This window comes from Neptunitalea chrysea, from assembly GCF_027924145.1.
GTDB lineage: Bacteria > Bacteroidota > Bacteroidia > Flavobacteriales > Flavobacteriaceae > Neptunitalea > Neptunitalea chrysea.
Map to the genome: position 1 here is coordinate 57672 of NZ_BRVP01000008.1, position 110445 is coordinate 168116.

The window sequence follows — 110445 nt, forward strand, 5'->3', positions numbered from 1 at the left end:
CGGGGAGGTTCTGATTATACAGCAGCTATCATTGCAGGAGCTACCGATGCTAATCTATTAGAAATATGGACAGATGTTAGTGGTATGTATACTGCTAACCCTAAAGTGGTTAAACAAGCTAAGGCTATAGAAAAAATATCTTACGAGGAAGCAATGGAGCTTTCACATTTTGGTGCCAAGGTTTTATACCCGCCAACAGTACAGCCGGTGTTACAAAAACAAATTCCGATTCTTATAAAGAATACATTTAAACCAGAAGAAATTGGCACACTCATAGTTAAAGATGAAAAGAGTACAGAACTTCCTGTAAAAGGAATTTCTAATGTAGACAAAGTAGCCTTACTTACTTTAGAAGGTGTAGGTATGGTTGGTATACCTGGCATTTCTAAACGCTTATTTGAAGTGTTATCTCAAGAAAGTATCAGTGTAATTTTAATTACCCAAGCATCTTCTGAGCATTCTATATGTTTAGGTATTAGTGCTGCCGATACCACTAGAGCTAAGGTTGCTGTTAACGAAGCCTTTGCTTATGAAATTTCTCTAAAAAAAATTGAACCAGCCAATATAGAAAGTGGTTTATCTATTATTGCGTTAGTTGGTGATCAAATGAAGAGCCATCAGGGGCTTAGCGGTAAAATGTTTAGTACCCTTGGTAAAAACAATGTAAATATAAGAGCTATAGCTCAAGGTGCATCGGAAAGAAATATTTCTGCGGTAATTGACGAGAAAGATGTAAACAAGGCGTTAAATGCTTTACATGAACGTTTCTTTGAAGAACAAACGAAACAACTTAATCTTTTTGTTACCGGTGTTGGTAATGTAGGTGAAAAGTTCTTAGCTCAAATTCACCAACAGAAAAAATTCTTAAAAGAACGTCTGAAATTAAATGTTAGAGTGATTGCTTTATCTAACTCTAAAAAAATGGTATTTAATGAAAATGGTATCTCATTAAGTAATTGGAAAGAAGAGCTCGCCGCAGGGGAAGTTGCTTCTTTAAACGGTTTCTTTGAAAAGGTAAAAGGCCTAAACTTACGTAACAGCATTTTTGTTGATAATACTGCAAATGATGTAGTTGCCGCCACCTATGCCCCCTATTTAAGAAATAGTATTGCTGTGGTTACCTGTAATAAAATTGCTGCTGCATCCGATTATAAAAATTATCAGCTACTTAAAAAGCTATCGTTTAATTACAATGCTCCATTTTTATTTGAAACCAATGTAGGTGCAGGGCTACCTATAATTGATACCCTTAAAAACTTAATTGCATCGGGTGATAGTATACATACCATAAAAGCAGTGCTTTCGGGTAGTTTAAATTTTGTTTTCAACAATTTTAAAGAATCCAGCACTTTCCATGATGTGGTACAACAAGCTAAAAAAGAAGGTTATACAGAACCAGATCCAAAAATTGATTTAAGCGGTGTAGATGTTGCTAGAAAAATATTAATTCTGGCAAGAGAAAGCGGCTATCAAATAGATATGGAAAATATTGAAAACCTTCCGTTCTTACCACAAGAAAGTCTTGATACGCCAACGGTACCAGAGTTTTTTGAAACGTTAAAAACACATGATGCACATTTTAATGCACTTTATGAAAAAGCAAAAGCTAACGGTGCAAGATTAAAATATGTTGCCACTTTTGAAAACGGAAAAGCAAAAGTTGGGTTAGAAGAAATTCCATCTGATCATCCGTTTTATAATTTAGAAGGGAAAGATAATATTGTATTATTCTATACAGACCGCTATCAGGAACAACCATTACTTATTAAAGGTGCAGGAGCTGGTGCCGATGTAACTGCATCAGGTATTTTTGCTGATATCATACGTGTAGGAAGTAATTAAAAATTATGAAAGCAGTAAAAATATTTTGTCCAGGTACCATTGCGAACGTTTCATGTGGTTTTGATGTTTTAGGTTTATGTCTAGATTCCGTAGGTGATGAAATGATTATTAGGAAGTCTGAAATACCCGGAATACATATTACTAAAATAGTAGGCGCCGATTTACCATTAGCTACCCAAAAAAATGTAGCCGGCGTAGCTGCATTAGCGATGCTAAAAGAAATTACCTATGAAGGTGGATTTGAAATAGAGATATACAAAAAAATAAAAGCAGGAAGTGGTATTGGTAGCAGTGCAGCCAGTGCTGCAGGAGCAGTATTTGGTATTAATGAATTACTTGGGAACCCTTTTACCAATGCCAAACTTGTTGAGTTTGCTATGCAAGGCGAAGCGTTAGCAAGTGGTGCACCACACGCCGATAATGTAGCCCCCGCCCTTATGGGAGGTGCTACATTGGTAAGAAGTTACACCCCATTAGATGTAATAGGGCTACCTACACCATCAGAGTTATATGCTACAGTAGTACATCCACAGATTGAAGTAAAAACAGCAGATTCAAGAGCAATATTAAAACATAATGTTACTCTTAAAAAAGCAATACAGCAATGGGGAAATGTTGGTGGTTTTGTGAGTGGACTGTTTTTAAACGATTATGAACTAATTTCAAGATCTTTAGAAGATGTTATAGTAGAACCTATTAGATCGGTGCTTATACCCTACTTTAAAGCAGTTAAAACTGCTAGTAAAGATGCAGGAGCATTGGGTAGCGGCATCTCAGGATCGGGACCTTCTATATTTGCACTAAGCAAAGGAGCAGAAACTGCTAATGAAGTTGCCGATGCTATACGCAAAATTTATGAACATACAGAAATACCATTTGACATCCATACCTCAAAAGTAAACCCTACAGGATGTAAAATTTTACCATTATGAAATACTATAGTCTAAATACAAAAACACATAAAGTAAGCTTTAAAGAAGCAGTAATAAATGGCATAGCACCAGATAGAGGATTGTACTTCCCAGAGTTGATAACTCCTTTAGAAAACGATTTTATAACCTCCATTGAAAACTATACAAACGAAGAAATAGCCTTTAAAGTGATTTCTCAATTTGTTGGAGATGAAATTGACACTGAATCTTTAAAAGAAATTATAAAAGACACCTTAGTGTTTGACTTCCCTACAGTTAAAATAGAAGATAACATCTATTCACTTGAGTTATTTCATGGTCCTACCATGGCATTTAAAGATGTTGGTGGTAGATTTATGGCGCGTTGCCTTGGTTATTTTAATAAAGATAAAGATACAAAACAAGAACAAGTAAGTGTATTAGTAGCTACATCTGGTGATACAGGAGGAGCAGTTGCCAGTGGTTTCTTGGGGGTAGAAGGTGTTAATGTGGTTATACTATACCCTAGTGGCAAGGTTAGTGATATTCAAGAAAAGCAATTAACTACCTTAGGACAAAACATTACTGCACTTGAAGTGAATGGTGTTTTTGATGACTGCCAGGATATGGTAAAATCTGCTTTCTTAGACGACACTTTAAAGAGTCAGAATCTAACCTCTGCCAACTCCATCAATGTAGCACGTTGGTTACCACAAATGTTTTACTTTTTCTTTGCATACAAACAACTAAAACAGCTAAACAAAGAATTTGTTTTTGTAGTTCCTAGTGGAAATTTCGGTAATATCTGTGCTGGTATGATGGCTTCTAAACTAGGTTTACCAGTAAAACAATTTGTTGCCGCTACTAATGTAAACGATACCGTACCAAGATTTTTAGAAACAGGTAGTTATCATCCTAAACCTTCTAAACAAACTATTTCGAATGCAATGGATGTAGGGAATCCAAGTAACTTTGTTAGAATACAAGAAATCTACAACCAAAGTTTAGAAGAACTAAAGGCTCATTTCTCATCTTTCAGTTATACCGATGAAGATACCAAAAAAGCCATGAAAGATATTTATAATCATTCAGGTTATGTAGCAGATCCGCATGGAGCAGTAGGGTATTTAGGTGCTAAAAATTACTTAACAACTCATGATGATTTATGTGTTTTCCTAGAGACAGCGCATCCTGTAAAATTTTTAGATGTAGTAACAGACACCTTAGCCATTGATGTACCCATCCCTCCACAAATTCAAGCAGTTATGGGAGGTGAGAAAAAAAGTACCACTATCTCTACCTATGAAGAACTAAAAACGTTTTTATTAAACAGATAACAAAATCATATAAACCATGATTTTCTATTTATATAGAAGTCATGGTTTTATGCTTACTCATAAAGTGTTAAATATTTACATCTTTGTAAGGCTTCTAAACAAATTTCCACTACATCATAGAAATTAAAACTAATATTCTATGAAAAAACTTCTAAGTGGAATGTTTGCAATATCACTTATAATTGCATGTAACAACACTACCAAAAAAGCGGAAGAACCTGCTCGCGAAAGTACTAAAGAACCTGAAACATCTACCCCTGATTTAACAGCTTACGGAATTGAACAAGGGGGAAATCCATTAGGGCTACCAGTAAACTCCATAGCTCCTGATGTAACCTTAACTTTTCAGGATGGTAATACAAAATCACTTTCTGAATTATATAAAGAGCAACCATTAGTGGTATTCTTCTATCGTGGATATTGGTGTCCGTATTGCAGTAAGTACTTATCTGAAATGGCTACAGAAGCACAAGATTTAGAAATGCTAGGAGCTAAATTAATTGCAGTTACCCCTGAGACTTACGGAAATGTAAATAAGACCAAACTGAATTCGCAAGCCACTTTCGATATCGTTTCTGATACCTCAGGAGATATCATGAACGCTTTTAAAGTAAACTTTGATGTTACCAATGATTATCAAGAAAAGCTTAAAAATGGAGCATCATTAGATTTAAGAGATGTAAATTCTTCAAAGGAAGCCATTTTACCTATACCAGCAACCTATGTAATAAATCAAGAAGGTAAAATAGTTTATAGTTTTACAAATCCTGATTATAAACAAAGAGCTCCTATAAGTGAAATTTCAAAACATATTCCTCCTAAAATGTAAAAATTAACAACTTGAGTCGTCCTAAAATAAAAAAGCCGCTATAAAAGCGGCTTTTTTACTATCTGAATATATTTTATTTCGTTAAGATAAATTCACATCTTCTGTTTATAGAATGCTCTATTTCAGAACAATGGTCTCCGCATGGCACTAAAGGTCTACTTTCGCCATAACCATTAAACTTTAAACGCTTTCTAGATATTCCATTTTTAATCAAATAATCAACAGCTGCTTTAGCCCTGTTAGAAGATAAATGGATGTTATAAGGCTCAGTACCTTGTGAATCGGTATGCGCATTAATTTCAATTTCCATTGTAGGGTACTCTTTTAATAAATCTACAACAAAATTAAGTGTATTAGCAGCCTGAGGTTTTATATTCCATCGGTCAAAATCAAAGTAAATATTTTCAAGTTCTATATAAATAACCCCATCACTTCTTCGTTTAACTTCAGGAATTCTATCAACAAAAGACTCCATAATAAGCTCTATCGCATAGTAGAAAACACCATCTTCCCCTGTTGTAAACTCATCCTCATACGGAACATAAAAATCTTTTTCAGCTCTTATTCTATATGTCGTATTTGGTTTCGTTCTAAATTTATAATGACCATCCTCTTCAACAGTCACTTCCCCTACCAAATTATCTTCCATATCATATAACACTACTTTCGTCCCCGGAAGAAAATCTCTAGAGACCTTATCTATCACATCTCCTTCAACCACATATTGGTTAGAGTTATCTTCACGAACGAACGTATATAAGAAATCAGATCCTTCTCTATTAGAGCTAAAATACCCCATTTCCTTTTCAGGATTTAAAGAATATGCAAAATCGTCCATACCACTATTTAAAGTAGCCCCTAAATTTAAAGGGTCAGAAAATTCAGACTCTTCAAATTTTGTACTAAATATATCTAACCCTCCAAGACCTTTAAGACCGTCTGAAGCAAAGTAAAGCACAGAGTCCTTGGTCATAAAAGGAAATTGTTCCCTTCTACTCGTATTAATTTTACTTCCCAAGTTTGTAGGATATCCATAAGATCCATCTTCATTAACATCTACATAATATAAATCTAACGATCCAAATCCGCCTGGCATATCACTTGAAAAATACAAACGTTTACCATCTGCACTAAGCGATGGATGTTCTGTATTGTAATCAGATGACGAAAAAGGTAACTCTGTAACATTGCTCCATTCTCCATCAACATATTCAGCCTTAAATAAGCGAACACTAGCAAATTTATGATCTCCAACCTTAACACGTTTTTCAGCTGTTCTATTAAAATACATTGTCTTCCCATCCTCCGTAAACGTAGGAGAACTCTCGTGTGAATCTGTATTTATTTCTTCTGAAAACAATTGTACGTTATCCAATCTACCATTATCGCCTATCGTTCCTTCATATAAATCTAAATATGGTCTTCCATTCCATGAATAGATGGGTCTTTTTGTATTTCGTGAGGATGCAAAAACCACTTTTTCCCCAAAATATCCAATACCAAAATCACCTCCTGAACCTTCATGCATAATAGTAGGTGTATATTCAAACGGAACTACATTTTTTAAACTGTCAATTAATTCTAATGTATTGTAGGTTTCAGATGGGTTATATAAATGAAGAATAGAATCTGCCTTTTTATACTTTTCAACCCCCATTAAACTATGGGAATATTTAAATAAATACTCTTCAGAAATACTATCTTTTGAGAATTCAGAAAATAATTTTTCATACGTATCAGAAGCTTTATCCATCACAGCATTATAAAAATAACTATCTGCTAAATTCTGTAAAACATTCTGAGTTGGAGGAAGAGACTCATACATCGCAGATGCTTCAATAAAAGCTCTATCCTTAAACAATTGATCGGCTTTTTTTTCCGATACTTCTTGTGCAAACGCACCAAAAATCGAAAAAACCGTAAAAAACACTATAAATGAAAAGTTTTGCTTCATATTAAATGTATTGTTTTAGAAAAAGCGGGGTGAAACATCAAATCCTTTATTCTTCCCTAATTTATTAATATCAAATAAAATCATAAACTCATGCGACCCTGAATTATAATTTCCTAAATTAGAAATGGTATAGTCATAAGCATATCCCATTTTTAAACTTGGAGTTATTCTAAAATTTATAAGTCCGCTAACAGCATCATCCCATCTATATGCTGCCCCCATTTCTACTCTGTTATTAAATAAAAAGTTTGCCGTAAGATCAAAACTCATAGGTACATCAAAAACAGCTTTAGTCATAAAAGCAGGCTTAAATTTTACATTTTCATTTAAATCAAACACATAACCTCCTGTAAGAAAGAAATGGTAGTCTTCTACTGCTTGATAAGATACTCCGTCTTGATTTTCTATATGTTTTGATTTTAAAAAGTTAGGAACTGACAAACCTACATAATAATTATCTGAAAAATAATATACTCCGGCGCCAACATTTGGTAACACCCTACTTATATTTTCAGCAAATGACGGATCAGGTAAATCATCTATTAAAGTAAAATCACTAAAATCGGTATCATAAAAAGTAGCTCCTGCTTTTAAACCGAATGATAATCTAGACTTGCTAGATATAGATAATACATATGCAAAATCAACATACGCATTTGTTTCGTTAACAATATTTCCTATTTCATCGTTTACAACAGATAAACCCATCTCAACTTTTTTAGAAAGAGGAGTATGTACAAAAAAACTTGCAGTTCTCGGTGCCCCATCAATACTCATCCATTGTGCTCTATAAATCCCTCCTATGTTTAACATTTCTGGATCATCTGTAGCATACGCCGGATTTATTACACTCATATTATACATGTACTGAGTATATTGAGGGTCTTGTTGTGCTCTACCAGAAATGGCGAACAAAACACATACCAAAACCAATAATATCGTATTCTTCATCATTTATAATGTAAAGTTGATTTTTTATCTGTTTAAAAATAATCTTCCTTGAATTACACGATTCTCTTCATCATGTAATTTAAGTATATAGAAATATACTCCTGCCGGAAGCTTATTGCTTCCTATAACAATTCCTCCTTCAGTTGCTGTTCCATCCCAATCTGGAGTATCATAATTTCCTCGATATACAATAGTACCATAACGGTTAAATATTTCTATTTGAAAATCAGGATAATAGGTTCTAATCTCTTTTATTTCAAAAGTTTCATTTATTCCATCATTATTAGCCGAAAATCCATCTGGTATTATAATATCACAAAAATCTTCTTCAATCGTCACTTCTAATCTACCTACATCTGTACAGGCTGCATACATTTCATAAACTCCATAAACAATTTGACCATCAGCAAGAACAGTGCTAGGATCTAATATAGTTGTTCCTGTTTCTGTTTCATACCAAATAACATTATCTAAAGGAGTATCTACATTATTAGATAAATCTGCAACTGTTATAACCGGATAATCCTGAATACAGAACACATTTCCCTCATAAATTAATTCAGGTAGTTCTGCATCTAAAACATCAAAAGTGGTTGTTGCTATATTGGTAAACGTAACAGGACATTGCCCTCCTACATATTCTAAGGTAGTTAACAATACAGATACCGTACCTCCGGTATTTAAAACTGAACCATCAATAACAAACGTAGTTTCACCATTTACAAAAGTTACATCTATACCTGTTTCAGTATAAGAAACCGCACCCGATAATTCATACGAAATTGAATAATCATTATCAGGAACAGATGTATTAATAATGGTTACCACATTATCTGAATTTAAACAAGTCTCATCTGCTGTTAACTTGGTTAAATTAACATTTATATCTATAACTGGGTATACATTAAATAATGCTGCAGCGTCTTCATTTATGTTACTACATCCCGTATCTACATTAAATATTACGTTAATCTCAAATGAGTAAACATCATCATTATCTAAAATATTAGCAGCAGGAATAATCAATGTCCCAATACCCGATGTTACCGTAACTGATCCTGTATATATTCCTAAACTTGAGGAAGATTCTAAAAGATATGTTAACTCATAGTTGCCATCAGGTATTGACAAACCGGTTAATTCCACAATTCCATCTTCGCCAAAACAAATACTATCAATACTAATTTGGCTATCATCTATATCAAGTAAATCACTTACTTCCATATCTATAGACACCCCTACACTGTTAAACGCACAACCAGCAACACTAACATATTCAATGTTTTCAATTGTAACGGTTGTGGTTCCACTTGTTGTTAAATATGTAGCACCCGATATTGTAAATTGCCCTGTTCCCGACGCCATAGTTACTAAAGTAACTTGAGTTGCCACGGTATTTGCTCCAGATAAGCTATAAGATATATTATAATCTCCGTCTAGCATAGTACCATTAGTTATAGTTACCGTAGCATAATCTCCGTAACAAACAGGAGACTGAACCATTAGATCACTAGAAGATAAGTTTACATCTCCAAAAACATTTATTTGAGCATCTACAGAAGACGTACCACATGAATTTGTTATTTCATAAGTAAAGTCATAAACCCCAGTTGCATAAGTACTAACATCTATAGGGTTAGTTATAATATTTCCACTACCATCTGTCCAGGTACCTGTAGTTGAAGAATAGCCAGACAACAACGTTATTAAATCGAAGGTTCCTACTGAAGTACATACATCTTCTACCCCTAAAAATACACCTGAATGCGGCGCCGTATTTGACATCGTTACAGTAACATTAGCACTACTTTGGAAACATCCCGATGAAGAGGCAACAGTATATGTATATACTCCAGCCGTATCTACAGTAGGATCAAAAACACCTGTACCACTAGCTAATGCTGGGGACCAAGTACCTCCCGTTTCTGGAGTACCTGCCAAATAGTTAAATAAGTCATCCCCTGTTCCATTTAAACAAAAATCAGCTCCACCATCAGAACCTGCATCAGGAACAGATGGTACCACAAAGCTAACCGATGTAGTTGATGCTCCACAACCATTAGATACGCTATAATCATATGAATATGTACCTGTTGTAAATGCACTAACATCTAATGGATTTACTATAATAGTAGTTGTTCCTGCTTCATACCAGTCTCCACTAGTATCCTGAGAACCATCTAGTAATAAATTTAAATCAAAAGTTCCTATCGATGGACAAACTTCCTGACTTCCTGTAAATACACCAGAAGATGGTGCTCCACTAATGGTTACAGTAACACTTGCACTAGCTTGATAACATGCTCCTGCAGAAGTTACTGTATAGGTATAAACACCGGCTGCATCTAACGCTGGATCAAAAACACCAGTTCCACTTGATAAAGCAGGTGACCAAATACCTCCAGTTTCAGGAGTACCTCCCAATTCACTAAATAAATCTGTTGCTATGCCCGTAGCACAAATATCAAAAGTAGCATCTACCCCTGCATCAACCATATCAGGTACCGTAAAGGTAACTGTAGTACTAGCCGTTCCACAAAGATTTGTAACTTCATAGGTATAATCATAAGAACCACCTATAAATGTACTAACATCTATAGGGTTGATTACTGTACCATTTGTATCACTCCAAGTGCCTCCTAAATTCTGACTACCATCTAATAACGTTGTTAAATCGAAGGTACCTGCAGAAGGGCAAACCGCTGTTGAACCAACAAAAACACCCGATTCTGGATTTGTTATAATCTCTAATGTTACATCGGTAGTTGCAACGTCACATGTATTAGTAACTGTATAAGTAAACGTATAAACTCCATTTGAATAAGATGAAATATCTAATAAGCTTGTTACAGAACTACTTCCTGAATCTTCCCAAACTCCACCTGCATCTTGACTACCATCTAATAATGTAAATAGGTCAAATGTTCCAGTATTTGAACAAGCCTGTTGTATTCCTGTAAACACACCAGCGTTTGGTAATGGCAAAATAGATACTGTAACATTAGCACTACTTTGCAAACATCCTGCAGTTGTTGTAACTGTATAGGTATATGTGCCTGCTGCATCTAAGCCCGGATCAAAGAAACCAGTTCCACTAGCTAAAGCCGGAGACCAAGTACCACCTGCTTCGGGCGTACCTCCTAAAGCATTAAATAAATCAGATGCTGCATCTGCCGGACAAAAACCAATACTAGCATTAGTACCAGCATCCGGTTGATTTGCAAAAGATAAAGTTACTGTTGTTGAAGTAGTACCGCAAACATTGGTAACTTCATAATAATAATTATAAGTTCCAGCACTGAATCCGCTTACATCAATGGTGCTTGTTACAGCATTATTACTACTATCAAACCATTGTCCTCCTGCATCTTCAGTTCCATCAAGTAACGTAAATAAATCATATACTCCTGCAGACGTACAATTTTCCTGAACTCCAGTAAAGACTCCTGAAGATGGCTGATCAAACAATGAAAACGTTACATCTGTAGAAAATGTACCACAAGAATTTGTAACGGCATAAGTATAGGTATGATTCCCTAATATTAATATTGAAATATCTAAAGGGTTTGTTACAATGGTACTACTAGCATCTTCCCAAACTCCACCTAAATCCTGAGAGCCATCTAATAAACTTGATAAATCAAATGTTCCATCGGTAATACAAACATCCTGTAATCCTGTAAAATTTCCGGCTGATAAAGTATCTACCAATACAAAAGTTACATCGGTACTAACTGTTGTACAAAAATTGGTTACCGTATAGGTATACGTATATGTTCCTGTACTAAGAAGATTTAAATCTAAAATATTAGATACGGTAGTATTGCTACTATCTGTCCAAGTCCCTCCAGCATCCTGAGAACCATCTAGTAAAGAAACAAGGTTAAAATTACCCGATGCATTACAAATTTCCTGAACTCCTGTAAAAGTACCAGAAACCGGCAATGGATGAACAACTACGTTAACAGTAGCTGCATCTTGCAAACAGTCTCCCGAAGAAGTTACCGTATAAATATAAGCACCCGTACTATCAACAGATGGATCAAACAAACCAGTCCCGCTATTTAGAGTAGGTGTCCAAACTCCTCCTGAATCAGGAGTACCTGTTAAAATATTAAATAAATCTATCGGTGCATCTGTAATACATAATTCGATACTACCATCAATACCCGCATCAGGTGTATCAGGAAATACAATTGTTACATCTTCGGTATCAGTACCACAAACATTCGTGACACTATAGGTATATGAATAAGAGCCTGCTACATAAGTAGCTACATCTATCGGGTTAGAAATGGTATTATTACTGCTATCTAACCAAATTCCACCAGCATCTTGAGTTCCATCCAATAAGTCAGATAAATCAAACATTCCTGTACTACTGCAATTAACCATTGTACCTGTAAAATTACCTGCACTTAATGGTGTTGAAACCTGTAAAATTACAGCTGTTGAAAAAGTTCCACATACATTGGTTATGCTATACTCAAAATTATAAATACCAGCAGTGTAAGCTGAAATATCTACAATATTAGATATTACATTACTTGCACTATCTGTCCAAACCCCACCTGAATCCTCAGAACCATCTAACAAATTAAATAAATCAAAAGTACCATCCGTTACACAAACATCTTGTGTTCCCGTAAATGTACCTGATGATAAAGGATTAGAAATATGAAAAGTTACATCGGTTGAAGAAGAAAAGCAGCTATTAGTTACTTCGTACGTATATGAATAATTACCTTCTGTAAAACTAGCTATATTAATAGGATTAGAAACCGTAGCTCCCCCAATTACAGACCATGTACCTCCGGTATCTTCACTACCATCTAAAAGGGTAAATAAATCAAATGTTCCGTCCGTATTACAAATATCTTGAGTTCCTGTGTAAAGACCCGAGTTTACATCATAAATTACTTCTACAATAACATTTGTACTACTTTGAGAACAATTCCCTGGACTAGTTACTGTATAAGTATAAGTAGCTGAAGGATCTATTGAAGGATCAAAAACATTAGTTCCACTATTTAGTGCCGGAGTCCAAACTCCACCTGTTTCAGGTGTTCCTCCCAATAACGTAAATAAGTCAACTGTAGGATCATAACTACATAATGTAATACTACCTGCCGTACCTGAATCAGGGTCATCTGGAACATATAACGTTACAACAGCTGTATCAGAAGGACAGTTAACTGAATTAGAAGCCGTATAAGTAAAATCAAAACTATCGCCCATGGTCATACTAGTAATATCTACTACTCCACCAGAAACTGGTAATGGTCCAGACCAAGAACCTCCTATATCTGGGGTACCAGCTAAAGAAGCAAATAAGTCAACAGACCCAGTTGACATTATATCGTTTGAACATATAATAATCGTATTATCGTCTCCTGCAAAATTTTCAGGGTATATTGTAACCGTTACTGGTAATCTTGTTTCACTCTCACAAGGAGGAGCCACATAAGTAGAATAATAAGTTTCTCCATCAACTAGAACTTGTGTAGAACTTAAAGGTACAGTAGAAGTTAAAGTTGCATACCAGTTATTATTACCAGAAGCTACTAAGTCACCAATCGTTGGAGGATTACTTGAATCATCACAGAAGTATTGCTCTGTACTACCACTAGGCGCAGTACTCACATCTACTAAACTTACTAAAATAGCAAATCTAGTGGTTTCACACCCCAAACCAGTTGGAGTTTGACTTGCATAATACACTGTGTTATTTACCAAGGTTGTAGTTGATGGTAATAATGTTCCGTCTACAGCAGCATCATACCACTGAATATTGGTTCCAACAACAAAAAGGTCATCTAAAGTTGGTAAAGGAGCTAAACTATTTGTAATACAAAAACCTTGAAAGTTAATTCCTGTTGGTGTTGTATATACAATAACATTAACAGCCGTACGCGTTCCACAGTTTCCACTACTATTGTCAGCATAATAAGTTACTCCATTTTGTAAAGGTGAAGTACTAACCAACGGTGCAGTGCTAGTTGAGCTTCCGTACCAATTAAGCCCTCCTCCATTATCTATAGCTACTAAGTCGGCTATTGTAGCTTCCTCAGTATCACAAAAAGATTGCGTAGTTTCATTTACTGTAGGGCATTGAGCAAAACCATTCTCAATGCTAAGTAATGAAACTAACAACAAAATATATAATCCTCTTAAGGTATTCTTTCCCATATTTAAATACGTATTAAAAACCGACTAAAACTACTAGAAAGGGGTGTATCGGGATATTTCATTACTTCAACTCTTTACTGTTGTTATAATCTATAAGTTCATAAACCTTTAGTGCACTATTTGTAAACACATTGTCCCCCACATTTGTGTATTCAAATGGCACACTAACATATTTAGTCTTTTTACCTAATTGACTCTTTATATCCTCACCTTGAGCAAGTCTAACTAAAAAGTCAAACGTAATATCAAAACCAAAAACAGATGCGTCTGTAGGTTTGGCGCTATATTTTTTCTTATAAACATTTGTAAAAGATTGTCTATAAGAGGTATCTTTTTGGTTACAACCTTCAAATTCAGTGTAAATTAGTTTTAAGACTAAATAACGTTTAATTGATATTTTACTAGAAACCATTTCTGAAAGCGGTCTAAATGACGCTAACTGAATCGAATATGAACCAGATTTGGGAAGTAAAAAATTAGTAGTGTTAATAATAGAATTTACATTTGTAGTATTTAAGATTACAAAATTCTTAACCCCTGAAGCAAGAGATGAACTAAACTCACTCTCATCTACAATTCCATTATCAGAAGTAAGTATTTTTATTTGGGGGTACATTTTTAAAATATGCTCATTTAATGTAGACTCTTCATCATTTATGATAATAATATTTCCATTTTGAGAAGTTAAATAGCCTAACAACTTATTTTGGCGATAAAAATCAGATGAAAGAGCAAACAAAACATTATAATCAGAAGCTTCTAAAACGCCATTCACAGCACTTCCATAAACTAAGTTAGATTTTTTAGAACTCTTATTAATTATACTACTAGTTGCTTTAACATTACATAGAGAAATTACATTCTCGTAATTTACAACAGAACTATAATCACCACTCTTAACCACATCTTTTAAATTGAAATAATCTGCAGTTACATGAAGCCCCAAGCTTTTAACAGAATCTATTGCCATTTGAGCTCCTTTCTCAAAATCACCATAAGAAGTATTACTAGTAATAGTATCAGGAAATAAAATAGCCAATGCTATTTCTTTATTTACTTTTATAGAACTCACCATATTTACATAGCTATTCCTACCCTCTTCAGAATCAAAAGTAGTAGAACTATTATCTAAGTTTTTTTCAACAGAAGCAGTGTGATCAGTAGAAGTGTCTGAATAATTATTCATTTCTGCTTTTTTCACTTCATTTGATACAGGTATAAAAATATACTCAAAAGCGAACAATTCTTCTTGAATATCTGGATTTGCCTTATCTAATTCAGCTATACTAATATTATATCTTTTAGCGATCAGAGATTTAGACTCTCCTTTTTTAACAAGATACTTAATATAGTTTCCTTCCGGGTCTCTTTTAGGAACAGAGTAGGAAGTATCAATCGTAAGCTCTTGACCTGCATATAACCCTTTTGCAATTTCTGGATTTTGTCTTTCTAGTTCTTCAATAGATATCTCATATACTTTAGACAATCTGTATTTTGTTTCACCATATTTAACCGTATGATGAACAATTTTCTGCGCAAAAATTTGAGTACTGGATAACAGTATCAAAATATATAAAACATATTTGAGTGATATACGACTCATAATTTTACTTTTTCTACTAAACACACCCATTTGTGTATAATTTATACCTATTAATTTTTAAAACTTATAATTTTCTAACAAATGTAATTAGAAAAAAGATAATGAACGGTGTAAAAAAAAACAGTATCAGAAAAAAAATTAACAATTTAGGACTGAAAACTTTCCAAACGTAACTTTTTTTTTGCCAAGATAACTATGTATCAGCACTTACACATACCCAACTGTAAGTATTTTTTCCTTTCTATAAAAAGTTAAAACTAAATACATAAAACAATAACCTTTTTATAATTGTTCAACATAAATACTCTCAAAACCATCTTATAACTTTACTTATTTTAAATATTGTAAACCAAAAGTAAATCTAAAAAAGCACAGAAAAATCAATACATTTGCACTAATTTAAGAATCGTTATTTTTATAATTATGAAATCAACAGCTTTATATAATACACATGTAGCGTCAAATGCAAAAATGGTTCCTTTTGCAGGTTATGAAATGCCTGTTCAGTATGAAGGAGTTACCGCTGAACATCATACCGTAAGAGATAGTATTGGAGTATTTGATGTATCTCACATGGGAGAATTTTTGGTATCTGGACCAAATGCATTGAATCTTATCCAAAAAATCTCGTCTAACGACGCTTCTAAATTAACCATAGGAAGAGCTCAGTACTCATGTATGCCAAATAAAACGGGAGGTATTGTAGACGATTTAATTATTTATAAAATTAAAGAGGAACAATATCTTTTAGTTGTGAATGCTGCCAATATTGAAAAAGATTGGAATTGGATTACAGAAAATAATGAGTTTGAAGCTGAACTAAAAGACCTATCAGATGAGTACTCTTTACTGGCTATACAAGGACCTAAAGCAGTAGAGGCTATGCAAAGTCTTACGTCTGTAAACTTATCTGAAATAAGTTATTACCATTTTAAAGTAGCAGACTTTGCAGGAATAGAGCATGTGATTATTTCAGCTACTGGTTATACAGGAAGTGGCGGATTCGAAATTTATTGTAAAAATTCGGAAGTTCAACAAGTTTGGGACAAGGTAATGGAAGCAGGCGAAGCTTATAATATAAAACCTATTGGCCTTGCCGCTAGAGATACATTACGTTTAGAAATGGGATACTGCCTTTACGGAAATGATATTAATGATGAAACATCTCCTTTAGAAGCCGGGCTTGGTTGGATTACTAAATTCACCAAAGACTTTATAAATTCAGAAAACCTATTAAAGCAAAAAGAAGAAGGTGTTACTAAAAAGTTAGTAGCCTTTGAAATGAATGAGAAAGCTATTCCTAGAAACGGATACGATATTGTTGATGCAAAAGGAAATGTGATTGGTAATGTTACCAGCGGTACTATGTCTCCATCTATAGGTAAAGGTATTGGATTAGGCTATGTTAACAAAGACAATTGGAATTTAGCGAATGAAATCTATATTCAGATTAGAAAGAAAGTTGTTCCGGCTACTATTGTTAAGTTACCTTTCTACAAAAAATAATGACAAAACTTGAAGCTAACATATTAGAACAGGAAGTACAGCTACTTAATGGGTGGCAGATTAAAAATAATCATCTTGAAAAGACCTTTACGTTTAAAAGCTTTAAAAAAGCTTTTGCTTTTATGACTATGGTGGCGTTTGAAGCTGAAAAACTAAACCACCACCCTAACTGGACTAATAGTTACAATATTTTAAAAATTCAATTAACAACTCATGATGCTAACGGGATCACTGAAAAAGATATAGCTTTAGCTACCTTAATTAATCAACTGACAACCAAGCACTATGAGTAGTAAAAAAATAATACAATTTGAATCGAATATTAATATTAGGAGCAAGTGGCTTTATAGGGAATACTCTCTACAAAGAGCTATGCTCCTATTTTGATGTTTACGGTACATACTACTCACAAAAATCTTATAATACAAATCAACATTTTTACCGTTTTGATATGGATATTGAAGGCATTGACTTGGTACTAAAACAAGTTAAGCCACATATAATCATATCTGCTTTAAGAGGTAATTTTGAGCATCAAATTGAAGTTCATGATACACTTGTTGATTATGTAAAAAACAGTAACAGAAAAATTATTTTTTTATCGTCTGCTAATGTTTTTGATGCCTTTAGTAATTATCCTTCATATGAGTATGATAAAACACTATCACAAAGCATTTGGGGAAAGCTAAAAATCCGCATAGAAAACAAACTCTTAAGGCTCCCCGAGAAAAATTATATAATAGTAAGATTACCAATGGTTTTTGGTGCTAAATCTCCAAGAGTAAAAGAACTCATCGAGGCTCAAAAAACAAATACTCCTTTTGAGATTTTCCCTGACCTTGTAATAAATACTACCTTTGCCGATAAAATGGCACAACAAATTCACTATCTAATAAACAGAAACAAACAGGGCATATACCACCTAGGAAGCTCAGACCTTATACATCATGACGAATTTATAAAAGAAATATGCAAAGGGTTAAATATTAAAAATATTATATATAAAAACGTATATACAACTAACTTCGACAGGTTTCTGGCTGTTATTCCTAAAGATAAAAGGCTACCAAAACACTTACACATAACCAATGAAATGGTAATAGAGAATTGTGCTAAATAAATAAATCTTAATATCCTTTTTTTAAGATGATTTTCTATTTTTACATAAATCAATGTATTAATATGAAATACAAATCTTACTATTCCATTATAATTTTCTTTTGTTTTTACTTTTCTTTTTCACAAAACAACATTTTTTGCGAAACATTGAGCTCTGTAAACAATATTATTCAAAAAAATCACTATGCTCCTAAAGCAGTAAATGATAGTCTCTCTTCGTATGTTTTTAATTCCTTTATTGAAAATCTTGATGAAGACGAAATGTACTTTATAGCAAGTGATTTTGATCAATTAAAAAAATATAAATACCGTTTAGATGATGCTATTTTAGAAGAAAAATGTGATTTCATAACCCATTTTTTTACTATCTATAAAAATAGTCTGCTTCGCACTAAAGCCATTCTAACCAACATCACCAGTGACTCTTTAAACTTTGAAAAAAAAGATTCTTTATACTATTCTACTTCATCTGATTTTGATTTTGCTGAAAACGAAAAACAATTAGCAAAATACTGGAATAGAAAGATAAAAAAAGAAACTATCTATCGGTTTTTAGATATGACTGATACAGGGGTTAGTTTTAATGATAAAATGCCCTATTTTGCCAATCAGGTAATAGCTAATGAGCTATGTATTATTAATGATAAAATCCAAAAAGACAGTGAACTTCTTGCTACTTTAGAAGACTTATTTTTAAACACATTCTGTTTATATTTCGACCCACACACCAACTACTTTAACCCAAGTGATAAAAGTTACTTCGACGAATCATTACATGATGATTATAAATCAATTGGAGTGTATTTTTCTAAGACAGACGAAGGACTCATTCTGGTAGACGAAATTCAACTAGGAAGCACCGCCTGGAAAGATGGAATTATAGATGTTGGAGATCAGGTATTAAAAGTCTCTTCTAATGGTACTAATTTAAATATGAGTTGTATTAGCACAGAAACTTTATACAAATTTATATACGACCCTTCTAATACAAACTTGGAATTTAGAATTAAAAAGAAAAACTCAAACACTATAAACACAGTATCCTTAGAAAAGGAGAACATTCGTATTCAAGATAATGCAGTTGATAGCTTTATTTTAGAAGGAAAAAGAAAAATAGGATATATAAAATTACCCGGATTTTATACTAGTGACGATTTTGGAATGGGCTGTGCAAATGACATTGCTAAAGAATTACTAAGATTAAATAAAGTACCTATCGAAGGTCTCATCCTTGATTTAAGAGATAACGGAGGTGGCTCTCTGCAAGAAGCCACAGATTTAGTGGGGCTTTTTATAGATCGTGGACCTGTAGCCATTCTGAATACAAACGAAAATGATAAAAAAATCGTAAAAGATTATAACCGAGGCGCCGTGTTTAATAAACCACTTATTGTATTGGTAAACGAGAGCTCTGCATCGGCCTCAGAGTACGTAACAGCTTCTCTTCAAGACCACAAAAGAGCTTTAGTTGTGGGTAGTAATACTTTTGGAAAAGCAAGCGGTCAGAATATATTTATAGCAAATAATAACAACCCTAAATCGGGATACGTAAAAGTAACTATAGAACGATTATATAGAATTACAGGTTCATCTTGGCAAAAAGATGGAGTTACACCAGATTTCAAAATCCCTAATCCGTTAGAACGTTTCGGATTTAAAGAACGCTATTATGACAATGTATTAAAAAACGACTCTATTACTAGAAATATTTATTTTAAAATACCTCCTAAAAAAGAAATTAGCGGTATTCTTGAAAAAAGTAACAATCGTTTAGATTCTTCCGAAGATATTAAATTGGTAAAAGAGATAAATGAAGACCTAATTCACTATTTTGATAACAGAACTCCTTTAGCTCTAAATATAAAAGGAATAGAGTCAAGAAAAAAAGACTTTGATATCATTTGGAAGAAATTGGATAAATTAAAACACGACCAAACTATTTATGCTGTTAATAACACCGATACAACTAATGAAATTTTGGCTAAAAACAAAGACGTAGAAGCTATTAATAAAAAGAAAAAAGATAATGTTTTAAAAGACTATGAAATATTAGAAAGCTATCAAATAATAAACGACCTAATAACTAACGAAAACAAATGAAACAGCTTGTCATAATTCTATTTATTGTTGCTGGATCTTTTTTAAAGTCAACAGCGCAAACTACAAAAACCCCGCTAGAATATCTTGAATTTATTAGCAATCAAAATCATGATTTAAACAAACAAATTTGGGAATATACTAAAGCGGTTGCTCATGATAAAAATCCTCGAAAAATTGAAAAAATAAGAAAATCCCTCGTTGTACAAATTCAACAATCTAGAGCAAAAGTGCAGAAAAAACCTTCTTATAACAACGATGACACCTATAAAAATCAATTTATCAACTTTTTAAATGTTTATGAAAATGTAATCAATAACGATTATGCAAAAATTGTAGACATGAAAGAGATTGCAGAACAGTCTTACGATTTTATGGAAGCTTATATTTTAATGCAACAACAAGTAGACACTAAAATGGAAACGGCTTTAGACAGTATTAATGCAAGTCAAAAAGAGTTTGCTACAAAATATGATATAGAGTTAGTTAATGGAGAAGAAAGCTCTATTTCAAAAAAAATGAAGGTTTCCAATGAAGTTTTTCATCATAAAAATGATGCTTATTTACCTTTTTTTAAGGCCAATTTTCAAGAGAGTGAGTTAATTGTTTCTTTAAGCTCAGGTAATGTTGGAGAAATTCAGCAAAAAGCAACCTCACTTCTTACATTTACTGAAGAAGGTTTAGATTCAATTACTAAACTAAAACCCTATAAAAATGACGGGGCATTAATCTTGGCTACAGAAAAAATGTTGCTTTTTTATAAAAACGAAGCAGAAGTTCAAATGCCAAAAATAATAGAGTTCTATTTATTAAATGACAAGGTTGAAAAAATGAAACAAGCCATAGAAAACAAAAAGGAAAAGGATAGAACAAAAGAAGAAATAGATGAATTTAATGAAATGGTTAAAAAAATGAATATAAAAATAACTGAATATAATCAGCTAAACGATGAGTTAAATAACAAAAGAGCGAAATTATTAAACGAATGGGAAACCACAAATCATAACTTTTTAAGCAAGCATATTCCAAAAAATTAAAACAACCTTTATATTTGCAAATAATTAAGAACAGTTAAAAACCAATAATATGGGAAGAGCTTTTGAATTTAGAAAAGCTAGAAAGATGAAAAGATGGTCTGCAATGGCCAAAACCTTTACTAGATTAGGTAAAGATATCGTAATGGCTGTTAAAGAAGGAGGAGCTGACCCAGATGCTAATTCGCGTTTAAGAGCAGTTATACAAAATGCAAAGGCAGCTAATATGCCTAAAGACAATATTGAACGTGCGATAAAAAGAGCTTCTGATAAAAACCAAGGCGATTATAAGGAAGTTCTATTTGAAGGATATGCACCTCATGGAATTGCTATTTTAATTGAAACTGCTACAGATAATAATAATAGAACAGTTGCTAACATTAGAAGTTACTTCAATAAATGTAATGGAAACCTAGGAACAAGCGGATCGGTTGAATTTATGTTTGATCATACTTGTAACTTTAGAATTAATAGCGAAGGTTTAGACCCTGAGGAACTAGAGCTTGAAATGATAGATTTTGGAGCCGAAGAAGTTTTTGCAGATGAAGACGGTATTCATATCTATGCCCCTTTTGGGAGCTTCGGAGGTATTCAAAAAGAATTAGAAGAGCGAGGAATTGAAATTCTTTCTTCTGGTTTTGACAGAATCCCACAAGTAACTAAGAAACTAAATGCAGATGAAGTAGCTGATGTTGAAAAACTTCTTGAGAAAATTGAAGAAGATGACGACGTTCAGAATGTATTTCATACTATGCAGGAAGAATAAATTTATATCTATAAACTAGCTTAAAAACAGGAAGTTCTTACAGATTCCTGTTTTTTTTTCATGTATTTTTATAAAAAATAATAATTTTATGGTATTTTAATTATAATTTCACTTAAATACAACCAAAAACGTTACAAAAAAGACATTTCTTATACCTATACCCCAATAAATAATACAAGAAATTATATTCACCTAATGAAAAAACAGTATCTAATAGTACTCATTTTATGTTGTTTTCCTTTCTTTAATTTTGGACAATCGCTCAATCAAAGAATACAAGAAAATCGATTGCTCTTTCAAAAGGGTATGGATAGTGCTTATATTCAATTAAATGAATTGATTAATGAGGCTGTTGAGACTAATAAACACAATGAAGAACTTATATTATTAGATAGAAAATGTCATTATTTATATAACATAACTGACTTAAACAATCTTCTTACCACTTCTCAAGAGTTAGAAAAAAAGGCAATAAAATATAAAAAACCGGTTTATCAGGCTGCTGCCAATCTTTATTTATCTGAAAGCTATTCCATGAATGATATGCAAGAAAAAGCTTTGGAATGTTTAAATATTGCAGAAAAATTAATTGAAAAAGCTCCTGAAATAACAACTAATGTTTTCTATATCAAATCAAACATACTCTTAAGTCAGGGAAATATATACTATGACAAAAAAGAATATAATAAAGCAATAGCCAAAATTAAAACCGTTATAAAATCGGGTAAATTACTAACAGACTCAATCATGTACAATCAGTTTCAGTTTGTTAATTATTCTAATCTAGCTAATATATACCTAAAAATTAATATTGACTCTGCTAAGTATTATGTGCACAAATCTATAGCTCTAGAAAGCCAAAAATATAGCCAATTAAATATTACCGGTTCAAACTTTTATGTCTTAGGTAAAGTAAATCAACATGAAAATAATATACCTGATGCATTAAGGAACTATAAGAAATCTTACCACATTATTGAAGAGTATGGAGATGGTTTAATAAGATCCGATTTATATAGAAGTCTTCAAGAAGTATATACCGAATTAGGAAAAGCAGATTCTGCAAAAATTTATGGAGATAAACTTAAAGAATATGAACTTTTAAATCTACAGAACAAATATAAATCCTTAAAGACTATAATTAAAGAAACTGACGACTCCACAAAAGAATCAGAAGCTACTTTATTATTAATTATTGGTGTTGCAGTAATTGTTATTTTAATTATATCTATTTTACTTATTTATTTCCTAAGAAAAAGAAAACTTCAGGCTATAACCCCCATAGAAACAGAGCAAGAAAAATTAGCCAAAAATTACGACAAACTTCTAGAGCTAATCAAAAAAGATGACCCTGCCTTTTTATCAAATTTTGAAGAAATTTTTCCAGATTTTAGAAATAATCTTTTAGCTATAAATACAGAACTTAATATCTCGGAAATCACTTTTTGTGCATTATTAAAACTAAATTTGTCTACTAAAAAAATCGCACAATTAACTTTTATAGAAACCAGAACGGTGCAAAACAAAAAACACCGTATTCGGAAAAAATTAAGTATTCCTAAAGAAATAGACACTTATAACTGGTTTAATAGTATTTAGAATAAATCTTCTTCAAAAATCAATAGTTCATAGCGATTGAATAATAATTATTATATACAATTTGAAATAATAATTATTCAAATTATCTGATTTATATTAAAAAAACAACAAAGAGTACCTAATGAGTATATACTTTTCTTTGTAGAAATAAGGTATTGTGTATACAAAAAATAGGTCTTTTTGGTGTGTGTTACTACATTTGGTTTAACAATTAAAAACAAAGAGGACTTTACCCCCTCATACATAAATCTTACTAAGATATAATAGTGAAGTAATTCATTAACATCCATCCAACAATAAAGAAACCTGCTGCGGCAGGTTTTTTTTATGCTTATACTTTTAAGTGTTAACCTCGTGCCTAAATTATGTAGTGGTTAAAACAAAACAATTCGGACTATTCTCATCGATTTAGATGTATTCATTAGGAGACAAGTGTAGAAGCATTTAATCGCTAAAAAAAGTGATCCGGAAAAACCCGAACCACTATAAACTACTTAAACTAAACTGCTATTATTAATATTAAAATATACATTCTTATTTTAGTTACCTAATACAGACGGAGCCACTTTATAAGTGGTCTGAGTGGTATAGGTTTTACCGAACATATCGGTAGCTTTTATTTCAATGGTATGCTCTCCCTTTTCTAATTTAGTTAACATTTTGGCTGCCCATAAATGCTCACAAGGAATTGGATTACTACTTCTTCTACCCGGCATTAAGGTGGTTATGGTATCCCATTCACGAACCAGTTCTTGATATGAAGGATCTTCCTTTTCAATATAAAACATAGTTTTCCATTCTCCATTATCTATTTTAAATTCTACAGTATCTCCTTCACTTCCCATAAAGAAATTCACAAAAATCCTTGCACTAGTAGATTTGTCTTTCGCTACTACCTTTGGCGCATATACTTGCATCTGAAAAGACGCATCTTTACCTGCCACTTTGTATGATGTATCATACATATTTCCATTAAAGTGAATAAAAGCATACCCTTTAGGGGTTCCATCTCGCATAACAGATATAGGGGTACCATCTGCTCCTATTTTCCCCGAGTACCAGTCGCCACTAGTGGTTCCTACATTGTACTCATGATGCGGTTTTTCGCCATTCCAACCTTCTTCCTTACCAAAAAAATCCTGACGTTGAATATGTGTATGCGCAGATAAACTTAAATTATACTTAAAAGGCAATAGCAACTCAAATAAACGGTTTCTGTCTTCATCTCTAAAAGTATCTCCTCCATCATCTTTCAAAGGAATATGAAACGATACTACTACCAAATAATCTTTAGGGACATACTTTAGATCATTCTCCACAAAATCTAACTGATCCTTTCTAAATCCTCCATAATACCCTTTATGATCTCTAGGATCAGGATATAAGATATCATCTAACACTATAAAGTGAACCTTACCATAATTAAAAGAATAATTAGCTGGTCCAAAATGTGCTTCAAAGGTTTCGTCACTGTACTGTTCTTCTTCCGCAGCATAGTTCATATCATGGTTCCCCATTACATTATACCATGGAATACCAACTTGTTTCATTATATTCTTATAAGGGGTATGTAAATCTAAATTATCTCCTACAATATCTCCTAAACTCATCCCAAACGGAATGTTCTTAATCCCTTTTACCTCATTTACAATTCCTTTTTCAAACCAATCCATATCTTGCATGGTATACGGTTGCGGATCGCCAAAAACCAAAATGGTAAACTCCTCTTTTTCTATACTTGGTAACAAACCAAAATCTATCTTTTTAGGTAGTTTTCCAGTCGGGGCTGTCCCTTCATATTCTAATTTAGGAGAACCCTTTGGTTTATGTATGTAATAAAACTGAGGTATATTATTCTCATCTACCGGCAATGCATAACCTGTAGGTTTAATAACAGCAATTATATTATCTGTTTCTACTTCTATCTGATACTCACCATCTTCATTAGTTTTTACAACCTGTACCCCATTAGTAACCGAAACATTTGATATTCCTTTTTCTTTACGGTCCTTTTTACCATTACCATTAACATCTTCATATACCGTACCTTTAGCTATCTGCTGAGCCGATACCTGTAAAGTTATAATACCTATTAATCCAAACAGTAAATTTTTCATATACTTTCTTTTTCGTTTTCAAAATAACACCTTTAATGTATCCTGAAACTAACCGAATTTTTAAGGTAAGGTTAAGATAGTAGCAGGTATCCTTATAACAAGGTTTTACTATAAAATTAGTATTATAATATCTTTACCTTTATAAGGTAAAGAAGATACCTTTTTACAGTATACTAAATAAATGAACCTAATGAGCTCACTCAAAAAATTAAAATATTACAATACTACTTTTTACAGTGATTTCTCATATGGCACATATGAAAAAAAAAAATTGCATAACTTACATTCCTAAAATGGGAATTGACACTACCAATGATGAAAGTATTCAGGAATTTATAATTAGAAAACTCCAATAACATTGATTTATACGAAGCTATCTTCCAACTTAATAAGTATGAAAAATATAATAAAAACAACACTCTTTCTAACCATCGCATTTCTATCCCAAAACTTTTATGGACAAGAATATTCTGTTCAATTTCAGGAATATTTTAATGCTAAAGACACCACTAATCAGATCAAAGTTTTAACAGCATGGGAAAAAGCAACCCCAAAAGATCCAGAATTATACACCTCGTATTTCAATTATTATTTTTCTAAAGCACAAAAAGAATTTATTTCATTATCAACAGATGAACCTCAAGGTATGGGATTAACCCTTACGGATAGTACGAATCAAATAGCAGGTTATTTAAGTGGTCAGGTAACTTATGATGAAAGGTATACAACTCAGGCATTCCAAAAAATTGATGAGGGAATTAAATTATTTCCAAATCGTTTAGATATGCGATTTGGTAAAACATATGCCTTAAAAGAATTAAAGAGATGGGATGAACTAACCGATGTGTTCATTGAAACAGTTACCTATGGGAATAAAATTAATAATGACTGGTTATGGACAGAAAACAAAAAATTAGAATCTGGTAAAGAGAATATGCTTGCCGCTATACAAGATTATATATCTGAAATGTTTAATACAGGAAATGATAAAGTAATTGATAACATGCGTACAATTTCTCTTGAAGTACTAAAATACTATCCAAATCATGTAGAAAGTCTTTCTAATATAGGGACTACTTATCTGATAGACAAAGAATATGAAAATGCTCTTAATTACTTTCTGAAAGCTGAAACAATTAACCCTAAAGATGCTATTGTTTTAAACAATATTGCCTACAGCTATCAGCTTTTGGAAAACAATGTAAAAGCAATTGAATACTACAAAAAGATGCTACCTTACGTTAGCACCGAAACTAAGGAAAGTATTAAAAGAGTCATTACAGGATTAGAATCAAAATAAAAGTTATTACAACATTACTTTAGATAGCTTCTTTTAATCATTATTAAATTAAAAGAAGCTTTTTTTTTACACATTAAAACAGATAATATTTATCAATATATCATCCATTCTCTATTTCCAATACACTATTTAAAAAAGCATTTCAAAAACTGTAATTCAACCACTTGTTAATTGATTTTTTGTAAATTCCATAAAACCAAAACAGCTTTTATAACTCCAAAAAATAACTTAATGAGGCCTATCTTATTTTTCATTCTTATTGTTACAGTTAAGATGTCTTTTTCTCAAGATGTTCAACTGCAAATATTAGATAACGAGCTAAACAAACCCTTTGAATTTTCTTCATTAGCTATTAGAAATGATACCATTTTTTTGCCTACAGAAAATTGTAAAACTATTTTTTATGTAGATAAAATAACTAAGAAAGTAATTGGTAAAGATTACTTTGAAGTTTTAGGAAAATCTGATCTTGAAGGTATCACTGTATTTAAAAATTACATTTTCGTTGCCGATGAAGAAGATAATAATATTCAATTTATTAATATTACTACAAAGGCAATTACAAAACTAAAAATACATGATATCGATTCGAATCAGAACACAAATCATGACTTCGGGTTAGAAGGTATTAAAATGAACAAGAAAGGAACTTATTTATATGTCCTTAAAGAGCTAAATAAAAATTACGAAAGTGAAATTTATTGTTTTAATGTAACCTTTAAAAACAATTTATTTTTTCTAGCACTTGATAAAAAAATAGTAATTAGATTAGACCGTAGTCACCGTTATACCGACCTTGCTCTGAGCGAAGATGAAACTAAACTTTATTTACTTAGATCTAAAATTGGGGGATACTATATTGATCATATAGATATAACCAATCTTAAGTCTACTTTCTATTTTAAAGACTTAGCTACTATTGATATTTCTAAAAGTGTAAATACCTATAGCAAACTAGGATATAATAGCAATATGGAAGGTTTAGCTGTAGATGGAAATTCATTATATCTGATTAGCGATAACTATAATGGACGAGATAACACTTGTGATGATCCAGTAAACGAAAAATCAAAAACCCTGTTCCTTGAAGTTAAATTATAAATCAGTGAAAAATATTTAAAAAATTAAAAAACTCATTAACAAATAGTTGCAAATTATTTTTAAAATATTTTTAAATATCGCTTGTAAGACCCAAAAACAGTACTATATTTGCATCCGCTTTCACAAAGGAAGTTCTTTAAAATATCGGGGAGATACTCAAGCGGCCAACGAGGACAGACTGTAAATCTGTTGGTTTTTACCTTCGCAGGTTCGAATCCTGCTCTCCCCACTGAAATTAAATTGCGGGAGTAGCTCAGTTGGTAGAGCGTCAGCCTTCCAAGCTGAATGTCGCGAGTTCGAACCTCGTCTCCCGCTCTACAAAAAAAGCCTTAAACTTTAAAATTTTAAGGCTTTTTTGTTTTAAATACTTTTTTAAACTCTCGCTTATTCCAAAATTTGAGCAGCGTGATCTTTGGTTTTTACTTTTTCTATAACACGCTCTACTACTCCTTCTTCGTTAATTATAAAAGTCATGCGGTGAATACCATCGTATTCTTTACCCATAAACTTTTTAGGTCCCCAAACACCAAATGCGTTAATCACCGTTTTATCTTCATCTGCCAATAACGGAAATGGAAAATCATATTTATTTTTAAAATTTGCCTGTCTTTTAACTGAATCGGCACTTACTCCTAAAAGGGTATATCCAGCTCCTTTTAATTGCTCATAATGATCACTTAAATTACATGCCTCTGCTGTACAACCTGGAGTACTAGCTTTGGGATAAAAGAAAACAATCACTTTCTGTCCTAAATAATCATTCCAATCAATTTTATTACCTGCATCATCTATGCTTGTAAAATGAGGTACTTTATTTCCTGTTTTTAATGTATTCATTTGTTTAGTTTTTTCTAATATACTGGTTTTATAACTCAATTTTTACCATCTCCCATAAATTTTTAAAATAGGGCTATCAAAATTATTAACATATTGTGGTTAGTTAAACTCAAAAACCGAAATTTAAAACAGTTTTATTTGGAAAAAAACTGAGGTGGTTTTACTTTCGCCATCATGAAAATAGGAATTGACGCTATTAGTTTTGATATACCAAAACTACAATTGCCAATTAAAGATTTAGCAATTGCCAGAAATATAGAACCAGTAAAACTGGAAAAAGGATTAGGTTTATTAAGAATGGCGATGCCCGATGTGCATCAAGATGCAATAACCTTTGCCGCCAACGCGATTACAAAACTTGTTCAGCAAGAAAATTTACTACCAACAGACATCAATAGAATTTATGTAGGTACCGAAAGTGGTATGGACGCTTCTAAACCTATTGCTTCTTACTTACTAGCTATTTTAGAAAATTTCTTTGGGGAAAACACCATGACCCATTGTGATGCTGTAGATCTTACGTTTGCCTGTATAGGTGGCGTAGATGCGTTACAAAATTGCATAGACTTTGTACGTTTACACCCAAATCAAAAGGCTATCGTTGTTTGTACAGATATTGCTAAATACGACTTAAACTCTACAGGAGAATATACACAAGGTGCCGGTGCAATGGCTATGTTAGTTGCAAAAGACCCTAAGATTATTAGCTTTAACTCTAAAATTGCTACAAGTGCTAAAGGTGTCTTTGACTTCTTTAAGCCGCACAGAATTGTTAAGAAAGAGGCGCTTGGTATTACTAATAACAAAGCTTGGCAAGGTGTTTTAGAAACCGAAATAGAGATTTTTAAAGAACAGCCCGTTTTTGATGGTCAATACTCTAACGACTGTTATGTAGAACGTACTGTTGAAGCTTACAACAGATTTAAAGAATTAACAGAAATTAAAGCTACCTTATATGAAAACTGGAAAGCAATTATAATGCACCTTCCATATAGTTTTCAGGCACGAAGAATGTTCCCTGAAATTTATATTTCAGACCATCCTGAATTAAGTAAAGAGATAAGCAAATCAGATGAAGATTACTTCGCAAAAGTAAAAGCATTTAGCAAATCTGATACTTATAAGGCCTTTATTGCAGAAAGATTTGCCCCGGCTGAAAAAGCTTCCTCTTTAATTGGTAACATGTATACGGGGTCTATTTTCATGGGATTATTATCTACCCTATGTTATTACGCCAAAACAGAAACCGACCTTACTAATACTAAGCTTGGATTCTTAGCATACGGTAGTGGTGCTAAATCAAAAGTATTTGAAGGTACTGTTGAGACAGGATGGAAAGAAGCTGTTGCAAAAACTGAACTATTTGAAGTTTTAGAAGCTACAACGCCTATTAACATTGACTTGTACCATGGATTGCATAAAAAGGAGATTAGCACAAGTATAGTTACTCCTTCTAAAGAATGGGTTTTAGATAGTATTGAAGAAACCGAAGTAAACAAACTAGGGGCTCGTTACTACAAATACATTGACTAATTTCTGAAAAAATATTCATGACTAAAGCAGAAAAAGTAGCCTTCGTTATAGATACCTTAGAAAATATTTATCCAGAGGTTCCTATACCTCTAGATCATAAAGATCCGTATACATTGCTGATAGCTGTGTTGCTATCGGCACAGTGTACCGATGTTAGGGTAAATCAAATAACGCCGTTACTTTTTGCTAAGGCCGATAATCCGTATGACATGATTAAAATGACACAGGAAGAAATTAAAGAAATTATTCGTCCCTGTGGATTATCACCAATGAAGTCAAAAGGTATTTATGAATTATCACATATTCTTATCGAAAAACATAACGGTGAAGTACCGGCTAGTTTTCCAGATTTAGAGGAATTACCTGCTGTGGGACATAAAACGGCAAGTGTAGTAATGAGTCAGGCTTTTAACATTCCAGCTTTCCCTGTTGATACCCATATACACAGGCTAATGTATCGTTGGGGCTTTTCTAATGGGAGTACGGTTCAGCAAACTGAAAAAGATGCTAAACGTTTATTCCCTAAAGAAAAATGGAATAAACTGCATCTACAAATTATTTGGTACGGAAGAGAATACTGTCAGGCTCGAGGTTGGAAACTTGAAAACGATGTTATTACACAAACTGTAGGACGTAAATCTGTTATTAAAGAATATTTACAAAATCAGAAAAAATAGGTCCACAAATTCAGTCATTGAGGTTTAATGCTTTTTTCCTAATCATCATTATTTAGTACCTTTCGGAAAAATTAAATCAATGATTTATTCTATTATAGAGCCAACAGCACCAAAAGTGCCAATTTTAATAAGCTCACCCCACTCAGGAACTGATTTTCCTGAAGAAATAAAACAACAATTATTACCTGAAGCAGTTAACAATCCAGATGACACCGATTGGTTTATAGATACGTTGTATAACTTTGCTTCAGACATGGGAATTACCATAATAAAAGCCAATTACAACCGTTGGGTAATAGACCTTAACAGAGACCCTAATAGCAAACCGCTCTACAACGATGGTCGTGTTATTACAGGCCTAGTACCTGAAACCGATTTTAACGGTAATCCACTCTACTCAGACAAAACACCTGACGAACAGGAAATTAAAAGAAGAATTGAACACTATTATAAGCCTTACCACAAAAAGGTTGGAGAATTACTCCAAGAACTAAAAGACACTTTTGGCTATGCCATTTTGTTTGACGCACATTCTATAAGGCGTATGGTTCCCGGAATTAGAAAAACTCCCTTTCCACAGCTTATCCTCGGAGATAATGATGAAACCTCAGCTGCACCTCAAATTATAAAAGCAGCCTTAGATGCTATTACACAATCTAATTACGAAGCCACCCATAATCATCCTTTTAAAGGGGGATATATTACACGTTACTTTGGAAAACCAGAAGAAAACATTCATGCCTTGCAATTAGAAATGGCTAAAACCAATTACATGAATGCTTCTGAAACTGCTTTTAGTGAGGAAAATGCAGCAGAAATAAGAATCGTGCTAAAGCAGTTATTTACAAACCTTATTGCTACAAAACTCTAATGAAAAAAGAATTTCATTTTAAAGGGTTACTTACTGAAAACGGATGGTTAACAAACGTATTGGTAAGTACAGAAAACGGTAAAACCACCAAGATTTCACCAAATACAGATCCTACTACAGATACACACATAACCAAAGGTTTCGCCTTACCTGGTTTTCAAAATGCACACTCACATGCTTTTCAGTATGCCATGGCCGGCTTAGCAGAATTACATGAGGGAGACGGTATTCCTGATGATTTCTGGAGCTGGAGAAGTGCTATGTACGATTTGGCCTTAACCTTGTCTCCTGAACAGATGGAAGCTATAGCTACCCAACTATACGCAGAAATGGCAAGGCATGGGTATACTGCTGTAACAGAGTTCCATTACTTACATCACCAACCAGATGGTACTCCCTATGCTAAAGTAGCTGAAATGGGACAACGTTTAATCAATGCCGCTAAAACAGCGGGAATTCATATTACATTAGTCCCTATGTTCTACCAAAAAGGTGGTTTTGGTATAGAACCTACCAAGAAACAGCGCAGATTTATTTCGCCTACTATAGAAGATTACTACAAATTACTTGAAGCAACCAAAGAAGCTTGTACCACTTATCAATTTGCCTCTTACGGCATGGGAATTCATTCGTTAAGAGCGGTTCAGGAAGAAGATATTCTAAAATTAACTTCGGAATATGACGGAAGTATCCCTTTTCATATACACGTTTCAGAACAACTTAAAGAAATTGAGGATTCTATAAACTATTACGGCAAACGTCCGGTTCAATGGTTATTAGACAACGTTGCCCTTAACGAAAACTACCACTTGGTACATGCTACACATTTAGATGATGCTGAAGTAAAGGGAATAGCAAAATCAGGTGCACATGTGGTATTATGTCCTTCTACAGAAGGAAACCTTGGAGATGGTATTTTTAGACTTCATGATTTTAAAGAATTTGGAGGTAATTGGAGCATTGGTACCGATAGTCATATTGGCTTAAATCCATTAGAGGAGTTACGCATACTAGATTATGGTCAACGTTTAATAACACATAAACGTACTTCCTTCTATCAACTTAAGCAGGGTGATAGTGGTTTTAATGCTATTAAAATGATGTGGCAATCAGGTAGAAAAGCCATGGGACAATCTGCCAATGAATTTTTCAAAATAGGAGCTTCTTTTGATGCTGTAGTCATAGATGCTTCGCATCCGCTGTTAAGAACTTCTGGAACAAAAAACCTATGCAATACCATAGTATATGCGCAAGATGTGTCTAACATCTTTGGTACTATTGTTAACGGAAAATGGATTGTATTTAATAGAGATCATTACAATACCAACATTGAAGAGCAATTTTATGAGATACTCGCTACATTGAAAACAAGAAATAACTAAACACCCATTAAAAGAAAAAAATACAGATTCCTTAGAATAACAGGTATACCAATTTTGGACAATTCATCTTTAATTTTGCCATCGGATATCCATTCTAAAAACAACACATAGACAACCACATATGAAGCATATTACCATAGCTGGCGTTCCTGAACATTTTAACCTACCATGGCACCTTGCCATAGAAGATGAAGCTTTTGAAGAAAGAGGTATTGAATTAGAATTTACAGAAGTACCGCAAGGTACTGGTAAAATGTGTCAGATGTTACGCAACGGAGAAACCGATTTAGCCATTATTCTAACAGAAGGAATTGTGAAGGATATTGCAGCAGGCAATCCTTCGAAAATAGTACAGGGATATGTAGATTCTCCTTTGCTATGGGGAATACACGTAGCAACCAATGCACCATACCACTCTGTTGAAGATTTAAAAGGTACCAAAGCAGCTATCTCTCGTTTTGGTAGCGGAAGTCATTTAATGGCGTATGTAAATGCGGCTAACCAAAATTGGGATATTACAAAAGATTTACATTTTGAAGTAGTAAACACCTTAGATGGGGCTATTGAAGCACTAACTGAAGATACTGCTCAATACTTTATGTGGGAACGTTTTACTACCAAACCGATTGTAGACAAAGGTATTTTTAAACGTATTACCGACTGCCCTACTCCGTGGCCATGTTTTGTAATTGCTGCTACAGACAAATTTCTTAAAGAAAACCCAGCTGTTTTAAATCACATCTTAGAGGTGATAAACACCTATACCGAAGAGTTTAAAATTATTCCAAGTATAGACAGAACCATTGCCAACCGATATGGGATACAATTGAAAGATGTAAAAGATTGGTTGCATATTACCCGTTGGGGACAACAGCAGCTAAGTAATACTACTATTACCAAAGTAATAGAGCAATTAACAGCCTTGGAGTTGATTGAAAGTAAGGTTAGTAGTTCTGATATTTTGTGGTAGAATAATTTTAACAGAATTACATTTGCTTTATAGGTAGAAAATATTGTTTCTTGCACATACTTATAACTTGTTTTATATGAAAAGATTAATGATTGTAGCTGTAGCACTAGTATCTTTCACTACATTTTCCTGTAAATCGTATTGTGGAAGAGGGTGTGTAAACCGTCATAGTTCAGTAACTCCTAAAAAGGATACTATTCATAATTCTGATGTTACTTTGCTTGAAGAAACATCAGAATTCAACTAATATATTGCTACCACTGTATAGGTGCTACTCCCTTACTTGCTAAAAAAGTATTGCAATTTGAAAAATGCTTATTACCAAACCAATAACCTCGGTTAGCACTTAGAGGTGATGGGTGACCCGTGGTTAGCACATGGTGTTTTTTACCATCAATTAATTTTACTTTCTTTTTAGCAAAACCGCCCCAAAGTAAAAAGACAACATCTTGTTTGTATTCAGATACGGTTTTTATTACGGCATCAGTAAAGGTTTCCCAGCCTTTGTTTTGGTGACTTCCGGCTTGGTGAGCTCTAACCGTTAAAGTAGCATTTAATAACAGTACTCCTTGGTCTGCCCATCGTTCTAGATTACCACTTTGCGGATACGGAATCCCTAAATCGGTTTCTATTTCTTTAAAAATATTAATTAATGAAGGTGGATGTGCAATACCATCCTGTACCGAAAAACACAAACCATTAGCCTGATTAGGTCCATGATACGGATCCTGGCCAATAATAACTACCTTTAAATCGTCAAATGAACAATGATCAAAAGCTGCAAAAATTTCCTTTCCTTTGGGATAACAAGTATGTTGTTGGTATTCTTGTTTTACAAAATGGGTCAACTCTTCAAAGTAGGGTTTATCAAATTCATTTCGTAAAAATGGTTTCCAGCTATCATGCATATCTACGTTCATTAGATTTTAGTTATTTTTGTAACGCTGTAAAATTAGCATAAAATTAGACAATGCTTAAAATTCATAATAAATCATTACAAGACCTTGAGTTTGCAAAGGTTCTTGAACAAATATCAGAATACTGTTCTACCGAACTGGGTAAAGAGACTGCCTTAAAGATTGTTCCTTATAAAACTGAGGAAGAACTTTTTTCAGGACTTTACAAAACACATGAGTATGTAGGCTCTTTTGACAATAACAATGCTATTCCTAATCATTATTTTGAAGGTATTGGTCAAGAACTACAATTATTGGGTATTGAGAATTCATTAATAGAAATTAGTGGGTTTAGAAAAGTCAACGCTTTATCTAACACCGTAAATTTACACATTAACTTCTTTAAAAAATTTAAAGAGTACTACCCTACCTTATTTAAACTGTCGGACGATATAGAATATACCACTGCTATTATTGAAAAAATAGACGGTGTCATCGATCGTTTTGGTGAAATAAAAGACGATGCTTCACCTTCACTTCTAAATATTAGAAGAGAAATGAACGGAGTGAAAGGTAAAATAAATCAGAGTTTTAGCAGCGCTTTAAGCATGTATAACAGTTCGGGTTTACTGGATGATATAAGGGAAACCGTTGTTGAAAACCGAAGAGTATTGGCCGTAAAGGCAATGTATCGTAAGCGTGTGAAAGGTACTGCCTTGGGCACTTCTAAAACTGGAAGTATTATTTATATAGAACCACAGGCTACAGAGCAATTCACCAGACAATTGGTAAACCTTCAGTTTGATGAGCGAGAAGAAATCAACAAAATATTAAAAGAGTTAACTAACTTTTTACGTCCGTATTATGGTTTGTTAATTGCATATCAATCATTTTTAACAACCATCGATGTTGTTTCAGCAAAAGCAAAATATGCACAAAGCATGGATGCTATTTTGCCTAAGATAAATAAAGAGCGTAGACTTAATCTTATAGATGCATACCATCCGTTATTGCTTTTATCTAATAAAAGAAAAAGAGTAGTAACCTATCCACAAACAGTTACATTAAGTGATAACAACCGTATTATAGTAATATCGGGACCCAATGCAGGTGGTAAGAGTATCACCCTTAAAACTATTGGTTTGTTACAACTTATGTTACAAAGCGGTATGTTATTACCAGTACATGAGCGTAGTGAGATATGCTTATTTGAACGTGTATTAACCGATATCGGAGATAATCAATCTATAGAAAATCATTTAAGCACCTATAGCTATCGTTTAAAGAACATGAATTTCTTTTTACGTAAATGTAATAGTAAAACCCTATTCTTAATTGATGAGTTTGGTACCGGATCGGATCCGGAGCTTGGGGGGGCTTTGGCAGAAACCTTTTTAGAAGAATTTTATCATAGAAACGCATTTGGAGTTATTACTACGCACTATGCTAATTTAAAAATGTTGGCTAATGAATTACCAAATGCTAGTAACGCTAATATGCTTTTTGACAGACGCTCATTAGAGCCTTCTTTTAAATTGATTATTGGAGAAGCAGGTAGTTCATTCACCTTTGAAGTAGCACAGAAAAATGGAATTCCGTATGGATTAATTAATCGTGCTAAAAAGAAGATAGAAAAAGGAAAAGTGCGTTTTGATGCTACTATTGCCAAACTTCAAAAGCAACGTAATCAGATGGAAAAAACATCTACTCAGTTAGCTGAAGAAGAAGTAAAAGCAAGAGAAGAAGCTAAGAAGCTTGAAAACTTAAATGAACGTATACAAACTAAGTTAGAAAGCTACCAACAACTTTACGACCATAACCAACGAATGATTTACTTAGGCAACAAGGTAAATGACGCAGCAGAAAGGTATTTCTACAGTAAAAAGAAACGCTCTTTAATTGGTGAATTATTAGCCATTATTGAAACAGAAAACAGCAAACGAAAAGTAAAAACCAAAGAAGAGAAAAAAGAGACCAAAAAACTTACAACGGTAGTAGCCAAAGAAGTTGAGAAGAAAGTAGAAGTGATTAGGGAACAGAAAAAAGAAGAAAAGAAAAAGGTTGCTGAAATAGAAAAGAAAAAGCCTAAACACATCTTTAAAGTTGGTGATAGAGTACGCTTACCTGATGGAAAAGCTGTGGGAACCATTGATACTATTGAACGAAAAAAAGTGGTCATTAATTATGGTTTTTTTACGACTAATGTAGCTATAGACCAACTAGAATTAGTAGAAGCCAAAAAATAATGGAACTACCAAAAGATAAGCATATTGTTTTATTTGACGGAGTATGTAACCTTTGTGATGAAGCGGTACAACGTATTATAAAAAATGATAAGAAAGATTTATATCGTTTTGCTTCATTACAAAGTACTTTAGGGCAAACTCTTTGTGAACAACGTGGAATTGATACTTCTAAAATAGACTCTATCATTTTAATTATACCCGGAATTGCTTATTACTTAAAAGGAGATGCCGCTCTAGAAATTGCTAAAAATATGAGACGTTGGTATCCGTTATTAGGATTTCTAAAAAACATACTTCCTTCTACTATTACCAATAAAGTATATGACTATATTGCACAAAACAGGTATAAATGGTATGGAAAAAAAGAGTCATGTATGATTCCTACCCCTGAATTAAAGGCTAAATTTCTGGATATTTAATTATATATATTGAAAAACACAATGTATAAAATGGTTGAAACTACAATCCCTGCCATAAATACAGCGTAGGTATATTGTAGTATCTTATATTTTTTAGCAACCACTTTACCTAAATAATATAAATCTTTGGTTAGTGAATTATAGATATACTCATTATTGCTAAGCAACATATCCATAGCTCTTTCATACTCTTCAAGACGCACTCTATGAAAGTTCCCAAAAAATAAAATATTCGTTTTCTTATGTGTTATATCTTCATAAGAAAATTTTCCTTTGGTTATCCTGGGGCGGGTAGCAATTACCGATAATATAATCGAAATAACCGTGAATATAACAAACACTAAGGTAGGTACAATTAAAAATGTATTAGACGGATTATCTAACTTAGGAAATATCCTTGAAAAAATAATAGAAATAATAATGGCATTAACCGATAACAAAATGTGCGCTTTTCTATCGGCATTATCACTTAATGAAATATGATTTCGTAACGTAATTCTAAACACCGTATCTCTTCCTTTTTCAACTTGTTTTTGCTGTTGTTTGGTTTCTTTAGAAATTAATTTTAAATAATTACCTTGTACCTTATATGCCCAATTTTTAATGGCATAACTGGTGTAAAATAACTTCGAATCAATAATACCTTTTAGATAGGTAAACCATTCCTTATTAGTTAACTCACTCTCTTTAATAGCATCGTTTTCAGCTCTCCAAAGTGTTTGTTGCTCATTAAAGTTTTTGTCTGCCAAAAACGCATAAACCGCATCTTGTACAAGCATCTCTTCTTTAGTTTTGGGAACTACTTTACTATTTGCTGCTTTTATATATTGTTGAATCAATAAAATTTCTTCTTCAGAGTATCCTTCTTGTTTTAAATACTTTTCTGCAAAATTAAGACTAGTTACCCCTCCATACGCCAAATCCTTATAATAACCCGTTGCACAAAACCATATAGCTACTTGTAAATTCCGTAAGGTTTCTTTATTCATAGCTTTTTCTTCTTTTAACAACGTATCTAAGGCATCCGCTGTAATCATTGAAAAAGTATAGGTGTGAAATACAAAATGACTACTGAAATGGCTTGTATAGATATTAAAAACCGCTTGCTTACATTTTTCAATTCGCTTCATAGCTTCATCTAAATGAAATATAAATAATACCTTTCAAAGGTATAAAGAAGTAATATAAATAAGACAAAAAGAGACTATTAATTTAAACTGGTATACCTATACTGCAATATCATTTTTTTAGTTTCGAAACCATACTAGCCCATCTTTAAAAAAACTAATTTTCACCTTATCATCTATTACTTTCTTCTTTTCTAACGCTTCCTTTTCTTTATGGAATTCAATAAAAGCTATCCATTCTTGTAGTATTGCTCTAATATCTGTTAACAGCATTTTGGGCAACTTCGAGTCCAATAGGTAAATATAGATTTGATGTTTTACTAAGTAATCAAAACCATCATTCAAACTAAGTTTAATGTGGCAAATATTTCTTTCTCTCAACAATACATTATCATCTTCATCATGTTACTATTATGTATTCTATCTTCTTATACAAACGTGTTTATGCCTAAAATTTGTATTTTTGCGGTTTGCAGTAAATTATGAAAAAAAATGACGAGTATATAGAGGTTCAAGGAGCGCGAGTTCACAACTTAAAAAACATTGATGTTTCTATTCCTAGAGAACAACTGGTAGTGATTACGGGCTTATCAGGAAGCGGAAAATCTTCACTGGCTTTTGATACTATTTATGCGGAAGGGCAAAGAAGATATATTGAAACTTTTTCTGCCTACGCCAGACAATTTTTAGGTGGTCTGGAACGACCAGATGTTGATAAAATTGACGGACTTTCACCGGTAATTGCCATTGAACAAAAAACTACGTCAAAATCTCCTCGCTCAACGGTAGGTACCATTACCGAAATTTATGACTTTCTGCGTTTATTATATGCGCGTGCAAGCGATGCCTATAGTTACAATACCGGAGAAAAAATGGTTAGTTACTCCGATGACCAAATTAAAAAGTTAATTATAGAGGACTTTAAAGGGGAACGTATTAACATTTTGGCACCGGTTATTAAATCTAGAAAAGGACACTACCGTGAATTGTTTGAACAAATTTCAAAGCAAGGATTTTTAAAGGTACGTGTTGACGGAGAAATTCGTGATTTGGAACACGGAATGAAAGTAGACCGTTACAAAACACATGATATAGAAATAGTTATTGACAGATTGCAGGTTTCTGAAGGAGTAGAGTTTGAAAAACGCCTATTAGAGAGTATTAATACAGCCATGTATCATGGAGAAGATGTATTAATGGTAATAGCTCATAATGCTAACGAAGGTCGTTACTTTAGTAGAAGTCTTATGTGTCCGTCTTCAGGTATCTCCTATCCTTCTCCAGAACCAAATACATTCTCATTCAATTCCCCAAAAGGAATGTGTCCGCATTGTAAAGGACTTGGGGTGGTACAACATGTGAATATTGATAAAATTATTCCTAATAAAAAAATATCCATTAAAAACGGTGGAATAGCACCTGTTGGAGAATACAAAAAAAGCTGGATTTTTAAGCAATTAGAACTGATTGCTCAACGCTTTGATTTTAAATTATCAGATCCGATTAGCGAGATTCCACAGGAGGCTATAGAGATGATTCTGAATGGAGGAAATGAAAAATTCTCTATAGAATCTAAGGTAATGGGAATTACCCGAGATTATAAGATTGATTTTGAAGGAATCATCAATTTTATTACCAATCAGTATGAAGAAAGTAACACCTCTTCTATCAAACGTTGGGCAAAAGATTTTATGGATAGAATAGAGTGTCCTGAATGTAATGGAAGTCGTTTACGAAAAGAGTCGCTATACTTTAAGGTTAACAACCTAAATATTTCTGAGCTAGCCAATAAAGATATTGTTGAGCTATCTGAATGGTTTAAAAAGTTACCTGATCAACTTTCTAAAAAACAGTTTACCATTGCCGAAGAAATACTGAAAGAAATTAACGCCCGTATTCGCTTTTTACTAGATGTTGGGTTAGAATATTTGTCTTTAAACAGAAGTTCTAAATCGCTATCAGGCGGAGAAGCACAGCGTATACGCTTAGCAACTCAAATAGGATCTCAATTAGTAGGTGTTTTATATATTCTGGATGAACCAAGTATTGGTTTACACCAACGTGATAACGAACGATTAATACATTCCTTAGAATCTCTAAGGGATATAGGTAACTCTATATTGGTAGTTGAGCATGATAAAGATATGATTGAGCAAGCCGATTATGTGATTGATATTGGGCCAAAAGCAGGTAAACATGGTGGACAGATTATTTCGCAAGGATCTCCCAAAGAAATTATGAAGCACCACACCCTGACAGCCGATTATATTAGTGGTGCTAAGGCTATCAAAATTCCTGAAAAACGCAGAGATGGCAATGGTCATGAAATTGTATTAACTGGGTGTACAGGTAACAATCTTAAGAATATTAATGTTCGTTTTCCACTGGGCAAAATGATTGGGGTTACGGGAGTGTCTGGTAGTGGTAAATCTACCTTAATCAATGAAACCCTATACCCTATTTTAAATGCTCATTTTTTCAATGCTCTGAAAAAACCAATGCCATATAAAAAAATAAAAGGTTTAGAGCATATTGATAAAGTGATCGATATTAACCAATCTCCTATTGGTAGAACACCACGTTCTAACCCTGCAACCTACACCGGTGTTTTTAGTGAAATACGTACGTTATTCACCAAAACTCCTGAGTCTATGATACGTGGTTATAAACCGGGGCGTTTTAGTTTTAATGTAGCCGGAGGGCGTTGTGAAACCTGTAAAGGTGGTGGTTTACGTGTTATAGAAATGAACTTTCTACCCGACGTTTATGTAGAATGTGAAACGTGTAACGGGAAGCGTTTCAATAGAGAAACACTTGAAATACGCTACAAAGGAAAATCTATTTCTGACGTGTTAGATATGACCATTGACGAAGCAGTGCCTTTCTTTGAAAATATTCCAAAAATTTATCGTAAGTTAAAAACTATTCAAGATGTTGGTTTGGGCTATATTACACTTGGGCAACAATCTACTACCCTTTCGGGTGGAGAAGCACAACGTATTAAATTAGCGACCGAGCTCTCTAAAAAAGATACCGGAAACACCTTTTATATTTTGGATGAACCAACTACAGGATTGCATTTTGAAGATATTAGAATATTAATGGATGTATTGAATTCGCTGGTAGACAAAGGAAATACGGTACTTATTATAGAGCATAATCTAGATGTAATTAAAATGGCTGATTATATTATAGATATAGGAAAAGAAGGTGGTAAAGGTGGTGGTATGGTTCTTGCTACAGGTACTCCAGAAGAAATTATAAAAAATAAAGAAAGTTATACTGCAAAATTTTTAGAAAAAGAATTACAATAATATACTTATGCCAAACAAAAAACATTCCAAAAGCTGGAACGAAATAAAGACAAACGATTCATGGGCATTGTTTAAAATCATGAGCGAGTTTGTTTCTGGGTTTGAAAAAATGAGTCAGATTGGTCCGTGTGTATCTATTTTTGGTAGTGCACGTATTAAACCAGACCATCCTACATATGAGCTAACAGAACGTATTGCAAAAAAAATTGTAGCATCTGGGTACGGAGTTATTACCGGTGGCGGTCCTGGATTAATGGAGGCTGGTAATAAAGGGGCTCACTTGGCAGGAGGAACTTCTGTAGGACTTAACATTGAATTACCATTTGAACAACATTACAACCCATACATTGATAGTGATAAAATGTTAGATTTTGATTACTTCTTTGTTAGAAAAGTAATGTTTGTTAAATACTCTCAAGGTTTTGTAGTAATGCCCGGAGGTTTTGGTACTATGGATGAGCTTTTTGAAGCTATTACTTTAATACAAACCGGAAAAATAGATAAATTTCCAATTATTTTAGTTGGCACAAAATTCTGGAGTGGACTTTTCGACTGGATTAAAGAGACCTTATTTCATCAATATGGAAACGTTAGTGAAAAAGATCTTGACCTTGTAAAAATTGTAGATCATGAAGATGAAGTTGTAGAAATATTAGACAATTTCTATAAAGAATATAATTTAAGTCCTAACTTTTAATTAAAAAATAAAACTTAGTTTCTACTTCAATTTTTATTATTACTTTACACTATTAAAAACATTTTGAAACCTTGTTCTTTATGAAAAGGTTTATATTGCCAAAATATTAAATACGTATGAGCCAAAAGAAAATACAAGAAGCTATAGATGGTAAACTACTAGAACAAAGAAAAATATTTCTTTGGGGACAAGTAGATGATGATACTGCAAAACATGTTATAGACCGTCTAATGTATTTAGAACTTTCTGAACCTGCTACAGAAATTCAGTTAATTGTTAATAGTCCTGGTGGTTATGTTACTTCAGGCTTTGCTATATATGACACCATGAAAGCTATTAGTAGCCCTGTTGCTACTATTTGTACTGGTTTTGCAGCTTCTATGGGATCTATTTTGCTTTCTGCAGGAGAAAAGGGAAAACGCTTTATAATGCCTAACGCCCGTGTTATGATTCACCAACCAAGTGGTGGTGCCAGAGGACAGGCTTCTGACATTGAAATTCAAATGGAGGAAATTATCAAAACACGTCTGTTAAGTGCAGAGATATTAGCCGAAAACTGTGGTCAGCCTTTAGAAAAAATAATGAAAGATTTTAATAGAGACTACTGGATGTCTGCCGAAGAATCTATTGCTTATGGCATTGTAGATCAAGGTATAGATAAATTAGTGTAACCAATACTGTTTAGCCCAAACCAAAGCATGTGGTACACTCTTAAAAGTAATTCAATAAATAGAATTAAATATCTGGCATTTTTATGTTTGGCTTGCAACTTCGTATTTGCTCAAAATGAACAGCAGATAACAGCTACCCTACATGAAAATGCCAAATCTATTAATATACAACAGAAAATTACCTTTACCAATCATAGTAAAGATACACTAAACCAAATTTACTTATACGATTGGAACAATGCTTACCAAAATAAAAATACTGCATTGGCAAAACGTTTTGCCGAAGAATTTGATAAAAGTCTTCATTTTGCGAACGAAGAACAGCGAGGCAACACCAAAATAATTTCGTTAATCGATAAAAACTTTAATCCTCTAAATTGGAAACGATTAGAAGCTGATGATATTATAAAGGTACAGCTTAAATCACCTGTTTACCCCGGAGAAAATTATATATTAGATGTTACCTATACTATTAAACTACCTTCTGCAGAATTTACAGGATATGGATACAATAAAAATGGTCGCATAAAATTAGAGTACTGGTACTTATCTCCTATTCCTTACACTACCGATTGGAATTTGTATAGTAACATGAACTTAAACGATATGTATTTGGAACCTAGTAATTATTCCATAGGTTTCAATTACCCCATTTCATTACATTTAACTACCAATGCAGATTCTATAACAGAAAAACCGGTTGACAGTTACATACAATCCAAGCTATACTTCAAAAACGCTAAATCTGTAAAATTTTATTTAGAACCTACTAAAACCTTTACTACCATTGAAACAGAACATGTTCTATTTAAAACAAACATAGTTCCTGTTAATATTTCTGAACCAGTTTCATTTTTATCATTAGATAAGGTTAGTAGATTTCTTAATACCTATTTAGATAATAAAGAACAAATAAAAATACTCATTTCAGAAAGTGACTATCGCAAAAATCCTATTTATGGATTAAGTCAATTACCTTCTTTTTTACGTCCTTTTCAAGACCAGTTTATATATGAGCTTAAACTCCTTAAAACATCACTAAATAATTATCTATTAGAAGCTATTGATGCAGATCCTAGAAAAGATAAATGGGTTTTTGATACCATAGAAACCTATTTAATGATGCAGTTTATTGAAGACTACTATCCTGATATGAAAATGGCTGGAAATTTTGCTAACATATGGGGAATTAAAAGTTTTCACTTCTCGCAGATGGATTTTAACGAGCAATATCAAATGTACTACATGTTAATGGCTCGTAAGCATATAGACCAGCCTATGTCTATGGAGAGAGATTCATTAATTAAGTTTAATAATAATATTGCCAATAAATACAAAGCAGGTATTGGTCTTAAATATTTAGATGATTATAACGAAGATAAAATAGGCATCCCTGTAATTAGTGAATTTCTAAATTCAGGCAACACTACTAAAGAAAATTTTGAAAACTTACTAGTGTCCAATTCCAAAAAAGATATTAATTGGTTTTTTAACGATTATGTAAACAGTACGAAAAAAATTGATTATAAGATTACTTGCATTAAAGAAAATAAAGACTCATTAAACATTAGGGTTAAAAATAAAATGACTGCTAATGTTCCTATATCTCTATATACTTTTAAAAACAAACAGCTTGTAAACAAATATTGGTTAGAGAATATTAATGATACCAAAACCATTAATATTAAAAATAATGGTGAAGATAAGTTTGTTCTTAATTATGAAAAAATAATTCCTGAGTACAATCAACGAAACAATTATAAATCTACCAAAGGTTTTCTTCTTAATCATAAACCACTCCAAGTGCGTTTATTTCAGGATGCGGAAGACCCTAACTACAATCAGGTGTTTTTTATGCCCGAGTTTGGTTTCAACCTTTACGATGGTTTAATCTTAGGTACTAAATTGTACAACAAAACACTTTTAACAAAACCATTTTTATATACTATACGACCACAATATGGTTTTAGTTCTAAAGATATTGTTGGTGGTGCCTCTGTACAATACCGTCAATTTGTAGAAAATTCAAATTTGTTTTTAATTAACTATGCATTATCGGGTGCCTATTATCACTATGCAGAAGGATTGGTATATAAATCATTTACTCCATCTGTTAGCTTTACATTCAGACCAGAAGATCTTCGTTCTAATAAACGACAAAGACTTAATGTAAGAGCAGTTAATATTGAACGCCAAGAAGACACATTAGTAGTACTGGAAAACCCAAGTTACACTGTTTTTAATGCGCGTTATCTTAATTACAATAACGATATATTAAATTATAAATCTTGGTTTATTGATGCTCAAGTAGGTAATAAATTTTCTAAAGTTTCATTTAACTACGAGTATCGCAAACTATACAACAGTAACAGACAGTTGAACATTAGAGTTTTTGGTGGTAAATTCATTCATAACAACACCAACACAAATTACTTTGATTTTGCTTTAGACAGACCAACTGATTACTTGTTTGATTACAACTATTTAGGGCGATCTGAAAATTCAGGGTTGTTTAGTCAGCAATTAATAATGGCTGAAGGTGGTTTTAAATCTAAATTAATTCCGCAGTATAGCAACGACTGGATGCTTACAACTAACTTTAGTACCAGTATCTATAGATGGATTGAAGCCTATGGCGACTTAGGTTTTGTAAAAAATAAACACATGCCAACTAAATTTGTATACGATTCTGGTATTCGATTAAATCTTGTTACTGATTATTTTGAGCTCTACTTACCAGTTTACTCTAACAACGGTTGGGAAATTTCAGATCCTTCATATGCTAATAACATCCGATTTGTAGTTACTATTTCTCCAAGAGCACTTACTGGGCTGTTTACTCGTAAGTGGTTCTAAAGGAAACTCTATTCTAAAAACCTCAAAAAACATTTGTTTTTAGATTATTTTTTGATGATAATTTAAAAACAAGACATTAAAATTACATAATACATAATTTTCGTTAAAAACTATTATTGCAAATCCCCTTAAAATTAGGTATATTTGTGCTGTCAACCAATATATCTGAGTAAAATGCAAGAAAACCCTGAAACTAAAAATATTACTTTTCAAGATTTTAAAAGTGAAGTTTTAAATGATTATAAAGTAGCTGTAACCAGCAGAGAATGTAGTTTATTAGGGAGACGTGAAGTATTAACAGGAAAGGCTAAGTTTGGGATTTTTGGTGATGGCAAAGAGGTACCGCAACTAGCTATGGCAAAAGCCTTTAGAGATGGGGACTTTAGAAGCGGATACTATAGAGACCAAACTTTTATGATGGCATCAGGTCTCTTCTCTATTGAAAACTTTTTTGCAGGATTGTATGCGCATACAGATTTGGAGGCAGACCCAATGAGTGGCGGACGCCAGATGGGTGGACACTTTGCTACTCATAGTTTTGACGAAAACGACGACTGGAAATTTCTTATTAATCAGAAAAATTCTAGTGCTGATATTTCTCCTACTGCTGCACAGATGCCACGACTAGTTGGTTTAGCACAGGCTTCTAAAATTTACAGACATGTTAAAGAAATTAATGCCGAAAAGTTTTCTAATGATGGAAATGAAGTGGCATGGGGTACTATTGGAAATGCCTCTACTTCTGAGGGTGTTTTCTTTGAAGCAATAAATGCAGCTGGAGTGATGCAAATTCCAATGGTAATGTGTGTATGGGATGATGACTACGGAATTTCGGTACCAGCAAAATATCAAACTACAAAAGAAAATATCTCTGAAATTTTAAAAGGATTTCAGAGAACTGAAACAGAAGCAGGCTTTGAAATTATAACCGTAAATGGATGGGATTATCCTACGCTTATAGAAAATTTTGAGAAGGCTTCAGAAATAGCTAGAAAAGAGCATGTACCCGTTCTATTACATGTAAAAGAGTTAACACAACCTCAAGGGCACTCTACATCTGGTTCTCATGAACGTTATAAAAGTAAGGAACGCTTAGCATGGGAAAAAGATTTTGATTGTAATGCCAAAATGCGTCAATGGATGATTGAATTTGGTATTGCCACAGATGAAGAATTAGAAGTTATAGAAAAAGAGATTAAGCGAGAGGTTCGTGAAGGCAAGAAAAAAGCATGGTCTGCATTTATTACTCCAATAAAAAATGAGAAAAAAGAGCTTGTAGCTATTTTAAATGATGTTGCCGGGGTTAGCCAAAACAAAGTGTTTATTAATAAGCTCAAAAATGATTTAATATCAATTGATGAGCCTAACAGAAAAGAGATTTTTACAGCGGCTAGAAAAACACTTAGATATGTAACTCATGAAAACAATTCGGAAGTTGCTAAATTAAAGCAATGGATTGTTAAAATGACTAAAGAGATTCAACCAAAATATAGTTCTTTATTATATAGTGAAAGTAAAAATTCTCCTTTAAACGTAAAAGAGGTAGTACCTGCCTACTCTGAAGCATCGGAAATGGTAGATGCACGTATTATTTTAAGAGAAAACTTCGATCATATTTTTGGAGCTTACCCTGAAACATTAATTTTTGGTGAAGATAGTGGTAACATTGGTGATGTAAACCAAGGATTAGAGGGACTACAAGAAAAATATGGAATACATAGGGTAGCTGATACCGGAATTAGAGAAGCTACTATATTAGGACAAGGTATTGGTTTAGCAATGCGTGGGTTACGCCCTATTGCAGAAATTCAGTATTTAGATTATCTGATGTACGCACTTCAAATAATGAGTGATGATTTAGCTACTTTAAGTTACAGAACTTTGGGTAGACAAAAAGCACCATTAATTGTTAGAACTAGAGGACATCGTTTAGAAGGTATTTGGCATGCAGGTTCTCAAATGAGTGGTATTATCAATCTAACAAGAGGTATATATACACTGGTTCCTAGGAACATGACAAAAGCTGCAGGATTTTATAATACCTTATTAGAAGGTGATCAACCAGGCTTAATTATTGAATGTTTAAATGGGTACCGTCTAAAAGAACAGATGCCCGATAATTTAGCCGAAATAAGAACTCCTATTGGTGTAGTAGAAACCATTAAAGAAGGTTCCGATATTACTATTGTTTCATATGGTTCTACACTACGCATAGTAGAACAAGCTGTAAAAGAGTTACAAACAGTAAACATTAATGCTGAGATTATTGATTGTCAATCTTTAATTCCGTTTGATTTGAAGCATGATGTGGTTAAAAGTATTCAAAAAACAAACAGATTATTAGTTGTAGATGAAGATGTGCCGGGAGGAGCTTCAGCATACTTATTACAAGAAATAGTAGAAAAGCAAAATGCATATCAATATCTAGATAGTAAACCACAAACTTTAGCTGCTAAGGAACACCGCCCCGCTTACGGTACTGATGGTGATTATTTCTCAAAACCAAATGTGGAAGACATATTTGATAAAATTTATGAAATAATGCTCGAAACTAATCCTGAAAAATATCCGAAACTTTTGTAAATTGTATTCAAATAATAAATTAAAAAATCTCGTCTTTAACGAGATTTTTTTGTGTTAGATTGATTCCCAATGAAATTGTAAAATTATGAGAATAGAAAATGAGTTAAAACTAGGCTTTAAAGATGTAATGATTCGACCAAAAAGATCTACTTTAAAATCGAGAAGTCAGGTTAATTTAGAACGTGATTTTAAATTTATTCACAGTCCAAAACTTTGGACAGGTATACCTATTATAGCGGCCAACATGGATACAGTAGGAACCTTTGATATCGCTAAAGAATTATCTAAACACTCATTAATAACAGCACTTCATAAGCATTACACTATTGATGAGTGGACATCCTTTATTGAGTCTACAACAACTGAAGAACATAACAATATTGCCGTTAGCACCGGTACTGGTGAAACTGATGCCGAAAAATTACAAATAATCTTAAATAAGTTCCCTCAAATATCTTTTATCTGTATAGATGTAGCCAACGGGTACTCTGAACATTTTACAGATTTTCTAAAAAAAACAAGAGAAGCATATCCAAACAAAATTATCTTAGCTGGTAATGTTGTCACAGGTGAAATGGTAGAAGAACTTATTTTATCTGGAGCAGATATTGTAAAAGTGGGTATTGGCCCCGGTAGTGTTTGTACTACCCGAATTAAAACTGGTGTTGGGTACCCTCAACTATCTGCGATCATAGAATGTGCTGACGCCGCTCATGGATTAGGTGGACATATAATCTCTGACGGAGGTTGTAAAATACCAGGAGATGTGGCAAAAGCCTTTGGTGGTGGAGCCGATTTTGTAATGCTGGGCGGAATGCTTGCTGGACATACTGAAAGTGGCGGTGAAATTATTGAAATAAACGGTATACAATACAAACAATTTTACGGAATGAGTTCTGAAACAGCCATGGAAAAACATGCTGGTGGTGTTGCTGAATATAGAGCTAGTGAAGGTAAAACAGTAAAAATCCCCTACAGAGGTGATGTTACGCATACGGTATTAGATATCCTTGGCGGATTACGCTCTACATGTACTTATGTAGGTGCAGCAAGACTAAAAGAATTAACCAAACGAACCACTTTTATAAGAGTGCAAGAACAACATAATGAGGTTTTTAACTAAAAAATTGTATTTTTAAATCATAAACCAACATAAAAATTACAAATGAAAAATTTATCAGACCTCGGGTTATTAATTCTAAGAATTTCAGCTTCTGCACTCATGATGGTTCATGGCTACGGAAAACTACAAATGCTTCTTGACGGTGGCGGTAAGGAGTTTCCAGCATTAATAGGTAACGAACCAGTTTCTCTAATATTAGCTATTATTGGTGAGTTTGTTGCCCCTATTTTAATTATTATAGGGTTTAAAACTAAACTTTCCGCTATTCCAGCATCTTTCACCATGGCAGTTGCTGCATTTTATGTACACGCAAGCGATCCGTTAGATAAAAAAGAGTTAGCCTTAATATACTTCTTTATTTTCTTAGCTATTGCTTTTACAGGAGCGGGAAAATACAGTATAGATGGTATTAAGAAAAAATAACTAATTTTTATATCCTGTAACACTAAAAATTACAAGCAGGATGGACACTGTAGAACAAACAATGGTTAAAATACCAATATAACGCTAATTAAAATTAAGAATAGTAATGGCTAAAATAGTCATTACTATTCTTAAATGTATAATTTGCCCTTGTTACTCATTCACTTCTTTCATGGCTATAATTTTTATTTAAAATTACCGACTACAACAAAAACAAGCATACTACTTAAAAATGCTATAACAGCATTATAGCATCAATTTAACCAATAGCTCTTTAAGTAAATCTGACATATCTGCATTAGAGCCCACTCCTTTGGTTTTTACATCAATATCGCGAAGTACAGATACTGCATAACTTACCTTTTTCATTGTATAGTTGCGAGCAGCACTTTGATAGTCACTCACAAAATAAGGGTTTATCTTTAAGGCTGAAGCTACATTTTTAGGGGTATGATTAGATAATCCATGATACTTTAGAAGTTGTGAAAAGAACAAAAATAACATCGTTACCGTTACTATGATAGGATTATCTTTAGGGTTTTGTGCAAAGTGATTTATAATCTTAGTTGCTTTTACAACATCTCTCTCTCCTATTGCCTTTCTTAACTCAAAGTTGTTAAATTCTTTACTAATACCAATATTCTCTTCTATAATTTCGGGAGTAACCTGACTTTCTTTTGGTAATATCAGCTGTAATTTTTCTAGTTCCTTTGCAATTCTTCCTAAGTCATTACCTAAAAACTCTACTAGCATTTGAGAAGCCTTTGGTGTAATAGAATATTTTTGTCCAACTAATACCTTGCGTATCCATTCGGCAACTTTATCCTCATACATCTTCTTACTCTCAAAAATAATCCCCTTCTTTTTAACCGCCTTATAAAGCTTTTTACGTTTATCAATGGTCTTATACTTATAACACATAACCAACACTGTAGAAGCCAACGGATTTTCTGCATAAGCAGTTAAATTCTCTATGGTTCTAGATAATTCTTGCGCCTCCTTAATAATAACCACTTGTCTATCGGCCATCATTGGATACCTCTTTGCATTTGCAACAATATCATCTACAGAAATATCACGACCATATAACACCATTTGGTTAAAGTCCTTTTCTGCCTCATCCAATACATTATCAGCAATAAAATTAGAGATCTTATCAATATAATACGGCTCTTCCCCCATTAAAAAATAAATAGGTGCCAATTGTTTCTTTTTTATATCGCTAACAAGTTGTTTTACTTCATCCATAAATCTTATGCATTCTTATATTTGCAAAACAAAACACATTATTGAGTATTTTACATGCAAACACACCCACTAAATTTTCCAGAATTTAAGTTCCGATTCAAAAGTAGCGAAAATAAAATCTACATCTTTGACGAAATTCGTAAAAAGTTTGTGGTGCTACAACCAGAGGAATGGGTACGTCAGCACGTGGTTCACTATTTATTGCAAATTAAAGGATACCCTAAATCACTCATAAACGTAGAAAAGAAATTGGTTATCAACGATATGACCAGACGATACGATGTAGTTATTTTTAATCCGGATGGTTCTATATTTCTAATTGTAGAATGCAAAGCTCCTGAAGTACCTATTAAACAAGATACATTTGACCAGATTGCTAGATACAATCTATCATTAAATGCTACCTATTTAATGGTTACAAACGGAAAGTCTCATTACTTTTGTAACATGGATTACGAAAATGAACGCTACAACTTTTTAAGAGAACTCCCTAAATACACAACCACCCTATGAAAATAGCTGTTATTATACTTAATTGGAATGGGCAAAAATTACTAGCGCAATTTTTGCCAACCATTATTAAGTATTCAAAGGAAGCTGCTATTTATGTAGCTGATAACGCCTCTACTGATAACTCTGTAAAGCATGTAACTGAAAGCTTTCCTGAAGTACAAATTATATCAAATAAAGAAAACGGCGGTTACGCAAAAGGGTATAACGATGCTTTAAAACATGTAAAAGAAGATATCTATTGTCTTTTAAACTCAGATATAGAAGTTACTGAAAATTGGCTTTCTCCTATTGCTGCAATTTTTGAAAAAGATAGTTCTGTTGCAGTAATTCAACCAAAAATAAAATCGTATCACCAAAAAGAGCTTTTTGAATATGCCGGTGCCGCAGGTGGTTTTATAGATAAATACGGATATCCTTTTTGTAGAGGGCGAATTTTTGATACCCTTGAAAAAGATGAAGGACAATATGAATACGAAGAAGAAATATTTTGGGCTTCCGGGGCTTGTTTTTTTATAAGAAAAGAAATCTTTAGAGAGCAAAAAGGTTTCGATGAGCTCTTCTTTGCACATATGGAAGAAATTGATTTGTGCTGGAGAATACAAAATACGAACAAAAAAATACTTTATACCCCAGAAAGTACGGTTTATCATGTAGGAGGAGGAACACTTAATAAGCTAAATTCTATAAAAACGTTCTACAATTTCAGAAATTCCTTACTTACACTATTGAAAAACCTTCCTGAAGATCAGATAAAGCCAATAGTTTTCAAGAGAATGCTTTTAGATGGTTTGGCTTTTGCTAAATTTTGTCTTAACCTTCAGTTTAAACATGCCACAGCCATACTAAAAGCGCATTATAGCTACTATAAGTTTAAAAATCAAGTCCTTAAATCAAGGAGTAAAAATGTTAAAAAGAAAAACTATTATCAAATAGTGTCAATTGTACACTATTATTACATTGCACGAAAAAAAAACTATAAAAATTTAATATAATATTAACTAAAATAGCTGTTAAATCCATCTGTTAAAATTTAGGTTTTTTTACCTTTGACATGCTATTAATTAAATTTATAAACATGAAGAAAATTGGTCTTATTGCTTCATTATTGGCAGTTTTATTAACCACCTCTTGTGGTACTAAAAAAATTGCTGAATTAGAAGAAAAACAAAAACAAACACAGGAGAAATTAGATTCAGCCACTGTTAAACTAAATAGTTGTCTTGAAGAGAAAGCGTCTTTGAGCGCTACTAATAACGCTCTTAAAAGTCAGAACGACGTATTAAAATCTAACAACCAGCAGTTAATCAACAATATGGGTGATTTAACAACCTTAACTAAAAAAGGTGCTGAAAACTTAGAGAAATCTTTAGAATCTTTACGTGAAAAAGATTTAACTATTAGAAAATTACAAGATGCCGTTACTAGAAGAGACTCTGTAAACTTAGCGTTAGTTCAAAGTTTAAAAGGAGTTCTTGGAGATCTTAACGACGAAGACATTAACATTAGTGTTGAAAAAGGTGTTGTTTACGTAAACATTTCTGATAAATTATTATTCTCTAGTGGTAGCGCAAGAGTTACTTCAAAAGCTAAAGAAGTTTTAGGAAAAGTTGCTACAGTAGTTAAAAACAAACCTGACTTTGAGTTTATGGTAGAAGGTCACACTGATGATGACGGTGTTAAAGCTGGTGCAAGCTTCAAAGATAACTGGGATTTAAGTGTTTTAAGAGCTACTGCCGTTGTAAGACTTTTACAAGATGAGTTTGGTGTAGATCCTAAGAGAATGACAGCTGCAGGACGTAGCCAATACGTACCAGTTGCTGATAACGAAACTAAAGAAGGTAAAGCTAAAAACAGAAGAACAAGAATTGTTGTTTTACCTAAAGTTGATCAATTCTACAGTATGATTGAAGAAGGAATGAAAGATCCTTCAATCAACTAAGAAGACAGAATAATATCATATTTAAATAGTAAAAGCCGTCTGGATTATTTCAGACGGCTTTATTTATATATCACTTTTCAAGTTTAAACGTTGATTTTATTTATTGACACCCCATTATTAAATAATCTTATTACAACTATGTTACATTAATAAAAACAATTTTATAGATAAGCCGAGTGATACTTTTTGCAATAACAATTATATTCGCAAAATGCTGGGAAACGAAACTCCTAGAAAACATAAGAGCAGCACCTAACTAAAATTCAAAAAACTAATTTTAGTTCCAATGAAAAAATACATTACTCCAATAAAGATAAAACAACATCAACAGAAGCCTTGAGTTTCTTTTTATCAGGACGAACTTTAGAAACAACACGCATCCCATTATAAAAAGTAAAAAGAAGAGATGCAATATGTGTAAGGTCTTTAACCGAACTTAATTGACCAGATTCCTTCCCCTTTTGTAGATATTCATAAAACAACTTTTCAACCGCCCTCCTATTAGCCTCCAAAATTTCAATAAAGGCTTCGTCATTCGTAGGAACAAGCTCTGTGGTTGCATTCACTACAAAACATCCTTTTTTATCTTTATCACTAACAGCTTCCTTAATAGCATTGTCAAAAAATGTTGAAAATCCCTCTTTAACATTCGGATAATTGCTAAAAAAAATAGCCAACTTATCAATACTCGTTTTTCTGTATAGCTCAAAAGATTTTTTAAAAAGTTGTTCTTTATCACCAAAGGTATCATATATACTAGCTCTGTTTATTCCTAAGTAACTAACCAAGTCTTGAATTGACGTAGCAGTATACCCCTTCTTCCAAAACAAATGCATTGCTTTGTTAAGAATTTCTTTTTCGTCAAATAATTTTACTCTAGGCATATACAAACAAATTGTGGAAGCGTATATCGCTTCCACAAAAATAGTTTATCGGAACTTTCATTCCAAATATATTGAAAAAATTAGCTTAAAAGCGGATTAATATTTATCCCTCCATCAATATTGTATTCGCCTCCAGTAATAAAAGAAGCATCATCTGATGCCAAAAATGCAACTAGTTTTGCAATTTCCCCTGATTGTCCGATACGCTTTAACGGAACGCGATTTTGTATTGCCTCTGCAAAACCATTTAACTGTTCTTCCTTCATACCCGTTTTTTCAAATATAGGTGTAGCAACAGGACCGGGATTCACTGAATTAACCCTAATATTTCTTGGAGCCAATTCGGTTGCAGCCGTTCTTGTATATGAATTTAGTGCTGCTTTAGTAGCAGCATATACTGCTGTATTTGGCATTCCTGTGTAGGCATTAATCGAAGACAAATTAATTATGGAAGCACCATCATTTAATATTGGTAAAAACTTTTCGGTAGTAAACACAGCCCCTTTAAAATTAATCCCTACCTGATTATCAAACATTTCTTCACTTATTTGCCCAACCGGCGAAGTCTGAAAAATTCCCGCATTAACAAATAAGATATCTATCTTACCAAAATTGCTCTTAACCTGGTCTACCAAATCTGCTATCGCTGAAATATTAGCAACATCTGCAACAATTCCACTTACACCAAGCTCTTGAGCTGCTTTTTCAACTCTTTCTAGGTTTCTGCCGGTTATCACTACAGTTGCACCCTGATTTTTGAATTCCTTGGCAGACGCATAACCAATACCACTATTACCTCCCGTAACAACGGCTATTTTTCCATTTAGTTTATTCATTTTATTTTATATATATGTTTATAAATAATAGAACGTTCGTTCTAAATACGAAAATACTAATATTTGAACGATTATTCCAAATAAGATTCTCATTTTTTAAAAAATTTAAATTTTAATTAACAATTACATCATTAGCAACATTTTAAGAAAGGTATAGTACAAGTACATCAAGGTTATGCATAGCGAAGGGAATTGTTGAATAATGCTGTAACGGAATTCAACTTTAAATTTATTAAAGTTGAATTCCGTTATAAGCACATGTACAATAGTAAATATGAAGCAAAAATCTAGATATTTAAATGCATTGAAACATTTTTATTACAAAAAGAATACAATTTCTTTTTGTAATAAAATCTATTGAAGAATTTTAATTCGGTATGAAATATAAAAATAAATTGACTTAAGAAATCTTATCTAACTTTTATTACAAGTCCATTTCAGTAAATCATAATTATAAGGATTTATATATAATAAATCCAATTCTTGTCTAAGTTGAATTTTATTAACCATTAAATTAATCGGCTGTGTACTTTGCAGATGTTTTATCTTAAAAATCAACACTTCCCTTACCTTCCCTAACAACAGTAAATTCACCTTCTGATAAATCAATAATAGTAGAAGCTACATTGTCACCATAACCACCATCAACTACAACATCCACCAGATTATCCCATTTTTCATAAATCAATTCAGGGTCTGTAGTATATTCTAACAATTCGTCTTCATCATGGATAGAAGTTGATACAATTGGGTTCCCTAACTTTTTTACAATATCTACCGCAATATTATTATTTGGCACTCTAATACCAACCGTTTTCTTTTTTTTAAAATCCTTTGGTAAATTATTATTACCTGGTAAAATAAACGTATATGGCCCTGGTAAGGCTTTCTTTAAGATTTTAAAAGTAGGCGTATCTATTTGCCTAACATAATCAGATAAGTTACTTAAATCTGCACATATAAAAGAAAAGTGAGCCTTTTCTAGTTTTATTCCTTTAATTCTAGCAATCTTTTGCAGCGCTTTTGAATTGGTAATATCACACCCTAACCCGTACACCGTATCAGTAGGATAAATTACCAATCCTCCGTCTCTCAGAACCTCAACAACTTTAGCTATCTCCCTAGGGTTCGGATTCTCTTCATAAATTCTAATCAACTCTGCCATGGTACTCTATTTAATTTAGTACATCTAATTTTGCAAAACGTAAAAGTAGTTTTTTAACCTCTCCATTCTGGAATCGTATCTCTGCTTTTCTGTCATTCCCAACACCTTCTAATTTAAGTACTTCACCTCTACCAAAACGTGTATGCTCTACCTTAGTACCAACACCCAATTCATCAGCAATATTGGTATCATTGTTCCCCACAGGATTAGCAATATCCGGCTTCAACTTTCTTAATTTACGAAGCTTTTCTTCAGACGGATTATGATGACTAGGCGGTGTGCCAGCAACGGGTTTATTCTGCCTAAACTTGCTTTTATCTACTTCACCAAAAATATCGGCATCTAACATAGGTTTATACCTATATCCAGATCGCATTGGAGGTGTTAAGTGTTCTACGTATTTATCTTCTATCTCTTCTATAAACCTACTTGGTTCACTATCTACTAATTTACCCCAACGATATCTACTCTCAGCAAAAGTTAAATAGGCTTGCTTTTCAGCTCTGGTAAGTGCTACATAAAACAACCTACGCTCCTCTTCCAGTTCACTTCTGGTATTCATAGACATAGCTGATGGGAATAAATCTTCTTCCATTCCTACTATATATACATATGGGAACTCAAGTCCTTTAGCCAAATGAATGGTCATCATAGCAACACGGTCATCATCACCAGTATCTTTATCTAAATCAGTTGCCAATGCAATATCTTCTAAGAACTCGCTTAACGCCCCTGTTGCATCTGCAACCTCCTGCTGACCTTCCACAAAATCTTTAATACCGTTCAGTAATTCTTCTACGTTCTCCATACGAGCTATCCCTTCTGGAGTTCCATCTTTTTTAAATAATTGAAGAATTCCAGATTTCTTAGCTACATGTTCAGACAATGTAAATGCATCTGAATTTTCATTCATAATCTGAAAACTCTTAATCATAGTTACAAAATCATCTAGCTTTCTTCTGGTACCCGAATTAATTTTTAAGTCAATTCTATCCAGATTCTCCATTACTTCAAATATAGATCGCTTGTAATGGTTGGCTACCACCGTTAATTTATCTACCGTAGTTTGCCCTATTCCTCTAGCCGGAAAATTAATTATACGTACCAATGCTTCCTCATCTTTAGGGTTTAGCACTAAACGTAGGTACGATAAGATATCTTTAATTTCTTTACGTTGATAAAAAGAAAGTCCCCCATAAATTCTATACGGTATATCTCTTTTACGTAATGCATCTTCTATGGCTCTAGATTGCGAGTTAGTCCTATATAACACAGCAAAATTACCATGCCCTAACTGCAAATTCATTTCGGTTTCAAAAATATTACTCGCAACAAATCGTCCTTCTTCTGCGTCTGTTAAAGAACGGTGTACTTTTATTTTACCTCCATCATCATTGGCCGTCCAAACAACCTTATCTAAACGCGTCTTGTTCTTTTCGATAACCGAGTTAGCTGCTTCAACAATATTTTTGGTAGATCTGTAATTCTGCTCTAAACGGTAAACTTGTACATTATCATAATCCTTTTGATAGTTCATGATATTATTAATATTCGCCCCTCTAAACGCATAAATACTTTGGGCGTCATCTCCTACAACACAAATATTCTGAAACTTATCTGATAATGCTCTTACTATTAAATACTGGGAGTGGTTGGTATCTTGGTACTCATCTACCAGAATATATCTAAATCGATTTTGATATTTCTGCAATACCTCCGGAAAACGAGTTAACAATTCATTTGTTTTTAAAAGCAGATCATCAAAATCCATAGCTCCGGCCTTAAAACAACGATCACAATATTCCTGATAAATATCCCCCATTCTTGGTCGTTTTGCCATGGCATCGGCCTCTATTAATTCCGGATTATTAAAATAGGCTCTAACCGTAATCAAGCTATTTTTAAAAGAAGATATTCTAGATTGAATTTGTTTGTATTTATACACATCCTTATCCAGTCCTTTTTCTTTAATGATTGCATTAATTAAACGTTGAGAATCTTGCGTATCGTAAATTGTAAAATTAGAAGGATATCCAAGCTTGTCTGCTTCAAACCGTAAAATTTTGGCGAACACAGAGTGAAATGTTCCCATCCAAAGGTTTTTTGCTTCACTATTACCAACAATAGAAGCAATTCTACCCTTCATTTCACGTGCAGCTTTATTAGTAAAGGTAAGCGCTAAAATATTAAAAGCATCTACCCCCTTACTCATAATATAGGCAATACGATACGTTAATACACGGGTTTTTCCAGATCCCGCACCGGCTATAACCATTAACGGACCTTCTACCTGCAATACAGGAGCTCTTTGAGCGTCATTAAGTTCTGCTAAATATTTTTCCATTAAGCAACAATCATTAAAACGGTACAAGTTACTTATTAATTAATTTCAAAATAAAGAACTTTTATATTTTTATAAACACTTTTTATAAGATGGAATCCTTAATTTTGTTTGCAAACAAATTAAACTTATGAATGAGATACTTTCATCCATTCCTTGGTGGGGCTGGATTTTAATAGTAATTGCTATGGTTGCTATCAGAGATATCTTTGTACAACGCAAGCATACCATTAGTCATAACTTCCCTATTGCCGGTCATATTAGATATATGTTAGAAAGCATAGGGCCGGAATTAAGACAGTATCTGGTAGCTAATAACAGAGAAGAATTACCATTTAATAGAATAGAAAGAAGCTGGGTATATGCTTCTTCAAAAAATGCTAATAATTACAAAGGTTTCGGAACAGACAGAGATATTTTCTCACAAAACTATGTATTTATAAATAACAGCATGTTGCCTTATAAATTGCCTAAAGGTCACCCGAATAACGAGCAAAACGATTTTATACCATGTGCTAAAGTAATAGGGACTTATCATAAAAGAAAAAAACCTTACAGACCTGCGTCTGTGATTAATATTTCTGCTATGAGTTTTGGTTCTTTATCTGCCAAAGCAGTGGAATCGTTAAACGTAGGAGCTAAAAAAGCAAGAGCCTACCATAATACTGGTGAAGGTGGTTTATCTCCCTATCACAAACATGGTTCAGATATCATGTTGCAAATAGGTACTGCCTATTTTGGTATTCGTGATGAGCATGGGAATTTCTCGATGGAAAAACTTAAGAAATTAGTTAATGACAATCCTTCAATAAAGGCCATTGAAATAAAATTATCGCAGGGAGCTAAACCCGGAAAAGGAGGTGTTTTACCTGCTAAAAAAATCACTAAAGAAATATCTGAAATACGCCATGTACCTTTAGGTAAAGATGTAATCTCTCCTCCATACCATACTGCTTTTTCTACCGTACCAGAAATGGTAGCATTCATTGAGAAAATTGCTAAAGAAACTGGTTTACCCGTTGGGATTAAAGCTGCCATTGGTAAATTAAACCATTGGAAAGAACTCATACAGGTAATGCAAGAAACCAATCAAGGACCCGATTTTATTACCATTGATGGAGGTGAAGGCGGAACCGGTGCAGCACCACCAAGTTTTGCAGACCATGTTTCATTACCATGGATCTATGGTTTTACAGATGTTTACGGTTTGTTTAAAGAACATGATATGACCGAACATGTGGTGTTTATAGCCAGTGGTAAACTAGGCTTTCCGGCACAAGCAGCAAAAGCCTTTGCCATGGGAGCCGATTGCATCAATGTTGCCCGTGAGGCTATGATGAGTATTGGTTGTATACAAGCACAAGTATGCCATACCAACCGATGTCCAGCCGGAGTTGCTACACAAAACAAATGGCTACAAAGTGGTATAGATGTACCGCTTAAATCTGATCGATTAGCACAGTATTTCCATAATTTTAAAAAGGAGTTCTTAGAATTAACGCATGCATGTGGTTACGAACATCCTTGCCAATTTACAATGGATGATGTAGAAATGAATCTTGGCGATAAAAACCTAACACAAACATTAGCAGCTATCTATAAGTATCATAAAACAAAAGTTACCTTTAAAGGTATGCAATCTTTAAAGGATTGTAAGTATCTTGGAGGTCAGGATTGATTTTATTAGTGCAAAAAATGTAGTACTTTTATCCCCTAAAATTTATTGAATGGAAAATCAAATAATACAACTTCTTTTTTATTGTTTACCTGCAATTATAACCGGTTTGGTTGCCTTTTATTTTTTTAATTCTCACACTAAAAATGAAGAAGGAAGAAGAAGATATTTATTACATAAAGACACGCAAAAAGATATATTACCAATTAGATTACAGGCCTATGAACGAATGACTTTGTTTTTAGAGCGTATACGTCCTGCGAATCTAATTATAAACGTAATTCCACAATCCGATAATAAAGAAGGCTACGAAAGCTTACTTGTTCAGCAAATAGAGAATGAGTTTACGCATAACTTATCACAACAAATCTATCTAACCGAAGAGTGTTGGAATATTATTAGAGCTTCTAAAAACGCTACTATACAGATGATTCGTAAAATTGCCATGAGCAATAAAATAGAATCAGCAGATAAATTAAGAGAAGCTGTTCTTAATGAGTTTTTAGATAAAAGTTCTCCATCTGCTACGGCATTACAGTATGTTAAAAAAGAACTAAGGGAATTATACGGTTAACTGTTTATATCTAGCTGACTTGTTTCTTTATTTTTAAGTTTAGCATACTCATACCCACTATGCCACCAATTTTGCATTTTATGTTTATCAAATATTAAAGAATTGGTGGTTAATACACTAGGGGTATAATAGAAATTTAAAATAGCATTGCTATTATTTGCTGCAAACTTCCCTATCTTAATGTTTTGTTTAGATATCCTGTCTAGCATAAACCCAAACATACTAGTTAGCAAAGAGAAAGCATTTTTAGATGGTAATTTATTTAACTGTGTTACTTCTGTTGCTAGCACAATTACATCTACCACATCGGCTCCTCTTCTAACAGCTTCTTCAATAGGTACAATAACTCCTAATCCGCCATCGGCATACTCACAGCCATTTTTTTTAACCAAACTCATAAAGGGTGTATAATTACAAGAAATCCATAACCACTCCATAAATTCATCATAATCAAAATCATTAATAGACTTATACTCTACCGAATTCATTGATAAATTAGAAACCGTAACTACAATATCTTTATGAGACTTTTTTAATGCTAAAAACTCCTCTTTATTAATAGAATTAAATATTAATTTTCTAAGATTTAAACTCTCTCCAAACGTTTTTTTCCCTCTAAGAAAGTTGAGCAATACATTAAAGTGATTAATCCCTACTGTTTCCACTCCGTGTTTTTTCTTTATAGTAAAAGGGGTATGACTAAAAATACTTTTTTGATTTACAGACGTATAGATATCTTTTATCTTATCAACCTTTTTTAATGCCAAGTGACTTACTAACAAACTCCCTGTAGAGGTTCCTATATAAATATCATAGTCTTTTTTCATTTCCTCTATAAGATATTGTGCAACACCACCTGCAAAAGCGCCCTTACTACCTCCACCGGAAATCACTAGTGCTTTCATAATTTCTTCTTTAAAAATTTTTGCTCTTTCTGTGTTAAATCAGGCATTAATTTCTCAATGCGTTCTTTATATATCGGATCTTTTAAAAGTCTATCTAAGATGGTTCTACAATTAGAAGCAAATCTCCAGGAAGAATACAAACACCCATTCACCAAATCTTTTAAGTTTTCATTGGTATAGGTATCCATTTGCTCTAAAAACCCAAAGGCTTTTTCTCTAACACTGTATCCGTATACCGGAGACGTAAAGCCAGACAACTCCTGAAACATCGCTAATGTTTCCGACTGTTTAAATTCAGGTGTAGATAATGCCAATACCAGCCATAATATCCTAACATTTAAATCATTTGTGCCTTTTACATTTTCCGTTTTAGCTAAATATTCTTTTCGTTTTTCAGGAAAATTGACCCAAAGTTTATATAATACATTCTCAATAGTATTATAACTTTTATCTAATAAAAATTTCTCAAACTCGGGTTCTAAATAACTAGGAATCTTAGTTGTTTGTACCAAATAAGATTGTCTTACCAAAACATTCTTATCATTAAGAATTGATTTAATATAGAAACTATCTACTAGTGCATCATATCTATAAGTAATAACCTTTTCCTTATACTCAGGCGATAAGCTGTTCCAAAGCTTTTTACTAGTTTCGGTAACTTTGTCTGCTAAAGTATCTTTAAACTTTTCATTTATTAATTCTGGTAACGAATAAGGTTTATCAGCTAGTAACTCCATAGCTTCATCATACAGAAATTCTTTTTTTAGCAACCAACGCTCTTTAAAGTTTGCCAAATCTTTTCCAGAAGCACTTTCCATTTCAGCTAAAAACTGATTGGTAGTAACATTCTTAAATTTGTATTTTTCTAAATACGCAGTAATCCCCTTTTTAAAATTAGTATGCCCTAATTCGTTTTCCAAGGCAACCAATGCCCAAGCTCCCTTTTGGTAAAACGTTAAGCTACTCGCTTTAGCATTTAACAAATTTTCTCCTTCTCCTTTATCCGATTGGTATTTCAATTGAATTGCTGTTTCAAATAAAGCCGCCTTAAAATAATCATCCCCAAAAACATCCTTCTCTGCCAATAACGCATAGTAGGTAGCAAAACCTTCTTGCAACCAATGATCAGAAGGAGTAGCTTCAGTTATCAAATCACCAAACCATTGATGCGCTAATTCGTGTGCATTTACATTCACATAATTTTTATCTACAAAGGCTAAAGAATCTATGTAATAACCATCATTAAAAAGAGTCGCTGTAGTGTTCTCCATACCTCCATACATAAAGTCTGCCACCGGAATCTGCTTATAGTTTCCCCATACAAAAGGCACCCCTATTTCATTTTCCAAAAAGTCAAAAATTTGCTTTGAATATCTATAGGTTGGCTCATAATGCGACGGCATATCAGGATAATAATACAGTAGCATTTCTTTACCATTATTACTTATTAATTTATGATAGTCATAATCTCCAATAGCAATTGCAACCAAATAACTACTCATTGGGTGTGTCATTTGGTAATTCCATTTGGTTAACGAATCAGATACCTGTTTCTTATCTTTAAGTACTCCATTAGTAATTACACTATAATCTGAAGAAAAGATTACAGAAATATTAAAAATCACCTTCTCATTAACATCATCAAAACTTGGCAACCAATTACTCGTATATTTTCCTTGTCCTTGTGTCCAAACCTGTTTTCTTGCTCCTTCATAATCCCACCCTACAAAATACATTGTTTTTCTAGGCTTCACCGAATAGGTAAAACGTAATACATTATTATTCTTAGGTTTTAATTTCTTTCTTAAGATAAGATAATGATCAGTAACATCATATTTTATTTTTTTACCATTCCAAGTAACCTCAACAAAGTCTGTATGTTGAGCGTCTAAATAAAGTGTATCTGTTTTACTTACTATATCTACTGTATAATCAACAGTACCATTTACCATTTGGGTATACGGATTAATAGTAACTTTTACATTAGCGGTTTTAAAGTCGGCTACAGAAGTTTGTTGAGCAAAAGAAAGTGAAACAAAAAAAACAGTTATAAAAAATATAAAACCTTTGTAATTCATTTTAAGTATTTGAAATTTGCACTAAAATACGATAAATAGCCTGTTTTATTAAAATAATTTCAAACTTTGCAAAAGCTGTTCATTTCTTTCGAAATTCGAATGAGAGACATTTTTATAGTACATTCTTTTCATTGAAGATCAGTCTTAAAATAAGTAAATACTCGAGGTAAGTACACAAAGTAATTAATAAGATTTACATTTCTATTTTGAAAAAAGTCTCAGTGAATTTAATCTCGATTATCGAATAAACTCAATTATTGAGTAAATTGGCTAAATTAGCTGCATGAATCCTAATTTTTTAAATACACCTATTGATTATTTAAAACGAGTTGGTCCTCAACGTGCTAGCTTGTTAAAACAAGAATTGGGAATTCATACCTATCAGGATATTATTAATTTTTTCCCAAATAAATACATTGATAAAACCAGCTATTATAAAATCAACCAATTACAACGTAACACTGCCGAAGTACAAATTGTTGGCAAAGTAGTACACTTAAAGATGGTTGAGCAAAAGCGAGGAAAGCGGCTGGTTGCTAAATTTATTGATGATACCGGAGAAATGGAACTGGTTTGGTTTAAAGGTCATAAATGGATAAAAGAAGGCCTAAAACTTAATACCCCTTATGTAATTTACGGCAAATGCAATTGGTTTAATGGTATGTTTAGTATTCCACACCCTGAAATGGAATTGTTGGAAGACCACAAAGCAAGTCTTAAAACAGCTATGCAACCCGTATACCCTAGTACCGAAAAGCTAACAAAAACAGGGATTACTAACAAGGTAATGAATCAACTTATTCAGGAATTATTTCTTGCATCTGGTGGTAAATTTTACGATACGCTTCCTAAATATTTATTAGAAGAATTAAAGCTTATAAACAAGGCTGAAGCCTTGTTTAATATTCATTTCCCAAAAACCAGCGAAGCATTAGCTAAAGCCCAGTACCGTTTAAAGTTTGAAGAACTGTTTTACATACAGTTGCAATTAATTTTAAAAAATTTAATACGCAAACAAAAGATAAAAGGGTTTGCTTTTGATAAAGTGGGGGAATTGTTCAACGATTTTTATAACAATCATCTTCCCTTTGACCTTACCAATGCACAGAAAAGAGTTATAAAAGAAATACGTAAAGATTTAGGCAGCAATGCCCAAATGAACCGATTATTACAAGGAGATGTAGGTAGTGGTAAAACAATTGTCGCTTTATTAACCGCCCTACTAGCCATAGACAATGGTTTTCAGGCATGTATTATGGCTCCTACCGAAATTTTGGCGACTCAGCATTATAACGGTCTAATTGAATTAGTGACTGAGTTACCAATACAAATCAATCTTTTAACAGGATCTACCAAAACGGCTAACCGCAAAGAAATACATAAAGCCTTAGAAGAAGGTACTCTCCATATACTTATAGGTACTCATGCGATCTTAGAAGATAAAGTAAAGTTTAAAAATTTAGGGTTGGCAATTATAGATGAGCAACATCGCTTTGGTGTTGCACAGCGAGCTAAGCTATGGCACAAAAATGATATTCCGCCTCATATATTGGTAATGACAGCTACCCCTATCCCAAGAACACTGGCTATGAGTTTATACGGCGATTTGGATATCTCTGTTATCGATGAATTGCCTCCGGGAAGGAAACCTATTAAAACAGTACACAGATACGACAGTAACCGATTAAAAGTATTTCAATTTATAAGGGATGAAATTGCTAAAGGCAGACAGATATATGTAGTATACCCGTTAATACAAGAATCAGAAACCTTAGATTATAAAGATTTAATGGATGGTTACGAAAGTATTGCGCGTGATTTTCCTTCTCCGAAATATCAAATATCTATAGTACATGGCCAAATGAAACCGGCTGATAAAGACTATGAGATGGAGCGTTTTGTAAAAGGTGAAACGCAGATAATGGTTGCCACAACCGTGATAGAAGTGGGTGTTAATGTTCCTAACGCCTCAGTAATGATTATTGAAAGTGCCGAACGTTTTGGTTTATCGCAATTACATCAATTGCGAGGAAGAGTTGGTAGAGGTGCAGAACAGAGTTTCTGCATTTTAATGACCGGACATAAGTTATCTGACGATTCTAAAACTCGCTTAGAAACTATGGTAAAAACCAATGACGGTTTTGAAATTGCAGAGGTAGACTTAAAACTAAGAGGTCCTGGTGATATTATGGGAACCCAACAAAGTGGGGTACTCAATTTAAAAATAGCAGATATTGTGAAAGACAATGATATTTTAAAAACCGCAAGGTATTACGCTATGAGAACTTTAAAAGACGATCCTAATTTACAACTTCCGGAAAATGCTATAATTTTAAATACTTATAAAAAATTACAAGCAAATAAAACTATTTGGAATTATATAAGTTAAACGTATGATCAATTTTGTAGTTATATTTTTTTGCGTCATAACCGGTGTAGTATTAAAAAAATATAAAAAACTACCTCAAGACTCTCATAAATCAGTTAATGCCTGGTTAATGAATATTGCACTACCCGCAATTGCCCTAAAATACATTCCAAAAATTGAATGGAGCACTGAACTTATTTTCCCCTTACTAATGCCTTTATTTGTATGGCTGGGAGCTGCTCTTTTTATTCATTTAGTAGCCAAGAGATATGCTATGTCTCCTGCTACTAAAACAGTATTATTATTAGTAAGTGGTTTAGGGAATACTTCTTTTTTAGGATTTCCATTAACCCAAGCTTATTATCATGAAGAAGGATTAAAAATTGCTGTTCTATGTGATCAGGCTTGCTTTATTATTACCGCAACTTTTGGTATAATTGTAGCCGTAAAGGCTTCTCAAAACAAAAAAATTAAACCTTCTTTTTTACTAAAAAAAGTGTTTAGCTTCCCTCCTTTTGTGATTTCTTTATGTGCATTACTCATTTCTATAATTTCTTTTGATATCTCATTTCTAGATCCATTTTTAAATATTATAGGAGCTACTTTAATACCATTGGCCCTATTTTCAGTAGGACTACAATTAAGTATTAAAGAGTGGAGAACAGACATAAGGCTCATAAGTTACAGCTTATTATACAAGCTATTATTGGCTCCACTACTTATTTTAGGAATTAGTATTTTTATAGAAACCAGCAAGTTAACACATCAAGTAACCATTTTAGAGGCTGCTATGGCTCCTATGGTTACCGGAGCCATTATTGCTGCAGACTATAATTTAAACCCAAAATTGGCAAATATGATACTTGGAATAGGAATTCCTATTTCCCTTATTACTACATTTATATGGTCACTTATTATATAACACTGTGGTAATCTTTACGTAAAAATGGCTTTAAAATAGCATTACTATTACTATATTTGGCATCTCAAAAATTGTACGATGAAAATTTCATATAACTGGTTAAAACAATTTATTAAGGTAGACTGGAATTCGGAACAAACTGCTGAATTACTAACAGATTTAGGATTAGAAGTAGAAGGTGTAGATACCTTTGAATCTGTTAAAGGCGGCTTGAAAGGTATAGTTGTTGGACACGTTTTAGAATGTGAACAGCACCCTAATGCAGACCGATTAAAAGTAACTAAGGTAAATATAGGAAACGATACCGTTGTACAAATTGTTTGTGGAGCTCCTAATGTAGCTAAAGGACAAAAAGTACCGGTAGCAACTATTGGTACTGTATTGTACGATGAAAAAGGAGAATCCTGGACCATTAAAAAGGGGAAAATTAGAGGAGAGGAAAGTTTTGGAATGATTTGCGCTGAAGACGAATTAGGTCTTGGTAAAGGTCATGATGGAATTATGATCTTAGATGAGACTTTAGTACCTGGTACTCCGTGTGCCGAGCTTTTTGAAGTAGAATCTGATGAAGTTTTCGAAATTGGATTAACTCCAAATCGTGCAGATGCCATGAGTCATTATGGTGTAGCACGTGATTTAAAAGCTGGCCTTTTACAAAAAGAAATTCATAACGAATTAATCTCTCCATCAGTAAGTAGTTTTCATGTAGATAACAGGACTCTTAAAATTGATGTTGAAATTGAAAATGGTGAACTATGTCCGAGATATTGTGGTGTTACTATTAGCGATATTGATGTAAAAGAATCTCCTACATGGATTAAAAACAGATTAAAAGCGATTGGTTTAACTCCTAAAAATAACATCGTTGATATTACAAACTATGTAATGCACGAATTAGGTCAGCCTCTACATGCTTTTGATGCCAATAAAATTACAGGGCATAAAATAATAGTTAAGAAAGCCACTCCCGAAACTAAATTCACAACACTAGATGATGTTGAAAGAACATTAGATGATAAAGATTTAATGATTTATGACAACGAAAAACCAATTTGTATTGCTGGTGTTTTTGGAGGTAAAAAATCTGGAGTTACAGAACATACCAGTGCTATATTTTTAGAAAGTGCTTATTTTAATCCAGTTTCAGTTAGAAAAACAGCTAAAAAACACGGATTAAATACAGATGCATCTTTCCGTTTTGAACGCGGGATTGATATTAATTTTACTAAATATGCTTTACTACGTGCTGCGTTATTAATAAAACAGATAGCAGGCGGACAAATTACTTCTGAGGTAATTGACATGTACCCTAAGAAATTTGAAGATTTTCAGGTATTCTTAACCTTTGAAAAAGTAAATAAATTAGTTGGACAAAACTTAGATACAGAAACCATAAAATCTATTTTATCTTCTTTAGAAATTAAGGTAAATAGCGTTACCGAAGCCGGTATTGGTTTAACGATTCCTTCTTACAGAGTTGATGTACAAAGAGAAGCTGATGTAATCGAGGAAATACTAAGAGTTTACGGCTATAATAACATTGAATTCTCAGATAAGTTGAACGCCTCTATGGCTAACTCTTCAAAGTTTGACGATTATAAAATTCAAAACATTATCTCAAGTCAATTGATTGCTCAAGGGTATAATGAAATTATGTCTAACAGTTTAACTACGGCTAATTATATAGCATTAAGTGATCAGTTAAACGAAGAACATAATGTAACTATGCTAAACCCATTAAGTAGTGATTTATTGGTAATGCGTCAATCACTATTATTCTCAGGATTAGAATCAATTGCCTACAACATAAATAGAAAGCGTACCGATCTAAAATTCTTTGAATTTGGTAAATCTTACCATAAATACGATAGTTACCAAGAGCAAAAACACCTAGGCCTATATGTTACCGGAAACAGGTATGAAGAAAACTGGAATACAGAAGTAAAACCAACTGAATTCTTCTACTTAAAAGGCACTATTGAAACTATATTAAGTAGACTAGGTATTACTAAGGTAAAGTCAACTCCTGCAAAGAATGATATTTTCTCTGAAGGACTTGCTTTTGTATTTGCTAAAAACACAAAACTTGTTGAGTTTGGTAAAGTTAAAAGACAGGTTTTAAAAGCATTTGATATTAAACAAGAGGTATTATACGCAGATTTTAACTGGGATGCCATTTTAGAGGTTGCGGCCTACCAAAAAATAAAGTTTACAGATATACCTAAATATCCAGCAGTTAGAAGAGATCTTGCGTTGCTATTAGACGATAATGTAAGTTTTGACGATATTTATAAAGTAGCTACCCAAAGTGAAAAGGCTCTTTTAAAAGAAGTTAGCTTATTTGATGTATATGAAGGTGACAAATTACCTAAAGGCAAAAAAAGTTACGCTATCAGCTTTATTTTACAAAATGAAAAGCAAACATTAACAGACAAGCAAATTGATAAGGTAATGAGTAAATTACAAACTAATTTTGAAAAGCAATTTGCAGCTACTTTACGTTAATTAACAAAAACAACATAAATATAAAAGCCTTTGTAATTATAATTACAAAGGCTTTTTAATTTCAGGTTATCTCCTTCATTAATTATCATGTTAACTACCTGAAATTTTTAAACATGGGAAACAACAATTAGTTAACTTCATTATTTAGTTCTTAGTATCAATTTTAACGTTATTAAGTGATTTTATATATCCCTTAACATTTTTACGCTTTTTCTGCTCTTGATATCTCCTACCTAAATAGTCGTATTTATCATATCAACGAAATAAAGGATATATGTATTAGTTACCGTTTACGTTTTTTAACCACTTCTTTATTTAAAGGTATCTTTCCATCAGAAGCTCTAGACTCTATTACTAATTTAGAAAGTATTCATAACATTCAACTACAAAACTTGTTTTTGATGGCTCCACGAAAATATTTTAAACTTGAAAACGTCGATGACCTGTTACTTTTTGCCCCTATAGGAAATGGCTATTACTACTTAATACACAAATAGGGAAATGACCTTAATCCGTTTAGAAAGCTGTTAATATTACCTTTTAAAAATTTCTTAAACCTTATAATATTCCTAGTTTTTATAAGTTTTTTAATAACTAAAACGCTACCTTTATATATGTTTACTAACAATCCTGAACCTTCCCACTTCTGGATTATTTTACTTTTTATGGTTAAAGGAGTAATTGGACTATCCTTATATTTTGGGTTTGTAAAAGGCAAAAATGTTAGTAGTTTAAGTTGGAATAGTAACTATTATAATGCGTAGAAATTATGAAAGATTTTGAAAAAATTTTTGAGGGGTCAAGTATTGCAGCTCAACAAATCGTAAGTATTCTTGAAGAAAATAATATAGAACCTATAATTAAAGACGAAACAGAATCTGGAAGGCTAGCAGGTTTTGCGCCTAAGATTATTAATAATGTACAAGTATTTGTACATAAAAATGAACTAGATAAAGGAAAAGCAATTGTTACCTCTTTTGAACAAGAAAATGTTTAAAATACATGAACCTTTGTATTCAATAATATTAAGCGTTCCAAAGCTATACAACACATTATCTACCGTGCTCAAAACTAATTGAGCATTCATAAAGAAAATGTTTTAAAGGTTTTACAACAATAACCGTTAAAGCTATAGCTATTATTAAAGAACAACTACACGAAGACTGAATAAACACTTCAGTAAAAGAAGAGAATATGTTAGTAGATATGTAATGAAGAACAGGAATAAAATCCCTTAAAAATCAAATATCTATGCAAATACTAAAAATTTAGCAACAGTACAAAAAGTAGTTGAAGAGCATACGTAGATATCATGAAATAAAAAAGACTCTCATTTGAGAGTCTTTTTTATTATAGTATCATTAGCTATACATTTTCTCTCGTTGTTCTCTAATATTCTTATCACTCATATAATCATCAAATGATAAATATCTGTCAATAACTCCATTTGGAGTTAGTTCAATAATACGGGTAGCCACGGTTTGAGCAAACTCGTGGTCATGGGTTGTAAACAATACAGTACCCTTAAAATTCTTTAAAGAGTTATTAAAAGCAGTAATACTCTCAAGATCTAAGTGGTTAGTAGGCTCATCTAACATAACTACATTAGCTCTTAACATCATCATTCTACTTAACATACATCTTACCTTTTCACCCCCAGACAATACATTACATTTTTTTAGTGCCTCTTCTCCACTAAATAACATTTTCCCTAAAAAACCACGTACAAATACTTCTTCGCGCTCTTCTTCTGTTTTAGCCCATTGTCTTAACCAATCTACTAAATTAAGGTCGTTATCAAAATATTCTGAGTTATCTACTGGTAAGTACGATTGGTTTGTAGTAACTCCCCAATTAAATTCACCAGAATCAGCCGCCATCTTACCATTAATAATTTCGTAAAATGCTATTGTTGCTCTAGAATCTCTCGAAATTATAGCTACTTTATCACCTTTAGCAAGATTAATATCTACGCCTTTAAATAAAGCTTCTCTTTCTAAAGAAGCTGATAAATTTTCAACATTTAAAATTTGATCTCCTGCTTCGCGCTCACGTTCAAAAATAATAGCCGGATATCTTCTACTAGAAGGCTTAATATCATCAACTTTTAATTTATCTAACATTTTCTTACGTGAAGTAGCTTGCTTAGATTTTGCCACGTTCGCACTAAAACGTTGAATAAACTCTTGTAACTCTTTTGCCTTTTCTTCTGACTTCTTATTCTGTTGTGCTCTTTGGCGAGCAGCTAACTGACTACTCTCATACCAGAATGTATAGTTACCAGAGTAATGATTAATTTTTCCAAAATCAATATCAGATATATGTGTACAAACTGCATCTAAAAAGTGACGGTCGTGAGATACTACAATTACTGTATTATCATAGTTTGCTAAAAAGTGCTCCAACCAGTTGATTGTTTCAAAATCCAGATCATTGGTAGGCTCATCCATGATTAACACATCAGGGTTTCCAAAAAGTGCCTGTGCCAATAACACACGTACTTTTAATTTACCATCCAAATCAGCCATTTGAGTATAGTGAAAATCTTCAGGAATCCCCAAGTTAGATAACAATGCTGCAGCATCACTATCAGCATTCCACCCGTTCATTTCTTCAAAAATAATTTGCAATTCTCCTACTCTATCAGAATCAGCATCGTTAAAATCAGGTTTTGCATATAAATCATCCATTTCCTTTTTAATAGAAAACAAATCTTTATTACCTCTAATCACAGTTTCTAATACAGTATATTCATCATAAGCATAGTGATCCTGTTCTAAAACAGACATACGCTTACCTGGCTCCAAATGCACATGCCCGCTAGTTGGATCCATCTTTTTAGAAAGTATTTTTAAAAAGGTAGATTTTCCGGCACCATTGGCACCAATAATTCCATAACAATTCCCTTGAGTAAAAGTAACATTTACTTCATCAAAAAGCACTCTTTTACCAAATTGTACAGACAAATTTGAAACTGATAACATATACTATATGATTATATTTTTATATTGAGCAGCAAAATTAAAAAATATAATTACAAAGCCTATTATTACAGTAGAATATACTTATTTATAAAGTAATTTAACTACGCATTAACATGTTAGGAGGACTGTCTTTCTTAATTTTGTAATTGTTTATTTAAAAATTACGTTTTGCAAAAAAGCCAAGTAAATTTATGAAGAAGATTATTTATATAATTTTCATAATTACAATAGTGAGCTGTGGAGATGATAATGATGCGGTAACTTATTTTGGGGGGCAGATTGTAAATCCGAAAAGTGATATTGTTGTACTTTATAAAAATGACATAGCTGTAGATACGGTTTTCTTAGATGATCATAATAAATTTATGTTTGAATTTGAAGACTTAAAAAGTGGTCTGTATAAATTTGAAAGCGAACCAGAATATCAACATTTTATTCTAGAAAAAGGAGATAGCTTATTATTGCGATTAAATACTATGGACTTTGATGAATCCTTAGTATTTTCAGGTAAAGGAGCTAAAAAAAACAATTTTTTTATTGATCAATTCCTTAAAGAAGAAGATGATGAAAAATTAATTAAAGGCGATTTTTTAAAGTATCCTGCTCATATTTTTAAAGAAAAGATAGACTCACTGCACAATCAAAGAGTAGCAAATTTAAACGAATTTGAGAAGCACAATCATATCTCTGAATATTCAAAAAAATTACTTCACTCCAATATCGATTTTAATTTATACCGATACATGGAAATATACCCTTTATTATACAATAATATGTATGATAAAAAATTAAATCTATCTGATTTAGATAATAACTTTTATAGCTATAGAAAAGAAATAAATGTTAACCAGGAAGATTTAAACGATTTTACACCACTAACTAGATACTTAAGATTTTATTCTGCAGGGGAAGCCTATAAAAATGTTGTAAAAGATCACCCTGAATTTTCACATGACAGCATTGTTTCAACAATTGAATATCAAATAGAAAAATTAAAGGTCTTAGGAAATGAGATACAAGAAATAAACACTCATGATAACACCATGAGAAATGCTGCTTATATATATTTCTTTAATGATAAAAGAGATTTATCTAAAGATGATGTATACATAAATTCATTTATAACCTACAATAAAGAGAATAAATATTTACCCGAAGTTAAAGATTTATACAAAAACATTCAAGGTTTAAAATCTGGTAAAAAGTTAGATAGTATCACTTTTGTTTGTGAACAAGGTAACCATCTTACTATTAAACAAATTAACAAAAAGCAATTAACCGTTTACTACTTTTGGGCTTTAAACCAAAAGAACCATTTTCACAATATTATTAAAAGAGTTCACCAATTAAATAAGAGGTTCCCGAAAGTAAAATTTGTGGGTATTAACAGAGATTTAGATCAAAAAACATGGGTAGCAACTTTAAAAAAATATCATTTAGATGCTACCTGCCAATATAGAATTACCGATTTTGAGTACACCCATCAAAAACTCATAATCAATAAAATGAATAAAGTTCTTGTTATTGATAGCAACGGAGTTATAATAGACGCCTTTGCAAATATTTACGACGGCAATTTCGAAAGCATTCTTTCCGCTGCAAAAAATAAAGAATACATTGCTCAGTCTTTAAAATAAAGGCAGATGATGTTACCTTATTCCCCTTAAACAGCATTAGCAATCTATATAGACATAAAAAAGCGCATTGATTATATCAATGCGCTTTCATCTATCCAAATATAAACTTCTTACATCTAAAAAGTTTATTCCTTAGTTTCCTTTTTTATAATCAGAAAGGAATTTTTCTAAACCTATATCAGTTAATGGGTGACTTAATAAGCCTGCAATTGAAGATAACGGTCCGGTCATAACATCAGCACCAATCTTAGCACAGTTAATAACGTGCATTGTGTGACGAATAGAAGCCGCTAAAATTTCTGTTTCATAACCGTAGTTATCATAAATTAATCTAATCTCTTCAATTAGGTTTAACCCGTCTGTAGAAATATCATCTAAACGACCCAAGAACGGAGATACATACGTAGCACCAGCTTTAGCAGCTAAAAGCGCTTGCCCTGAACTAAATACCAATGTAACGTTAGTTTTAACACCATTATCAGAGAAATATTTACAAGCTTTCACCCCGTCTTTAATCATAGGTAACTTTACTACAATTTGCGGGTGTAAAGCAGCTAACTCTTCTCCTTCTTTTACCATTCCTTCGAAATCGGTAGCAATAACCTCTGCAGATACATCACCATCTACAATATTGCAGATATCTACATAATGTTTTAAAATATTTTCTTTTCCTGTAATGCCTTCTTTAGCCATTAAAGACGGATTAGTAGTTACACCATCTAAAACCCCTAAGTCTTGAGCTTCTTTAATCTGATCTAAATTAGCTGTGTCAATAAAAAATTTCATATGTTTTATTTTTTGTTCTATTTATTCTTAAATCCTTAATTAAAAAACACTAGAATTATTTATAATACATAAATTTAATAAGTGTGTAATATACATTTACAAATTTATAACTTATAATGATTCATCAGCATTTTTTCGTATAAATTATCTGGTAAAATTCGTTTTAGTACAATCGAAAACTTTTGTAATGGAGCTCCAACTTTATAATGAACCTTAGGTTCATTAGTATTTATCACCTTTATTATAGCTTTAGCCATCTCATTAGGGTCACTCCCATCATCAACATGAGAATCCATTGTTTGTAAAGAAAAACCATATGTTTTTTCGTAGGCAGACCCCTTTTTTAGTGGCGCATGGTATCTACCAGCTGCTATATTGGTAGCAAAATCACCAGGTGCTACATTGGTAATATGTATGTTAAAAGGCTTAACTTCCATACGCAACGCCTCTGTAATTAACTCTAATGCTCCTTTTGAAGCTGAATAAACGCTCCTAAAAGGTAAGCCCATATACCCCGCTATGCTCGTAACATTTATGATAAGTCCAGATTTCTGCTGACGCATTGCTGGTAAAACAACTTTCATAACCTCTATAGGACCAAAAAGATTAGTCTCAAAATTATTCTGAATTTCTTCGGCAGGTATCTCTTCAAGAGGTCCGGTGATACCAACACCGGCGTTGTTTATTAGTACATCTATACGACCTTCTTTATTAAGCACCTCGCTTATAGCAGTAGAAATACTTTCTTTATTTCTTACATCAAGTGCCACAAGTTCAAATGGAGAATTTGTTATTCTATCCGGATTTCTGCTGGTACCATATACTGTATACCCATTATTTGTTAGATAACTCCCAACAGCCTTTCCAATTCCGGAAGAAGCACCGGTAATAAACACTACCTTTTTTGACATATAAAGTTCAAATTTTTCTTGCTACAAAGTAACAAAAATAAAGGGAAAATGTAATGTGAAAATTGGAATAGAATGAAAAGAAAAAAGGCAAGCTACCTACATCGCACCGCTACAACCACATACCCTTGCTGCGTTCCCACCCTGGGGGATTCTGCAGGAGCTGGTCGTGTAGGACTTGCCGGGTGCAAATATACAATCTTTTTATTTTTTAGCAACCGTTTTCGGGTCTAAATTAAATTATCTAAATTGGCAAAAACATTAGTAAATATCATGAAATCTCTTAAATTTCTGTCTGCCATATTCTTAGCCGCTACAATTGTTTCTTGCGGAGGTAAAAAAAATGAAGAAAAAAATCATTTTTCTTTAAAAATAGATGCTAAAACCAACAGGTTTCAACGAAATGAAACTGTAAAAGTAGCTATTAAAAACCCTGAAAATATTCAAATAGCAAGCACAAAGTATTATATTGGAAACAAACCTGTCAATGTTGAATCGGGTAGTATAGCATTAAAAGATATTCCTTATGGCTATCAAACTATTAAAGCAGTTGTATCATACGAAGACAATTCAGAGACGGTAACTTCAAAAATTGAAGTGTTATCTGAAACAAAACCTAAAATATATTCGTATACTATTCTAAATGAATATCCGCACGATATTGAAGCTTATACCCAAGGATTAGAATTTTACAATGATACGCTATACGAAAGTACAGGGTTGAGAGGTAAATCGTCTTTACGTAAGGTAGATTATAAAACCGGAGAAGTCTTAAAGAAAATAGACTTAAACCCAAAATATTTTGGAGAAGGTATTACCATTTTAAACAACAAAATTTATCAACTTACTTGGCAAAGCATGGTAGGCTTTGTATATGATGTACATACTTTTGAAAAAGAAAAGACCTTTAGCTTTGTTGATAGTAAAGAAGGTTGGGGACTATGTAACGACGGCAACAATATCTACAAAAGCGACGGAAGTGAAAAACTTTGGACTTTAGATAAAGACAACTTAAGCGAAACTGGTTATGTGCAATTGGTATCGCACTTAGCGGTTCAGAATAAAGCAAACGAGTTAGAGTATTTAGACGGTTTAATATATGCCAACACCTACCTAAAAGACGGTATTATGATGGTTGATGCCAAAACTGGAGTTATTAAGGGTGTAGTTGATTGCAGAGGATTAAAAGAAAAGGTTACACAACACAAACAGTTAGATGTGTTAAACGGTATTGCGTACAACCCTAAAACAAACACTTTCTTTATTACCGGTAAAAACTGGGATAAGCTTTTTGAAGTAACTTTCGAAGAAAAATAAAATGAATGTTTTTGAGCATACAAAAATCGTCTCGAAAGAAGATACAGACAATTTAAACCATGCAAACAATGTACGTTATGTACAATGGATACAAGAAATGGCTCAGGGGCACTGGGAAGCAGTAGCCCCTAAAAGCTTTTCAGAAAGCTACATTTGGGTAGTTGCTGCGCACCACATCTATTATAAAGGTGAGAGTTTTGAAGGCGACGAATTGGTATTGAGAACGTTCATAGAAAAAAATCAGGGAGTACTATCACACCGAAAAGTAGAAATCTACAAACAAGACAAACTTATACTTACCGCTACTACCGAATGGTGCTTAATCAATAGTAAAACAAAGCGCCCAACTCGAATTCCTGAGGAAATAGACAAGCTCTTTTTATAAGAACATAAAAAGAATTATTCTGAAAACACATAGCAATACACCATAATTGCTATTTTTACGTTTTATATTTTCAGAACCTATTTTTATGAAACGTTATCTCCTATTTTTATTCATTGCTTCTTTATCTATCAGTTTTTTTTCGTGTAGAGAAGATTTTGAGTTTTCACCAAGTACAGGTTCTTTAGAGTTTTCTAAAGATACCGTGTATTTAGATACCGTTTTTACCAATATAGGTTCTAGCACCTACAACTTAAAGGTATACAATCATAGTAATACAGATATTTCTATTCCGGTAATAAGACTAGCTAATGGCGGCTCCTCTAAGTTTAGATTAAATGTAGATGGTATGGCGGGTAAAGAATTTTACAATGTAGAGTTACTAGCTAAAGATAGTATGTATGTATTTATAGAAACTACTGTAGATATTACAGATTTTACAACTACCGAACTACAATATTTATATACCGATGCGATTGAGTTTGATACTGATCAAAACCTGCAAAAGATAGAATTGGTTACTTTGGTTCAAGATGCCGTTTTTCTATATCCGGAACGCGATGATGAAGGTACTACCGAAACTCTTATCCTTGGCGAAGGAGAAGATGCTACAGAAATCTCTGGTTTCTTTTTAGATGATGACGAGCTGAATCTTACCAATGAAAAACCGTATGTTATTTACGGCTACGCTGCCGTTAGTAGTGGTAAAACGCTTACTATAGATGCAGGAGCCCGTATTTATTTTCATGCGGATTCAGGAATTATTGTAGCCAGCAACGGAAGCCTACATGTAAACGGAGAGCTTAGCACCGATGACGAATTGCTTGAAAATGAAGTGATTTTTGAAGGGGACAGATTAGAACCTGATTTTGCAGATGTACCCGGACAATGGGGAACTATTTGGTTAACACAGGGAAGTACTGAAAATATTGTAAACTATGCCACTATAAAAAATGCTATGGTGGGTATTATAATGGATAGTAATGATGGTACAGCTAACCCTACCCTTACTATTAACAACACTAAAATTTCAAACTCTTCTAACTACGGTTTATGGGCACAAACAGCTAATGTTGTCAGTGAAAATAGCGTGTACGGAAATGCAGGGTTATCTTCTATCTACTGCAGCCTTGGTGGTAAATACAATTTTAAACATTGTACGTTTGCCAACTATTGGGGAAACGGATACCGCAGCTACCCTACCGTTTTATTAGATAATTATTTAGAGACCAATGATGGTATCATCGCTGCCAATATGGAAGAAGCGAACTTCTACAACTGTATTATTTATGGTAATAATAGTTTAGAGTTTATAGTAAACTTTATTGATGACGTAACCTATAACTATTACTTAAGTAACACCTTGCTTAAATTTAATCCTACCGGAAGTGTTGACGAAGATTTATACGATTTTACCAATGCTTCTCTTTATAACAATGTGGTACGCAATCAAGATCCTGATTTTGAAGATTCCTCTAACAGTAAATACGCGATTGGAGAAGATTCTGCTGCCAACGGATTAGCAAGTCCAACAGAAGGTGCTGTAGCTACAGATATTAATGGTACAACTAGATCTACCACCACTCCAGATGCAGGTGCTTATGAATCTCAGGTGTTCGAAGAAGATTAGTACAAAAAACATAACAATTACCAAGATATTAAAGCCCTTTTGTAAAAGCTGACACCTCTAAAGCGGAAGATTCTGAACATACCCTAGCCGAAGCTATCAAAGCTTTTGGAAAGTTAGACATTGCTGTAAACAATGGCGGTATTGGAAGGACTCAAGCCCTTATTAGTAAATATCCTATTGACAGACTTACCGCCTTACACCCTATCGGACGTTTAGGAGAACCCGAAGAAGTAGCCGAGCTATTTTTATGGTTAGCCAGTGATAAAGCTTCCTTTGTAACAGGTGCTTATTACCCAGTAGATGGTGGTTATTTGGCTAAATAATGAGTTAACTAGATATAAAAACATTCGTGCTTTTTGGTTTTAATCCAACGTACATTTATTAATCAATACTTATTCTTAACTTATTATTTTGTATTTCCCATTGACACGATGCCCAAATAAATTTCACGTTTTCTTCTGTTTCTATAAAACAAATAAGAAAGATTCTTTTTACTTCTCTAAAAATCTCATTATTAAGAATGTGAACAAGCCACTCCAAAGATTCTTTATTTGTAGTTTTCTCAAATTTTATTTCGACAACTGCCTTAATTCCCCGCACATACTCTTTTGAAGTAATTTTGAAAGAAATAGGGTAACTGCCTGTCACCTCTGATGGAATTTGTTTGAGGTAATTGTATTGTTCATTCTTTAAGTCATTGATTTTAATAGCTTCGAATTCATAAGAGTTAATTTTTTGTTGCATTTGTAGAAATTGAATTTGTCTACCTTTTAAACGATCCATCATTTCACTCTTTTGAAATTCAGGCATATTTAGTCCGAAATATATTGATTTTAAGCAAGTAGGATCATATGGAAATTCACCACAATACCCAGTAACTATTCTATGTTCTTGCTCGTAATTCCATCTTACAGATTTATATCCAGCGATTTTTTTAACAATACTTTTGGTATCCATTTTATACATATCCTTAAGATGATATTCCGGAGGTTTTTTACTATAAACTACAGGAAAAGAATAAGCTTCGAATCTATCATAACTATTAATTAGTTTTTCTAAGTCATATTCAATGCAAAAACCTCTATGACTATTCGCATAATGAGCCCAAAGAAGTTCATCTTTAAATGTTTTGGAAAGCGAATAAATTCCAATTGCCTTTTTTCGAACATCGAAAAGATTTTTAAAGGCTTTTTCAAAATTATGAAACGTTTCTGATTTATCAGCTTTAAAAAACTCAGAAAAAACCTTAGTTTGAATATTGAATGGTTCTGTATTAATTAGCGTTTCGCATGGATCATTTAAATTATTGAACTTAGTTGCCCAAAAAAAATTTCTCTCTAAAGATTTTAAATCTCTTTCAAAGACTTCTTCATTCCCTCCTCTGTATTTATAAACTAACATCAATAATGAAAATTAATATTTTTAATCCAGTTTTCTTTACTTAAAGAATTAATAAACTTTAATCTATAAAAAAGATATGCAAGGTTACCTATTATAACATCTTTTAAACGTATTGTTTTTTCATCTGAAATATCTATTAGTTTTATTGAATAAAATTTAATAGAATCTTTCCAATATTCGTTGTCCAAAAGTTCTTTCTCTGACGAGTAATCCAATTCATAAATCCTTTTATACCTTATTCCTGAATAAAGTGATCTATAAGATATTAAAGCAAAAAAGGAATCATTCTTCCCTTTAGAATGGAATTCTTTTTTAAATGTAAATGGCGGTAGCTTATACTGAAGACAATCACCTTTAATCAATGTTTTTGCTTTTTTTATTCTTGAATCATATTCTATATTATTATTTTCCTTAGAATGAAAAAAAACTACAATCACATTAGAGGCTGGTAATTTGCCATTTTGCTCAATATCGAACCAATGTTCATCTTTACAATTATTAAAGCTCGATGTTTTATTATCAAAACAACAGCAAGGAGAATTATCAATTAAACTTGTTTTATCCCTTGATCCTGATAAAAATTTTAAAAACTTAAATTCTGGCTGATTAATATATTCATTTGCTAATAAATCATTTTTTCTTTGTATCTGTAGCTGAAAAACTCCATAATGTAGTGTTAACACCGTAAGCACTCCAGTATATAAGGCAATTTTAGAACTTCCACCTAATATTAAAATCCATTCTATTTGAATTAAAAAAGTTTCAAAATAACGAGTCAATATCATAGCTAATCCAATTGCTATTACTGCGTAAAATATTAATGGAATTTTCTTTAAAAATATCATAGGTAATGAATTTAATTTTCACTCTTTTACTTACTAAAACTAGTATTTAAAAATTTCTTGCAAGTACATATATATTCACTATAGTCAAATGAAATATTAGATGATAACTCTCTAAACAAATCACTCTATAGCATAAATATACAATATCAAAATTTCGAAAACAATAACTTTATAAGTCCAATAATAAAAAAGTCCGGCTCTTTTGAACCGGACTTTTCATTTATATAAAATACTTCTATTTCTTAGAAAGTAAACAAAGGCTTTTCGCTCATTAAAGCATTTACTTTAATAGCTACTGCTTCTAACACCTCTTCATTATCAGCATTGGTAATAGCCTCATCAATATACGCTACAATAGTAGCCATTTCATCTGCTTTTAAACCTCTACTAGTTACAGCAGCTGTACCAACACGAATACCGCTAGTTACAAACGGACTCTTATCATCAAACGGCACCATGTTTTTGTTAACGGTGATGTCTGCTTTTCCTAATGCTTCTTCAGCAGCTTTACCCGTAATATCCTTGTTTCTAAGATCAATTAACATCATGTGGTTATCAGTTCCACCAGAAATAATGTTATATCCTTTAGTCACTAATGCTTGTGCCATAGCAGCTGCATTTTTCTTCACTTGTAAGATATAGGTTAAAAACTCATCGGTTAACGCCTCACCAAAAGCAATGGCCTTAGCAGCAATAATATGCTCTAATGGACCACCTTGGTTACCAGGGAAAACCGCACTATCAAATAAAGAAGACATCATACGTACAATACCTTTAGGCGTTTTTAATCCGAAAGGGTTTTCAAAATCTTCTCCCATTAAAATCAAACCTCCACGTGGTCCACGCAATGTTTTATGTGTAGTAGTAGTTACTACATGACAATGAGGAATCGGATCGTTTAAAACACCTTTAGCTATTAATCCCGCAGGGTGCGAAATATCTGCCATTAAAATAGCACCAACGCTATCTGCAATAGCTCTGAAACGTTTAAAATCGATATCTCTTGAATACGCAGAAGCTCCGGCAATAATTAATTGTGGTTTCTCAGCTTTTGCAATTTCTTCAATTTTATCGTAGTTCAACATTCCTGTTTCCTGCTCTACTCCGTAGAATACAGGGTTGTATAATTTACCTGAAAAGTTTACAGGTGAACCATGCGTAAGGTGTCCTCCATGCGATAGGTCGAATCCTAAAATCTTATCACCCGGCTTTAAACAGGCAGCAAATACAGCCGTATTAGCCTGAGATCCACTGTGTGGTTGTACGTTAGCATAAGCAGCACCAAAAAGTGCCTTAGCACGTTCTATAGCAATCGTTTCTATTTCATCTACTACCTCACATCCACCATAATAGCGCTTTCCTGGATAACCCTCAGCGTATTTGTTAGTAAGTATAGAACCCGCAGCCTCCATTACTTGTTCGCTCACAAAATTTTCAGAAGCTATTAATTCCAAACCATTAACTTGTCTGTCTTTTTCAGCCTCAATAAGTTCAAAAATCTCTTCGTCCCGTTGCATTATATTTGATTTCGTTAAATAAAAAGCAAAAATACTAAATCCTGCTCGCTAATTGTAATATTCTTATATATTTGAATAATATTTATTAAAAAAGTAATTAACAATTAGATAAAATGCCAAGTAAAGTTAACGACCCAAATAAAACTTCATGGATAACCGTGCCGGAAGGTTCTGACTTTCCAATACAGAATATTCCGTTTGGAGTGTTTTTAACTAGAGACGATGTAATTACCATAGGAACCCGTATAGGAGATACCGCTATAGACCTTGGTGCACTGCATCAATTAGGGTATTTTAAAGATATTCCATTAACTGATGATATTTTTTTACAAGATACCCTGAACGATTTTATATCGGACGGAAAACAAACTTGGAGAGCAGTTAGAGGTCGTATTAGTTCGATTTTTGATGTTGAAAATCCAGAGTTAAGAGACAATGAAGCTCACAAAGAAGTAATTTTATTTACTCTTGATGAGATTGAAATGCAAATGCCTGTATTGATTGGAGATTATACAGATTTCTACTCGAGCAAGCAGCACGCAAAAAATATTGAAGAATTATTAAACGAAGGAGAATCTGACCTACTACCTAACTGGCTACACATACCAATAGGATACCACGGAAGAAGTTCCTCTATTGTAACTTCAGACATTCCGATTAGAAGACCGCACGGACAAATGTTTCCTGCAAATTCTGCCAATCCGGTTTTTGGCACTTCTCAAAAAGTGGACTTTGAAATGGAAGTTGCTTTTATTACAACCGATGCCAACGTCTTAGGAGATCCGGTACCGGTAAAAGAAGCCGAAGATTATATTTTTGGCATGGTATTGCTAAATGATTGGAGTGCACGTGATATTCAAAAATGGGAACAAGAACCTTTAGGTGCGTTTTTAGCTAAAAACTTTGCATGCTCTATTTCTCCATGGATTGTCATTATAGATGCTTTGGAACCCTTTAGAACTGAAGGCCCGGTACAAGAACCTACACCATTTGAGTATTTACAATCGGAAGGTCATAAGAATTTTGATATTCACCTGGAAGCATCCTTAATAACTCCTGACGGAAGTAGCACCGTACTTTCTAAATCGAATGCCAAATACATGTATTGGAATATGGCGCAACAATTGGCGCACCATACCATAAATGGTTGTAAAGTAAACAGTGGTGATATGATGGCTAGTGGAGCCTTATCGGGTGACACACCAGACTCGTACAGCTCACTGCTTGAACTTACCAAATGCGGTAAAGAGCCTGTAACTTTAGAAGATGGTGGCAGTCGTTTATTTGTGAACGATAACGATACCATTAGCATAAAGGGGTATTGTAAAAACGATAAAGTACGTATTGGTTTCGGAGAAGTTTCTAATAAGTTACTTCCTGCTATTACGATTAAATAATATTATTTAAAACATTAAAAATCAAAGCCTTGAATTCTTCAAGGCTTTTTTATTTTCTTTTTGGCATAGTACTTGAATATCCATAAGTATACAAATCATAAAGTATAGCTTATGAAAAAAATTACTTTCATCTTAGTTATTGTGTTGCTAACAGCGTGTAGCGGCGTAAAACAAACCGAACAAGCTTTGTATTCCGGTAATTATGATACTGCTATAACAAAAGCAGTAAATAAATTGCAAAACAATATCAACCGTAAAAATAGTGATGAGTATGTGGTATTGTTAGAAGATGCGTATGCAAAGGCGAATGAAAAAGACTTGGAAAAAATTGCTTCTTTACAACAAGCGGATAACGCCGCGTATTTAGAAGAAATCTATACTTTGTATATAGCTTTAGCTAATAGACAAAACTATATTAAGCCATTATTCCCCCTTTCGGTGGCTTCTGAAAGCAGAATAGCCACATTTCATATAAGTGATTACACAACAGATATAGCGACTGCTAAAACAGCTTTATCAGAGTATTTATATCAAACAGCTGTAGCTACTTTAGCTCAGGAACAACCAAAATATGTGTATAGAAATGTATATGAAGATTTGCAGTACTTAAATTCATTAAATCCTAGTTATAAAGATACCGAAACATTATTACAAGAAGCTTTAGACAAAGGAACCGAACATATTGCAGTAACGATTGCAAACGCTACTAATGTGATGATTCCGTATCAATTAGAACAGGAGTTACTCGACTTTAACAGCTATGGTTTAAGCTCTAACTGGACAGTGTTTGATAGCCATCCACAGAACGATATAACTTATGACTACCAAATCACAATGAATTTTGAAACCATAGAAGTGGGTCCAGAGTATGTTAAAGAAAAAGAATATATAACAGAAAAACAAGTAGTAGACGGTAAAACCTATGTGTATGATGAAGACGGAAATAAAGTAAAAGATAGTGAAGGCAATTACATTATGACAGATAGATATAAAACGGTGGTATGTACTTTTTATCAGTTTACTCAAAACAAAACGGCCAAAGTAACCGCCTCTGTAGCTTTATACGATGTAAAAGCCAACGAAGTTTTAGACAGCTATCCATTAAGTAGTCAGTTTGTATTTAAAAACAGCTACGGAACACATAAAGGCGACAGAAGAGCATTAGGAACTAGTCAGTTGGATTTATTAGAAGTAGCTGCACTAGACTTCCCTACCGATGAACAAATGGTATACGATGCCGCCGAAAACTTAAAAGATAAAATGAAACGTATTTTAAAGGAGTATACTTTGTAAATAAAAATGTAATTAGGCAAAAATGGGGCTTCTTATTAAATAAAGAAGCCTCATTTTATTTTTTAAAATTGCGAATCTTCGTTTTGTGTAAACACAAAATAAACACTGAAATATAGTTCTATTATATTAAAACTGACTCAAATCTATATCATTAATAGAACCATGAGAAGTAGCCTTTATAGCTTCCCCATTTTTAATAATAATTAATTGCGGACTCTCATGCACAACACCAAAGCGATCTGCAATTTCATTAGAGATAGGTCGGTAAGTAATCAGATCTAAATAATATAGCTTTACTCCTGAATTGCTATTTTCATGATTCTCAAAACCACGTTTTACCATAGCACTAATACCACAACGTACACTGTGTTTAAAAATAGCTACTACCTGTTCCTTGCTCTCATCTACTATCGTATCTAATTGCTCTATACTTTCTAAAGGAACCCACGGAAATGTGGTGGTTTCTTCATTGGAGTTTTTTCCAAAAATGCTGTTAAATATGCCCATACTATTTGATTGTTACGTAACTTTATAAAAGATATCGAAAGACAAATTGTCTTACCAAATCACTATAAACACTGACTTTATGTCGGTTTTTACATTTGGAACAACAATTGCTGTTCTCATAGCAAAATTAGAAATAAATAAGGAAAATATAAAAAGCTATGAATTTCAATAATTTCACTATTAAATCGCAAGAGGCCATACAGCAGGCACAACAAATTGCCCACGGGTATGGACATCAACAAATTGAAAATGAGCACATATTTAAAGCCATTGCAGAAGTTGATGAAAATGTACTTCCGTTCTTGTTAAAAAAACTGAATGTAAATGTTCAGCTACTAACACAAATTTTGGAAAGTACCCTACAGAGTTTCGCTAAAGTGTCTGGATCTGATGTAATGCTTTCTCGTGAGGCAGGCACTGCTTTAAACGAGGCGGTAAGCGTTGCTAAAAAAATGGGAGACGAATATGTTTCGATTGAACATATTTTAATCGCCATTTTTAAATCAAAAAGTAAAATAGCACACATTCTAAAAGATCAGGGCGTTACAGAAAAAGATCTTACAGAAGCTATTAAACAATTACGTAACGGAGATAAAGTAACCTCACAAAGTGCAGAGGAAACCTATAACTCCTTAAACAAATACGCTAAGAACCTAAACGAGCTGGCAGAATCTGGTAAGTTAGACCCTGTTATTGGTAGAGACGAAGAGATTCGTAGGATATTACAAATCTTATCGCGTAGAACCAAAAACAACCCTATGTTGATTGGGGAACCCGGTGTTGGTAAAACAGCCATTGCAGAAGGCTTAGCCCACCGTATTGTACAAGGAGATATACCTGAAAACTTAAAGAATAAGATTATCTATTCGTTAGACATGGGAGCGTTAATTGCCGGAGCCAAATACAAAGGTGAGTTTGAGGAACGTTTGAAAGCAGTGGTTAAAGAAGTAACCTCAGCCGAAGGAGATATTGTTCTATTTATTGACGAAATTCACACCCTTGTAGGTGCCGGTGGCGGACAAGGAGCTATGGATGCCGCCAATATTTTAAAACCTGCATTGGCTCGTGGTGAGCTAAGAGCTATTGGCGCAACTACGTTAGATGAGTATCAAAAATACTTTGAGAAAGACAAGGCACTGGAACGTCGTTTCCAAAAAGTAACCGTTGATGAACCAGATACCGAAAGTGCCATTTCTATCTTAAGAGGTATTAAAGAAAAATACGAAACACACCACAAGGTGCGTATTAAAGACGAAGCTATTATAGCAGCAGTAGAATTATCGCAACGATATATTACCAATCGTTTTTTACCGGATAAGGCTATTGACTTAATGGATGAAGCTGCTTCTAAATTACGTATGGAAATCAACTCGAAACCGGAAGAGTTAGATGTGTTGGATAGAAAGATTATGCAATTGGAAATTGAGATTGAAGCCATCAAACGTGAGAACGATGAGTTGAAGTTGAAGTCGTTAAATGCCGACCTTGCGAATCTGAAAGAAGACCGTAATACTATCTATGCAAAATGGCAATCTGAAAAGGATGTGGTAGACCGTGTACAATCAGCTAAAGAAGCTATTGAAAACTATAAACTAGAAGCCGAAAAAGCCGAAAGGGATGGTGACTATGGTAAGGTAGCAGAGTTGCGCTACGGGAAAATAAAAGAGGCTCAAGAAGAGCTAAATACGCTTCAACAAGAACTTGAAGAAAACAATGATAACTCACTGATTAAAGAAGAGGTAACAAACGACGACATAGCAGAGGTAGTGGCCAAATGGACTGGTATCCCTATTACGAAAATGTTACAAAGCGAACGCGAAAAATTATTGCGCCTTGAGGATGAATTACACAAACGCGTGGTTGGACAAGAAGAAGCTATTCAGGCGGTATCTGACGCGATAAGGAGAAGTCGTGCCGGACTGCAAGACGCCAACCGTCCTATAGGTTCGTTTCTGTTTTTAGGGACTACCGGAGTAGGTAAAACAGAGCTAGCAAAAGCCTTGGCTGAGTACCTTTTTGATGATGATAGCGCGATGACACGTATTGATATGAGTGAGTACCAAGAGCACCATAGTGTAAGTAGATTGGTAGGTGCGCCTCCGGGATATGTTGGGTATGATGAAGGCGGACAATTAACCGAAGCAGTACGTAGAAAACCCTACTCTGTGGTGTTACTGGATGAAATTGAAAAAGCGCACCCCGATACATTTAACATCTTATTACAGGTGTTAGATGAAGGTAGATTAACGGATAATAAAGGTAGAATTGCCGACTTTAAAAACACCATTATTATTATGACCAGTAATATGGGTAGCCATATTATTCAAGAGAAATTTGAGGCTACCAAAGATGTAGAAGCGGCTATTGAAATGGCCAAAGTGGAAGTTTTAGGCTTACTAAAACAAACAGTACGACCAGAATTTCTAAATCGTATTGATGATATTGTAATGTTTACACCGCTTACTGCGACTAACATCTCTGAAATTGTAGGGTTACAATTAAAAGGTGTTGCCAAAATGTTGGCTAAACAACATATTACGCTAGATGCTACCAACGAAGCCATAGCTCATTTAGCCAAAGCAGGTTTTGACCCACAATTTGGAGCCCGACCTGTAAAAAGAGTGATACAAAGAGAGGTATTAAACGCACTTTCAAAAGATATTTTAAAAGGTACTATTACCACAGAAAGTATTATTCTGCTCGATGCCTTTGACGACGAATTGGTTTTTAGAAATCAGGAAGCATTGGTAGATTGAACACTTATTGGGAATTAATTGCTATGAAAACCCCGCCTCTTATGGGGCGGTTTTTTTTATCTTTAGGTACAGGAACGCTACTAGCGATAGCCTTAGTTCCAATGGCCGACAAACATAGATTTAATCTACACCAAATCAAATAGTTTAATTATTTCAAAAATTGAAATTTTTATCAGAGCAATAACCAGACAATTTATCTTTGGTAACTTTTCAAGTGATTCTAAAAAATATATTTTAGCGATAAGAGATTTCTCAAATCTATCTGATGATGATATTGGAAATACTAATTATAATCAACTTAATTAACTAAGTACTAATAAAACCTATTTAACCAACGTGCAAACAACATTCATTATATAGACTACACCCTCTAGGTACCTATATAATATTTTATAGTCGCGTACTATAATTCTTCGATACTCGGGAAATATTTCGTCTTCCTTGATATTGCTTTGCAAAAACTAATGCTTTAGAAGCCCTAATAACATCTTTTTTCACAATACTTATTGCCGATGGAGTTTCCTTATAGCGGTAATCTAAAATTGCGTTAAGAGATTCTCTCGCTTGACGTGTCCAAACTACTTGCGTAACTGTCTCAGACATTTAATCCTCATTTTCAAAATCATCCGCAGATATATAGTCCCCATTTTCTATTTGAGAAGCTGCCCTATCTAAAGCTGCTTTATACTCATATCGAGACATTGGCTTACCATCAGGATGATATGCTACAGTTTCATTTTTAAAATAACCTTCATATAAAGCGTCTACCATTTCTATAAAACGTATATCAACCGTTTTTATAGATTGTTCCCACTTTTCTCTTAATTCTAATCCATTCATAATACCGTTACTTTATCAATTCAACATTCGTGTTAATGTAAAAACACTAAAACATGAAAGTAATTTATCATTTTCAATAACAAAACTACCGCCTTATACAGGCGGTAGCTTTTAAGATATCATAAAAATTACGCTGCTAATTTTTATAAAGAGAAAGTTAACCTACACTGGTTATACTTTTTACTCTAGTGTAGTACCATCGGCAAAAATGATTTTTTCAGGTGTCCAAACTACGTTTAAATCTTTCATATCCTTATTCTTAAGGCGCTTATCTTCATCCCTAAATTGATTGTAATCGGTAGTATACGTTCCTTTATACGTCTCCCCTGCTTTTATTGGTTCGTCAATAGTTAGATTAATTGTTTTTATTTCAGCATCAAAAAGATCATTGATTGCTAAAGAACCTTTAAAAGCACGAATTTCTTTATCAGTTTTGTTCTCAAAAACCAGACTGTAGGTTAAATACTTATCGTAATCATACTCCTCGTACCCTTTATTGTACATAGCTACCGTTAATGCCGCTCCCAATTTTTGACGCTTTTCTTCTTCCTCTATTCTAGCTTTTTCTGCTAGTGCCTCTTGTTCTTGTTTATAATCCTTTGCTTCTTTAAGTATTTCTTTATACGTTTTTCCTTCCAAACTATCTCCTTTCAATTTCGCTTTAAGAATCCAACCCATAAGCATTTCACTCTCTGCATCATCCAAGTCTCCAGACTCTTTAATCGCTTTTGCATCTTCTATAAACGTATCGTCACTATAATTTTTACCCAGAGGACCTGAACATGAGTAAAAAGCAATACTAATCAGTACCAGTAATAAAATTTTTTTCATAATTGTTTTTTATTAGTTACAAAGCAAAAGTCGAAAAGTTCTTTTCTAAAACCATACGGCATCCCGTAACCTAGATAGATTTCCACAAGATTTAGAGAAAAATTTTTAAAAAGTCTACAACTACCTTTCTCTTGTACTTACCATATGCCTTTATTCTATTAATTGCCTTACAGAATATTTCCTTTATCTTTAGTCTTTAAAATTAGCAGCTATGAATCCGGAAGAAGATTATATAAACGTAAACCGAACTACCTGGAACCGTAAAACCGATTTCCATTTGGCTTCAGAGTTTTATGATGTAGCAGAATTTATTAAAGGCAAATGCTCTCTAAACGATATTGAACTAAACCTGTTAGGTGATCTTAAAGGTAAAACCATTTTACACTTGCAATGTCATTTTGGACAAGATACCATTTCGTTAAGTCGGCTTGGCGCTAAGGCTACCGGAGTAGACCTATCAGACAAAGCTATAGATGCTGCTAAAGAATTAGCAGATAAAACAAATACAGATACTCAGTTTATTTGTTGTAATATTTACGATTTACCAAAACACCTCAACCAGCAATTTGATATGGTATTTACTAGTTATGGAACTATTGGCTGGTTACCCGATTTAGATCAATGGGCTAAACTAATTTCTACCTACTTAAAACCGGGCGGGCAATTTGTATTTGCTGAGTTTCACCCCGTAGTATGGATGTTCGACTATGACTTTAAAGGTGTAGCCTACAACTATTTTAAGTCAGATACTATTATTGAAACCGAAAGCGGTACCTATGCCGATACCGAAGCAAACATTACCACACAAACCATTACATGGAACCACGCGATGAGTGAAGTCATTACCAGTCTTATCAATAACGGTTTGCAATTAAATATACTCGAAGAATTTGATTATTCTCCCTACAACTGTTTTAATCATACCGTAGAAGTATCCCCAGGAAAATTCCGTATCCAACACCTAGAAGACAAAATACCAATGGTTTACGCCTTAAAAGCAACTAAACCATAGGAATGTATTCCATAAAAAAAATCTCCCTGATTCCTCAGAGAGATTTTTATGTATTTTAAGAAATTCTTATTTACTTAAATATGCAAGAACATTTTTTTCTATACGCTCCTCAATACTGGTGATATCTGCTTTTACAAATTTTTCGGCCATAATATTTTCGTATAGCTCAATATAACGTGCAGAAACGGTTTCTATATATTCATCTGTCATTTCAGGAATCTGTTGCCCTTCTTTCCCCTGGAAACCATTACTAATTAACCACTGACGTACAAACTCTTTAGACAATTGTTTTTGAGGCTCTTCTTTCGCTTGTAATTCTTCGTACCCTTCTGCGTAGAAGTAACGAGAAGAATCGGGCGTATGAATCTCATCAATTAAAACAATCTTACCATCTTTGGTTTTACCAAACTCATATTTAGTATCCACTAAGATAAGTCCACGCTCGGCAGCTATTTCCGTACCTCTTTGAAACAATGCACGGGTATATTTTTCTAACTGAATATAATCCTCTTCACTAACAATCCCATTTGCTAAAATATCCTCACGAGAAATATCTTCATCATGTTCTCCATTATCCGCTTTGGTAGATGGTGTAATAATTGGCTCAGGGAATTTATCGTTCTCCTTCATTCCTTCTGCCATAGCTACCCCACAAAGTAAACGTTTACCAGCTTTGTATTCTCTAGCTGCATGTCCGCTTAAATACCCACGAATCACCATTTCAACTTTAAACGGCTCACACAAATGACCAACCGCTACATTAGGGTCTGGTGTTGCTAGTAACCAATTAGGTACAATATCTTGTGTTTGCTCCATAAACTTGGTAGCAATCTGGTTTAATATTTGTCCTTTAAAAGGAATTCCTTTTGGCATTACCACATCAAACGCAGAAAGACGATCAGTGGCAATCATTACCAAAATCTCATCATTAATATTATAAACTTCTCTCACCTTTCCTTTGTACACCGATTTCTGTCCGGGAAATGTAAAGTTTGAGCTTGTAATAGTATTCATAAGGTTCTTAATTTTAAAAGTTGCAAAGATACAACAGCTTTATCGGTTGTTAATTATCATGCTCAATTTTTTTATAAGCATCTACAATTTCTTTTACCAAACGGTGACGTATTACATCTTTATCATCTAAATACACAATGCCAATACCGGGTACATTAGCCAATACTAACAGAGCCTCTTTAAGTCCAGATATCACACGTCTTGGCAAATCTATCTGTCCTGGGTCACCAGTAATCATAAACTTGGCATTTTTCCCCATACGTGTTAAAAACATTTTCATCTGCGCATGAGTGGTATTCTGTGCCTCATCTAAAATTACAAAAGCATTATCTAAAGTTCTACCCCTCATAAATGCTAAAGGTGCAATTTGTATAATATCCTTTTCAATATAACTAGACAATTTTTCTGCAGGTATCATATCTCTAAGGGCATCATACAACGGTTGCATGTATGGATCAAGCTTTTCTTTTAAATCTCCTGGTAAGAAACCAAGGTTTTCACCTGCCTCCACTGCTGGCCTGGTTAATATAATTCTACGAACCTGCTTCTCCTTTAATGCCTTTACAGCCAATGCTACCCCAGTATAGGTTTTACCTGTACCAGCAGGGCCAATTGCAAAAAGCATGTCGTTTTTCTGCATCAGGTTCACTATTTTCTTTTGGTTAACCGTTTGCGCTTTAATAATCTTTCCACTAACCCCATGAAGCAACACTTCACCCATATCACTACTAGCACCCTCATACGCCTCTCTCGAGTCGTACGTAAGAATACGTTCAATAGTGTTTTCATCAAGTTTATTATACTTACCAAAGTGCGTGACCAGCATATCCAGTCGCTTGTCAAACTCCTCTAGGACACCCTCTTCTCCAAAGGCTTTGATTTTATTTCCTCTAGCCACAATACGTAGCTTCGGAAAATATTTCTTTAAAATTTCGATATTGTGATTTCTTTCTCCAAAAAAATCTCTTGGATTCACCTCGGTAAGTTCAACAACGATTTCGTTCAAAAGCTCTTCTAATTTTAGTTATAAATCTTTTAAAAGATATGAATATAAATATACTACAAAGTACTGAAATTTTAGCTAGTTTTTGTACGTTTGTGTTTGATTTATGAACAACTTTATGTTGACTAATTAAACGATTTAATTTTCTGTATTTTTTAAATACTACAGACCCTTAACCTGTATGGCTATAATTACTCTTACATCTGATTTTGGTTTAAAAGACCCGTATGTAGCTGTACTAAAAGGTGCTATTTACGCAGAATTAGAACAGGCTACTATTGTGGACATTAGCCACTTAATAAGTCCGTTTAACATTCACGAAGGTGCTTACACCCTAAAAACAGCTTATCAACATTACCCCAAAGGTAGTATTCATATTATTGGTATTGATTCTGAAAAAACACCAGAGCAACCCCATGTGGTAGCACTTTATGATGGACATTATTTTATAGGAGCCGACAATGGTATTTTTTTACTGATTGCTCCAAAGGGTAATTTTGAGATGTTAATTACCATAGACTTGCCAGATAAAACCTTAACACCAACCCATATTTTTGCAAGAGCTGCATGCCACATTGCACGTGGAGGACGCCTGGAATTGTTAGGGAGACGAGTACAAACTGTTAAGGAGGTTAAAAACCTTACCCCATCACTCAATAATAACGAAAATTTAATTACTGGAAACGTTATTCATGTAGACAATTACGGGAACGTAGTTACAAATATTACCAAAAATTGGTTTGACTTAATACGTAAGGGGAGAGCCTTTGAAATTACAGTACTTAACTATAAGTTTACCAAAATTTACAACAAATACAGTGAAAGTATTAACTTTGACATTGCTAATGAAAAACGAAATGAAGACGGAAAAAAATTAGCGCTTTTTAATGAAGCAGGATATTTAGAGCTTGCTATTTACAAAAGCAACTTACAAACCGTTGGCGGAGCTTCTTCTTTGTTAGGATTACGCTACCCCGATTCTGTCTTTATTAATTTTATTGATTAAAACATATGTTTATTAGAATAGTGAAATTAACTTTTCAACCTGAAAAAGTAGAAGAATTCAAAGCTATGTTTGAGGCTAAAAAAGAGCTTATTAGAAACTTTGAAGGCTGTGAATTTCTTGAACTCTATCAAGACAAAAACGAACCACATATATTTTTCACCTATAGCTACTGGCAAGACGAGGCCGACCTTGAAAACTATCGTAACTCCGACTTGTTTAAAGAGGTATGGAAAACAACTAAAGCATGGTTTGGCAATAAAGCCGAGGCATGGAGCGTTGACAAACTTGTATCATTAGCATAAATTAGCATTCATGTACGCAATCTTAAAAAAAGAAATCAATTCCTTTTTTGCTTCTCCTATAGGGTATTTAGTTATCGGGGTTTTTCTAACCGCTAGTAGCTTATTCTTATGGGTATTTAAAGGAGACTACAATATTTTAGACAATGGCTTTGCCGACATCAACGGTTTTTTCTTTCTAGCTCCGTGGCTTATGCTTTTCTTAATTCCCGCAATCACCATGAAAGGATTTTCAGAAGAGAAAAAACAAGGTATGCTCGAAATTTTATTTACGAAACCTATAAGTCTACCGGCTTTAGTTAGTGCTAAATTTTTTGCTGCCCTATTACTTACATTTATTGCTTTGGTTCCTACTTTAATTTATGTTTACACGGTATATACTCTAGGACAACCTGTTGGAAATATAGATTTAGGTAGTATATTAGGTTCTTACTTAGGACTTTTCTTTTTAATTTGCACTTATACTGCAGTAGGGCTTTTTGCTTCTACCCTATCAGAAAATCAAATTGTTGCTTTTATTATTGCCATTTGTTGTAGCTTTTTACTGCTATATGGCCCTGAGCTACTAAGTGGATTAAATGAAAGCAATCCGTTACTTATAAGTAGCTTTGGTTTAAAAGCACATTATAACAATATTAGTCGTGGAGTTATAGACACTAGAGACATCATCTATTTTATATCTTTTACTTTTTTCTTTCTATACCTAACTACCGTTAAACTAAAAAAACTACACCAGTAATGATAAAAAAAACACCCGTACAAATACTTGTTGTTGCCCTTTTACTGGTTCTTATTAACTGGGTACTTTCAGATTATTATCTTCGTTTTGATGTTACCAAAGACAAACGCTACACGCTTTCTGAAACAACCTTAAATGCTTTAGACAATGTAGACCAACCTTTATATGTTGATGTTCTATTACAAGGCGAATTCCCTGCACAGTTTAAAAAACTTCAATACGAATTACAACAATTATTAGAACAATATAAAAACGAAAACGATAATATCATCTTCACTTTTACCAATCCGTTAGAAGGAGAAGAAAATCCGGATGAGACCATTCAGTATTTAAATAGTTTAGGCATGATGCCTACCAACATTCCTATTACTGAAAATGGTAAAAAATCGCTTACTCAAATTTTCCCATGGGCAGTAGCCAACTATGGCCAAAAAACTGTGAGAGTTCCGTTGCTTATAAACAACATGGGAAGCAATGCAGATGAAAACATTAACAAATCGGTACAACAATTAGAATATAACCTTACCGATGCTATCACTAAATTAACCATTATTCAAAAAAAGAAGGTTGCTATTTTAAAAGGTAATGGAGAGTTGAGTGATAAATACTTTGCTGACTTTCTGGTAAATCTTAAAGAATACTATCGTCTAGGTAAATTCGACTTAGATTCTTTGACATCAAAACCTGAGAAAGTACTTGAAAACTTAAATAAGTTTGACGCAGCTATTATAGCCAAACCTACCGAAGAGTTTACAGATACCGAAAAGCAAATTATAGATCAATACATCATGAATGGTGGTAAAACCCTTTGGTGTTTAGATCAGGTTACTATTGACCTTGATAGCTTACAAAATGAGCAACAAGCTACCTTTGCTTTTCCTAGAAAATTAAACTTAGATGATTTACTTTTTAAATACGGAGTTCGACTTAACTATAATTTAGTAGAAGATATGATTTCTACGCCTATTACAGTACAAACCACTAATGGCAACATGCCATTAGATTGGTTATTGAGTCCGATAACTGTATCACCAGAAAACCACCCTATTAACAAAAATATCAACGTTGTTAAGTTAGAGTTTGCCAATCAGATAGACACACTCAATAACGGTATTAAAAAAACAGTACTATTAGAAAGTTCTCCACAATCTAAAGTTATAGGTACTCCTATAGAAATTAACCTAAACAGATATTCAGGTACGCTGCAACCCGATTATTTTAATCAGGGTTCACAAATACTAGGGGTTTTATTAGAGGGGAATTTTACCAGTGGTTTTAAAAACCGTATAAAACCGGTTAACCTACCAAAATCGCTCGATCAAAGTGTAGACAACAAAATGATTATTATAAGCGACGGCGATATCATCAATTACAATTATGCCAATAAAAAACCTTTGATGAACGGTATCGACCCATGGACTCAACAGATCTATGGAAACAAAGATTTCTTAGTTAACTGCATGAATTACCTTTTAGACGACAACGGACTTATAAACATTCGAGGAAAAGAAATTAAGCTGGCATTTTTAGATCATGAAAAAATAGAAACGAACGAATTTTCTATAAAATTAATAAACATAGGGGTTCCCATACTTTTATTAAGTATATTTGGTGGTATATTTCTTTTTGTAAGAAAAAGAAAATACACAAAATAAGTGTTAATAAGTTTGTTTCTGATTAACTTACAATTAAAATATATTTGTAATTCTGAATATAAACCGAACAACTAATGAAATTTATAGTATCGAGTTCGTACTTATTAAAGCAACTTCAAGTTTTAGGAGGTGTAATTAATAATAGCAATACATTACCAATTCTGGACAACTTTCTTTTTGAAATTTCCAGTAATAAATTAACTGTTTCAGCTTCTGATTTAGAAACTACCATGATTACTACGTTAGATGTAGAATCAGAATCTGAAGGAAGTATTGCAGTACCTGCAAAGCTATTATTAGATACCCTTAAAACGTTTCCTGAACAACCGCTAACGTTTGTTGTAGAAAGTAATAACACTATTGAGATAAGTTCTAACCATGGTAAATATGCTTTAGCATATGCAGATGGCGAAGAATTCCCTAAGACTGTTAGTTTAACTGATCCTAGTTCTACTACATTAATGGGAGATATTTTAGCAACTGCTATTAGCAAAACTATTTTCGCAACAGGTAACGATGATTTAAGACCTGTAATGAGTGGGGTGTTTTTCCAGTTTTCTCCTGAAAACTTAACGTTTGTTGCTACAGATGCTCACAAACTTGTAAAGTACCAGCGTACAGATGTTACTGCAAGTCAGGTAGCAGAATTTATTATGCCTAAAAAACCTTTAAATCTTTTAAAAGGTATTTTATCTGGCAGCGAAAGTGACGTACTTATTGAATATAACGAAAGTAATGCTAAATTTACTTTTGATAATGTAGAACTAGTTTGTAGACTTATCGATGGTAAGTACCCTAATTACGAAGCTGTAATACCAAAAGAAAACCCAAACAAATTAACAATTGACAGATCTCAGTTTTTAAGTTCTGTGAAAAGGGTTTCAATTTTCTCTAACAAAACTACACATCAAATTCGTTTGAAAATTGCAGGAGCAGAATTAAACATTTCTGCAGAAGATATTGACTACAGCAACAAAGCTGAAGAAAGACTTACCTGTGATTACAGAGGAGACGATATGCAAATTGGATTCAACTCTCGTTTCTTAACAGAAATGCTTAACAATTTAAGTGCAGCCGAGGTAACCCTTGAAATGTCTTTACCAAACAGAGCAGGTATCTTAAACCCTATTGATGGTTTAGATGAAGGAGAAACAATTACCATGCTGGTAATGCCTGTAATGTTAAATTCGTAACTAACCAACCTCAAATATTTAAAACCGCCATTTAGCTATGCTAAAGGCGGTTTTTGCTTTTTATAAATAATGGCTTTTTTATTTAATACTCATTAATGGAATTTTCGTTTGAGACTCCATACGTTTCACTAAATCTTTATGAAATACCTTTCTAAGAGCACTTGTTTCTTTACGCTCTTTCATAACTATCATTTGGGCTTTTTGAGCTGTTATAAAATTAAGTAATCCTCTTAAAATATCTTCATTATAAACAATATCTAAGCTCTTATTACTATAAGGTACTGCATCATATAAGAATTCTTTAAATTCAGTAAAAGCCACTATTTTTTCGTCAGACTTACGCTCTGCAACATGCACCACTTTTATAGTTGTATTAGTGTTCTCAAAAAGAGGTAACACTTTCTTTAGTGTAGCTATATCCTCTTTTTGAAGTGTAGTAGCAAATACTACTGTAGTTAATACATTGGATACAGACAACTCTGGTACTGCCACTACAGGAATACTCAAATTAGCGATTAACGACTGGGTAGTACTACCCATAAAAAACTCTTGCAACGGATTCATTCCGTGTACACCAAGTACAATTAAATCTGTACTATTTTCAGCAACATAAGCTGTAAGTGTTTCCTCTACATTATCCCCTTTTTCAGTATCAAATGTAATTCCAGCTAACGCATCGGCAGATAAATGCTTCGCGCAAAACTCCTTCATTAACTTAGTGTATGCACCTTTTGCCCCGTTTTCAAAATCTTCAAAAGTCGGTTTAGGCACATCACTATTCCATATAGTAGGGTACTCCAAAACATTCAATACTGTTAATGATGCTCCAGTTAACGTACTCAAAAAATACGCATATTTTAAAGCAGAAACAGAATTGTTAGAGTAATCTGTGGCATATACTATGTTGTTCATATCTTCTTTTTTTTAATTATATATAAATTTACAATAATTTTACAGGTTAAAAAACAACTTTTATCAATAAAACCTCTCAAAAAACAACTTTTTATTAATAACATTTTCATTTAACTTCCCCTTGTTATTATTACATCACTAAACCATGACCCTAACAAAAAAAGAGAATTATATCCATATACTATTTGGATTATTTTTATTAACCCTTCCCTTTATTACTTCTCCTGATATTTCTTCGGGTTGGGCTCTTTTAAAGATACGCCCTTTTCAGCATAGTTTTCTAAGATATTTTCTACTAGTTATTTTCCTATATTCAAATTATTACCTGATAATCCCAAATTTTTATATTAAAAAAAGATGGACATTATTAGTTATTGTCTTAGTCATATCATATTTAATTATATCGTTGCTACCTTCATTTGTTTTAGGAAATGAAGTGAATAACATATCTAATAACGACAGACTACTCCCTCCACAGACGTCTTTCGAAAATAATAATTCTAACAATTTCCCCCTACCAGATTTTAATAGACCCGTCCCCCAAAAAAATACTATGCCCCCAGAAAATGGTTTCTTAGGCAATAACTTTATCATTCCGTTTTTAGGAGTCTTTGCACTCTCTCTAGTTTTTAAATTAAATAATAACCTAAAAGAAATTCAACACAAAAAAGTAATTGCAGAACTTTCATACCTAAAAGCAAAAATAAATCCACACTTTTTATTTAATACCCTTAATAACATCTATTCATTAGCCTTAAAAAAATCTGATATTACTGCAGATGCCGTTTTAAAACTATCTGGAATGATGCGCTACGTTGTAACAGAAAGTAATCATCAAAAAGTACCTTTAGAAAAATAAATAGAATATATTAACGACTACATAGCATTACAACAACTACGATTAAACAAACTAATAACCTTGAATTTTTCTGTAAAAGGATCTCCGAGCAATAAAGAAATTGCCCCACTTATACTCATAAACTTTATAGAAAATGCCTTTAAATACGGTGTTTCTTCCAATCAAGAATCTACTATTTCAATAAATATTACAATAGAGGAAAGAAAAATAATTCTTAACGTATACAATACAATTGTAAAAAAATATATTTCTAAAGTAAGCTCTACAAAAGAAGGTATAGCAAACACACAAAAAAGGTTAGAAATGGTGTATCCTAATAAGCATTCTTAGCTATCAATGATACCAATGAAACGTATGATTTAACCCTAAAAATAGAACTTTGATGAAAATTAAAGCTATTGCTTTAGACGATGAACCTTTGGCTTTGGATATCATAAAAGCATATCTGAAAGATGTACAAGAGGTTACTCTGAAAGAAACATTTACCAATCAGTACGATGCAATTAACTATTTGCAAAATAACTCAATTGATTTATTGTTTCTAGATATAGAAATGCCAGGTTTTAACGGTATAGAGCTATACAAATCACTAAAAAGTAACACTAAGGTAATTTTTACAACTGCGTATAGCGAGTATGCTATTGAAGGCTTTAATGTTAATGCAATAGATTATTTACTTAAACCTATTGCAAAGGATAGGTTTATGGTAGCCTTACAAAAAGCAACTCAAACAATTCATTCTAATAGTAAAGAGAAAGCAACCATAACATATTTGAATGTAAAGGTCGATTATAAAATTAAACAGATTTCTTTAAATGAAATTTTATTTATTGAAAGCTTAGACGATTATGTTCGTATTCATCTAAAAGATAACACCAATATAGTTACCCGCACTACCTTAAAAAGTATGCTAGAGAAACTTCCTGAAACTCAATTTATGCGAGTACACCGTTCGTATATTGTAGCCATAGATAAACTATCTTCCTACTACAAACAAACCATTAAAATAGGTGATTTCACAATACCCGTTAGTGAAACATATAAAAAAGCACTGACAGATATTTTTAATATTTAATGTATTCACCTCATAAAAAACCTTATTCACCTCTTTTATTTGAAAATCTCAGCCTTAGCAAGTAGATTTAATAAAAAATAAAAGTAACGAGGTATGAAAAGAAAAGATTTTTTAAAAAAAGGCTTAGTTGGTATGGGTACCATAGTGGCCTTACCAAGAGTAATCTCAAGTTGTACTGCAGAAGACGATACCATTACCGAAACTTCGTCAGACACTACCGATACTGAAAGTAATTCTGATGCTAATTGCGAATTATCACCTAGTGAAACCGCAGGCCCCTTCCCTATCCTTAGTCCGGCTGATCTAGTAAGAGCTAATATTATTTCAGATCGTGCGGGTATTGCATTACTTATTACATTGACAGTACAAGATCAAAGTGACGACTGTAATCCGCTTGCTGGTGTATATGTAGATATATGGCATTGTGATGCCGATGGTAACTATTCTGAATACGGAGGTAGTCAAATGCAGTCTACCGATTACACTGATAAGCATTTCTTAAGGGGACGACAAACCACTGATGACAACGGACAAGTATCATTCATCAGTATTTTCCCGGGATGGTATTCCGGTAGGGCTCCACACATACATTTAGAAGTTTTAGATAGCAATGAAAATTCTCTAAGAGTGAGCCAAATAGCATTTCCTGAAGACATATGCGAAACGGTATATGATACTAGTGACTACCATGGATCGGCAGATACAGAAAACGATACCGACAATGTGTTTTCAGATAGTTTAGATGGTAATATAGCCGATTCATTAACCGGAAATACTACCGATGGTTATACATTATTAAAAACAATTGTGGTATAATGACAGTTAACAAATCAATAGAAACTTACGGAATCTTATTACTGTTTTGTGGAATACTATTATACTCGGAAAATAAAAACGATTTCAGGCATAAGAAATCAAGGTCTAATCGTAAAACGGAAGTACTTTCCCCAAACCTTTCCTAAATAAATGCCCGGTCTAATATAGTAGCCGGGCATTTAGTTTGATATTATTTTTCAGAGTTCATTTATTTTAAAAGCGGAATCATCTTTAGTGCAAATTGCTTTCCAAAGTCTATATATCCCTCAGAATTATAATGCCAAGTATCAGAATACCCATAATACCTAGTAGTTCTAACAATAGCAGCGTTACCATCTGTTTTAGCAAATTTTTCCTGAGCATACTGAACCAATTCACCGTATGGCCATACCTTCCCTTCATCAGTATTCCATGAATCAGAAATTTTACCAATCACCACAGGTAAATCATCTGTAAGCATACTAGCACGTATTAAATCCATTAATCGTTTTAAATTGTCGTAATAACGTAAAGCAACTGCCTCATCATAAGACGCATCTTGCTCACCTTGCATCCATAAAATACCAGAAGGTTTTAACGTATTTGCTTTACCATCTCCATCTATATCTCCAGCCTTCAATGCATTCTTCATAGTAGTTAAAAAATAATCATATTGATTTAATCCTTTTCTACCATTAAAATCAGGCTCCCAACAACCCGCCCAATCAAGCGCAGCAATACTATCTATAGATGTACCTCCTCTTGAATACTTTATCAAGGCAATTTTCTTATCAGGATATTTTTGCTTTAACATATAAGCAAAACTTAACTCTACCCCAAATCTATCTGAATAGGTATTTTTCTCTCCGTTAGATACAAAACCAGTACCATGACCAGGTTGTAATTTAGACCAAATGCCCAATCCTCCACCTTCAGTAGTGCCATCTACCACCGTATTACCATGAAAAATGTATACATCCTTCATTTTTTTAGTTAATGAATCCGGAAGTTCTTTTACATATCCATAACCATCCATGTTAGATTGTCCTCCTAAAAAGAACAACATATATTCATTTCCTTTTTTTTGTGCTGAAACCAGTAACCCCATCATTAGAGATACTAAAAAAACTATTTTTTTCATTTTAATTAGTAGTTAGTAATTATCATAGATTAATTAGCCTCATAATTATGAACTTTTTAATAGCTCAACAGGCTTATTGTTAACTTGACTACAAAGTAAAGAAACGAGATATTCTCTAAAAGAAAAATACCATAAATATTTTAATTTCTGATATCATACATTATCTTTTAAAAGATATTCATATAATTATTAAGAAGATCATTGTTTATAAGTACATCTATATACTTTTAAATAAAAAATACGCACCTTTGCAAAAAATACGGCACCATGCGAATTGATATTATAACGGTATTACCTGAACTTTTAAAAAGTCCGTTTGAAGCCTCCATTTTAAAAAGAGCAATTGAAAAAGAACTGGTTGAAGTTCATTTTCATAATCTGAGAGATTATGTAACCGATAACTACAAACAAATAGATGATTATCAGTTTGGTGGTGGTGCAGGAATGGTGATGATGATAGAGCCAATTGATAAGTGCATCGCTCAACTTAAATCGGAACGTACTTACGATGAAGTTATCTATATGACTCCTGATGGAGAAACATTGGATCAGGGAATTGCAAATACGATGTCTCTAAAAGAAAACATTATTATTCTTTGCGGGCATTACAAAGGAGTAGATCAACGTGTTCGCGACCAGTTTATTACCAAAGAAATTTCTATTGGAGATTATGTGTTATCTGGAGGAGAACTGGGAGCCGCTGTTTTTTGTGATGCGGTTATACGACTTTTACCGGGCGTATTGAATGACGAAACTTCTGCTCTAACAGATTCTTTTCAAGATAATTTATTAGCTCCTCCGGTATACACAAGACCTTCAGAATATAAAGGATGGAAAGTACCAGAGATTCTATTAAGTGGTAATTTTCCTAAGATTGAAGAATGGAGAGAGCAGCAAGCCTACGAACGTACGAAAACAAGAAGACCAGACCTTTTAGAGGATTAAACGATAACTTCTTGATTTACAACTAGAAAAAAACTTATATTTTATATAAAAAATTGACTCTTAGGTGTTGCATAGAATTATTTATTTACTAATTTTGCAACCACTTTTGGAGTAACCTCTGGCGAGGTACGTGAATGTTGCTTTGAAATAACACTATCAAATGATTTAAGAATGGAATCGTTAATTAAGTTTGTACAAGACGAGTTTGTAACAAAAAATGAATTTCCTGAATTTTCTGCAGGAGACACAATTACTGTGTATTACGAAATTAAAGAAGGTGAAAAAACACGTACTCAGTTTTTTAGAGGTGTTGTAATTCAAAAAAGAGGTGCTGGTGCTTCTGAAACATTTACTATTAGAAAAATGTCTGGTACTGTAGGTGTTGAGCGTATTTTCCCAGTAAACATGCCTGCTTTACAAAAAATTGAAATTAACAAAAGAGGTAAGGTTAGAAGATCTCGTATTTTCTACTTTAGAGGTCTTACCGGTAAAAAAGCAAGAATTAAAGAAGCTAGACGCTAATTTAATTACGCTAAAAAATATAAAAAAGCACTGCCATAAAGCAGTGCTTTTTTACTATCTAAAAGGCAAATTTCTTACATAAAATAACTAATTTTGTTTTCTTACCAAGAAAATAAAATTATGAAAAGAGTTATTTTAGTCATTGTAGCACTTACAACACTCCTATCATGTAGTTCTGATGATAATACTTCTACCAACACCCCTACATTACCTACAGCCGTAAATATAGGCACCCTGATTTTTCTTAAAAACGACTACAACTATATAGGTTTCAGTAATTTTTCAGATACCAACAGGATGCAATTTGAATATAACAGCAATAATCAAATAACAGCTATGTTGGGTGGCTTGGAAGTTTATGGCAATTTCGACTCCTTCGAAAATTATCGATTTAACGAATCCGTTGTGAACAATATTACATACAATGGAAACATTGTAACGGTAAAAAACCCATTTAAGTTTACCATGTATTTTACTTCAGAAGAAAATTATATAGACTATGAAATAAGTAATGGGCAATTATTATCCCGTACATTTTATGGAGGTAGCTATCAAACTCCAGTTACGTATACTTATGAATATTCAGGAAACACCATTAACGAATATGAAGGAACTATGTTAAAAAGAACTTTTTATTTAGAGAATGACAACCTAACTAAAATTGATTTGTTTATCTATGATAGTAGTACAAATGAGATTTCTTCTAAACGTCAATTTACTTTTGAGAATTATAATGACACCGAGAATTTATTAAAAGATAAATATTTTATTGACGGGGCTTTTTTAAAAGCCTTCTCTGAAAACAACTTTAGCAAGTTCGGATATCAGGACTATACCTATGAAAATGGAACTTTTGTTATGGATGGCAGCCACTTTTATTATGAATTTAGCTATGACCCTGTATGGAATAATACATATAGCCTATTTGATATTAATTAGGGCTGATTATCTCACTGGAAGCGCAAAAAATGTCTAAAAATAACTATTGAAGTCATCTCAACATAGAATGCTAGAAATTTGATTGTTAATTAAAAAAATAATAATTAAATAATATATTAAAATAATTTTGTATATTTATTACACTAAAGTGTTGAACATTCAAAGTTCATTATTATTGAAAATGAACCGGAAGTAATCAAGGGTTACAGTTTAAGCACATGGTTTAAACATATGTTCCGGAGTATTTTCAGAAAAACCCGTACTAATGAAGATTTGGTACGGGTTTTTTATATTTTTGACATACCAACTAATACACCATGACTTCTTTAAACAACCAATACATCTATTGTAAAAATTGTATTCATAGAGATTTTAATGTTTCACAAGGTACCTTATGCGGATTAACCAAGGAGAAACCTAATTTTGCAAATACGTGTCCTCAATTTATTTTAGACCCTACGTTAGAAGAGCTTGTAAATGATGTAGGAATTATTGATACTGATACCATTCTATTTAAAAACACCCATGGCATAGTAAGACCTAACAAAAAAGATGAAAGATACGCTTTTGGTCTCACCGCAGGTATTTTTGCCGGTTTAGTCGGAGCTACTTTATGGACATACATTACCATAGCTACGCTACATCATATAGGGTATATAGCGTTTCTTATTGGTGCCGGTATTGCCTTGGCCGTTAGAACTTTTGGAAAAGGATATTCTGAAAAGTTTTGCTATACAGCAGCTATTATAACCGTATTTAGCTGTTTAACAGGTCACTTCTTTAGTATATTTGGATATGCAGCACAACAAGAAGAATTATCTTTATTTAAAGTCTTATTTTATTTAGATAACAATCAAATTTCTAGCATCTATTTTAATAGCTTTACTATTATGAGCATTCTCATCTATGCTATAGCGGCTATGGAAAGCTATATGTTTACAAAACATGGAAACCCCAAAAAATTACCCTTTTCAAATATTAACAAAACCAGAAATAAACGAAGCTTTTTGAATAGGGATTAATCAATCTTATTTTTAACAATAAATTATTTAATCTACCATAATTAACGACTCTCACTCAAACTACAATTTAACGCCTTAAAATTACAGTTTCGACAGTATCTTAACACAATTTACACCATAGTGATAATTTTATATAGTACTTACCAAAAGTATATATAGCTAAATTTTAAAAAACTCTTTAAAATTGTATATTTGCTTCCATTTCAAATAAATATATGATTAAATAATCCCTATGTCAAATTCAAAGATAATGTATACTATAACGGATGAGGCTCCGATGCTGGCAACTCATTCGTTTCTGCCAATTGTACAGGCATTCACTAAATCATCAGGCATCACTTTTGAAACCAAAGACATTTCATTAGCCGCAAGAATTTTAGCCAATTTTGCAGATATGTTACCTGCAAACCAACAAGTACCTGATGCGTTAGCAGAATTAGGTACTTTAGCTACTACTCCAGAAGCTAATATTATAAAATTACCTAATATTTCTGCATCAGTTCCTCAGTTAACTGCTGCTATTAAGGAATTACAAGCACAAGGTTATGCCTTACCAGATTATCCTGCTGATGCAAAAACTGATGAAGAAAAAGCGATTAAGGCTACATATGCTAAAGTGCTAGGATCTGCAGTAAACCCGGTTCTAAGAGAAGGTAACTCTGACCGTAGAGCTCCTAAAGCTGTTAAAAATTATGCAAAAGCGCATCCTCACAGTATGGGTGCATGGACAGCCGACTCTAAGTCGCATGTAGCTTCTATGACTGAAGGTGATTTTTATGGTAGTGAAAAATCTGTTACGATAGCTGCCCCTACAACCTTTTCTATTTCTTTTGAAGGTGCCGATGGTAGTACTAAAATTTTAAAAGATGCTAGTCCGTTAGAGGCTGGAGAAATTATAGACAGCTCTGTTATAAGCATGAGCCAACTTAAAGCTTTCATCGCTAAAGAAATTGCTGATGCAAAAGCTACTGGTGTATTATTTTCTGTACACTTAAAAGCAACCATGATGAAGATTTCTGATCCTTTAATTTTTGGTGCTTTTGTAGAAGTATTCTTCAAAGATGTATTTGAAAAGTATGCCGATACCTTTACTGCCTTGGGTGTAGATACCAAAAATGGCTTAGGTGATGTATATGCTAAAATAAAAGGTACCGAAAAACAAGCTGAAATTGAAGCTGCATTAGAAGCTGCAATTACTGCCGGACCAGATTTAGCAATGGTAAACTCTGATAAAGGAATTACCAACCTACACGTACCTTCTGATGTAATTATTGATGCTTCTATGCCTGCTATGATCAGAAACTCTGGTCAAATGTGGAACAAAGAAGGTAAAAGTCAAGATACGAAAGCTGTAATACCAGATCGTTGTTATGCTGGTGTATATCAAGCTACAATTGATTTTTGTAAAACTAACGGTGCCTTAGATCCAACTACAATGGGAAGCGTTTCTAATGTTGGTTTAATGGCTAAAAAAGCTGAAGAGTACGGTTCTCATGATAAAACGTTTCAAATAGAAGCTGAAGGAACTGTAAAGGTTACCAATGGAGAAGGAACTGTTTTAATGGAACAAGTTGTTGAAGCTGGTGATATTTTCAGAATGTGTCAGGTTAAAGACGCCCCTATTCAAGATTGGGTTAAACTTGCTGTAAACAGAGCTAAAGCTACAGATAATCCAGCTATTTTTTGGTTAGATGAAGTAAGAGCTCACGACTCTGAGATTATCAAGAAAGTAGATACATACCTAAAAGATTACGATACTACAGGTTTAGAAATTAAAATATTAGCACCTATTGATGCTACTACCTATTCGCTTGAAAGAATTGTAAAAGGACTAGATACTATTTCTGTAACAGGTAACGTATTAAGAGATTATTTAACAGATTTATTCCCAATTCTTGAAGTTGGTACTTCTGCAAAAATGCTTTCTATTGTGCCATTAATGAATGGTGGTGGTTTATTTGAAACCGGTGCCGGTGGATCTGCTCCTAAGCATGTTGACCAATTCTTAACTGAAAACCACTTACGTTGGGATTCTTTAGGAGAATTTTTAGCTCTTGGTGTTTCTTTAGAGCATTTAGGTGAAACCTATAATAATGCTAAAGCTCTTGTATTAGCAGAAGCTTTAGATATTGCTACTGAAAAATTCTTAGAGAACGACAAGTCGCCATCAAGAAAAGTAAACGAATTAGATAACAGAGGTAGTCATTTCTATTTATCTATGTATTGGGCAAAAGCATTAGCTTCTCAAACAAAAGATGAAGAACTTAAGGCCATCTTTACGCCTGTTTTTGAGCAAATGAGTTCAAATGAAGCTACTATTACTGAGGAGTTGGTTGCTGTTCAAGGTACTACTATGGATATTGGAGGTTATTACAAACCAAGTGCAGAAGCAACTTATGCTGCTATGCGCCCTAGTACCATGTTTAACACTATTATCGATTCGTTATAAGATTTAAGATCATTTAGCTATG

At 33.1% G+C, this 110445-nt stretch carries 91 protein-coding genes, 2 tRNA genes and 1 other RNA gene (1 of these 94 cut by a window edge); 63 read left to right on the top strand and 31 right to left on the bottom strand.

Annotated features, from left to right (window positions below):
- The 4 genes from thrA to NBRC110019_RS07200 all read left to right on the top strand — a co-directional run.
- A protein-coding gene (gene thrA / locus NBRC110019_RS07185) for a bifunctional aspartate kinase/homoserine dehydrogenase I (RefSeq protein WP_281753617.1) crosses the window boundary here: on the top strand, positions 1 to 1842 show its 3' portion. It extends 606 nt beyond the left edge of the window; only the last 1842 of its 2448 coding nucleotides appear in the window; its start codon lies beyond the left edge, outside the window; its stop codon occupies positions 1840 to 1842.
- Between the two features lie 5 nt (positions 1843 to 1847).
- Positions 1848 to 2774 carry a homoserine kinase gene (locus NBRC110019_RS07190; RefSeq protein ID WP_281753618.1) on the top strand — a complete coding sequence of 309 codons (927 nt, stop codon included), beginning with the start codon at positions 1848 to 1850 and terminating at the stop codon, positions 2772 to 2774.
- The gene (thrC, locus tag NBRC110019_RS07195) at positions 2771 to 4069 is read left to right on the top strand and encodes a threonine synthase (protein WP_281753619.1); all 1299 of its coding nucleotides are present in this window, start codon (positions 2771 to 2773) and stop codon (positions 4067 to 4069) included. The genes NBRC110019_RS07190 and thrC overlap by 4 nt, the downstream gene beginning before the upstream one ends.
- A gap of 139 nt (positions 4070 to 4208) precedes the next feature.
- Positions 4209 to 4898 carry a peroxiredoxin-like family protein gene (locus NBRC110019_RS07200; RefSeq protein ID WP_281753620.1) on the top strand — a complete coding sequence of 230 codons (690 nt, stop codon included), beginning with the start codon at positions 4209 to 4211 and terminating at the stop codon, positions 4896 to 4898.
- Positions 4899 to 4971: 73 nt separating this feature from the next.
- Here the strand turns inward: NBRC110019_RS07200 and NBRC110019_RS07205 are convergent, their stop codons facing one another.
- The 4 genes from NBRC110019_RS07205 to NBRC110019_RS07220 form a co-directional block, all read right to left on the bottom strand.
- Entirely contained in the window at positions 4972 to 6852 is a 1881-nt protein-coding gene (locus NBRC110019_RS07205) for an OmpA family protein (protein ID WP_281753621.1), read from the bottom strand.
- A 15-nt stretch (positions 6853 to 6867) separates the two neighbouring features.
- Complete coding sequence (locus NBRC110019_RS07210; RefSeq protein WP_309297642.1) at positions 6868 to 7806, bottom strand: PorP/SprF family type IX secretion system membrane protein; 939 nt, start codon at positions 7804 to 7806, stop codon at positions 6868 to 6870.
- Between the two features lie 21 nt (positions 7807 to 7827).
- Positions 7828 to 13992 carry a T9SS type B sorting domain-containing protein gene (locus NBRC110019_RS07215; protein WP_281753622.1) on the bottom strand — a complete coding sequence of 2055 codons (6165 nt, stop codon included), beginning with the start codon at positions 13990 to 13992 and terminating at the stop codon, positions 7828 to 7830.
- A 61-nt stretch (positions 13993 to 14053) separates the two neighbouring features.
- Positions 14054 to 15595, bottom strand: coding sequence for a LysM peptidoglycan-binding domain-containing protein (locus tag NBRC110019_RS07220; RefSeq protein ID WP_281753623.1), 1542 nt, complete (start codon positions 15593 to 15595; stop codon positions 14054 to 14056).
- 423 nt (positions 15596 to 16018) lie between these two features.
- Here NBRC110019_RS07220 and gcvT point away from each other — a divergent pair, with 423 nt between their 5' ends.
- The 7 genes from gcvT (at position 16019) to NBRC110019_RS07255 (ending at position 23716) form a co-directional block, all read left to right on the top strand.
- Complete coding sequence (gene gcvT / locus NBRC110019_RS07225; RefSeq protein WP_281753624.1) at positions 16019 to 17101, top strand: glycine cleavage system aminomethyltransferase GcvT; 1083 nt, start codon at positions 16019 to 16021, stop codon at positions 17099 to 17101.
- On the top strand, positions 17101 to 17394 hold the full coding sequence (locus tag NBRC110019_RS07230; protein WP_281753625.1) for a 4a-hydroxytetrahydrobiopterin dehydratase: 294 nt from the start codon (positions 17101 to 17103) through the stop codon (positions 17392 to 17394). Before gcvT ends, NBRC110019_RS07230 begins: the two co-directional genes overlap by 1 nt.
- Positions 17395 to 17411: 17 nt before the next feature.
- The gene (locus NBRC110019_RS07235) at positions 17412 to 18221 is read left to right on the top strand and encodes a sugar nucleotide-binding protein (RefSeq protein WP_281753626.1); all 810 of its coding nucleotides are present in this window, start codon (positions 17412 to 17414) and stop codon (positions 18219 to 18221) included.
- Between the two features lie 62 nt (positions 18222 to 18283).
- Positions 18284 to 20320, top strand: a complete 2037-nt coding sequence (locus NBRC110019_RS07240) for a S41 family peptidase (RefSeq protein ID WP_281753627.1) — start codon at positions 18284 to 18286, stop codon at positions 20318 to 20320.
- Positions 20317 to 21354: an LIC11966 family surface protein gene (locus tag NBRC110019_RS07245; RefSeq protein ID WP_281753628.1), complete on the top strand. Its 1038-nt coding sequence runs from the start codon at positions 20317 to 20319 to the stop codon at positions 21352 to 21354. The genes NBRC110019_RS07240 and NBRC110019_RS07245 overlap by 4 nt, the downstream gene beginning before the upstream one ends.
- A gap of 49 nt (positions 21355 to 21403) precedes the next feature.
- Positions 21404 to 22117, top strand: a complete 714-nt coding sequence (locus tag NBRC110019_RS07250) for a YebC/PmpR family DNA-binding transcriptional regulator (RefSeq protein WP_281753629.1) — start codon at positions 21404 to 21406, stop codon at positions 22115 to 22117.
- A 195-nt stretch (positions 22118 to 22312) separates the two neighbouring features.
- Positions 22313 to 23716 (top strand): helix-turn-helix domain-containing protein, encoded by a 1404-nt coding sequence (locus tag NBRC110019_RS07255; protein WP_281753630.1) that lies wholly within the window; start codon positions 22313 to 22315, stop codon positions 23714 to 23716.
- Positions 23717 to 24255: 539 nt separating this feature from the next.
- Here NBRC110019_RS07255 and NBRC110019_RS07260 read toward each other — a convergent pair.
- A complete protein-coding gene (locus NBRC110019_RS07260) occupies positions 24256 to 25833 on the bottom strand; it encodes a calcineurin-like phosphoesterase C-terminal domain-containing protein (RefSeq protein ID WP_281753631.1) in 1578 nt (525 codons plus the stop codon).
- 394 nt (positions 25834 to 26227) lie between these two features.
- On the opposite strand from NBRC110019_RS07260, the gene NBRC110019_RS07265 reads away from it, so the two are divergent.
- From NBRC110019_RS07265 to NBRC110019_RS07280, 4 genes are all read left to right on the top strand, one after another.
- The gene (locus tag NBRC110019_RS07265) at positions 26228 to 27133 is read left to right on the top strand and encodes a tetratricopeptide repeat protein (protein WP_281753633.1); all 906 of its coding nucleotides are present in this window, start codon (positions 26228 to 26230) and stop codon (positions 27131 to 27133) included.
- Between the two features lie 231 nt (positions 27134 to 27364).
- Positions 27365 to 28234, top strand: a complete 870-nt coding sequence (locus NBRC110019_RS07270) for an esterase-like activity of phytase family protein (protein ID WP_281753634.1) — start codon at positions 27365 to 27367, stop codon at positions 28232 to 28234.
- A 146-nt stretch (positions 28235 to 28380) separates the two neighbouring features.
- A tRNA-Tyr gene (locus NBRC110019_RS07275) sits at positions 28381 to 28463 on the top strand.
- Between the two features lie 13 nt (positions 28464 to 28476).
- A tRNA-Gly gene (locus tag NBRC110019_RS07280) sits at positions 28477 to 28549 on the top strand.
- A gap of 69 nt (positions 28550 to 28618) precedes the next feature.
- On the opposite strand, the gene bcp is transcribed toward NBRC110019_RS07280, so the two are convergent.
- Entirely contained in the window at positions 28619 to 29071 is a 453-nt protein-coding gene (gene bcp, locus NBRC110019_RS07285) for a thioredoxin-dependent thiol peroxidase (protein WP_281753636.1), read from the bottom strand.
- A gap of 174 nt (positions 29072 to 29245) precedes the next feature.
- Here bcp and NBRC110019_RS07290 point away from each other — a divergent pair, with 174 nt between their 5' ends.
- The 6 genes from NBRC110019_RS07290 (at position 29246) to NBRC110019_RS07315 (ending at position 34751) form a co-directional block, all read left to right on the top strand.
- A complete protein-coding gene (locus NBRC110019_RS07290; protein ID WP_281753637.1) occupies positions 29246 to 30604 on the top strand; it encodes a hydroxymethylglutaryl-CoA synthase family protein in 1359 nt (452 codons plus the stop codon).
- Between the two features lie 17 nt (positions 30605 to 30621).
- Positions 30622 to 31281 (top strand): endonuclease III, encoded by a 660-nt coding sequence (gene nth, locus NBRC110019_RS07295; protein WP_281753639.1) that lies wholly within the window; start codon positions 30622 to 30624, stop codon positions 31279 to 31281.
- 79 nt (positions 31282 to 31360) lie between these two features.
- Complete coding sequence (locus tag NBRC110019_RS07300) at positions 31361 to 32152, top strand: N-formylglutamate amidohydrolase (RefSeq protein WP_281753640.1); 792 nt, start codon at positions 31361 to 31363, stop codon at positions 32150 to 32152.
- A complete protein-coding gene (hutF, locus tag NBRC110019_RS07305; protein WP_281753641.1) occupies positions 32152 to 33534 on the top strand; it encodes a formimidoylglutamate deiminase in 1383 nt (460 codons plus the stop codon). The genes NBRC110019_RS07300 and hutF overlap by 1 nt, the downstream gene beginning before the upstream one ends.
- Before the next feature lie 121 nt (positions 33535 to 33655).
- Positions 33656 to 34504 (top strand): substrate-binding domain-containing protein, encoded by an 849-nt coding sequence (locus tag NBRC110019_RS07310; protein ID WP_281753642.1) that lies wholly within the window; start codon positions 33656 to 33658, stop codon positions 34502 to 34504.
- Positions 34505 to 34580: 76 nt separating this feature from the next.
- Positions 34581 to 34751, top strand: a complete 171-nt coding sequence (locus NBRC110019_RS07315; RefSeq protein ID WP_281753643.1) for a hypothetical protein — start codon at positions 34581 to 34583, stop codon at positions 34749 to 34751.
- Positions 34752 to 34758: 7 nt separating this feature from the next.
- Here the strand turns inward: NBRC110019_RS07315 and NBRC110019_RS07320 are convergent, their stop codons facing one another.
- Entirely contained in the window at positions 34759 to 35424 is a 666-nt protein-coding gene (locus tag NBRC110019_RS07320; protein ID WP_281753644.1) for a uracil-DNA glycosylase, read from the bottom strand.
- A gap of 50 nt (positions 35425 to 35474) precedes the next feature.
- On the opposite strand from NBRC110019_RS07320, the gene NBRC110019_RS07325 reads away from it, so the two are divergent.
- Positions 35475 to 37646, top strand: coding sequence for an endonuclease MutS2 (locus tag NBRC110019_RS07325; protein WP_281753645.1), 2172 nt, complete (start codon positions 35475 to 35477; stop codon positions 37644 to 37646).
- Positions 37646 to 38065 (top strand): thiol-disulfide oxidoreductase DCC family protein, encoded by a 420-nt coding sequence (locus NBRC110019_RS07330; protein WP_281753647.1) that lies wholly within the window; start codon positions 37646 to 37648, stop codon positions 38063 to 38065. The genes NBRC110019_RS07325 and NBRC110019_RS07330 overlap by 1 nt, the downstream gene beginning before the upstream one ends.
- Here NBRC110019_RS07330 and NBRC110019_RS07335 read toward each other — a convergent pair.
- Positions 38062 to 39195 (bottom strand): Pycsar system effector family protein, encoded by a 1134-nt coding sequence (locus tag NBRC110019_RS07335; RefSeq protein ID WP_281753648.1) that lies wholly within the window; start codon positions 39193 to 39195, stop codon positions 38062 to 38064. The genes NBRC110019_RS07330 and NBRC110019_RS07335 overlap by 4 nt on opposite strands.
- Positions 39196 to 39312: 117 nt before the next feature.
- The gene (locus NBRC110019_RS07340; RefSeq protein WP_281753649.1) at positions 39313 to 39465 is read right to left on the bottom strand and encodes a hypothetical protein; all 153 of its coding nucleotides are present in this window, start codon (positions 39463 to 39465) and stop codon (positions 39313 to 39315) included.
- Positions 39466 to 39674: 209 nt separating this feature from the next.
- Here NBRC110019_RS07340 and uvrA point away from each other — a divergent pair, with 209 nt between their 5' ends.
- The 7 genes from uvrA (at position 39675) to NBRC110019_RS07375 (ending at position 50859) form a co-directional block, all read left to right on the top strand.
- Positions 39675 to 42506, top strand: a complete 2832-nt coding sequence (uvrA, locus tag NBRC110019_RS07345) for an excinuclease ABC subunit UvrA (RefSeq protein WP_281753650.1) — start codon at positions 39675 to 39677, stop codon at positions 42504 to 42506.
- A gap of 7 nt (positions 42507 to 42513) precedes the next feature.
- Positions 42514 to 43203, top strand: coding sequence for an LOG family protein (locus tag NBRC110019_RS07350; protein WP_281753651.1), 690 nt, complete (start codon positions 42514 to 42516; stop codon positions 43201 to 43203).
- 116 nt (positions 43204 to 43319) lie between these two features.
- On the top strand, positions 43320 to 43874 hold the full coding sequence (locus NBRC110019_RS07355) for a ClpP family protease (RefSeq protein WP_281753652.1): 555 nt from the start codon (positions 43320 to 43322) through the stop codon (positions 43872 to 43874).
- 87 nt (positions 43875 to 43961) lie between these two features.
- Positions 43962 to 46730, top strand: coding sequence for a gluzincin family metallopeptidase (locus tag NBRC110019_RS07360; protein ID WP_281753653.1), 2769 nt, complete (start codon positions 43962 to 43964; stop codon positions 46728 to 46730).
- A gap of 174 nt (positions 46731 to 46904) precedes the next feature.
- Positions 46905 to 49313 carry an alpha-ketoacid dehydrogenase subunit alpha/beta gene (locus NBRC110019_RS07365; protein ID WP_281753656.1) on the top strand — a complete coding sequence of 803 codons (2409 nt, stop codon included), beginning with the start codon at positions 46905 to 46907 and terminating at the stop codon, positions 49311 to 49313.
- 85 nt (positions 49314 to 49398) lie between these two features.
- The gene (locus NBRC110019_RS07370) at positions 49399 to 50436 is read left to right on the top strand and encodes a GMP reductase (RefSeq protein WP_281753657.1); all 1038 of its coding nucleotides are present in this window, start codon (positions 49399 to 49401) and stop codon (positions 50434 to 50436) included.
- A gap of 42 nt (positions 50437 to 50478) precedes the next feature.
- The gene (locus tag NBRC110019_RS07375) at positions 50479 to 50859 is read left to right on the top strand and encodes a DoxX family protein (RefSeq protein WP_281753658.1); all 381 of its coding nucleotides are present in this window, start codon (positions 50479 to 50481) and stop codon (positions 50857 to 50859) included.
- 246 nt (positions 50860 to 51105) lie between these two features.
- Here NBRC110019_RS07375 and holA read toward each other — a convergent pair whose 3' ends face one another.
- Positions 51106 to 52107, bottom strand: a complete 1002-nt coding sequence (gene holA, locus NBRC110019_RS07380; protein ID WP_281753659.1) for a DNA polymerase III subunit delta — start codon at positions 52105 to 52107, stop codon at positions 51106 to 51108.
- 54 nt (positions 52108 to 52161) lie between these two features.
- Between holA and NBRC110019_RS07385 the strand changes: the two genes are divergently transcribed.
- The 3 genes from NBRC110019_RS07385 (at position 52162) to NBRC110019_RS07395 (ending at position 54559) form a co-directional block, all read left to right on the top strand.
- A complete protein-coding gene (locus tag NBRC110019_RS07385) occupies positions 52162 to 52620 on the top strand; it encodes a type I restriction enzyme HsdR N-terminal domain-containing protein (protein ID WP_281753660.1) in 459 nt (152 codons plus the stop codon).
- Positions 52617 to 53612 (top strand): glycosyltransferase family 2 protein, encoded by a 996-nt coding sequence (locus NBRC110019_RS07390; RefSeq protein WP_281753661.1) that lies wholly within the window; start codon positions 52617 to 52619, stop codon positions 53610 to 53612. Before NBRC110019_RS07385 ends, NBRC110019_RS07390 begins: the two co-directional genes overlap by 4 nt.
- A gap of 83 nt (positions 53613 to 53695) precedes the next feature.
- Positions 53696 to 54559, top strand: coding sequence for an OmpA/MotB family protein (locus tag NBRC110019_RS07395; RefSeq protein WP_281753662.1), 864 nt, complete (start codon positions 53696 to 53698; stop codon positions 54557 to 54559).
- A 299-nt stretch (positions 54560 to 54858) separates the two neighbouring features.
- Here NBRC110019_RS07395 and NBRC110019_RS07400 read toward each other — a convergent pair whose 3' ends face one another.
- The 4 genes from NBRC110019_RS07400 to NBRC110019_RS07415 form a co-directional block, all read right to left on the bottom strand.
- Positions 54859 to 55443, bottom strand: a complete 585-nt coding sequence (locus NBRC110019_RS07400) for a TetR/AcrR family transcriptional regulator (RefSeq protein WP_281753663.1) — start codon at positions 55441 to 55443, stop codon at positions 54859 to 54861.
- Between the two features lie 80 nt (positions 55444 to 55523).
- Positions 55524 to 56279 carry an SDR family oxidoreductase gene (locus NBRC110019_RS07405; RefSeq protein ID WP_281753664.1) on the bottom strand — a complete coding sequence of 252 codons (756 nt, stop codon included), beginning with the start codon at positions 56277 to 56279 and terminating at the stop codon, positions 55524 to 55526.
- A 547-nt stretch (positions 56280 to 56826) separates the two neighbouring features.
- Entirely contained in the window at positions 56827 to 57444 is a 618-nt protein-coding gene (locus tag NBRC110019_RS07410; RefSeq protein WP_281753665.1) for an L-threonylcarbamoyladenylate synthase, read from the bottom strand.
- Between the two features lie 10 nt (positions 57445 to 57454).
- On the bottom strand, positions 57455 to 59788 hold the full coding sequence (locus NBRC110019_RS07415; RefSeq protein WP_281753666.1) for an ATP-dependent helicase: 2334 nt from the start codon (positions 59786 to 59788) through the stop codon (positions 57455 to 57457).
- A gap of 127 nt (positions 59789 to 59915) precedes the next feature.
- On the opposite strand from NBRC110019_RS07415, the gene NBRC110019_RS07420 reads away from it, so the two are divergent.
- On the top strand, positions 59916 to 61463 hold the full coding sequence (locus NBRC110019_RS07420; RefSeq protein ID WP_281753667.1) for an FMN-binding glutamate synthase family protein: 1548 nt from the start codon (positions 59916 to 59918) through the stop codon (positions 61461 to 61463).
- Positions 61464 to 61512: 49 nt separating this feature from the next.
- Entirely contained in the window at positions 61513 to 62034 is a 522-nt protein-coding gene (locus NBRC110019_RS07425; RefSeq protein ID WP_281753668.1) for a DUF7935 family protein, read from the top strand.
- Here the strand turns inward: NBRC110019_RS07425 and NBRC110019_RS07430 are convergent.
- Both NBRC110019_RS07430 and NBRC110019_RS07435 read right to left on the bottom strand, forming a co-directional pair.
- Positions 62031 to 62939, bottom strand: a complete 909-nt coding sequence (locus NBRC110019_RS07430) for a patatin-like phospholipase family protein (RefSeq protein ID WP_281753669.1) — start codon at positions 62937 to 62939, stop codon at positions 62031 to 62033. The two genes, NBRC110019_RS07425 and NBRC110019_RS07430, sit on opposite strands and share 4 nt — an antisense overlap.
- A complete protein-coding gene (locus tag NBRC110019_RS07435) occupies positions 62936 to 65017 on the bottom strand; it encodes a M1 family metallopeptidase (RefSeq protein ID WP_281753670.1) in 2082 nt (693 codons plus the stop codon). Before NBRC110019_RS07435 ends, NBRC110019_RS07430 begins: the two co-directional genes overlap by 4 nt.
- 283 nt (positions 65018 to 65300) lie before the next feature.
- On the opposite strand from NBRC110019_RS07435, the gene recG reads away from it, so the two are divergent.
- The 5 genes from recG to NBRC110019_RS07460 all read left to right on the top strand — a co-directional run bounded on the left by recG (position 65301) and on the right by NBRC110019_RS07460 (position 71809).
- Entirely contained in the window at positions 65301 to 67406 is a 2106-nt protein-coding gene (recG, locus tag NBRC110019_RS07440) for an ATP-dependent DNA helicase RecG (RefSeq protein WP_281753672.1), read from the top strand.
- Positions 67407 to 67410: 4 nt separating this feature from the next.
- Complete coding sequence (locus tag NBRC110019_RS07445) at positions 67411 to 68307, top strand: AEC family transporter (RefSeq protein ID WP_281753673.1); 897 nt, start codon at positions 67411 to 67413, stop codon at positions 68305 to 68307.
- Between the two features lie 78 nt (positions 68308 to 68385).
- Positions 68386 to 70812 carry a phenylalanine--tRNA ligase subunit beta gene (pheT, locus tag NBRC110019_RS07450; RefSeq protein ID WP_281753674.1) on the top strand — a complete coding sequence of 809 codons (2427 nt, stop codon included), beginning with the start codon at positions 68386 to 68388 and terminating at the stop codon, positions 70810 to 70812.
- Between the two features lie 614 nt (positions 70813 to 71426).
- Complete coding sequence (locus NBRC110019_RS07455) at positions 71427 to 71576, top strand: hypothetical protein (RefSeq protein ID WP_281753675.1); 150 nt, start codon at positions 71427 to 71429, stop codon at positions 71574 to 71576.
- A gap of 5 nt (positions 71577 to 71581) precedes the next feature.
- The gene (locus NBRC110019_RS07460; RefSeq protein WP_281753676.1) at positions 71582 to 71809 is read left to right on the top strand and encodes a putative signal transducing protein; all 228 of its coding nucleotides are present in this window, start codon (positions 71582 to 71584) and stop codon (positions 71807 to 71809) included.
- 364 nt (positions 71810 to 72173) lie between these two features.
- Here the strand turns inward: NBRC110019_RS07460 and NBRC110019_RS07465 are convergent, their stop codons facing one another.
- Positions 72174 to 73796: an ABC-F family ATP-binding cassette domain-containing protein gene (locus tag NBRC110019_RS07465; protein ID WP_281753679.1), complete on the bottom strand. Its 1623-nt coding sequence runs from the start codon at positions 73794 to 73796 to the stop codon at positions 72174 to 72176.
- A 191-nt stretch (positions 73797 to 73987) separates the two neighbouring features.
- Between NBRC110019_RS07465 and NBRC110019_RS07470 the strand changes: the two genes are divergently transcribed.
- Positions 73988 to 75433, top strand: coding sequence for a thioredoxin-like domain-containing protein (locus NBRC110019_RS07470; protein WP_281753681.1), 1446 nt, complete (start codon positions 73988 to 73990; stop codon positions 75431 to 75433).
- Between the two features lie 132 nt (positions 75434 to 75565).
- Here the strand turns inward: NBRC110019_RS07470 and fsa are convergent, their stop codons facing one another.
- From fsa to ffs, 3 genes are all read right to left on the bottom strand, one after another.
- Entirely contained in the window at positions 75566 to 76219 is a 654-nt protein-coding gene (fsa, locus tag NBRC110019_RS07475; RefSeq protein ID WP_281753683.1) for a fructose-6-phosphate aldolase, read from the bottom strand.
- 104 nt (positions 76220 to 76323) lie between these two features.
- Entirely contained in the window at positions 76324 to 77130 is an 807-nt protein-coding gene (locus NBRC110019_RS07480; RefSeq protein ID WP_281753685.1) for an SDR family oxidoreductase, read from the bottom strand.
- An 82-nt stretch (positions 77131 to 77212) separates the two neighbouring features.
- Positions 77213 to 77311, bottom strand: an RNA gene (gene ffs / locus NBRC110019_RS07485) — signal recognition particle sRNA small type.
- Between the two features lie 89 nt (positions 77312 to 77400).
- Between ffs and NBRC110019_RS07490 the strand changes: the two genes are divergently transcribed.
- The 4 genes from NBRC110019_RS07490 to NBRC110019_RS07505 all read left to right on the top strand — a co-directional run bounded on the left by NBRC110019_RS07490 (position 77401) and on the right by NBRC110019_RS07505 (position 80779).
- Positions 77401 to 78444: a glutaminyl-peptide cyclotransferase gene (locus tag NBRC110019_RS07490; RefSeq protein ID WP_281753688.1), complete on the top strand. Its 1044-nt coding sequence runs from the start codon at positions 77401 to 77403 to the stop codon at positions 78442 to 78444.
- Between the two features lies 1 nt (position 78445).
- Positions 78446 to 78829, top strand: coding sequence for an acyl-CoA thioesterase (locus tag NBRC110019_RS07495; protein WP_281753690.1), 384 nt, complete (start codon positions 78446 to 78448; stop codon positions 78827 to 78829).
- An 85-nt stretch (positions 78830 to 78914) separates the two neighbouring features.
- The gene (locus NBRC110019_RS07500) at positions 78915 to 80456 is read left to right on the top strand and encodes a right-handed parallel beta-helix repeat-containing protein (protein ID WP_281753692.1); all 1542 of its coding nucleotides are present in this window, start codon (positions 78915 to 78917) and stop codon (positions 80454 to 80456) included.
- Positions 80457 to 80632: 176 nt separating this feature from the next.
- A complete protein-coding gene (locus NBRC110019_RS07505; protein ID WP_281753746.1) occupies positions 80633 to 80779 on the top strand; it encodes an SDR family oxidoreductase in 147 nt (48 codons plus the stop codon).
- Between the two features lie 58 nt (positions 80780 to 80837).
- Here NBRC110019_RS07505 and NBRC110019_RS07510 read toward each other — a convergent pair whose 3' ends face one another.
- From NBRC110019_RS07510 to glyA, 3 genes are all read right to left on the bottom strand, one after another.
- Positions 80838 to 81857: a DUF2971 domain-containing protein gene (locus NBRC110019_RS07510; protein WP_281753695.1), complete on the bottom strand. Its 1020-nt coding sequence runs from the start codon at positions 81855 to 81857 to the stop codon at positions 80838 to 80840.
- Positions 81857 to 82702 carry a hypothetical protein gene (locus NBRC110019_RS07515; protein ID WP_281753697.1) on the bottom strand — a complete coding sequence of 282 codons (846 nt, stop codon included), beginning with the start codon at positions 82700 to 82702 and terminating at the stop codon, positions 81857 to 81859. The genes NBRC110019_RS07510 and NBRC110019_RS07515 overlap by 1 nt, the downstream gene beginning before the upstream one ends.
- 242 nt (positions 82703 to 82944) lie before the next feature.
- Positions 82945 to 84219: a serine hydroxymethyltransferase gene (gene glyA, locus NBRC110019_RS07520; protein WP_281753699.1), complete on the bottom strand. Its 1275-nt coding sequence runs from the start codon at positions 84217 to 84219 to the stop codon at positions 82945 to 82947.
- Between the two features lie 113 nt (positions 84220 to 84332).
- Between glyA and fahA the strand changes: the two genes are divergently transcribed.
- Positions 84333 to 85616, top strand: coding sequence for a fumarylacetoacetase (gene fahA / locus NBRC110019_RS07525; RefSeq protein ID WP_281753701.1), 1284 nt, complete (start codon positions 84333 to 84335; stop codon positions 85614 to 85616).
- A 111-nt stretch (positions 85617 to 85727) separates the two neighbouring features.
- Positions 85728 to 86909 (top strand): hypothetical protein, encoded by a 1182-nt coding sequence (locus tag NBRC110019_RS07530; protein ID WP_281753703.1) that lies wholly within the window; start codon positions 85728 to 85730, stop codon positions 86907 to 86909.
- 126 nt (positions 86910 to 87035) lie between these two features.
- Here the strand turns inward: NBRC110019_RS07530 and ytxJ are convergent, their stop codons facing one another.
- Entirely contained in the window at positions 87036 to 87416 is a 381-nt protein-coding gene (ytxJ, locus tag NBRC110019_RS07535) for a bacillithiol system redox-active protein YtxJ (RefSeq protein WP_281753705.1), read from the bottom strand.
- Between the two features lie 158 nt (positions 87417 to 87574).
- Between ytxJ and clpB the strand changes: the two genes are divergently transcribed.
- The gene (gene clpB, locus NBRC110019_RS07540) at positions 87575 to 90172 is read left to right on the top strand and encodes an ATP-dependent chaperone ClpB (protein ID WP_281753707.1); all 2598 of its coding nucleotides are present in this window, start codon (positions 87575 to 87577) and stop codon (positions 90170 to 90172) included.
- 390 nt (positions 90173 to 90562) lie between these two features.
- Here the strand turns inward: clpB and NBRC110019_RS07545 are convergent, their stop codons facing one another.
- From NBRC110019_RS07545 to NBRC110019_RS07555, 3 genes are all read right to left on the bottom strand, one after another.
- A complete protein-coding gene (locus NBRC110019_RS07545; protein ID WP_281753709.1) occupies positions 90563 to 90775 on the bottom strand; it encodes a hypothetical protein in 213 nt (70 codons plus the stop codon).
- Positions 90776 to 91012, bottom strand: coding sequence for a hypothetical protein (locus NBRC110019_RS07550; protein ID WP_281753711.1), 237 nt, complete (start codon positions 91010 to 91012; stop codon positions 90776 to 90778).
- Between the two features lie 180 nt (positions 91013 to 91192).
- A complete protein-coding gene (locus NBRC110019_RS07555; protein ID WP_281753713.1) occupies positions 91193 to 91843 on the bottom strand; it encodes a hypothetical protein in 651 nt (216 codons plus the stop codon).
- Between the two features lie 211 nt (positions 91844 to 92054).
- On the opposite strand from NBRC110019_RS07555, the gene NBRC110019_RS07560 reads away from it, so the two are divergent.
- Positions 92055 to 92855 carry a class I SAM-dependent methyltransferase gene (locus tag NBRC110019_RS07560; protein WP_281753714.1) on the top strand — a complete coding sequence of 267 codons (801 nt, stop codon included), beginning with the start codon at positions 92055 to 92057 and terminating at the stop codon, positions 92853 to 92855.
- Positions 92856 to 92921: 66 nt separating this feature from the next.
- Here the strand turns inward: NBRC110019_RS07560 and NBRC110019_RS07565 are convergent, their stop codons facing one another.
- Entirely contained in the window at positions 92922 to 93869 is a 948-nt protein-coding gene (locus NBRC110019_RS07565; RefSeq protein ID WP_281753716.1) for a phosphoribosylaminoimidazolesuccinocarboxamide synthase, read from the bottom strand.
- A gap of 49 nt (positions 93870 to 93918) precedes the next feature.
- Positions 93919 to 94875: a PhoH family protein gene (locus NBRC110019_RS07570; protein ID WP_281753718.1), complete on the bottom strand. Its 957-nt coding sequence runs from the start codon at positions 94873 to 94875 to the stop codon at positions 93919 to 93921.
- Between the two features lie 178 nt (positions 94876 to 95053).
- Here NBRC110019_RS07570 and NBRC110019_RS07575 point away from each other — a divergent pair, with 178 nt between their 5' ends.
- From NBRC110019_RS07575 to dnaN, 5 genes are all read left to right on the top strand, one after another.
- A complete protein-coding gene (locus NBRC110019_RS07575; RefSeq protein ID WP_281753720.1) occupies positions 95054 to 95878 on the top strand; it encodes an SAM hydrolase/SAM-dependent halogenase family protein in 825 nt (274 codons plus the stop codon).
- A 5-nt stretch (positions 95879 to 95883) separates the two neighbouring features.
- Positions 95884 to 96180, top strand: a complete 297-nt coding sequence (locus NBRC110019_RS07580; protein ID WP_281753722.1) for a putative quinol monooxygenase — start codon at positions 95884 to 95886, stop codon at positions 96178 to 96180.
- A 10-nt stretch (positions 96181 to 96190) separates the two neighbouring features.
- Positions 96191 to 96916, top strand: a complete 726-nt coding sequence (gene gldF / locus NBRC110019_RS07585) for a gliding motility-associated ABC transporter permease subunit GldF (RefSeq protein ID WP_281753725.1) — start codon at positions 96191 to 96193, stop codon at positions 96914 to 96916.
- Positions 96916 to 98571 carry a gliding motility-associated ABC transporter substrate-binding protein GldG gene (gene gldG / locus NBRC110019_RS07590; protein WP_281753726.1) on the top strand — a complete coding sequence of 552 codons (1656 nt, stop codon included), beginning with the start codon at positions 96916 to 96918 and terminating at the stop codon, positions 98569 to 98571. Before gldF ends, gldG begins: the two co-directional genes overlap by 1 nt.
- A 74-nt stretch (positions 98572 to 98645) precedes the next feature.
- Positions 98646 to 99764 carry a DNA polymerase III subunit beta gene (dnaN, locus tag NBRC110019_RS07595; protein WP_281753727.1) on the top strand — a complete coding sequence of 373 codons (1119 nt, stop codon included), beginning with the start codon at positions 98646 to 98648 and terminating at the stop codon, positions 99762 to 99764.
- A gap of 78 nt (positions 99765 to 99842) precedes the next feature.
- Here the strand turns inward: dnaN and NBRC110019_RS07600 are convergent, their stop codons facing one another.
- Complete coding sequence (locus NBRC110019_RS07600) at positions 99843 to 100676, bottom strand: universal stress protein (RefSeq protein WP_281753729.1); 834 nt, start codon at positions 100674 to 100676, stop codon at positions 99843 to 99845.
- A gap of 145 nt (positions 100677 to 100821) precedes the next feature.
- Between NBRC110019_RS07600 and NBRC110019_RS07605 the strand changes: the two genes are divergently transcribed.
- The 4 genes from NBRC110019_RS07605 to NBRC110019_RS07620 all read left to right on the top strand — a co-directional run bounded on the left by NBRC110019_RS07605 (position 100822) and on the right by NBRC110019_RS07620 (position 103426).
- Complete coding sequence (locus tag NBRC110019_RS07605) at positions 100822 to 101535, top strand: histidine kinase (protein ID WP_281753731.1); 714 nt, start codon at positions 100822 to 100824, stop codon at positions 101533 to 101535.
- A 60-nt stretch (positions 101536 to 101595) separates the two neighbouring features.
- Positions 101596 to 101865, top strand: coding sequence for a LytS family sensor histidine kinase (locus tag NBRC110019_RS07610; RefSeq protein WP_281753733.1), 270 nt, complete (start codon positions 101596 to 101598; stop codon positions 101863 to 101865).
- A gap of 52 nt (positions 101866 to 101917) precedes the next feature.
- Positions 101918 to 102610, top strand: a complete 693-nt coding sequence (locus tag NBRC110019_RS07615) for a LytR/AlgR family response regulator transcription factor (RefSeq protein ID WP_281753748.1) — start codon at positions 101918 to 101920, stop codon at positions 102608 to 102610.
- Positions 102611 to 102703: 93 nt separating this feature from the next.
- Positions 102704 to 103426, top strand: a complete 723-nt coding sequence (locus NBRC110019_RS07620) for an intradiol ring-cleavage dioxygenase (RefSeq protein WP_281753735.1) — start codon at positions 102704 to 102706, stop codon at positions 103424 to 103426.
- A gap of 208 nt (positions 103427 to 103634) precedes the next feature.
- Here NBRC110019_RS07620 and NBRC110019_RS07625 read toward each other — a convergent pair whose 3' ends face one another.
- A complete protein-coding gene (locus tag NBRC110019_RS07625) occupies positions 103635 to 104546 on the bottom strand; it encodes a sialate O-acetylesterase (protein ID WP_281753737.1) in 912 nt (303 codons plus the stop codon).
- Between the two features lie 267 nt (positions 104547 to 104813).
- On the opposite strand from NBRC110019_RS07625, the gene trmD reads away from it, so the two are divergent.
- From trmD to NBRC110019_RS07650, 5 genes are all read left to right on the top strand, one after another.
- Positions 104814 to 105491: a tRNA (guanosine(37)-N1)-methyltransferase TrmD gene (gene trmD / locus NBRC110019_RS07630; RefSeq protein WP_281753739.1), complete on the top strand. Its 678-nt coding sequence runs from the start codon at positions 104814 to 104816 to the stop codon at positions 105489 to 105491.
- Positions 105492 to 105662: 171 nt separating this feature from the next.
- On the top strand, positions 105663 to 106013 hold the full coding sequence (gene rplS / locus NBRC110019_RS07635; protein WP_281753740.1) for a 50S ribosomal protein L19: 351 nt from the start codon (positions 105663 to 105665) through the stop codon (positions 106011 to 106013).
- A gap of 120 nt (positions 106014 to 106133) precedes the next feature.
- Positions 106134 to 106952: a hypothetical protein gene (locus NBRC110019_RS07640; RefSeq protein ID WP_281753742.1), complete on the top strand. Its 819-nt coding sequence runs from the start codon at positions 106134 to 106136 to the stop codon at positions 106950 to 106952.
- A gap of 317 nt (positions 106953 to 107269) precedes the next feature.
- Entirely contained in the window at positions 107270 to 107974 is a 705-nt protein-coding gene (locus NBRC110019_RS07645; protein WP_281753743.1) for a hypothetical protein, read from the top strand.
- A gap of 232 nt (positions 107975 to 108206) precedes the next feature.
- Positions 108207 to 110423: an NADP-dependent isocitrate dehydrogenase gene (locus tag NBRC110019_RS07650; protein ID WP_281753744.1), complete on the top strand. Its 2217-nt coding sequence runs from the start codon at positions 108207 to 108209 to the stop codon at positions 110421 to 110423.
- Positions 110424 to 110445: the final 22 nt, after the last annotated feature.

Excerpts from the sequence above, each read along its gene's own strand:
- NBRC110019_RS07650 (WP_281753744.1), top strand. The coding sequence starts at position 108,207 with ATGTCAAATTCAAAGATAATGTATACTATAACGGATGAGGCTCCGATG.
- NBRC110019_RS07465 (WP_281753679.1), bottom strand. The coding sequence starts at position 73,796 with ATGTTATCAGTTTCAAATTTGTCTGTACAATTTGGTAAAAGAGTGCTT.
- NBRC110019_RS07320 (WP_281753644.1), bottom strand. The coding sequence starts at position 35,424 with ATGAACGTAGATATGCATGATAGCTGGAAACCATTTTTACGAAATGAA.
- NBRC110019_RS07350 (WP_281753651.1), top strand. The coding sequence starts at position 42,514 with ATGCCAAACAAAAAACATTCCAAAAGCTGGAACGAAATAAAGACAAAC.
- NBRC110019_RS07530 (WP_281753703.1), top strand. The coding sequence starts at position 85,728 with ATGAAAAAAATTACTTTCATCTTAGTTATTGTGTTGCTAACAGCGTGT.
- fsa (WP_281753683.1), bottom strand. The coding sequence starts at position 76,219 with ATGAAATTTTTTATTGACACAGCTAATTTAGATCAGATTAAAGAAGCT.
- gcvT (WP_281753624.1), top strand. The coding sequence starts at position 16,019 with ATGAAATCAACAGCTTTATATAATACACATGTAGCGTCAAATGCAAAA.
- nth (WP_281753639.1), top strand. The coding sequence starts at position 30,622 with ATGACTAAAGCAGAAAAAGTAGCCTTCGTTATAGATACCTTAGAAAAT.
- NBRC110019_RS07420 (WP_281753667.1), top strand. The coding sequence starts at position 59,916 with ATGAATGAGATACTTTCATCCATTCCTTGGTGGGGCTGGATTTTAATA.
- NBRC110019_RS07490 (WP_281753688.1), top strand. The coding sequence starts at position 77,401 with ATGAAATCTCTTAAATTTCTGTCTGCCATATTCTTAGCCGCTACAATT.
- NBRC110019_RS07575 (WP_281753720.1), top strand. The coding sequence starts at position 95,054 with ATGGCTATAATTACTCTTACATCTGATTTTGGTTTAAAAGACCCGTAT.
- NBRC110019_RS07615 (WP_281753748.1), top strand. The coding sequence starts at position 101,918 with ATGAAAATTAAAGCTATTGCTTTAGACGATGAACCTTTGGCTTTGGAT.
- NBRC110019_RS07330 (WP_281753647.1), top strand. The coding sequence starts at position 37,646 with ATGGAACTACCAAAAGATAAGCATATTGTTTTATTTGACGGAGTATGT.
- NBRC110019_RS07390 (WP_281753661.1), top strand. The coding sequence starts at position 52,617 with ATGAAAATAGCTGTTATTATACTTAATTGGAATGGGCAAAAATTACTA.
- NBRC110019_RS07640 (WP_281753742.1), top strand. The coding sequence starts at position 106,134 with ATGAAAAGAGTTATTTTAGTCATTGTAGCACTTACAACACTCCTATCA.
- uvrA (WP_281753650.1), top strand. The coding sequence starts at position 39,675 with ATGAAAAAAAATGACGAGTATATAGAGGTTCAAGGAGCGCGAGTTCAC.
- NBRC110019_RS07510 (WP_281753695.1), bottom strand. The coding sequence starts at position 81,857 with ATGTTAGTTTATAAATACAGAGGAGGGAATGAAGAAGTCTTTGAAAGA.
- NBRC110019_RS07220 (WP_281753623.1), bottom strand. The coding sequence starts at position 15,595 with ATGAGTCGTATATCACTCAAATATGTTTTATATATTTTGATACTGTTA.
- NBRC110019_RS07385 (WP_281753660.1), top strand. The coding sequence starts at position 52,162 with ATGCAAACACACCCACTAAATTTTCCAGAATTTAAGTTCCGATTCAAA.
- NBRC110019_RS07605 (WP_281753731.1), top strand. The coding sequence starts at position 100,822 with ATGACCCTAACAAAAAAAGAGAATTATATCCATATACTATTTGGATTA.
- NBRC110019_RS07545 (WP_281753709.1), bottom strand. The coding sequence starts at position 90,775 with ATGTCTGAGACAGTTACGCAAGTAGTTTGGACACGTCAAGCGAGAGAA.
- glyA (WP_281753699.1), bottom strand. The coding sequence starts at position 84,219 with ATGCAACGGGACGAAGAGATTTTTGAACTTATTGAGGCTGAAAAAGAC.
- bcp (WP_281753636.1), bottom strand. The coding sequence starts at position 29,071 with ATGAATACATTAAAAACAGGAAATAAAGTACCTCATTTTACAAGCATA.
- NBRC110019_RS07315 (WP_281753643.1), top strand. The coding sequence starts at position 34,581 with ATGAAAAGATTAATGATTGTAGCTGTAGCACTAGTATCTTTCACTACA.
- NBRC110019_RS07470 (WP_281753681.1), top strand. The coding sequence starts at position 73,988 with ATGAAGAAGATTATTTATATAATTTTCATAATTACAATAGTGAGCTGT.
- NBRC110019_RS07405 (WP_281753664.1), bottom strand. The coding sequence starts at position 56,279 with ATGAATAAACTAAATGGAAAAATAGCCGTTGTTACGGGAGGTAATAGT.
- pheT (WP_281753674.1), top strand. The coding sequence starts at position 68,386 with ATGAAAATTTCATATAACTGGTTAAAACAATTTATTAAGGTAGACTGG.
- dnaN (WP_281753727.1), top strand. The coding sequence starts at position 98,646 with ATGAAATTTATAGTATCGAGTTCGTACTTATTAAAGCAACTTCAAGTT.
- NBRC110019_RS07430 (WP_281753669.1), bottom strand. The coding sequence starts at position 62,939 with ATGAAAGCACTAGTGATTTCCGGTGGAGGTAGTAAGGGCGCTTTTGCA.
- NBRC110019_RS07250 (WP_281753629.1), top strand. The coding sequence starts at position 21,404 with ATGGGAAGAGCTTTTGAATTTAGAAAAGCTAGAAAGATGAAAAGATGG.
- rplS (WP_281753740.1), top strand. The coding sequence starts at position 105,663 with ATGGAATCGTTAATTAAGTTTGTACAAGACGAGTTTGTAACAAAAAAT.
- NBRC110019_RS07515 (WP_281753697.1), bottom strand. The coding sequence starts at position 82,702 with ATGATATTTTTAAAGAAAATTCCATTAATATTTTACGCAGTAATAGCA.
- NBRC110019_RS07310 (WP_281753642.1), top strand. The coding sequence starts at position 33,656 with ATGAAGCATATTACCATAGCTGGCGTTCCTGAACATTTTAACCTACCA.
- NBRC110019_RS07200 (WP_281753620.1), top strand. The coding sequence starts at position 4,209 with ATGAAAAAACTTCTAAGTGGAATGTTTGCAATATCACTTATAATTGCA.
- NBRC110019_RS07645 (WP_281753743.1), top strand. The coding sequence starts at position 107,270 with ATGACTTCTTTAAACAACCAATACATCTATTGTAAAAATTGTATTCAT.
- NBRC110019_RS07325 (WP_281753645.1), top strand. The coding sequence starts at position 35,475 with ATGCTTAAAATTCATAATAAATCATTACAAGACCTTGAGTTTGCAAAG.
- NBRC110019_RS07300 (WP_281753640.1), top strand. The coding sequence starts at position 31,361 with ATGATTTATTCTATTATAGAGCCAACAGCACCAAAAGTGCCAATTTTA.
- NBRC110019_RS07240 (WP_281753627.1), top strand. The coding sequence starts at position 18,284 with ATGAAATACAAATCTTACTATTCCATTATAATTTTCTTTTGTTTTTAC.
- NBRC110019_RS07210 (WP_309297642.1), bottom strand. The coding sequence starts at position 7,806 with ATGATGAAGAATACGATATTATTGGTTTTGGTATGTGTTTTGTTCGCC.
- NBRC110019_RS07370 (WP_281753657.1), top strand. The coding sequence starts at position 49,399 with ATGAGAATAGAAAATGAGTTAAAACTAGGCTTTAAAGATGTAATGATT.
- NBRC110019_RS07265 (WP_281753633.1), top strand. The coding sequence starts at position 26,228 with ATGAAAAATATAATAAAAACAACACTCTTTCTAACCATCGCATTTCTA.
- gldF (WP_281753725.1), top strand. The coding sequence starts at position 96,191 with ATGTACGCAATCTTAAAAAAAGAAATCAATTCCTTTTTTGCTTCTCCT.
- NBRC110019_RS07620 (WP_281753735.1), top strand. The coding sequence starts at position 102,704 with ATGAAAAGAAAAGATTTTTTAAAAAAAGGCTTAGTTGGTATGGGTACC.
- NBRC110019_RS07270 (WP_281753634.1), top strand. The coding sequence starts at position 27,365 with ATGAGGCCTATCTTATTTTTCATTCTTATTGTTACAGTTAAGATGTCT.
- NBRC110019_RS07340 (WP_281753649.1), bottom strand. The coding sequence starts at position 39,465 with ATGCTGTTAACAGATATTAGAGCAATACTACAAGAATGGATAGCTTTT.
- NBRC110019_RS07560 (WP_281753714.1), top strand. The coding sequence starts at position 92,055 with ATGAATCCGGAAGAAGATTATATAAACGTAAACCGAACTACCTGGAAC.
- NBRC110019_RS07400 (WP_281753663.1), bottom strand. The coding sequence starts at position 55,443 with ATGCCTAGAGTAAAATTATTTGACGAAAAAGAAATTCTTAACAAAGCA.
- NBRC110019_RS07335 (WP_281753648.1), bottom strand. The coding sequence starts at position 39,195 with ATGAAGCGAATTGAAAAATGTAAGCAAGCGGTTTTTAATATCTATACA.
- NBRC110019_RS07600 (WP_281753729.1), bottom strand. The coding sequence starts at position 100,676 with ATGAACAACATAGTATATGCCACAGATTACTCTAACAATTCTGTTTCT.
- gldG (WP_281753726.1), top strand. The coding sequence starts at position 96,916 with ATGATAAAAAAAACACCCGTACAAATACTTGTTGTTGCCCTTTTACTG.
- NBRC110019_RS07260 (WP_281753631.1), bottom strand. The coding sequence starts at position 25,833 with ATGAAAAATTTACTGTTTGGATTAATAGGTATTATAACTTTACAGGTA.
- NBRC110019_RS07435 (WP_281753670.1), bottom strand. The coding sequence starts at position 65,017 with ATGAATTACAAAGGTTTTATATTTTTTATAACTGTTTTTTTTGTTTCA.
- NBRC110019_RS07415 (WP_281753666.1), bottom strand. The coding sequence starts at position 59,788 with ATGGAAAAATATTTAGCAGAACTTAATGACGCTCAAAGAGCTCCTGTA.
- recG (WP_281753672.1), top strand. The coding sequence starts at position 65,301 with ATGAATCCTAATTTTTTAAATACACCTATTGATTATTTAAAACGAGTT.
- NBRC110019_RS07550 (WP_281753711.1), bottom strand. The coding sequence starts at position 91,012 with ATGAATGGATTAGAATTAAGAGAAAAGTGGGAACAATCTATAAAAACG.
- NBRC110019_RS07255 (WP_281753630.1), top strand. The coding sequence starts at position 22,313 with ATGAAAAAACAGTATCTAATAGTACTCATTTTATGTTGTTTTCCTTTC.
- NBRC110019_RS07410 (WP_281753665.1), bottom strand. The coding sequence starts at position 57,444 with ATGGCAGAGTTGATTAGAATTTATGAAGAGAATCCGAACCCTAGGGAG.
- NBRC110019_RS07375 (WP_281753658.1), top strand. The coding sequence starts at position 50,479 with ATGAAAAATTTATCAGACCTCGGGTTATTAATTCTAAGAATTTCAGCT.
- NBRC110019_RS07555 (WP_281753713.1), bottom strand. The coding sequence starts at position 91,843 with ATGAAAAAAATTTTATTACTGGTACTGATTAGTATTGCTTTTTACTCA.
- NBRC110019_RS07365 (WP_281753656.1), top strand. The coding sequence starts at position 46,905 with ATGCAAGAAAACCCTGAAACTAAAAATATTACTTTTCAAGATTTTAAA.
- NBRC110019_RS07230 (WP_281753625.1), top strand. The coding sequence starts at position 17,101 with ATGACAAAACTTGAAGCTAACATATTAGAACAGGAAGTACAGCTACTT.
- NBRC110019_RS07480 (WP_281753685.1), bottom strand. The coding sequence starts at position 77,130 with ATGTCAAAAAAGGTAGTGTTTATTACCGGTGCTTCTTCCGGAATTGGA.
- NBRC110019_RS07565 (WP_281753716.1), bottom strand. The coding sequence starts at position 93,869 with ATGAATACTATTACAAGCTCAAACTTTACATTTCCCGGACAGAAATCG.
- NBRC110019_RS07355 (WP_281753652.1), top strand. The coding sequence starts at position 43,320 with ATGAGCCAAAAGAAAATACAAGAAGCTATAGATGGTAAACTACTAGAA.
- NBRC110019_RS07190 (WP_281753618.1), top strand. The coding sequence starts at position 1,848 with ATGAAAGCAGTAAAAATATTTTGTCCAGGTACCATTGCGAACGTTTCA.
- NBRC110019_RS07290 (WP_281753637.1), top strand. The coding sequence starts at position 29,246 with ATGAAAATAGGAATTGACGCTATTAGTTTTGATATACCAAAACTACAA.
- NBRC110019_RS07625 (WP_281753737.1), bottom strand. The coding sequence starts at position 104,546 with ATGAAAAAAATAGTTTTTTTAGTATCTCTAATGATGGGGTTACTGGTT.
- fahA (WP_281753701.1), top strand. The coding sequence starts at position 84,333 with ATGCCAAGTAAAGTTAACGACCCAAATAAAACTTCATGGATAACCGTG.
- NBRC110019_RS07495 (WP_281753690.1), top strand. The coding sequence starts at position 78,446 with ATGAATGTTTTTGAGCATACAAAAATCGTCTCGAAAGAAGATACAGAC.
- trmD (WP_281753739.1), top strand. The coding sequence starts at position 104,814 with ATGCGAATTGATATTATAACGGTATTACCTGAACTTTTAAAAAGTCCG.
- NBRC110019_RS07455 (WP_281753675.1), top strand. The coding sequence starts at position 71,427 with ATGTTTACTAACAATCCTGAACCTTCCCACTTCTGGATTATTTTACTT.
- NBRC110019_RS07245 (WP_281753628.1), top strand. The coding sequence starts at position 20,317 with ATGAAACAGCTTGTCATAATTCTATTTATTGTTGCTGGATCTTTTTTA.
- NBRC110019_RS07395 (WP_281753662.1), top strand. The coding sequence starts at position 53,696 with ATGAAGAAAATTGGTCTTATTGCTTCATTATTGGCAGTTTTATTAACC.
- NBRC110019_RS07500 (WP_281753692.1), top strand. The coding sequence starts at position 78,915 with ATGAAACGTTATCTCCTATTTTTATTCATTGCTTCTTTATCTATCAGT.
- ytxJ (WP_281753705.1), bottom strand. The coding sequence starts at position 87,416 with ATGGGCATATTTAACAGCATTTTTGGAAAAAACTCCAATGAAGAAACC.
- NBRC110019_RS07445 (WP_281753673.1), top strand. The coding sequence starts at position 67,411 with ATGATCAATTTTGTAGTTATATTTTTTTGCGTCATAACCGGTGTAGTA.
- NBRC110019_RS07205 (WP_281753621.1), bottom strand. The coding sequence starts at position 6,852 with ATGAAGCAAAACTTTTCATTTATAGTGTTTTTTACGGTTTTTTCGATT.
- NBRC110019_RS07460 (WP_281753676.1), top strand. The coding sequence starts at position 71,582 with ATGAAAGATTTTGAAAAAATTTTTGAGGGGTCAAGTATTGCAGCTCAA.
- hutF (WP_281753641.1), top strand. The coding sequence starts at position 32,152 with ATGAAAAAAGAATTTCATTTTAAAGGGTTACTTACTGAAAACGGATGG.
- holA (WP_281753659.1), bottom strand. The coding sequence starts at position 52,107 with ATGGATGAAGTAAAACAACTTGTTAGCGATATAAAAAAGAAACAATTG.
- NBRC110019_RS07425 (WP_281753668.1), top strand. The coding sequence starts at position 61,513 with ATGGAAAATCAAATAATACAACTTCTTTTTTATTGTTTACCTGCAATT.
- thrC (WP_281753619.1), top strand. The coding sequence starts at position 2,771 with ATGAAATACTATAGTCTAAATACAAAAACACATAAAGTAAGCTTTAAA.
- NBRC110019_RS07580 (WP_281753722.1), top strand. The coding sequence starts at position 95,884 with ATGTTTATTAGAATAGTGAAATTAACTTTTCAACCTGAAAAAGTAGAA.
- clpB (WP_281753707.1), top strand. The coding sequence starts at position 87,575 with ATGAATTTCAATAATTTCACTATTAAATCGCAAGAGGCCATACAGCAG.
- NBRC110019_RS07215 (WP_281753622.1), bottom strand. The coding sequence starts at position 13,992 with ATGGGAAAGAATACCTTAAGAGGATTATATATTTTGTTGTTAGTTTCA.